This is a genomic window from Nocardia sp. NPDC003183 (assembly GCF_053590715.1).
The window spans coordinates 167,646-261,397 of record NZ_JBSFTG010000009.1; the positions used below are offsets into that span (position 1 = coordinate 167,646).

General features: G+C 68.4%; 82 protein-coding genes (1 of these 82 only partly in view). 33 read left to right on the plus strand and 49 right to left on the minus strand.

Going from position 1 to position 93,752, the window contains the following annotated elements; genetic code table 11:
• Both hemW and ACWDXS_RS24480 read right to left on the minus strand, forming a co-directional pair.
• Positions 1 to 796, minus strand: the 5' portion of a protein-coding gene (gene hemW, locus ACWDXS_RS24475) for a radical SAM family heme chaperone HemW (protein ID WP_449969160.1). 392 nt of this gene lie to the left of the window's left edge; only the first 796 of its 1,188 coding nucleotides appear in the window; its start codon is at positions 794 to 796; its stop codon lies off the left edge, out of view.
• Between the two features lie 84 nt (positions 797 to 880).
• Positions 881 to 1,309, minus strand: a complete 429-nt coding sequence (locus ACWDXS_RS24480) for an SgcJ/EcaC family oxidoreductase (RefSeq protein ID WP_449969015.1) — start codon at positions 1,307 to 1,309, stop codon at positions 881 to 883.
• 435 nt (positions 1,310 to 1,744) lie between these two features.
• Between ACWDXS_RS24480 and ACWDXS_RS24485 the strand changes: the two genes are divergently transcribed.
• The 6 genes from ACWDXS_RS24485 to ACWDXS_RS24510 all read left to right on the plus strand — a co-directional run bounded on the left by ACWDXS_RS24485 (position 1,745) and on the right by ACWDXS_RS24510 (position 8,677).
• Positions 1,745 to 3,529 carry a nitrite/sulfite reductase gene (locus ACWDXS_RS24485; protein WP_379311914.1) on the plus strand — a complete coding sequence of 595 codons (1,785 nt, stop codon included), beginning with the start codon at positions 1,745 to 1,747 and terminating at the stop codon, positions 3,527 to 3,529.
• 20 nt (positions 3,530 to 3,549) lie between these two features.
• Positions 3,550 to 4,269 carry a phosphoadenylyl-sulfate reductase gene (locus ACWDXS_RS24490; protein WP_379311915.1) on the plus strand — a complete coding sequence of 240 codons (720 nt, stop codon included), beginning with the start codon at positions 3,550 to 3,552 and terminating at the stop codon, positions 4,267 to 4,269.
• Positions 4,248 to 5,225, plus strand: coding sequence for a sulfate adenylyltransferase subunit CysD (cysD, locus tag ACWDXS_RS24495; protein WP_378993846.1), 978 nt, complete (start codon positions 4,248 to 4,250; stop codon positions 5,223 to 5,225). Before ACWDXS_RS24490 ends, cysD begins: the two co-directional genes overlap by 22 nt.
• Entirely contained in the window at positions 5,225 to 6,520 is a 1,296-nt protein-coding gene (locus ACWDXS_RS24500) for a sulfate adenylyltransferase subunit 1 (RefSeq protein WP_449969020.1), read from the plus strand. Before cysD ends, ACWDXS_RS24500 begins: the two co-directional genes overlap by 1 nt.
• Positions 6,520 to 7,377, plus strand: a complete 858-nt coding sequence (locus ACWDXS_RS24505; RefSeq protein WP_449969023.1) for a sirohydrochlorin chelatase — start codon at positions 6,520 to 6,522, stop codon at positions 7,375 to 7,377. Before ACWDXS_RS24500 ends, ACWDXS_RS24505 begins: the two co-directional genes overlap by 1 nt.
• A 340-nt stretch (positions 7,378 to 7,717) precedes the next feature.
• Positions 7,718 to 8,677 (plus strand): hypothetical protein, encoded by a 960-nt coding sequence (locus ACWDXS_RS24510; protein WP_449969026.1) that lies wholly within the window; start codon positions 7,718 to 7,720, stop codon positions 8,675 to 8,677.
• A 51-nt stretch (positions 8,678 to 8,728) separates the two neighbouring features.
• Here the strand turns inward: ACWDXS_RS24510 and ACWDXS_RS24515 are convergent, their stop codons facing one another.
• Positions 8,729 to 9,352 carry a TetR/AcrR family transcriptional regulator gene (locus ACWDXS_RS24515; RefSeq protein ID WP_378993838.1) on the minus strand — a complete coding sequence of 208 codons (624 nt, stop codon included), beginning with the start codon at positions 9,350 to 9,352 and terminating at the stop codon, positions 8,729 to 8,731.
• A 102-nt stretch (positions 9,353 to 9,454) separates the two neighbouring features.
• Here ACWDXS_RS24515 and ACWDXS_RS24520 point away from each other — a divergent pair, with 102 nt between their 5' ends.
• Complete coding sequence (locus tag ACWDXS_RS24520) at positions 9,455 to 10,873, plus strand: MFS transporter (protein WP_449969030.1); 1,419 nt, start codon at positions 9,455 to 9,457, stop codon at positions 10,871 to 10,873.
• A 16-nt stretch (positions 10,874 to 10,889) separates the two neighbouring features.
• The gene (locus ACWDXS_RS24525; RefSeq protein ID WP_449969033.1) at positions 10,890 to 11,585 is read left to right on the plus strand and encodes an SGNH/GDSL hydrolase family protein; all 696 of its coding nucleotides are present in this window, start codon (positions 10,890 to 10,892) and stop codon (positions 11,583 to 11,585) included.
• A 75-nt stretch (positions 11,586 to 11,660) separates the two neighbouring features.
• Here the strand turns inward: ACWDXS_RS24525 and ACWDXS_RS24530 are convergent, their stop codons facing one another.
• The gene (locus ACWDXS_RS24530; RefSeq protein ID WP_449969036.1) at positions 11,661 to 12,599 is read right to left on the minus strand and encodes a helix-turn-helix transcriptional regulator; all 939 of its coding nucleotides are present in this window, start codon (positions 12,597 to 12,599) and stop codon (positions 11,661 to 11,663) included.
• Positions 12,600 to 12,693: 94 nt separating this feature from the next.
• Between ACWDXS_RS24530 and ACWDXS_RS24535 the strand changes: the two genes are divergently transcribed.
• On the plus strand, positions 12,694 to 13,104 hold the full coding sequence (locus ACWDXS_RS24535; RefSeq protein ID WP_378993829.1) for a VOC family protein: 411 nt from the start codon (positions 12,694 to 12,696) through the stop codon (positions 13,102 to 13,104).
• A gap of 44 nt (positions 13,105 to 13,148) precedes the next feature.
• Here the strand turns inward: ACWDXS_RS24535 and ACWDXS_RS24540 are convergent, their stop codons facing one another.
• From ACWDXS_RS24540 to ACWDXS_RS24550, 3 genes are all read right to left on the minus strand, one after another.
• Positions 13,149 to 13,946 (minus strand): HAD family hydrolase, encoded by a 798-nt coding sequence (locus ACWDXS_RS24540; RefSeq protein WP_379311922.1) that lies wholly within the window; start codon positions 13,944 to 13,946, stop codon positions 13,149 to 13,151.
• A gap of 185 nt (positions 13,947 to 14,131) precedes the next feature.
• Positions 14,132 to 14,278: a hypothetical protein gene (locus ACWDXS_RS24545; RefSeq protein ID WP_378993825.1), complete on the minus strand. Its 147-nt coding sequence runs from the start codon at positions 14,276 to 14,278 to the stop codon at positions 14,132 to 14,134.
• A gap of 172 nt (positions 14,279 to 14,450) precedes the next feature.
• On the minus strand, positions 14,451 to 16,727 hold the full coding sequence (locus ACWDXS_RS24550) for an Hsp70 family protein (RefSeq protein WP_449969041.1): 2,277 nt from the start codon (positions 16,725 to 16,727) through the stop codon (positions 14,451 to 14,453).
• Between the two features lie 524 nt (positions 16,728 to 17,251).
• On the opposite strand from ACWDXS_RS24550, the gene ACWDXS_RS24555 reads away from it, so the two are divergent.
• Positions 17,252 to 18,013, plus strand: coding sequence for a glucose 1-dehydrogenase (locus ACWDXS_RS24555; RefSeq protein ID WP_449969044.1), 762 nt, complete (start codon positions 17,252 to 17,254; stop codon positions 18,011 to 18,013).
• Positions 18,014 to 18,070: 57 nt separating this feature from the next.
• Here ACWDXS_RS24555 and ACWDXS_RS24560 read toward each other — a convergent pair whose 3' ends face one another.
• The 7 genes from ACWDXS_RS24560 to ACWDXS_RS24590 form a co-directional block, all read right to left on the minus strand.
• The gene (locus tag ACWDXS_RS24560; protein ID WP_379311926.1) at positions 18,071 to 19,657 is read right to left on the minus strand and encodes an FAD-dependent oxidoreductase; all 1,587 of its coding nucleotides are present in this window, start codon (positions 19,655 to 19,657) and stop codon (positions 18,071 to 18,073) included.
• Positions 19,658 to 19,669: 12 nt separating this feature from the next.
• Positions 19,670 to 20,683: an AurF N-oxygenase family protein gene (locus ACWDXS_RS24565; protein WP_378993818.1), complete on the minus strand. Its 1,014-nt coding sequence runs from the start codon at positions 20,681 to 20,683 to the stop codon at positions 19,670 to 19,672.
• A gap of 360 nt (positions 20,684 to 21,043) precedes the next feature.
• On the minus strand, positions 21,044 to 22,039 hold the full coding sequence (locus tag ACWDXS_RS24570; protein ID WP_378993816.1) for a sulfate/molybdate ABC transporter ATP-binding protein: 996 nt from the start codon (positions 22,037 to 22,039) through the stop codon (positions 21,044 to 21,046).
• Entirely contained in the window at positions 22,036 to 22,842 is an 807-nt protein-coding gene (gene cysW / locus ACWDXS_RS24575; RefSeq protein ID WP_378993813.1) for a sulfate ABC transporter permease subunit CysW, read from the minus strand. The genes ACWDXS_RS24570 and cysW overlap by 4 nt, the downstream gene beginning before the upstream one ends.
• On the minus strand, positions 22,839 to 23,690 hold the full coding sequence (gene cysT, locus ACWDXS_RS24580; protein ID WP_378637744.1) for a sulfate ABC transporter permease subunit CysT: 852 nt from the start codon (positions 23,688 to 23,690) through the stop codon (positions 22,839 to 22,841). The genes cysW and cysT overlap by 4 nt, the downstream gene beginning before the upstream one ends.
• Before the next feature lie 92 nt (positions 23,691 to 23,782).
• Positions 23,783 to 24,835, minus strand: coding sequence for a sulfate ABC transporter substrate-binding protein (locus ACWDXS_RS24585; protein ID WP_449969050.1), 1,053 nt, complete (start codon positions 24,833 to 24,835; stop codon positions 23,783 to 23,785).
• Between the two features lie 210 nt (positions 24,836 to 25,045).
• Positions 25,046 to 25,135 (minus strand): Ms4533A family Cys-rich leader peptide, encoded by a 90-nt coding sequence (locus tag ACWDXS_RS24590; RefSeq protein WP_019045829.1) that lies wholly within the window; start codon positions 25,133 to 25,135, stop codon positions 25,046 to 25,048.
• A 74-nt stretch (positions 25,136 to 25,209) separates the two neighbouring features.
• Between ACWDXS_RS24590 and ACWDXS_RS24595 the strand changes: the two genes are divergently transcribed.
• A complete protein-coding gene (locus tag ACWDXS_RS24595; protein ID WP_379315189.1) occupies positions 25,210 to 26,259 on the plus strand; it encodes a M48 family metallopeptidase in 1,050 nt (349 codons plus the stop codon).
• A gap of 111 nt (positions 26,260 to 26,370) precedes the next feature.
• Here ACWDXS_RS24595 and ACWDXS_RS24600 read toward each other — a convergent pair whose 3' ends face one another.
• Entirely contained in the window at positions 26,371 to 26,607 is a 237-nt protein-coding gene (locus ACWDXS_RS24600; RefSeq protein ID WP_378993808.1) for a hypothetical protein, read from the minus strand.
• A 140-nt stretch (positions 26,608 to 26,747) separates the two neighbouring features.
• On the opposite strand from ACWDXS_RS24600, the gene ACWDXS_RS24605 reads away from it, so the two are divergent.
• Positions 26,748 to 28,715 (plus strand): glycoside hydrolase family 15 protein, encoded by a 1,968-nt coding sequence (locus ACWDXS_RS24605; protein WP_449969055.1) that lies wholly within the window; start codon positions 26,748 to 26,750, stop codon positions 28,713 to 28,715.
• A 64-nt stretch (positions 28,716 to 28,779) separates the two neighbouring features.
• Here ACWDXS_RS24605 and ACWDXS_RS24610 read toward each other — a convergent pair whose 3' ends face one another.
• Together ACWDXS_RS24610 and ACWDXS_RS24615 are read right to left on the minus strand one after the other, a co-directional pair.
• Positions 28,780 to 30,582, minus strand: coding sequence for a hypothetical protein (locus ACWDXS_RS24610; RefSeq protein WP_449969058.1), 1,803 nt, complete (start codon positions 30,580 to 30,582; stop codon positions 28,780 to 28,782).
• A gap of 44 nt (positions 30,583 to 30,626) precedes the next feature.
• Positions 30,627 to 32,705 carry a hypothetical protein gene (locus tag ACWDXS_RS24615; RefSeq protein WP_378993802.1) on the minus strand — a complete coding sequence of 693 codons (2,079 nt, stop codon included), beginning with the start codon at positions 32,703 to 32,705 and terminating at the stop codon, positions 30,627 to 30,629.
• A 285-nt stretch (positions 32,706 to 32,990) separates the two neighbouring features.
• Between ACWDXS_RS24615 and ACWDXS_RS24620 the strand changes: the two genes are divergently transcribed.
• Genes ACWDXS_RS24620 through ACWDXS_RS24630 form a run of 3 tightly spaced genes read left to right on the plus strand, consistent with a single transcriptional unit; the run spans position 32,991 to position 35,370 of the window.
• On the plus strand, positions 32,991 to 33,359 hold the full coding sequence (locus ACWDXS_RS24620) for a hypothetical protein (protein WP_387447720.1): 369 nt from the start codon (positions 32,991 to 32,993) through the stop codon (positions 33,357 to 33,359).
• A 35-nt stretch (positions 33,360 to 33,394) separates the two neighbouring features.
• Positions 33,395 to 34,087 (plus strand): response regulator transcription factor, encoded by a 693-nt coding sequence (locus ACWDXS_RS24625; protein WP_449969063.1) that lies wholly within the window; start codon positions 33,395 to 33,397, stop codon positions 34,085 to 34,087.
• On the plus strand, positions 34,084 to 35,370 hold the full coding sequence (locus tag ACWDXS_RS24630; RefSeq protein ID WP_449969066.1) for a HAMP domain-containing sensor histidine kinase: 1,287 nt from the start codon (positions 34,084 to 34,086) through the stop codon (positions 35,368 to 35,370). Before ACWDXS_RS24625 ends, ACWDXS_RS24630 begins: the two co-directional genes overlap by 4 nt.
• A 21-nt stretch (positions 35,371 to 35,391) precedes the next feature.
• Here the strand turns inward: ACWDXS_RS24630 and lepA are convergent, their stop codons facing one another.
• Positions 35,392 to 37,266, minus strand: a complete 1,875-nt coding sequence (gene lepA, locus ACWDXS_RS24635) for a translation elongation factor 4 (RefSeq protein ID WP_387447717.1) — start codon at positions 37,264 to 37,266, stop codon at positions 35,392 to 35,394.
• A 114-nt stretch (positions 37,267 to 37,380) separates the two neighbouring features.
• Between lepA and ACWDXS_RS24640 the strand changes: the two genes are divergently transcribed.
• Positions 37,381 to 37,932: a type II toxin-antitoxin system PemK/MazF family toxin gene (locus ACWDXS_RS24640; protein WP_387447716.1), complete on the plus strand. Its 552-nt coding sequence runs from the start codon at positions 37,381 to 37,383 to the stop codon at positions 37,930 to 37,932.
• Positions 37,933 to 37,987: 55 nt separating this feature from the next.
• Here ACWDXS_RS24640 and ACWDXS_RS24645 read toward each other — a convergent pair whose 3' ends face one another.
• The 4 genes from ACWDXS_RS24645 to ACWDXS_RS24660 all read right to left on the minus strand — a co-directional run bounded on the left by ACWDXS_RS24645 (position 37,988) and on the right by ACWDXS_RS24660 (position 42,277).
• Positions 37,988 to 38,764 (minus strand): aquaporin, encoded by a 777-nt coding sequence (locus tag ACWDXS_RS24645; protein ID WP_379314116.1) that lies wholly within the window; start codon positions 38,762 to 38,764, stop codon positions 37,988 to 37,990.
• A 66-nt stretch (positions 38,765 to 38,830) separates the two neighbouring features.
• The gene (locus ACWDXS_RS24650) at positions 38,831 to 39,673 is read right to left on the minus strand and encodes a transglutaminase family protein (protein ID WP_378637428.1); all 843 of its coding nucleotides are present in this window, start codon (positions 39,671 to 39,673) and stop codon (positions 38,831 to 38,833) included.
• On the minus strand, positions 39,670 to 40,647 hold the full coding sequence (locus ACWDXS_RS24655; protein WP_449969071.1) for an alpha-E domain-containing protein: 978 nt from the start codon (positions 40,645 to 40,647) through the stop codon (positions 39,670 to 39,672). Before ACWDXS_RS24655 ends, ACWDXS_RS24650 begins: the two co-directional genes overlap by 4 nt.
• A 4-nt stretch (positions 40,648 to 40,651) precedes the next feature.
• Entirely contained in the window at positions 40,652 to 42,277 is a 1,626-nt protein-coding gene (locus ACWDXS_RS24660) for a circularly permuted type 2 ATP-grasp protein (protein ID WP_378994041.1), read from the minus strand.
• 310 nt (positions 42,278 to 42,587) lie between these two features.
• On the opposite strand from ACWDXS_RS24660, the gene rpsT reads away from it, so the two are divergent.
• Positions 42,588 to 42,848 (plus strand): 30S ribosomal protein S20, encoded by a 261-nt coding sequence (rpsT, locus tag ACWDXS_RS24665; protein ID WP_056821462.1) that lies wholly within the window; start codon positions 42,588 to 42,590, stop codon positions 42,846 to 42,848.
• Between the two features lie 110 nt (positions 42,849 to 42,958).
• Positions 42,959 to 43,213 (plus strand): hypothetical protein, encoded by a 255-nt coding sequence (locus tag ACWDXS_RS24670; protein ID WP_449969075.1) that lies wholly within the window; start codon positions 42,959 to 42,961, stop codon positions 43,211 to 43,213.
• Here the strand turns inward: ACWDXS_RS24670 and ACWDXS_RS24675 are convergent, their stop codons facing one another.
• The 4 genes from ACWDXS_RS24675 to ACWDXS_RS24690 form a co-directional block, all read right to left on the minus strand.
• Positions 43,214 to 44,422 carry an LCP family protein gene (locus tag ACWDXS_RS24675; RefSeq protein ID WP_449969078.1) on the minus strand — a complete coding sequence of 403 codons (1,209 nt, stop codon included), beginning with the start codon at positions 44,420 to 44,422 and terminating at the stop codon, positions 43,214 to 43,216.
• 178 nt (positions 44,423 to 44,600) lie between these two features.
• Positions 44,601 to 45,572 (minus strand): DNA polymerase III subunit delta, encoded by a 972-nt coding sequence (gene holA, locus ACWDXS_RS24680; RefSeq protein ID WP_378993787.1) that lies wholly within the window; start codon positions 45,570 to 45,572, stop codon positions 44,601 to 44,603.
• A gap of 202 nt (positions 45,573 to 45,774) precedes the next feature.
• Positions 45,775 to 48,699 (minus strand): ComEC/Rec2 family competence protein, encoded by a 2,925-nt coding sequence (locus tag ACWDXS_RS24685; protein ID WP_449969081.1) that lies wholly within the window; start codon positions 48,697 to 48,699, stop codon positions 45,775 to 45,777.
• 516 nt (positions 48,700 to 49,215) lie between these two features.
• On the minus strand, positions 49,216 to 50,226 hold the full coding sequence (locus ACWDXS_RS24690) for a ComEA family DNA-binding protein (RefSeq protein WP_449969084.1): 1,011 nt from the start codon (positions 50,224 to 50,226) through the stop codon (positions 49,216 to 49,218).
• Positions 50,227 to 50,406: 180 nt separating this feature from the next.
• Between ACWDXS_RS24690 and ACWDXS_RS24695 the strand changes: the two genes are divergently transcribed.
• Positions 50,407 to 51,369: a DUF2332 domain-containing protein gene (locus tag ACWDXS_RS24695; RefSeq protein ID WP_449969087.1), complete on the plus strand. Its 963-nt coding sequence runs from the start codon at positions 50,407 to 50,409 to the stop codon at positions 51,367 to 51,369.
• A 5-nt stretch (positions 51,370 to 51,374) separates the two neighbouring features.
• On the opposite strand, the gene lexA is transcribed toward ACWDXS_RS24695, so the two are convergent.
• The 12 genes from lexA to ACWDXS_RS24755 form a co-directional block, all read right to left on the minus strand.
• On the minus strand, positions 51,375 to 52,025 hold the full coding sequence (lexA, locus tag ACWDXS_RS24700; protein WP_449969089.1) for a transcriptional repressor LexA: 651 nt from the start codon (positions 52,023 to 52,025) through the stop codon (positions 51,375 to 51,377).
• A gap of 33 nt (positions 52,026 to 52,058) precedes the next feature.
• The gene (locus ACWDXS_RS24705; RefSeq protein ID WP_379318846.1) at positions 52,059 to 52,553 is read right to left on the minus strand and encodes a GNAT family N-acetyltransferase; all 495 of its coding nucleotides are present in this window, start codon (positions 52,551 to 52,553) and stop codon (positions 52,059 to 52,061) included.
• Positions 52,554 to 52,625: 72 nt separating this feature from the next.
• Positions 52,626 to 53,468: a DegV family protein gene (locus tag ACWDXS_RS24710; RefSeq protein WP_449969093.1), complete on the minus strand. Its 843-nt coding sequence runs from the start codon at positions 53,466 to 53,468 to the stop codon at positions 52,626 to 52,628.
• A gap of 3 nt (positions 53,469 to 53,471) precedes the next feature.
• Positions 53,472 to 55,178, minus strand: a complete 1,707-nt coding sequence (gene octT, locus ACWDXS_RS24715; protein WP_449969096.1) for a diglucosylglycerate octanoyltransferase — start codon at positions 55,176 to 55,178, stop codon at positions 53,472 to 53,474.
• Positions 55,168 to 55,827 (minus strand): histidine phosphatase family protein, encoded by a 660-nt coding sequence (locus tag ACWDXS_RS24720; RefSeq protein ID WP_101463961.1) that lies wholly within the window; start codon positions 55,825 to 55,827, stop codon positions 55,168 to 55,170. The genes octT and ACWDXS_RS24720 overlap by 11 nt, the downstream gene beginning before the upstream one ends.
• Positions 55,824 to 56,240, minus strand: coding sequence for a ribosome silencing factor (gene rsfS, locus ACWDXS_RS24725; protein WP_056821472.1), 417 nt, complete (start codon positions 56,238 to 56,240; stop codon positions 55,824 to 55,826). The genes ACWDXS_RS24720 and rsfS overlap by 4 nt, the downstream gene beginning before the upstream one ends.
• A 46-nt stretch (positions 56,241 to 56,286) precedes the next feature.
• Positions 56,287 to 56,928 (minus strand): nicotinate-nucleotide adenylyltransferase, encoded by a 642-nt coding sequence (gene nadD / locus ACWDXS_RS24730; protein ID WP_101463962.1) that lies wholly within the window; start codon positions 56,926 to 56,928, stop codon positions 56,287 to 56,289.
• Positions 56,929 to 56,972: 44 nt separating this feature from the next.
• Positions 56,973 to 57,896, minus strand: a complete 924-nt coding sequence (locus tag ACWDXS_RS24735) for a hypothetical protein (RefSeq protein WP_449969102.1) — start codon at positions 57,894 to 57,896, stop codon at positions 56,973 to 56,975.
• A 239-nt stretch (positions 57,897 to 58,135) separates the two neighbouring features.
• On the minus strand, positions 58,136 to 58,477 hold the full coding sequence (locus tag ACWDXS_RS24740) for an MmcQ/YjbR family DNA-binding protein (RefSeq protein WP_358071889.1): 342 nt from the start codon (positions 58,475 to 58,477) through the stop codon (positions 58,136 to 58,138).
• An 11-nt stretch (positions 58,478 to 58,488) separates the two neighbouring features.
• Positions 58,489 to 59,886 carry a vWA domain-containing protein gene (locus tag ACWDXS_RS24745; protein WP_449969162.1) on the minus strand — a complete coding sequence of 466 codons (1,398 nt, stop codon included), beginning with the start codon at positions 59,884 to 59,886 and terminating at the stop codon, positions 58,489 to 58,491.
• Positions 59,883 to 60,761 (minus strand): AAA family ATPase, encoded by an 879-nt coding sequence (locus tag ACWDXS_RS24750; RefSeq protein ID WP_358071885.1) that lies wholly within the window; start codon positions 60,759 to 60,761, stop codon positions 59,883 to 59,885. Before ACWDXS_RS24750 ends, ACWDXS_RS24745 begins: the two co-directional genes overlap by 4 nt.
• On the minus strand, positions 60,758 to 62,023 hold the full coding sequence (locus ACWDXS_RS24755) for a glutamate-5-semialdehyde dehydrogenase (RefSeq protein ID WP_449969107.1): 1,266 nt from the start codon (positions 62,021 to 62,023) through the stop codon (positions 60,758 to 60,760). The genes ACWDXS_RS24750 and ACWDXS_RS24755 overlap by 4 nt, the downstream gene beginning before the upstream one ends.
• Positions 62,024 to 62,177: 154 nt before the next feature.
• On the opposite strand from ACWDXS_RS24755, the gene ACWDXS_RS24760 reads away from it, so the two are divergent.
• The 11 genes from ACWDXS_RS24760 to ACWDXS_RS24810 all read left to right on the plus strand — a co-directional run bounded on the left by ACWDXS_RS24760 (position 62,178) and on the right by ACWDXS_RS24810 (position 74,894).
• Positions 62,178 to 63,053: a ribokinase gene (locus tag ACWDXS_RS24760; protein WP_449969110.1), complete on the plus strand. Its 876-nt coding sequence runs from the start codon at positions 62,178 to 62,180 to the stop codon at positions 63,051 to 63,053.
• A gap of 81 nt (positions 63,054 to 63,134) precedes the next feature.
• A complete protein-coding gene (locus ACWDXS_RS24765) occupies positions 63,135 to 64,358 on the plus strand; it encodes an RtcB family protein (protein ID WP_449969113.1) in 1,224 nt (407 codons plus the stop codon).
• Positions 64,359 to 64,420: 62 nt separating this feature from the next.
• Positions 64,421 to 66,544 (plus strand): RecQ family ATP-dependent DNA helicase, encoded by a 2,124-nt coding sequence (locus ACWDXS_RS24770; protein ID WP_378993762.1) that lies wholly within the window; start codon positions 64,421 to 64,423, stop codon positions 66,542 to 66,544.
• A gap of 143 nt (positions 66,545 to 66,687) precedes the next feature.
• Positions 66,688 to 67,077 carry a hypothetical protein gene (locus ACWDXS_RS24775; RefSeq protein WP_378637387.1) on the plus strand — a complete coding sequence of 130 codons (390 nt, stop codon included), beginning with the start codon at positions 66,688 to 66,690 and terminating at the stop codon, positions 67,075 to 67,077.
• Positions 67,078 to 67,293: 216 nt separating this feature from the next.
• On the plus strand, positions 67,294 to 67,731 hold the full coding sequence (locus ACWDXS_RS24780) for an EXLDI protein (RefSeq protein ID WP_387447701.1): 438 nt from the start codon (positions 67,294 to 67,296) through the stop codon (positions 67,729 to 67,731).
• Positions 67,732 to 67,760: 29 nt separating this feature from the next.
• Positions 67,761 to 69,935: an MMPL family transporter gene (locus ACWDXS_RS24785; protein ID WP_378993758.1), complete on the plus strand. Its 2,175-nt coding sequence runs from the start codon at positions 67,761 to 67,763 to the stop codon at positions 69,933 to 69,935.
• A 63-nt stretch (positions 69,936 to 69,998) separates the two neighbouring features.
• Complete coding sequence (gene ligD, locus ACWDXS_RS24790) at positions 69,999 to 70,958, plus strand: non-homologous end-joining DNA ligase (RefSeq protein ID WP_387447700.1); 960 nt, start codon at positions 69,999 to 70,001, stop codon at positions 70,956 to 70,958.
• A gap of 151 nt (positions 70,959 to 71,109) precedes the next feature.
• Positions 71,110 to 72,060: a D-isomer specific 2-hydroxyacid dehydrogenase family protein gene (locus ACWDXS_RS24795; RefSeq protein ID WP_378993754.1), complete on the plus strand. Its 951-nt coding sequence runs from the start codon at positions 71,110 to 71,112 to the stop codon at positions 72,058 to 72,060.
• Between the two features lie 192 nt (positions 72,061 to 72,252).
• Positions 72,253 to 72,984, plus strand: a complete 732-nt coding sequence (locus ACWDXS_RS24800) for an ESX secretion-associated protein EspG (protein ID WP_378993752.1) — start codon at positions 72,253 to 72,255, stop codon at positions 72,982 to 72,984.
• A 36-nt stretch (positions 72,985 to 73,020) separates the two neighbouring features.
• Positions 73,021 to 73,395 (plus strand): hypothetical protein, encoded by a 375-nt coding sequence (locus tag ACWDXS_RS24805; protein ID WP_449969122.1) that lies wholly within the window; start codon positions 73,021 to 73,023, stop codon positions 73,393 to 73,395.
• Positions 73,392 to 74,894, plus strand: coding sequence for a hypothetical protein (locus tag ACWDXS_RS24810; protein WP_449969125.1), 1,503 nt, complete (start codon positions 73,392 to 73,394; stop codon positions 74,892 to 74,894). Before ACWDXS_RS24805 ends, ACWDXS_RS24810 begins: the two co-directional genes overlap by 4 nt.
• Positions 74,895 to 75,000: 106 nt before the next feature.
• On the opposite strand, the gene proB is transcribed toward ACWDXS_RS24810, so the two are convergent.
• The 9 genes from proB to ACWDXS_RS24855 all read right to left on the minus strand — a co-directional run bounded on the left by proB (position 75,001) and on the right by ACWDXS_RS24855 (position 87,428).
• Complete coding sequence (gene proB / locus ACWDXS_RS24815; RefSeq protein WP_378993746.1) at positions 75,001 to 76,116, minus strand: glutamate 5-kinase; 1,116 nt, start codon at positions 76,114 to 76,116, stop codon at positions 75,001 to 75,003.
• A gap of 105 nt (positions 76,117 to 76,221) precedes the next feature.
• Positions 76,222 to 77,685: a GTPase ObgE gene (obgE, locus tag ACWDXS_RS24820; protein ID WP_378993744.1), complete on the minus strand. Its 1,464-nt coding sequence runs from the start codon at positions 77,683 to 77,685 to the stop codon at positions 76,222 to 76,224.
• A gap of 122 nt (positions 77,686 to 77,807) precedes the next feature.
• Positions 77,808 to 78,074, minus strand: coding sequence for a 50S ribosomal protein L27 (rpmA, locus tag ACWDXS_RS24825; protein WP_056821498.1), 267 nt, complete (start codon positions 78,072 to 78,074; stop codon positions 77,808 to 77,810).
• A gap of 24 nt (positions 78,075 to 78,098) precedes the next feature.
• Positions 78,099 to 78,410, minus strand: coding sequence for a 50S ribosomal protein L21 (rplU, locus tag ACWDXS_RS24830; RefSeq protein ID WP_067456085.1), 312 nt, complete (start codon positions 78,408 to 78,410; stop codon positions 78,099 to 78,101).
• A 260-nt stretch (positions 78,411 to 78,670) separates the two neighbouring features.
• Positions 78,671 to 81,871, minus strand: a complete 3,201-nt coding sequence (locus tag ACWDXS_RS24835) for a translation initiation factor IF-2 N-terminal domain-containing protein (RefSeq protein ID WP_449969130.1) — start codon at positions 81,869 to 81,871, stop codon at positions 78,671 to 78,673.
• Between the two features lie 533 nt (positions 81,872 to 82,404).
• Positions 82,405 to 82,821 carry a nucleoside-diphosphate kinase gene (gene ndk / locus ACWDXS_RS24840; RefSeq protein WP_266298471.1) on the minus strand — a complete coding sequence of 139 codons (417 nt, stop codon included), beginning with the start codon at positions 82,819 to 82,821 and terminating at the stop codon, positions 82,405 to 82,407.
• 52 nt (positions 82,822 to 82,873) lie between these two features.
• A complete protein-coding gene (locus ACWDXS_RS24845) occupies positions 82,874 to 83,215 on the minus strand; it encodes a DUF4233 domain-containing protein (RefSeq protein WP_378994037.1) in 342 nt (113 codons plus the stop codon).
• 56 nt (positions 83,216 to 83,271) lie between these two features.
• The gene (gene folC / locus ACWDXS_RS24850; protein ID WP_449969166.1) at positions 83,272 to 84,642 is read right to left on the minus strand and encodes a bifunctional tetrahydrofolate synthase/dihydrofolate synthase; all 1,371 of its coding nucleotides are present in this window, start codon (positions 84,640 to 84,642) and stop codon (positions 83,272 to 83,274) included.
• Between the two features lie 107 nt (positions 84,643 to 84,749).
• Positions 84,750 to 87,428: a valine--tRNA ligase gene (locus ACWDXS_RS24855; protein WP_449969135.1), complete on the minus strand. Its 2,679-nt coding sequence runs from the start codon at positions 87,426 to 87,428 to the stop codon at positions 84,750 to 84,752.
• 299 nt (positions 87,429 to 87,727) lie between these two features.
• On the opposite strand from ACWDXS_RS24855, the gene ACWDXS_RS24860 reads away from it, so the two are divergent.
• Positions 87,728 to 88,420 carry an AAA family ATPase gene (locus ACWDXS_RS24860; protein WP_449969138.1) on the plus strand — a complete coding sequence of 231 codons (693 nt, stop codon included), beginning with the start codon at positions 87,728 to 87,730 and terminating at the stop codon, positions 88,418 to 88,420.
• On the opposite strand, the gene ACWDXS_RS24865 is transcribed toward ACWDXS_RS24860, so the two are convergent.
• Together ACWDXS_RS24865 and ACWDXS_RS24870 are read right to left on the minus strand one after the other, a co-directional pair.
• Positions 88,421 to 89,368: a YegS/Rv2252/BmrU family lipid kinase gene (locus tag ACWDXS_RS24865; protein WP_449969141.1), complete on the minus strand. Its 948-nt coding sequence runs from the start codon at positions 89,366 to 89,368 to the stop codon at positions 88,421 to 88,423.
• Positions 89,365 to 90,993: an FAD-binding oxidoreductase gene (locus ACWDXS_RS24870; protein WP_449969144.1), complete on the minus strand. Its 1,629-nt coding sequence runs from the start codon at positions 90,991 to 90,993 to the stop codon at positions 89,365 to 89,367. Before ACWDXS_RS24870 ends, ACWDXS_RS24865 begins: the two co-directional genes overlap by 4 nt.
• A gap of 196 nt (positions 90,994 to 91,189) precedes the next feature.
• On the opposite strand from ACWDXS_RS24870, the gene ACWDXS_RS24875 reads away from it, so the two are divergent.
• Together ACWDXS_RS24875 and ACWDXS_RS24880 are read left to right on the plus strand one after the other, a co-directional pair.
• On the plus strand, positions 91,190 to 91,798 hold the full coding sequence (locus tag ACWDXS_RS24875; RefSeq protein ID WP_378993732.1) for a TetR/AcrR family transcriptional regulator: 609 nt from the start codon (positions 91,190 to 91,192) through the stop codon (positions 91,796 to 91,798).
• Positions 91,798 to 93,357, plus strand: a complete 1,560-nt coding sequence (locus ACWDXS_RS24880; RefSeq protein WP_449969147.1) for an FAD-dependent oxidoreductase — start codon at positions 91,798 to 91,800, stop codon at positions 93,355 to 93,357. Before ACWDXS_RS24875 ends, ACWDXS_RS24880 begins: the two co-directional genes overlap by 1 nt.
• The last annotated feature ends 395 nt before the right edge of the window (positions 93,358 to 93,752 follow it).

The following is a 93,752-nucleotide window of genomic DNA, read 5'->3' on the forward strand; positions in this document are numbered from 1 at the left end:
CCCAATTGGAGACCTCGTACCACGTCAGACCGGCGTCGGCGAGGCGGGCATCGATGCGTTCGTAGCGGGCGGCGAGGACATCGTCGTCGGGTGCGGGCAGTTCACCACGGCGGACCTTGCGTGCCAGCGCGGTTCCGTCCTCGACGATCAGGGAGTAGGCGGAGACATGATCGACACCGGCGGCCAGCACCGCGTCCAGACTCAGATCCAGATCGGCATCGGTCTCGCCCGGGGTGCCGTAGATCAGATCGAGGTTCACGTGGTCGAACCCGGCCGCGCGCGCCTCTTTCGCCGCGGCGACCGCGCGGCCCGGCGTATGCGTGCGATCGAGCACCTTCAGCACGTGCTGTGCGGCGGACTGCATGCCGAGCGAGATCCGGGTGTAGCCCGCCACGCGGAGCCGCTCGAAGAACTCGGGCGAGGTGGATTCCGGGTTGGATTCGGTGGTCACCTCGGCGTCGGCGGCCAGGGTGAAGTTCGCCCGCACGGCATCGAGAACCGACGCCAGCCCGTCACCACCGAGCAGCGACGGTGTCCCGCCGCCGACGAAGATCGTCGACACCGCGGGCGTCGCGCTCGGCAGGGCACCGAACTCGGCCGCGGCGGTCGCGAGCTCGCCGCGCAACGCCTCCAGCCACGACTGCGGCGACGCCGAAGTACCCAGCTCCCCCGCCGTATAGGTGTTGAAGTCGCAGTACCCGCAGCGCGTGGCGCAGAAGGGCACGTGCACGTACACCCCGAACGCGCCGCTCCCGAAATCGCGCAGCACCGGTCGATCGGCATCGGCCGGTGTCACGCCGGGAACCCCGGAAGCAGCGCTGGTAGTCACCCCTCCAGTCTGCCGGGCCCTGGTAGCGCGCTCCGCCCGGCCCCTCGCACGTCAGTCCGTCACGACGGGCGTGTTCTGGTTGGCGGTGAGCACCCAGGCGCCGTCTTCCTTGGTCATCACGTACATCGGCGTGCCCTGCCCGGACAACTCGCCGTCGAGGGTGAAGTAGCTCTGGCGGATCTTGACGGCGGCGACATCGGGCCGCAGGAACAGCACGTGCTCGATCTCGTAGGTCGCGGTGCCGTGCGTCGTGGCCCCTGGCAGCACCTGCGCCGTGAACTCGGCGATGGCCGGGCGCCCGAACAGCCGCTTGCCGTGACCGGTGGTCCAGATCGCGTCCTCCCGGAAGACGGCGACGAACTCCTCGGCCAGTTCGTTGGCCTGGGCGTGCGCGATGGTGTCGACGACGGCGCGGATGGCCGCGAGGTCGGTGCCGAGATCGGCGGGGGTCTGACCGGCGGCGGTGGCGTCATTGCTCATGGCACTACTGTGCAACCTCGAGTGCGATCCAGGTCAACCGCGCTGTGCGGCACCGCACACATGCCCGCGCGGGGTATCACAGCCCGGTTCCGGGCGGCGGCCTATGACCCCCGTCACAGAACAGGACGGCCGTCCAGGGAATTTCCCCCAAAAGTGCGGGAAATATCTCCTTGCGGTCGGAACGACCAGGCTGACGTGGCACAATAGCCACATGCACGCAACTGGAGTACGACTCGTGGCCCGTCGCCACGTCGACTTCCAGCGTGTCTGCAGCGCCTGTTGTCGGCCCGGTTTCCACCGGTAGCGCAGCGGCGTCCACGCCCGGGTATCCCCCGGTGCCTTCGACTTTCATCGGCCCGCTGACTCCCCTGACGCGAGCCAGCCCCTCGCGCCTTCAGCACGGATGTCCCAACACCCCCGCAGGAGCGACCACCCATGACGTCGAGCACCGACGCCGGTTCGACCGAACAGTCGACGGCGCAGGCCCGCACTGAGCGTTCAGCTGCCCAGCGCCCGGCCCGCCCGAGCACCGATGCCCCGGTCGCACCGCGCGCCCGCACCGGCAAGCCGGTCCGCCGCCGGTCCGAAGGCCAGTGGGCCCTCGGCTACCGCGAGCCGCTGAACCCGAACGAGCAGTCCAAGAAGGACGATAATCCGCTCAACGTGCGTTCGCGCATCGAGAACATCTACGCCAAAGGCGGCTTCGACTCGATCGACAAAGCCGACCTGCGTGGCCGTTTCCGCTGGTGGGGTCTCTACACCCAGCGTGAAGAGGGCTACGACGGCACCTTCACCGACGACGACAACATCGACCTGCTCGAAGCCAAGTACTTCATGATGCGGGTGCGGTGCGACGGCGGTGCGCTTTCCGCTGCCCAGCTGCGCACGGTCGGCCAGATCTCCACCGAGTTCGGCCGCGACACCGCCGACCTGTCCGACCGCGAGAACGTCCAGTACCACTGGATCGAGGTCGAGAACGTCCCGGAGATCTGGCGCCGGCTCGAGTCGGTCGGTCTGCACACCACCGAGGCGTGCGGCGACTGCCCGCGCGTGGTCCTCGGTTCGCCGCTCGCGGGCGAGTCGCTCGACGAGATCATCGACCCCACCTGGGCGATCGACGAGATCGTCAAGCGCTACATCGGGAAGAAGGAGTACTCGAACCTTCCCCGCAAGTTCAAGACCGCGATCTCGGGCCAGCAGGACGTGGTGCACGAGATCAACGACATCGCCTTCGTCGGCGTGAACCACCCCGAGCACGGCCCCGGCCTCGATCTCTGGGTCGGCGGCGGTCTGTCCACCAACCCGATGCTGGCGCAGCGCGTCGGCGCTTTCGTGCCCCTCGAAGAGGTCCCCGACGTGTGGGAAGCGGTCGTCTCGCTCTACCGCGACTACGGCTACCGCCGCCTGCGCACCAAGGCCCGCCTGAAGTTCCTGATCAAGGACTGGGGCATCGAGAAGTTCCGTCAGGTACTCGAGGACGAGTACCTGAAGCGCAAGCTCATCGACGGTCCGGCACCCGTGCAGCCGGCCAAGCCCATCGACCACGTCGGTGTCCAGAAGCTGCGCAACGGCCTGAACTCCGTCGGCTTCTCCCCCATCGCCGGTCGCGTCTCGGGCACCATCCTGAGCAAGGTCGCCGACGCCGCCGAGAAGTACGGCTCGGATCGCATCCGCTTCACCCCGTACCAGAAGCTGATCGTCCTCGACATCCCCGACGACCAGGTCGACGCGCTGATCGACGAACTCGAACCGCTCGGCCTGCAGGCCCGCCCCTCGGTCTGGCGTCGAAACCTCCTCGCCTGCAGCGGCATCGAGTTCTGCAAGCTGTCCTTCGTCGAGACCCGCAAGCGTTCGCAGGTGCTCGCACCCGAACTCGAGCAGCGCCTGGCCGACATCAACGCCGAACTCGACGTGCCGATCACCATCAACATCAACGGGTGCCCGAACTCGTGCGGCCGGTCCCAGATCGCCGACATCGGCTTCAAGGGCCAGCTCGTCGACGACGGCACCGGGAATCAGGTGGAGGGTTTCCAGGTTCATCTCGGTGGCAGCCTCGGCCTGGACAGCGCGTTCGGCCGGAAGTTGCGTCAGCACAAGGTGACCAGCGTCGAGCTCGGTGACTACATCGATCGCGTCGTCCGCAACTTCGTCAAGAACCGGGAATCCGGGGAACGCTTCGCGGTGTGGGCTGTGCGCGCCGACGAGGCCGACCTCCGATAGTCGATGAGGAGATCCCCACTGTGACAACGAATCTCGCGGCCAAACTGTCCGAAGCCGAATTGCGCGCGCTCGCCGAGCAGGGTGCGGCGGAGCTGGGCCCCGACGCCTCGCCCGCCGACCTGATCGCCTGGACCGACCGCAACTTCGGGAACGGCTACATCGTCGCCTCGAACATGCAGGACGGTGTGCTGGTCCACCTGGCCGCGCAGACCCGTCCCGGTGTGGACGTGCTGTTCCTCGACACCGGCTACCACTTCGCCGAGACCATCGGCACCCGCGACGCGGTCGAGGCCGTGTACGGGGTGAATGTGGTGAACGTGCGCCCCGAGGCGAGCGTCACCGAGCAGGACGAACTGCTCGGCAAGGATCTGTTCGCCCGCGACGCCGCCGAATGCTGCCGGCTGCGCAAGGTGGTCCCGCTGAAGAAGTCGCTGAGCGGCTACAACGCGTGGATCACCGGCATCCGCCGCGTCGAGGCGCCCACCCGCGCCAACGCGCCACTGATCTCGTTCGACGAAGCCTTCGGCCTGGTGAAGATCAACCCGATCGCACCGTGGTCCGACGACGAGATGCAGGCCTACATCGAGGCCAACGGCATTCTCGTCAATCCCCTGGTGGAGGAGGGTTACCCGTCCATCGGCTGCGCGCCGTGCACGCGCAAGCCCGAGCCGGGGTCCGATCCGCGCAGCGGCCGCTGGGCCGGTATCGCCAAGACCGAATGCGGATTGCACCAATCATGACCATCACCACCACTGGGAGTGAGCCTGTGAGTACCAACACCACCGAACGCGAACTCGGCCTGTCCGAGTTCGACACCCTCGCGGCGCTGGAATCCGAGGCGATCCACATCTTCCGTGAGGTCGCGGGCGAATTCGAGCGTCCCGTGATCCTGTTCTCCGGCGGCAAGGACTCCACCGTCCTGCTGCACCTGGCGCTCAAGGCCTTCTGGCCCGCGCCGCTGCCGTTCACGCTGCTGCACGTGGACACCGGCCACAACCTCGACGAGGTGCTCGAGTTCCGCGACAAAGTGGTCGAGCGCTACGGCCTTCGCCTGCACGTGGCCTCGGTCGAGGAGTACCTGGCCGACGGCCGCCTGACCGAGCGTCCCGACGGTATCCGCAACCCGTTGCAGACCGTGCCGCTGCTCGACGCCATCACCGAGCACCGCTTCGACGCGGTCTTCGGCGGCGGTCGTCGCGACGAGGAGCGCTCGCGCGCCAAGGAGCGGATCTTCTCGCTGCGCAACGCCTTCGGGCAGTGGGATCCGAAGCGTCAGCGCCCCGAGCTGTGGAACCTCTACAACGGCAAGCACGCGCCGGGTGAGCACGTGCGCGTGTTCCCGCTGAGCAACTGGACCGAGCTCGATATCTGGCGCTACATCGCCCGCGAGGACATCGACCTGGCGTCGATCTACTACGCGCACGAGCGTCCGGTGTACTCCCGTGACGGCATGTGGATGACGCCCGGCGTGTGGGGCGGCCCGAACGAGAACGAGGTCCTCGAGACCCGTTCGGTGCGCTACCGCACCGTCGGCGACGGCTCCACCACCGGCGCCATCATCTCCGACGCCGCCGACAACCAGGCCATCCTGGCCGAGGTCGCGGCGTCACGACTGACCGAACGTGGCGCTACGCGTGGCGACGACCGTGTGTCCGAAGCCGCCATGGAAGACCGCAAGCGAGAGGGTTATTTCTGATGTCCGACCTATTGAGGCTGGCCACCGCCGGTTCTGTCGACGATGGCAAGTCCACGCTGGTCGGACGGCTGCTCTACGACACGAAGTCCGTGCTGGCCGATCAGATCGACGCGGTCACCCGCGCCTCGGTCGACCGTGGACTGTCCACGCCGGACCTGTCGCTGCTCGTCGACGGCCTGCGCGCCGAGCGTGAGCAGGGCATCACCATCGACGTGGCGTACCGCTACTTCGCCACGCCCAAGCGGTCTTTCGTGCTGGCCGATACGCCGGGGCACGTGCAGTACACCCGCAACACGGTGTCGGGCGCGTCCACGGCGCAGCTGGTGATCCTGCTGACCGACGCACGCAAGGGCGTCATCGAGCAGACCCGTCGCCATGCGGCCGTGCTGGCACTGCTCGGTGTGCCGCGTCTGGTGCTCGCGGTGAACAAGATCGACCTCGTCGACAACCCGGCCGAGGTGTTCGCCGAGATCTCCGCCGAGTTCAACGAGCTCACCTCGAAGCTGGGCTGGGCCACCGAGGACGTCATCGAGATCCCGGTCTCGGCGCTGCACGGCGACAACATCGCCAGCCGCTCCGAGAACACCCCGTACTACGACGGCCCGTCGCTGATCGAGCACCTGGAGTCCGTTCCGGTGGACGCTGATTCGACTGGTACGCACGCGCTGGGTCTGCGTTTCCCGGTGCAGTACGTGATCCGTCCGCGCACGGCCGAATACCCCGACTACCGGGGTTACGCGGGTCAGATCGCGGCCGGTTCGGTGTCACCCGGCGACGAGATCGTGGTGCTGCCCTCGGGTAAGAAGACCACCGTCGAGCGCATCGACACCCCGGACGGCGAACTGGCCGTGGCGCAGGTCGGGCGCAGCGTGACGCTGATCCTGGCCGACGAGGTCGACATCTCACGCGGCGACATCATCGCCTCGGTGCACGACGCGCCGGAGTCGATCGACACCTTCGACGCGACCGTGTGCTGGCTCGGCGACAAGGGTCTGCGTCCTGGCGCCCGGCTGCTGCTCAAGCACGGCGCCAAGACCACCCAGGCCATCGTCGGCGCGCTCGTGGAGCGGTTCGACGAGCAGACGCTCACCGCACAGGCGGGCCCGGAGTCGTTGGAGCTCAACGACATCGGTCGCGTCTCGCTGCGCTTGGCCGAGCCGATCCCGGCCGACGACTACCGCACCAACCGGCACACCGGGTCGTTCCTGCTGATCGACCCCGCCGGTGGCAACACGCTCGCGGCCGGCCTGGTCGGCGACGTGCTGACCTCGGTCGAGGTCGGTACCGCGGTCTGATGTATCGCCTGCCCGCTCCGCCGCGTGGTGCCGTTGCGGTGCCGCGCGGCGCGGGCGGGCCCGCGTTGATCGCGGTTGCCCATGGCAGCCGCGATCCGCGTTCGGCGGCGACCATGGCGGCCGTGGTCGCCGACGTTGCCGCTGCCCGGCCCGATATCCCGGTCCGGCTGGCTTTTCTGGATCTCAGCACGCCCTCGGTGGACGAGGTGGTCGACGACCTCGCCACCCAGGGGCACACCGACGTGATCGTCGTTCCGCTCCTGCTGGGCAACGCTTTTCACGCGCGGGTCGACCTTCCGGCGCTACTGGCCGAGGCAGGCCGCCGTCATCCCCGGCTGCAACTCACCCAGGCGGCGGTACTCGGCCCCGATCCGCTGCTCATCGCCGCGGTGGCCGACCGAGTCGCACTCTCGTGCCACCTCCCCCTGCTCCCCACCCTGGTCACACCGTTGGTCCCAGCCTTTCCGGGTGCGCTCGCTGCCACAACAGATCCGTTGAGTGATGCTCCGGTCGGAATCGCCGTCGCCGCGGTCGGTTCGCGCGACGCCGCGGCCAATCGGCGGACCGCGGTGGTATCTCGACGACTGGCGGCGGTGACCGGCTGCCCTACTGAAATGTGCTTCGCGACAGTCGAACCCAGTGTCGATCTGGTGGTGGATCAGCTGCGCGCCCGCGGCGCCGAACGCATCGTCGTCGCGCCGTGGTTTCTGGCGCCGGGGCTGCTCACCGACCGGCTGGTCGCGGCCGCGCCCGAGGTCGTGCATGCCGACGTGATCGGAGCACACTCCGCGCTGGTCGACGTGATCTGGGCTCGATACGACACTTCCGTCGCCACCGAGCTCGTACTCTCGGCCTGATCCGACCAGATCCGGGCCGCTTGGTCCCGCCCCGAACGGGGTAACCCGTCGCGCTGCCCTCGATTCGGCCCGAGCCCACTCCGACCGGTTCGGGACGCGAGCGCGAGGTTCGCGCTGCCCACATCCGCACCCGCGACGATCCGCGCCTTCACTTCGGATCGACGTCGCCGTCACCTCTACGGCCAGAAGTTCGCCTGTATCGCGTCTACTGGTGCGGCTCTCGGCACAACCGGACTCGGCATCCACGGTGGCGCAGCTCACACGCATTCCACTCTTTACGGCATACCCCCTAGGGGTATATGTTCGTATCAACGCACAGCGAACTGAGAGAGGCGAAACGATGACCACCAACGCCCACGCCGGACACACCGCACACGTCAACGCCGCGGCCCAGCCCGGCCGCGTCGAACAGAGCACCGCGCACGGCGGACACGCCGAACACGGCGGCGGTGCGCACGCCCCGCACAACGGTCACGCGCCGCAGGGTGGCGCCCATGAAGGACACGAGGCCCACTCCGAGCACGGCGGTGGCACTCACGCCGGACACGACACACACGCAGCCGGGCACGATGCGGGCCTGCCCGGGGGCCTGCGGATTACGCAGGACGGGTACACCCTCGACCTCGACACCACGATCGCCGAGCCCGGCAAGATCGACTTCCGATTCCGGATTCTCGGCCCGGACGGGTCGGCAGTGACCGAGTTCGACGCGATTCACGATCGCGAACTGCACCTGATCGTGGCGCGTCGCGAGCTGACCGGGTTCTGGCATGTACACCCGCGACGGGAAGCGGACGGCACCTGGGTGATCCAGCTGGACCTCCCCGAAGCCGGGGCTTATCGGGTGTTCACCGATATCGCACCGCGCGCACTCGGCCGCACCATCACCCTCGGCGCCGATCTGGCGATCGCGGGACACTATGCACCACAGCCGGTTCCGGTGGTGAACCGCACCACCGAGGTCGACGGCTATCAGGTGACAGTGGCCGGTGAGTTGCGCGCCGAGGGCGATCTACTGACGCTCACCGTGCGCAAAGACGGCGAGCCGGTGACAGATCTGCAGCCGTACCTGGCGGCTTTCGGCCACCTCGTCATCCTGCGCGCGGGAGACCTCGCGTACGTCCACGTCCACCCCAACGGCGAACCCGGCGACGGAATCACGCCTTCGGGTCCCGAAGTCACCTTCCACACGGCGGTTCCGGGCCCCGGGACCTACCGCCTGTTCCTGGACTTCCAGCACAACGATGTCGTCCGGACAGCCGCATTCACCCTCACCACTCTGGAGATCACGACTCCCTGACACGGCGACTGTTGCCGTGTCAGGGCAGAGCACATCCGCGAACTCGGTCGGCTACGTTCGACTCGGCGCGTCCGACAACAAGCGGGTCGCGATGGTGCGGGCCGCTTCCACACGAGCCGAATCACCGGTCTGGCGAGCGACATTGGCGGCGCTCACGATCGCGTCCAGTTCGAAGACCAGCAGATCGGGGTCGACGTCGACGAGTTCGCCCATGGCCTGAGCCTTCCGGACCTCACCGGCCAGGAAGGACAGCCAGTAGTCGTGGTCGGCGACGACGGCGTCGCGCACGGGACCGGGCTTGCTGCTGAATTCGGTGAGGGTGGCCACCCGGAAGCAGCCGCCGGGGAAGGGCGGATTCTCGATGTGCGCGAACCAGCCGTCGATCAGCGCGCGAACCCGGGTTCCACCGCGTGGCGCGCGCAGGCCGGGGGCGATGACTCGTTCGATGAAGATGTCACGGCCCGCCTGAACGGCGGCGAGTTGGAGCGCCTCTTTGGTACCGAAGAGGGTGGCGATGCCGCTCTTGCTGATGCCGAGGTCGGTGGCGAGCCGGCCGATGCTGAGGCCGTCGAGACCCTCGACAGAGGCGAGTTCGGCGGCGCGCCGGGCGATGGTGGCGCGCGCACGGGCGCCCTTGGCCAACCGCTGATCGCTCGGTTCCGACAACTGGGTCATGTGCATCATTGTTCCACTGCGGGGTTGCGAAGGCGAACGATCGGTCGTACTTTTATTTACGAACGATCGTACGTTCTTATTCTCCCCCTCGAAGGACTCCGCATGACCGACGTGACAGCTCGGCCCGAAGATCCGCTCAGCACAGCTACTCCCGACAGCAGCGCCGCGGGCCGCACCCTCGCCGTCGCCTCGGGCGCGGCATTCATCGCCTTCCTCGACCTCTCGGTCGTCAACATCGCGTTCCCGACGATCGCCCTGAGCTATCCCGGCACCCCCACCGGGACGCTGACCTGGATCGTCAGCGGCTACGCGATCGCGTTCGCGGCGCTGCTCACCCCGGCCGGGCGCATCGCCGACGCACTGGGTCGCCGTCGCCTGTTCGCGCTGGCACTGGCCGGATTCGCCATCACCTCGCTGCTGTGCGGGCTGGCGCCCGGCGCGGGCTGGCTCATCGCCGGACGGGTCCTGCAGGGCATCGCGGCGGCGTTCATGGTGCCCGCGGCACTCGGGCTGGTCCTGGAGGCCACGCCACGAGCGAAGATCGGCGCCGCCATCGGCGCCTGGTCGGCCGCCGGTGGTTTCGCGGCGGTGGTCGGCCCGGCGCTGGGTGGCGCGTTGGTCGAGGCGTTCGGCTGGCGCGCGGTGTTCCTGATCAATGTGCCGATCGCGTTGGCGCTGATCGTGCCGGGGCTGCGGCTGCCCGGCGGCGACCAGGGCTCCCGCGAGACGACGCTGCCCGATCCGCTCGGCACGCTCGCCGTCGCGATCGGGCTCGGTGCGATCGTCGCGGCCGTCACCGAAGGCCAGTCGTGGGGGTGGACCGCACCCGGCACACTCGTCGCCTTGCTCGGCGGTCTCGCGCTGACCACGTTCGCGCTGCTTCGCTCCCGTCGGCACGCCAATCCCGCTGTCGCCGTGTCACTGTGGCGTGATCGGCAATTCGCCGTGGCGAATGCGGGTTCGTTCCTGTTCGGCGCCTCGATGTTCGCCTGGCTGCTGGCCGGTCCGCTGTTCCTCGCTGCCATCTGGGGCTACTCCGTCCTCGAATCGGCGGCGGCGCTGACCGTCGGCGCGGTGGCCTCGATGGTGACCGCCGTTGTCACCGGGCGGATTACGACACCGGCAGGCCAGCGGTGGGTAGGTGTGCTCGGTGCGCTGATGTCGACAGCCGCGCTGGTCTGGATGAGCACCGACGCCTTCGGGCCCGAACCCGCGCTGTGGACAGCGTGGATTCCGGCGGGCGTGCTCGGCGGCGGCGGGATCGGCATCGTCGTCACGGTGTTCGGCACCGCGGCAGCGAGTTCTGTTCCACCGCAACAGTTCGCGGCGGGCATCGGAATGAACGTCACCGCCCGGCAGGTGGGCGGAGCACTCGGCATCGCCGTCCTGGCGGCCATCTTCTCGGCGACCTCCGACGACCCACTTCGCGGCTTCCACCTGCTGTTCGCCGTGTGCGCGGCCATCAACCTCGCTGTCGCCCTGCTGCTCGCCGCGCCGTCGCGGGCTCGTTCGACCGACTGAACCAGAGGAGATCGACATGTCTTCCAGCACACCGCTCTCCGTGCAGTTCTCCGCCGAGGCCGATGATCCACTGGTACTGGCACCGGAGCAGGCCGCCGCACTGCTCGCGGGGGCGCCGTGGCAGCGTTTCGCGGTGCTCGGCGATTCGATCGCCGCGGGGACGGGTGACCCCAGTCCCGGATACGCTCCCACCGGCTGGGCCGATCGGGTCGCGGCACACCTCACGTTGGTGAATTCCACACTGGCCTATCGCAATACGGGCCGGATCGGCGCGACCAGCGGTCAGGTCATCGACCGCCAGCTCGCCGAAATCCTGGAGTTCGCACCGGATCTCGTGCACCTCAGCTGCGGCGGCAACGACCTGTTCACCGCGGGCGGTGACATCGATCAACTGCGCACGAATCTGTCGACGATCCTCACCGCGCTGGCCGCCACCGGGGCACAGCTGTCGATTTTCACCGTGGCCGACGTGTGGTCGGTCGAGCGGATGGCCCCGATGCGAGCCATGCGGCCGCAGATGATCGCGTTCAACGAGGTGGTGCGGGCGGTGGCCGCCGAATTCGATGCGGTGCTCACCGAATTCTGGAACCATCCGCTGCGGTCGAGACCCGAGTTGATGAGCGCGGACCTCATCCACTTCACCACGAGTGGGCACGCGGTGGTGGCCGGTGAGGTGGTCAGGTCGCTGGCCTCGCTCATCGACAGGTCGTAGTGGCGGCGGGGCGGTCGCAGCAGGATCGCCCCGCACAGACCTCAGCCGGCAACGGCCTGTGCGCCGATGCGTCGCTCACCTGTTGTCGTGCACCAATCGAGTACCGAGTGCGACCAGTTCGGATCTCACCTCGGCAGGACCGACCACCTCCACGTCGCCGCCCCAGCCCGCCAGCTGCCGGGCGACCATGTTCGCGGTATCGGCGGAGATCTGTGCTCGTACCCGACCGTCGGGTGCCGGGCCGAGCAGAGTGCAGTTGCGGCCCTGCTGATCGGCCAGGATCGGGGCGAGCTCGGTGGAGACGAGAACCGTCGCGGAAACGGCGGCGCGCCGCCCCTCCATCTGCTCGACGATCTGCGCCCATTCCGCGGGGAGATCGAAATCCGCTGGTCGGTCGGCTGTTTCGTCGAGCGTGATGGCGTCGGCGATCCGGTCGAGGCGGAAGGTTCGCTGCCCGCGGTCGGTGCCCGCGATGAGATACCAGACCGTCTCCTTCTCGACCAGGCCCCACGGATCGATCGTGCGGACCGTGCGTTCCCCCTGGCGCAGGTATTCGATACGCACGCGGCGGCGATCCACCACCGAGCGGCGCAGCGTGTCGAGCACCGCGGGTGCTCGAGGATCGGGGCGACCCCACCGCGCCGGATCGACCACAACCGCATCGGCCGCGGCGGCCGCATCGGCGCGGAAAGTGTGCGGCAGGGCGCGGACCAGTTTGCGAAGGGCCGACTTCAGTTCGGGGGCGGCCTGGGCCGCCGGACCCGCGAGCAGGAACAGCGCCCTGGTCTCCCCCGCCGTCAGCCCTGACAGGTCTGTGCGGGCGCCGCCGATCAGCGACCAACCGCCCCCGCGACCCGATTGCGGATAGACCGGGATGCCCGCGGCCGACAAAGCCTCCAGGTCACGGCGGGCCGTCGCCACCGAGACTTCGAGCTCGGCCGCGACCTCCGCGGCCGTCACCCGCCCGCGTGCCTGCATCAACAACAGGGTGGCTACCAATCTGTCCGCTCGCACACTCGGCAATTCTGCCAGCCAAAGTGCTCATTCGGTGAGCACTTTGGCTGGCAAGGTCGTTGTCACACCGAAGCGACAACCGAATGGAGCAGACATGCTGCGCGGAATGGCCACCACCACCTACTACGCCGACGACCTCACCGCCGCCAAGGACTGGTACAGCGAATTCCTCGGCATCGCGCCGTATTACGAGGTACCCGGCGGGTACTACGAGTTTCGGCTCGGGCCGTTGCAAGCCGAGCTGGGCATCATCAACCGCGCGTATGCCCCGGCAGGCGCACGCAATGCACCGGGTGGAGGCGGAGTCGTGTTCTGGCAGGTGGACGACCTCGCGGCCACCTTCGCCCGGTTGCTCGAGCTCGGCGCCACCGAGTACGAGCCGATCACCGAACGCGGCGAAGGAGCCGGGTTCGCGACCGCGGCGGTGCTGGATCCGTTCGGCAATGTGCTCGGGATCATGGCGAACCCCCACTATGTGGCGATGACCGCGTCGATGCCGACCTAGGTCCCGCGTTCAGGCTGTGGCGCCGGTGGCGACAACCGCGGTGCTCAGGCGAACCAGCGCTCGAGGACGGTGGCCACTCCGTCCTCGCTGACGTCTCCGGTCACCTCGTCGGCGAGGGCGAGCACCGCGTCGGGCGAGCCTGCCATCGCTACCGAATGTGCCGCCCAGCGCAACATCTCCCGGTCGTTGAAACCGTCGCCGATGGCCAGAGTCGCATCGGCCTCTACGCCGAGGAGGAGCCGAAGTCGTTCCAGTGCCCAGCCTTTGGACACACCTCGCCGGGAGACCGTGAGCCACGGACCGTACTCGCCGTGCACCCAGGAGGCATCGGGCACATCGAATTCCTGTAGGAGGCGCAGCATTTCGTCGGGGCTGCCGTCGGGCCACCAGCCGTTGAGGCGCGGGGTCGGCACACTGCTCAGTGTGCGGTGGTCGACCAATCGGAAGTCGCCGATCGAGAACTCCCCCGGCCCGTGCCCCGTCGCCCAGGTACCGACGCCCACCTGTTCCGCGGCAAAGATCATCGCTGGGAACAGTGCGCGCAGCGCGAGTACGGCAGGTCCCGGATCGAACGACTGGACCGCGACCGGCTCGCCACGCGCCACATCGATGTGCACAGCACCGTTGGAACACAACGCATGCCCCTCGGCGAGCCCGAGCTCGCTCAGCACCGGACGTGTGGTGAGCACCGTTCGCCCGGTGGTCACCACCACATGCGCGCCGGCCGACACCGCCGCTCGCACCACCGCCCCCACCCGAGCGCTGATATCGACCCCCTTCGCCAGCAGGGTCCCATCCACATCGAGCGCAATCAGCTTCGGCGCTCCCCCAGCTAAACCCACCGCCCTATTGTGCCCGCACCCACCGACAACCCACCCCGGTTTCACTACCAGCGCTCCAACGACCGGCCGCGCGAACGCATCGCCGTGGCTGCGGACCGCGAGAGCGACTCTCGTGGCACACCCGTCCATGTCGCAGCGAGCCCCGCGACATGGACGTGATACCGCGGCCGGGCTACGCAGGCGCGTCAGCCGATCAGCAGCGAGAGCCGGAGCCGTCGGAGGAAGAGCTCGTCGGCGGTGGCGCGCTCGTGCACTGCGTGTTCGAGGACACTCAGCACTCCCGGGCGTTCTCCAGCGATGATGACGTCGAACTCTTCACGTGCGGAGTGCATTCGTCGATGTCGCCTACAACGTCGATGTCGCCTACAACGAAGCCCTAGAGTTCCCGTTCTCGCGCCCGACCTCGTTCGCCGATCGGATGTTCATCCCACCGGCGAGGCAAGGCCGACCTGTCAGTAGCAAGAACATTGATGCCGCGGCGGCTGCAACGGGCGTGACCCATGGTCAGCGGCGTGAGCCGCCACCGCCACCGCCGCCACCGCCGCCACCGGTGGAGCCACCTGCCGATGCGCCACCTTTGGAGCCTCCCGAGGAAGCGCCGCCGGAGGACGCACCCCCTGAAGACGCACCACCTGATGCCGCACCACCGGAGGACACACCGCTGTCGGATCCGCCGCCGGAGGACGCACCACCTGACACGCCACCGCCTGACGCACCACCACTGGACGCACCACCACCGGACGCGCCACCACCGCCTGACGCACCACCACCGGACGCACCGCCACCGGACGCACCACCGCCTGACGCGCCGCCACCGGACGCACCACCACCGGACGCACCACCGTCGGATCCACCACCACTGGACGCACCACCACCGGACGCACCACCGCCTGACGCGCCGCCGCCTGAGGCACCGCCACCGGACGCACCACCGTCGGATCCACCACCAGATGCACCACCACCGCCGGTGCCGCCGCCGTTCGATGCACCGCCATCAGACGCCCCGCCGCCGGTCGAGCCACCGGAAGTTCCTGTGCCGCTCGATGTTCCGCCACCGGTCGCGCCGCCTGTGGTATCCCCGTCGGTCGTACCGCCGGTCGGCGTTCCGCCCGAGGTGGTGCCACCGGTCCCGCCGGTCGAGGTGCCGGGGCTGGAAGGTGTTGTGCCGGTGCCGGTTCCACCGGCCGGGGTCGATCCCCCGACATCGACCGTCACGCCGCCCGTACTCGGCGTGGATGTGCCACCGGTCGGTGTGGACGTGCCGTCCGTCGGTGCCGTACCCGGCGACGGCGCGTTACCTACGGCGGGAACAGTGCCGGGCGAGGTCGGAGTGCCCGGCACCGCAGGAGTGCCAGGGCTCGAGACCGGGCCGCTGTGGGGAAGTTCGGGGGTGCCGGGGTTGGTCGGCGTGTTCTGGGGCTGGGCGGCCTGTTGGCCGAACGGTAAGGGGTTGATGAAGCGGGCCGGGTCACCGTAGGTGGTACGGGCGAGGACCGGCGACTTGCAGTCGTTGCTGACGTCCGGGCGGCCGGGGGCGCCGCGGTCGGCGCTGCCGCCGGGGCGTGATGTGCCGCCGGGCGCGGTCGCGGGGGCGATGAAGTTCTCGTAGGCGCTGCGGGCTGCGGCTATGCCCGCCACCCGGATGCGGCCGTTGAGCGGGTCGACATCGCTGACCAGACCTGCGGTTCGGGCGGCGAGGAGGTCGGCACTCATGTCGTAGAGCAACGCGTCGGCGGGAGCGCCCAGCACCGGGAACCGGTCGAGAACCGGCATCAGGCCGGGGTCGAAGGGGCTGCCGAACACGGTCATCGCCGACATGGCGAGCGCGGAAACGACTGCCGCGCTCGAGAACACCGCAACGTGCGGCACCGGGCCACCGGTTTGCTGCTCCGGCGCGAAGGTGCGAGCCGCCAAACCCGCCGCGCCCGAGGCGATCACCTGGCCGGGGTCGGCGACGGTGACGAGCGGAACGCCGAGTTCGGCGAGGGTGCGGGCGACTTCGGGCGGACGCGAGGCACCGCCGACAACGAGAATGCGCGACAGGTCCGCGAGCCGCAGCCCCGCCGCGGACACGCTCTTGCTGACCAGCGGGAAGGTGTCGCGGATGTGCTCGGCGCGCAGCGCGTCGATGTTCACCATGGAGGTGAGGGTCTGGGTCGCGCGGCCCGGACCCGGGTCGCCCGCGTAGCGAGCGACCATCTCGCCGAGCGGCTTGCCACCGAAATCGATGGACCGCGTGGGAGTCCCGACCATCGGGTGGTGCGGCCAGTCGGGACCGACACGCAGCACGGTGAGGTCGAGGCTGGTGGCGCCCAGGTCGTAGACGAGCACGAAGCCCGGCTCCAGTGGGCCGCGATCGACCTCGAGCCATTCCGCGGCGGCGACCGGTTCCGGCACCAACAGGACCTCACCGGCGCCCGCGAGATGCAGCGCCTGGCCGAGTAACGAGACCTGTTTGTCGGTATAGACCGCCGGATAGGTCAACACGATCCCGGCGGGCGGTTCGGCCAGCTCGATCAGACCGGTGACCACCGCGGCGATCAGGTTGGTCGCCGAGTAGAACCGTCCACCCATCACCATCGGCTCGGGCTCGCGCGTGAGATCCGCGAAATCCGTGATCGCCGAGGCGAATTCGTTGATCGCGCCGATACGGGGCCTGCCCGCGTCGTCGAATGTCAGTGCGGTGCGTCGTGTTCGCACCGCCGGTTTGGCCGGATCGTCGGCGACTACCGCCGAAATCGCATTGACCGCACCGATACTCAAGCCCAGACCTCTGGTCATGTTTTTGCTATCCCGTCAACGCACCGTGACCACGTCCAGCACGCGAGCGCACCATGTGGCCGCGGTCGTCTTCCAAACAGCTCGCCTAGATTAACTGGCACGTCCGCGAATTGCTGCCGGATTGATACGGAAACCGCAACCATGCGCCACCACAAGGCGATTCATGCAGGTGAGATCGTTGAAGCCAACATATCCACCCCCCTGAACGCCCTCCCCGCGATTCACAGACTCCGAGAAGCAGCTACCTGCGAGTAATCGGACAGAGCGCCCATTGAATACATTCTTCAAGTTTGTTATCCCGCACATTCAGCACACTTACCGACCGGTAACCAATTCATTTACTACCAACGCGATTTCACTGGCGGCGAATTACATTCCCTCATTTCGAAGTCGGCCCACTTTCAGTGACACGTCAATGCAGCGACCGAATCCCGCCAGCACGACCCTGCGCGCGCCGGTTGACTGAAAGGACGGAGAGACACCGACCCGATGTTCGAAAAACCAAGGGAAAGAAGGCACTACGCATGTCCACTCGATTCGCCGACCAGGTCGTACTCATCACCGGCGCCGGCTCCGGCATCGGCAAGGCGGTCGCACTGCGAGTCGCGTCCGAGGGAGCCGCCGTGGTTCTCGGCTCCCGCGGCAAGGACCAGGGCGAGCAGGTCGCCGAGCAGATCAGGGCGACGGGCGGCCGCGCGCTGTTCGTCGCGACCGATGTCACCGTCGATGCCGATGTCGAACGACTCACCCAGGCCGCGCTCACCGAGTACGGCCGCCTCGACGCGGCGTTCAACAACGCGGGCGCGGTGAACGCCTTCGGGCCGATCGCCGAGATCGATACCACGTCCTGGCGCGCCGACCTGGATCTGAACCTCGACGGCGTCTTCTACGGTCTGCGCCACCAGGTTCCGGCCATCACCGCCTCCGGCGGCGGCGCGATCCTGAACAACGCCTCCAACCTCGGAGTGGTCGGCATGGCGCACGTGGCGCCGTATGTGGCCGCCAAGCACGCCGTCGTCGGACTCACCCGGTCGGTGGCGCTCGAGACCGCGGCGACGGGTGTGCGGGTCAACGCGCTGATCTCCGGTGCGGTCGACACCCCGGCGTTCCGCGCCTCGATGGGCGCGACTCCCGAGGCAGAGGCCGCCATCGCGGCGCTGCACCCGATGGGCCGGATCTCCCAACCCGACGAGGTCGCCGCGGTGTGCGCCTTCCTGCTCAGCCGCGATGCGTCGTTCGTCACCGGTGCGGCCATCGCCGCGGACGGCGGCTTCACCGCGCAGTAGGCGCACACGAAAGGCCCGCAACGTCTCCCAGTGACGTTGCGGGCCTTCGCTTTTCGATCAGCTGCGAGCGAACAGCCGCTTCACCGAACGTTCCCGCTGCACCGCGGCCCCGCGGGCGACCGCCTGCGGGCGACGGGCGCGAACGAGTCGGTCGAACTCGGCCGCGTCACGGGTGGGCTCGCGCAACGTGCCGCCGTTGAAATCGTCGGCGAGCTGCTGCACGGTCTCCTGCGCACACGACTTGTTGGTCCCGATGAAACCGGTCGGGCCGCGCTTGATCCAGCCGGTCACATATGTACCGGGGAAGACCTCACCACCGGGTGCGGTGAGCACCCGGCCCGCGTCGTTCGGGATCACCGCGCGAGCGTCGTCGAACGGCAGATCCACAGTCGGCACCCCTCGGTAGCCGACCGAGGTGAGCACGACACCGGCCTCGAGCAGTGTCGTATCACCGGTCGGCGTGGCGGCCACGCGACCTTCGGCATCGGCGACGAGCTCGTTGCGCTCCACCCGTACCCCGGTCACCGTGTCGGTGCCGACGATCTCCACCGGCGAGGACAGGTAGCGGAACACGATGCGCTTACGCTCACCGAACGGGCGATTCGCGACGCTGTGCAGCAGGCGCAGCTTCTGCTCCACCTTGTAGGGCAGATCCGGCGTGATCGCGGGCAGCTCGCCGTCGATCGAGATGTCGATATCGGCGGCCAGCAGGCCGACGAACTCGGGCACCGTGAACGCCGACTCGGCCGGACCACGACGGCCCAGGATCACGACCTCTTCGATCTTGCTCTCGCGCAATGCCTTCAGCGCGTACGGCGCGATATCGGTGTCGGCGAGCAGCGCCGGATTCACGGTCAGGATGCGGGCGACGTCGAGCGCGACGTTGCCGTTGCCGACGATCACGACCCGTTTCTGGTTCAGGTCGAACCGGTCCTCGGCGTGGTCGGGGTGGCCGTTGTACCAGGCGACGAAGTCGGTGGCCGACACATTGCCCGCCAAGCCTTCGCCAGGAATGTCCAGCTTGCGATCCGAGGACGCGCCCACGGCGTAGATCACGCCGTGGAAGTGCTCGAGCAGCTCGGCATGGCTGATGTGCTTGCCGATCTCGACATCGAGGTAGGTACCGAAGTCGTCCTGCTTCGACATGATGTCGAACAGGTCGGCGACCTTACGGGTGTGCTTGTGATCGGGCGCGACGCCCAGGCGCGCCAGCCCGTAGGCCTGCGGCAGGCGGTCGAACATCGTGACCGCGACACCGGGCTGGGTGAGCAGTTCGTCGGCGGCGTACATCGCCGAGGGACCCGATCCCACGATGGCGACGCGCAGCGGGGAGCGCTGCGTGTCGATCGCGGGCGGCATCACCGGCGCAGCCAACGTCGGCCGATCCCGCTGCACGCGGTAGAAGTCGGCGTTGATCTCGATGAACGGCTTCTGCTCGTCGGTCAGCTTCTTCGACGAGGTGATGGCATCGACGGGGCATGCGGTGGCGCAGGCACCACAGTCCACGCAGGCCGCCGGATCGACGTAGAGCATCTCTGCGGTACGGAAATCCGGCTCATCCGGGGTGGGATGAATACAGTTGACCGGGCATGCGTAGACGCACGAGGCGTCACTACAGCATGACTGGGTAACGACATATGGCATATTGCTATCGTCTCAGGCGGCGTGCTTAGCGGAGCGCTTGGGCTCCGAGCGGTACCGGCTGGACGGGCCGTCGATGCCGAACATCTTCCACACCTTGCGGGCGACCGGGTTCATCAGACCGATCTCCTCGGCGAGCGCGCGCACGTCGATGAAGTAATCGGCGAAGACCTGCTTGGCCTCCTTGGAGCCGTAGAACAGCTCCTTGCGCACGTCGGCGGGCATGTCGAACTGCTTGAAGAAGGTCTTCGGCGGGGTCGCGATGGCCCGGCCGAGGATGAACATGATGGTCGGCATGGCCAGCGACAGCACGAACTTGTTGAACGAGCGCTGCGCGGGCACGTTCTTCTTCAGGAACTCGTGCGCGAAGGAGATGTGGCGAGCTTCCTCGGCCACGTGGATCGCCATCACGCCGCGCATGATCGGGTGAATGTCGTCACCCGAGCGCAGGATGTCCTTCTGGATGTGGTCGATCGGCTCTTCGCCGGCGAGTACGGCCATGAAGAACAGGTTCGGCATCAGCGCGCCGACCGGGGAGACCAGGTGGCGCAGCTGACGCACGAGCGGGTTCATGCCCGGCACGTCGGCGACGCGGTTCACCATCTCCTGGAACATCAGGGTGTGGTTGTGCTCTTCGATCATCTCGTGCGAGCAGTACCGGAATTCCGGGTCGTTGTTCTTCAGGTTGAAGATGTGCTGCATCATGCCGACGATCAGGATCGCCTCGAACTGCAGGCCGACCTTGGCCACGTTGGCCTGACGGACCTTGCCGATCTCGATCTTGGTGTCCAGCGGCAGCGCCTGGTACCAGGGGTGGCGACCGATGGGGTCGGCCGAGGTGACCAGGACCCAGCGCTCGGGCTTGCAGTTCGGATCGAAGTCGGGGGCGTCCCAGTCGATGTCCTCGAACGGGTCGAAGTGGCGATCGACCGATGCCTCGGACAGCATCAGCAACTTCTCGGCGTACGCCTGAGCCTCCGCGACTACAGGATCGACGTCAGGGGTGGTGGGCGCAGACATCGTCGTCACTGCCTCTCCTCTAGGGACGTTTACTGTTTCCAATGGTTACACCTACACCGAGTCACGTCAACTCCATGCCATGCCGAATTTCTCGTGTTCGGCGTGGCGAAAGCCCTGTTGAGGAAGCTACTCACCAGTAAAAATGCCTCTACCTGTGACACTGCGTCATGCACAGTCTTCGAGGGTCCGCGGTGAGACACGAAAAAAAGTTGTCCGGCGAGCGCGTCGAACCGGCTGACGGACCGCCGGTACCGGTTAACCTGCGCCGATCCCCATCAGTCGGACCGCGCACGGACCGCCGGCGAACCCCTCGACAACGCACCGGGGCCCCGCGACAGGTGTCGCGGGGCCCCGGTCGTTGCTGGAGGATCAGGCCAGGGGAAGGTCCGGGATCCGGGTGGCACGGGCGTACACCGTCTCGCCCTCGGTCAGGTGCAGCGCCGCGGCATCACCGCGGGTGACCTGGGCGGCGAACTGGTCACCGGTCGCGGCATTGCGCAGTTCCAGGCGCACCTCGAAACCGAGGCGCACGATCCGCTCCACCGTGGCCCTGGTGACGCCCGCCGATTCGGCGGTGCCCTCGTGTTCGGCCATCGCCATGCTCGGATCGCGCCCGACGCGGATGTCGTGCGGGCGGACCAGGTGGCCGTTGAGCCGGGCGACCGCGCCGAGGAACGACATCACGAACTCGTTGGCGGGCCGGTCGTAGACCTCCTCGGGCGAACCGACCTGCTCGATGCGGCCCTTGTTCATCACCGCGATCCGGTCGGCCACATCCAGGGCTTCCTCCTGGTCGTGGGTGACCAGCACGGTGGTCACGTGGACCTCGTCGTGCAGCCTGCGCAGCCACTGCCGCAGATCGGTGCGCACCTTCGCGTCGAGCGCGCCGAACGGCTCGTCCAGGAGCAGCACCTGCGGGTCGACGGCCAGTGCGCGGGCCAGTGCCATGCGCTGACGCTGACCGCCGGAGAGCTGCGCGGGATAGCGGTGCTGGAAACCGTCGAGTCCGACGATGCCGAGCAGCTCGTCGACGCGCTTGTCGATCTCCTTCTTCGGCCGCTTGCGGATGGTCAGGCCGAAGGCGACGTTGTCGCGCACGGTCATGTGCTTGAACGCGGCGTAGTGCTGGAACACGAAGCCGATATCGCGCTTCTGCGGCGCCACGTGGGTGACGTCGTTGCCCGCGATCACCACCACGCCCGAGTCGAGGGACTCGAGGCCGGCGATCGAGCGCAGCAGCGTCGACTTGCCCGAGCCCGACGGGCCGAGCAGGGCGGTGAGCTGGCCTGCGGGAATATCGATGCTGACATCGTCGAGGGCGGCGAAGGAACCGTAGTTCTTGCGCGCGTTGGTCACGGTGATCATTCGGTGCCCCGCTTGCGTTCGAGGAGAGTCATCAGGAGAAGGACGATCAGCGCCATACCCATGAGCAGGGTGGCCGCGCTGTAGGCGCCGAAGGTGTTGTGGTCGTTGATATAGCGGCCGTGCACCAGCAGGGTGAGTGTCTGGGACTTGCCGGGAAGCGCCGTGGAGACCATGATCACCGCGCCGAACTCGCCCAGCGCGCGGGCCACGGTGAGCACGACGCCGTAGGTCAGGCCCCAGCGGATGGCGGGCAGGGTGATGCGCCAGAACGTCTGCCAGCGCGAGGCACCGAGGGTGGCCGCGGCCTGCTCCTGATCGTCACCGATCTCGTGCAGCACCGGCTCCACCTCACGCACCACGAACGGCAGCGTGACGAAGATGGTCGCGATCACCATGCCGGGCAGGCTGAAGATCACCTTGAATCCGAGTGATTCCAGCCCGCCGAACCAGCCGCCCGCGCCCCACAGCAGGATCAGTGACACACCGACGACCACCGGCGACACCGCGAACGGCAGGTCGACGATGCCCTGCATCAGACTGCGGCCCGGGAACTTGCTCCGGACCAGCGCCAGCGCCGTGACCACACCGAACACCACGTTCAGCGGCACCACGATGACCACGATGATCATCGACAGCTGGAACGCCGAGATGGCCGCGGGCGTGGTGATCGACTCGATGAACGCGCCGATCCCCCGCTCGAACGTGCGCAGCAAAATGATCACCAACGGCAGCACCAGCAGGATCAGCAGGTAGCCCAGCGCGACCGTGCGCAGCGAGATCCTGGTGAACGCGGACAGTTTCATCGGGCCGCCTCTTCTTTGCGCGAGGTGCGTTCGGCCAGGATCCGCAGCACGAGCAGGCTGACGAACGAGATCACCAGCAGCGCCACCGACACCGCGGCCGCGTTGACCGGCCGGTCGACCTCGATCTGCTGCTGGATGTACTGCGAGGTCATCTGCGTCTCGCGCGGGATATTGCCGCCGATCAGCACCACCGACCCGTACTCACCGATCGCCCTGGCGAAGGCGAGGCCGCCGCCGGAGATGATCGCCGGCGCCAGGGTGGGTAGCACGATGCGCCGGAAGGTGATCCAGTTGCTCGCGCCCAGCGACAGCGACGCCTGCTCCACTTCCTTGTCGACCTCGATCAGCACCGGCTGCACCGAGCGCACCACGAACGGCAGCGTGACGAACGCCAGCGCCACCACCAGACCGGGCTGGGTGGCGTTGAGGTGGATGTCGACCGGGCTGTTCGGGCCGTAGAGCGAGAGCAACACGATCGAGGCGACGATCGTGGGCAGCGCGAACGGAAGGTCGATCAGCGCGTTGACGATGCCCTTGCCCGGGAACTCGTCACGAACCAGCACCCAGGCGATCAGCGTGCCCATCACGACATTGATCACGGCGACGATCACCGAGACGCCGATCGTCACCTTCAGCGAGTCGAGCGCCGAGGGCGCGGTGACCGCGTCCCAGAAGCCGGACCAGCCGTCTTCGAAGGAGCTGACGGTGAGCGCCGCCAGCGGCAGCAGCACGATGAGGCTGAGCCACAGCACGGCGACACCGATGCCGAACGGGCCCACCGACCCGGTGACGCGCAGCCAGGCCCAGCGAGGTCCGCGCGAGGTCGGCGGCTTTTTGTCCAGTTTCACGGCGCCGCCGGGATCGGAGGTCTCCCCGGTCCCGGCGGGCCCACTGCTGTCAGTCACAGTTGTCCAGTATCGCGTGTGAGCCGGGTCACGGCCTACTTGGTGGCCTTGTCGTAGATGACGGCGACCTTGCCGGTGCCCTGCGCGAACAGATCCTTGTCGACGGCCTTCCAGCCACCGAGGTCATCGATGGTCCACAGCTTGGCCGGGGTCGGGAAGTCCTTGGCGAACTCGGCCGCGACCTTCGGGTCGACCGGACGGAAGCCGGCCTTCGCCCACGCCTTCTGGCCATCAGCGGTGAACAGGAAGTCGCGGAACGCGGTGGCCTTGGCCAGGTTCTTCGAGTTCTTCAGCACCGCGACCGGGTTCTCGATCTTGAAGGTGGTGGGCGGGTTGATGTGCTCGATCGGGTCGCCGTTGCGCTCGGAGAAGATGGCCTCGTTCTCGTAGCTCAACAGCACGTCGCCGGTGCCCTGCAGGAAGGTCTCGGTGGCTTCACGGCCCGACTTGGGCTGCACCTTCACGTGCTCGGGCGAGACCAGCTGCGACAGGTAGTCCAGACCGGCCTGCTGGTTCTTGCCGCCGTCGCTCTTGGCGGCGTAGGGCGCGAGCAGGTTCCACTTGGCCGAGCCCGAGCTGAACGGGTTCGGGGTGACGACCTCGACACCCGGCTTCAGCAGGTCGTCCCAGTCCTTGATGCCCTTGGGGTTGCCCTTGCGCACCACCAGGGTGACGACCGAACCGAAGGGGATGCCCTTGGTGGCGTCGGCGTTCCAGGTGGACTCGACCAGACCGGCGTCGACCAGGCGGGTGATGTCGGGTTCGACGGAGAAGTTCACGACGTCGGCCTCTGCGCCGTCCTTGACCTTGCGCGACTGGTCGCCCGAGGCGCCGTACGAGGCCTGGACCTGCACACCCTTGCCCGCGTCGGTCTTGTTGAACTCGGGCACGACCTTGTCGAAGCCCGGCTTCGGGACCGCGTAGGCGTAGAGGTTGAGGGTGCCCCCGCTGCCGTCGGCCACGGTAGCGCCGCCGTCGGTCGAGTCGCTGGCGCCACCGCCGCAGGCGGTCAGGGCGACCGCGGCGACAGCAGTGAGAGCGATGGCGGCGGCGCGGCGGCGCGAGCCGATCCAGGTGTTGCGAGACATCGGGGTGTACCTTTCGGGAAAGGACCTGCAGCGCAACGATTTTCGTGGCGGCAGGGAAGATCGTGTCGATCGGTAGACCTGTCGTACGTGGATATACGACAGTTGGCGCGACTCGGGCCCAACGGCCCCCGGAGTGACGGACTACGACTGCGAAAGGAAAGCGCGCGCCAGTCTACTGGGCAAGAACGCGCAGCCGGATCCGGTGGCCGATCATCGACAGAGAATGTCTGCGACCGCGAGGTTGCCGACAGCGATCAACGCCAACTCATGGCGGATCTGCGGGGCGACACTCGACGACACAGGCAGACTGTAGCAGATTGCGCCATGATGATCGCAATCGACGAGAGTTCTCTAACCAGGGGGGATTTCATCCTATGACCATGGCTCCAGACCGGGTTCGCACGCGTTTTCCGGAGATCAGCACGCGCACTTGGGAACACCCGGCCGACCGCACCGCACTCGTGGCGCTGCGGTCGCTGAGCGGCTTCGACACGGTGCTGCGGGCGCTGTCGGGATTGTTGCGGGAGCGTCAGCACCGATTGATGTACCTGGCGACCGCCGTGCGGGTCGACGATCGGCAGTTCCGCACCCTGCACCAGTTGCGCGCGGACTGCGTCGGCGTGCTCGACGCGCAATCCACACCGGAGATGTTCGTACTCCAGGACCCCTCGGTGAACGCGTTCACCATCGGGATGGACAAGCCGTTCATCGTGCTCACCACCGGCCTGCTCGAACTGATGGACACCGAGGAACTGCGGTTCGTGGTCGGCCACGAACTCGGCCACGCACTGTCCGGGCACGCGGTGTATCGCACGATGCTCATGCACCTGATGCGGCTGTCGGCCTCGGTCGGGTGGATGCCGGTGGGCGGCTGGGCGTTGCGCGCGATCGTGGCAGCGCTGATGGAGTGGAGCCGCAAGTCGGAGCTGTCCGGCGACCGGGCGGGGCTGCTGTGCTGCCAGGACGTGGAGGCTTCGGTGCGCGTGCACATGAAGACCGCGGGCGGTGCGTGGCTGCACGAGATGAACCACGGCGCGTTCCTCGACCAGGCCGATGACTACCTGCGCTCGGGCGACCTGCGCGACGGCGTGCTCAAGCTGCTCAACCTGGAACTGCAGTCGCATCCGTTCTCGGTGCTGCGCGCGGCCGAGCTGCGCCGCTGGATCCAGTCCGGCGAGTACGAGCGGGTGCTCGGCGGCAGCTATCCGCGTCGCGAGCAGGACAAGAACGCGCGGATCAGCGAGGAGGTGAAGGAGGCGACCCGGCACTACCGCGAGTCGTTCGACCAGTCCGAGGACCTGCTGGTCCGCACAGTGCGCGACCTCGGCCGCGACGTGGGCTCGGCGGTGAACACGGTGGGTCAGGAAGTCGGCCGCACGGTATCCGACCTGGGCAAACGTTTCGACGACTGGCGCAAGAACTAGCCGCAGTGTCGGCGCGGGATGGTGCTCGCGCCGACTAGCGCGTGAAGAACCACGCGATGACGACCAGGACCAGTAGGGCGATGAGCGCGAGCTGGACGCGAGAACGTGGCATCAGCGGGCACCGCTGCCGACGGTCGGGCGTTCGGCGAGGGCGACCGGCATCGGCGGTTCGGTGCGATCGTCGCGGCGCAGCAGGCGGAAGGCCATACGCAGGCTTCGGTCGAGCAGGAAGGCGATGGCGAAGCTGATCGGGACCATGCCGACCAGCACCACGAGAAACTGCGGAATGAAGGGCAGCCCGGCTACCCAGAGTTCGAACCCGTCCCACCAACCTGCGATGCGTTGCACGCCGTCCAGCCTAGTCGGTCGCCGTGAACGCCCTCGCCGTCCGCATGGCCGCGGGCGAATTCCCGGCCGCGACCGGCCGATACGCCGAGATCGCCGCCCCCAGCGGTGGACGCGCGCCCACACCGCCGTGATGATGGGGTATGGAGTCTTCCAGCGCTGACAGCCTGCCGATTCTGAGTCCGGTGTCCTCCAGCGGCCGTCGCGGCGCGTTTCCCCCGATCGACGACTATGCCTTCCTGTCCGACTGTGAAACCAGCTGCCTGATCGCCAGCAGCGGTTCGGTGGAGTGGATGTGCGTGCCACGCCCGGACTCCCCCAGCATTTTCGGCGCGATACTCGACCGCAGCGCCGGGCATTTCCGGATCGGCCCCTACGGAACGAACGTGCCCGCGGCGCGGCGCTACCTGCCGGGCGGGATGATCCTGGAAACCACCTGGCAGACCGAAACCGGCTGGCTGATCGTGCGCGACACCCTGGTACTCGGCCCGTGGCACAACAACAACGCCCGGTCCAAGACCCACCGGCGCACCCCGATGGACTGGGACGCCGAACACATCCTGCTGCGCACGGTCAAGTGTGTGAGCGGCACCGTCGAACTCGAAATGAGCTGCCAGCCCTCGTTCGACTATCACCAGCGCGGAGCCAAATGGGAGTACACCGGCAAGGTCTACGAGCAGGCGACCGCGCGGGCGTCGAGCGATCCCGAGAGTGGGCCGTCGCTGATTCTCACCACCGATCTGCGCCTCGGCCTGGAGGGTAGGGAGGCACGCGCCCGCACCAGGATGGCCGAGGGCGACCAGGTGTTCGTCGCGCTCACCTGGTCGGAGCTACCCGCGCCCGCCACCTACGACGAGGCCGCGCAGAAGATGTGGGCGACCACCGAGTGCTGGCGGCGCTGGATCACCCAGGGTGATTTCCCCGACCATCCGTGGCGCAGCTACCTGCAGCGCAGCGCACTCACGCTCAAGGGGCTCACCTACGCGCCGACGGGTGCGCTCCTCGCCGCCGCCACCACCTCGCTTCCGGAAACCCCTGGCGGAGAACGTAACTGGGACTACCGCTACACCTGGGTGCGCGACGCGAGTTTCGCGCTGTGGGGCCTGTACACCCTCGGACTCGACCGCGAGGCCAACGACTTCTTCGCCTTCCTCGACGATGTCACCACCGGTGAGAACGGGGACGCGGTCCCCCTGCAGGTGCTCTACGGAATCGGCGGCGAACGGCAGATCACCGAATACGAGCTGCCGAATCTGTCCGGCTACGACGGCGCGCGCCCGGTCCGCGTCGGCAACGCCGCCTACGACCAGGACCAGCACGACATCTGGGGCACCATGCTCGACGCGGTGTACCTGCATGTGAAATCGCGCGGGCAGGTGCCGGAATCGCTGTGGCCGCTGCTCGAACGCACCGTGCACGCGGCGATCGCGAACTGGCGCAAACCCGATCGCGGGATCTGGGAGGTCCGCGGCGAACCGCAGGACTTCACCTCGTCGAAGGTGATGTGCTGGGTGGCACTGGATCGCGGCGCCCGGCTGGCGGAGTTGCACGGCCAACACGAGCGCGCGGCCGAGTGGTTCGAGATCGCCGAGGAGATCCGCGACGACGTCCTCGAATTCGGTGTCAGCCCGGAGGGCATCTTCACCCAGACCTATGGTGGCAACACGCTCGACGCCTCGCTGCTGCTGGTGGTGCTGACCCGATTCCTGCCGCCCGACGATCCGCGCATCCGCGCGACGGTGCTCGCCGTCGCCGACCGCCTCACCGTCAACGGACTGGTGCTGCGCTACCGCACCGAGACCACCGACGACGGCCTGGAAGGCGAGGAGGGCACCTTCACGATCTGTTCGTTCTGGCTGGTCTCGGCGCTGGTCGAGATCGGCGAACTCGAACGGGCCACCAATCTGTGTGAGCGGCTGCTCGGACTGGCCAGCCCGCTGCGCCTCTACGCCGAGGAGATCGACTCACGCACCGGGCGGCACCTGGGCAACTTCCCGCAGGCCTTCACCCACTTGGCGCTGATCAACGCCGTGACCCACGTGATCCGGGCCGAGGACCAGCGCAACGCGGGTCAGTTCCAGCCCGCGCACTCACCTTCGCACCGATCATGAGACCGGGGCGGCCGGCGCCTTCGCCCGGTGCCGGACACAGTGTTTCGCCCCACCGGGCGCCCGCTCAGTAGGCGAGGCGTTCGGCGCGGGCGCGTAGCCCCGCCACCGTGCGCAGGCCCGCGTCGATCTCGGTGATACGCAGTTCCCGATGGTCGCCGTAGCGCAGGCCTGTCTCCTCGGCGGCGCGCAGGGCCTCGTCGGCGGTACGGCCCACTTCGGCGGCGATCTCGGTGTAGTGGTCGCGCAGCACACGTTGCAGGGAGCGAAGGCGGTTGCGCGATTCCTTGCCCACCTGGAAGATCACGTCGTCGGCCAGCCGGGCGACGGCCACTTTGGCCTCTGCCTGCCTGCGATGCTTGCGGTGCTTGCGGTCGTCCCACAGCGCGTTCACACCGAGCAGCACACCCGCGCCGGCGGAATACCAGTTCACCAGCGACATCCCGAGCAGGCTGGTGGCCAGACCGACCATCAGGATGCCGCCGTAGGAGCCACGCAGCGCGGTGAGCAGCTGCTGTCCCACTCCGGCTTTGGCACTTTCGAGGGGTTCCAGCGGCTGCACCGGCTCGAGAACCTCGCCGGGGTTGGTCAGCCGCAGTTCGGGCAGCGGCGGGGTTCGGTTGTCGGGCGGGAACTTCGAGGCCACCTGCTCGGTGAGCTCGACGGCACGGTAGTGCGCCATCACGAAGTTCTCCTCGACCGCCTCACAGATCCGCGCGTCCAGTTCGGAGGCGAAATCGGACCACTTGCGGGCAGGGTCGGTGCGGGTGATCTCGGCCTCGGCCTCGCGAACCAGCGTGCGCAACCGGTGCCGCAGGTCGTGTTCGATGTCGGCGCTGAGCTCGGAGCTGCCGTCGACGAGGGTGACCTGCCAGGTGGCGGTGCGCTGTCGCAGCTGATCGGCGGTGGTGCGCGCCGCGGCGAGGCGCTGGGTGATCTCGGCGCGCCTGCGCGGGTCGCGCAGTGTGTCCGACTCGGCCCGCAGGGTGACGGTGAGCTGATCGGTGATCAGCGCGATATCGCGCACCGCGGCCGCCACGGCCACCGAATCGGCCTGGGCGACAACATATTCCCGCAGGTGATCGATGAGCTGGGGCACGCCCGACTCGGCATCACGCTGCTGGTCGCCGCGCTCGGCGGCCTCTCGGTGCAGCAGACCCGAGACGGGAGCCACCGCGAAGTTCAGCCCGGCACCGTCGAGCAGCGCGCGATTGCGTCGCTGGGTGAGCGACCAGTGCGGGTTGCGGTCGATCTTGGTGAGTACGCAGACCACCGACGGGCACACCTGCTCGACCCGGCGCAGGTAGTCCAGCTGCGCCTCGGTGAGCTCGGCGGCGGAGTCGGCGGCGTAGAGCACGACATCGGCGGCGGCGATCATCGACCAGGCGGCCGCCTCGTGCGCGGTCGAGCCGGGCGCGTCCATCACGACGAGCCCGTCGGCCAGCAGCCCACTCGGCTCGGCGAACTCGGCGCGCAACACACCGAGCGAGGTCAGGGCGGGAAGCGGATTCAGCGGATCGACGGGCACCCGTTCGACCCGGCCACCCGGCGCCGACTTCACCAGCGTCGCCTTCGGCGCCTGGCCGTATTCGACGATCACCGGAACGCTCGGCTTGCCCTCGGTGGCACTGACCGGCGACCCGACCATGCTGTTGACCAGCGTGCTCATCCCCGCCTGCGGTTCGCCGACGACGACGATCCGGACCCGCGGATCGCTGAGCCTGGCCCGCACCATGCCCAGCCGGGCATCGAGGTCGTTGCGGCCGCCCGAGCGGACCAGTTCCCGCAGTTCGTCGACCAGCGCGACAACGGGAGCCATCACATCCGGATGCTTCACCGTCGCGGTCTGCAGTCCGGCTGCGGCAGACACCTGTTCCTCACTCTCGTCGCATCGACACGGCCGAAATCGTCGTGTCAGACCACGAAGTCATACCCGTGGTGCTCGATGGGAAACGCGGCTGCGTGCAAATCACCGCCACCCAAGCCCGTATCGAACAATCCGGCCGAGACGCCATGGTAACCGCTGTCGTGCTGGTCGAACTCGGCGGCGATCGGCTTGGTCTCGATGACCGGGGGTTTTACCGGTGCGACGGTCGGCTGCACGGTGACCGGCGGCGGGGTGACCACCGTCGGCGGGTCGATGTCGACGGTGGGCTGCTTGGTCGGCGGATCGATGGTCGGCTGCTTGGTCGGCGCCGTCGGCTGCTGGGTGGGCACCGTCGCACTGGTGTGCGGGGTGGTCTGGCTGGGCACATCGACGGTCGGCGTACTCCCACCGGTCGAGGGGGTCGTCACGCCGCCGGTGCTGGTCCCCGGCTTGGTGGTGAGGTCGTCGTCGGGAGTGGTCGGCATGGTCGGAACGGTCGAGCCGGTGTGGCCGGTCGGCGGCACGGTGATCGGCACCTTGGTGACGTCGGGCGCGGTCGGCGCCGTGACCGTGGGCACCTTCACCGTCGTCGGGGTGTCGAGGTCGACCGTCGGGACCTTGGAGGGAACCGTCACCGGCACGGTCGTCGGGGTGTGGCCGCCACCGGAGACTTCGGGCAGCACAACGGGTTTCGTGGGGGTGGGTGGGGTGAACAGCGCGGGCACCGAGGCCGCGGGCGCGGTCAGCGGCGACACGGCTTGGTGACCGAACACATTCGCGATCGGGGTGGAGGCCGCGTCGGGCTGGATGGTGGTCTGCAACGGCGTGCTGACCACGGGGTTGACCGCCACCGGCGCGGGCGCTGCGGGGGCGACAGGCACGGGCGCGGGAGCGATCGGGGCCGGCGCGTGCGCGGGAGCCGCGGCGAACGGTGTCGCCGGGGCGGGTGCGGGAGCCGCGATGGCCGGCGCGGGTGCCGCGAGCGCCGGGGCGGGCGCGGCGGGTGCCGTCGTGCCGGGCAGGCCGATGCCCGACGAGGACGAACCGGGCAGGCCGGGAGCGCCCGACGACGAGTTGCCCAGACCGGTTCCGCCGGACGCGGAAGTGCCGAGGCCGGATCCGGCCGGCGTGGTGCCTGCCGTGTCGCCGGGGACCTTCAGTCCGTCACCGAGCCACTGGCCGTAGTCGTCGAGCTGATCGCCGACCTGGCCGACCTGCACGTCGACCTTCATCTGCGACGTGGCCCACACGCCGTCGAGCCCGACGTGGACGTCGACCTGCCAGTCGGTGGTCACCATCGCGCCGACACCGTCGAACATGCCACCGATACCGTCGAATGCGCCGTCGAGGTTGCCGATCCCGTCGAACATGCCGCCGGGCGCGTTGGCACCGGCCGAACCGCCACCGGGCAACCCGACGCTGTCGTAGCCGGGGAGGCCGAACCCGTTGCCGGGCAGACCGTCGTAGCCCGGAATGCCGATACCGCCGCCGGGCAGACCGTCGAAACCGGGCAGACCGTGGCCGGTGCCGGGTAGCTCGAAACCGGGAAGGTTGCCGTGGCCCGGAAGACCTTCGAAACCGGGCAGATCGAAGCCGGGGTCCGGGGTGGTGCCGGGCAGCGGGTTCGGGGTGTCGTGGTACCCCGGTCCGGCGGGCGTGTGCCCGTAGCCCGGTATGCCGATACCGCTGGACGGCTCGTCGCTGCCGGGGATCCGGAATTCACGATCACCGTCGGAGCCGGGAACCTCTGGGCGCCGGGGGGATTCGTCCGTCGCCGCGACCATCGACACGTCGGGCTTGGGCGGCGCGGCGAATGCCGTGTGCGGAATCACCGGGGCAGGCGGGGGCTCGACGGCCAGGTCGGGGAAGGTCACGATCGGACTCGGTGCGTCCGGGCTCGGATCGGTGGAAACGGTCTGCTGCGACCAGCCCGCGTACCTGCTGTCGGCATTGCTGGTGCCCGGCTCGCGCGTGGTCCCGTTGGCCGCGACCAACGCGCCACCGGTGACATAGGCGCCGGCCCTGGCCACCCGGGCTACGCCGTTGGCGATCCGGTAGGCCGTGTCCGACCCCTCCGACCCCTCTGCGCGCGCGGCACCGTCATCGAAAGGCAGATCACGCGTCATCAAAGCTCCAACACTCGCATCGCTGTGGTTCCCCACCACAAACAGCGGCGAAGTGAGGCCCATCCAACACTATTTCCCGGACATCGGCCTGTCATTTCGTGCAGGCCGGTTGGTACCCCGCTCACCTTATGGCGAGCAACATCTTTCGGCGAGCCCGGGGAATCAGGGGCGCGCACGATCCCAAGAGAACTCTAACGAATGCTCAACGGAGCGTGAAGATCGGAACCCTAGCGTCGGTGCGGTCCACCGAGAAGGTCGGTGAAACGCACAGTCAGGAGCCCGATCATGACCGCACTCTCCACCCGTCACCGCGTCAAGGCCGCCGCACTACTCGGCGGTGCCGCCGTGATCACCGCCACTGCGGCGGGCGTCGCGTCCGCCGATCCGGGCGAGCGCCCCGACGACGGCCGGGCAACCACGATCATCTGCACCGCGCCGGGCGGCGGGGACGCCCCCGGTCTCCCCCCGCTGCCCGCCGAGCCCGGAGTCCGTTTCGAACGCGTCGTTCCCGGTGTGCCCGGCCAGGAACCCGGCCGGATCCACATCGAGCGCGCGGCCCCGGGCACCCCCGCACCGTCGATGGACGGTCCCGTGGAATGTCAGCGGATCCACCCCGATGGCGAGCGCGCCATCGTCCCCGCGCGACCGTTCTGACCAGCATGAACAGCGGAAAACACTAGGGTGAGTGCATGACGGGACAGCAGATCTTGGTCGTCGACGACGAGGTCCGCGTGCTCGCGTCGCTGCGGCGCGGCCTCGAGCTCTCGGGCTTCGAGGTGATCACCGCGCCCGACGGCGCTCGCGCACTCTCCCTGGTGGGGACCGCTGCTCCCGACGCCATGGTGCTCGACGTGAACATGCCCGAACTCGACGGCGTCGGGGTGGTCACCGCCCTGCGTGCGATGGGCAACGACATCCCCATCTGTGTACTCAGCGCGCGCAGCGCGGTCACCGACCGGATCGCCGCGCTCGAGCGTGGTGCCGACGACTATCTGACCAAGCCGTTCGATCTGGGCGAGCTGGTCGCGCGGCTGCGCGCGCTGTTGCGACGCAGACCGGTCACCGCCGCCTCGCCGGCCGACACGATCCAGGTCGGCGAGGTGATGATCGATCTGACCGGGCATCGGGTGCACGCGGGGCCAGCCCTGGTCGACCTCACCAAACGGGAGTTCGAGCTGCTCGCGATGCTGGCGCGCAATGCCGGGATCGTGCTCGGGCGCGAGCAGATCCTGTCGACCGTCTGGGGGTACGACTTCAGCACCGACACCAATGTGGTCGATGTGTTCGTCTCGTATCTGCGGCGCAAACTGGAGGCCGAGGGTGTCGCGCGGGTGGTGCACACCGTGCGCGGGGTCGGGTTCGTGCTGCGGGATCAGCCGTGAGGGCCTCGTGGTCGTTGCGGGTCCGGGTCGCGTTGGTGTCGGCGGCGGTGGCCGCGCTGGTCGCGGTCACGCTCGGGCTGACCTACGCCGCGCTGCTGAAGGTGACGGGGACGAGCCAGCTCGATCAGACCGTGTCGAGCATGCGGGTACAGATCGCGCAGCGCTACGACGGCGTGCCCGGGGAACCACCCGAACTTCAGGCTCCCTCGGCCCCGGTTCCGTTGCCCACCAACGGGATAGCGCGTGAGCGCACCATCGTGGTCCCCGGCACCCCACCCGATGAGGCGCTCGCCCAGGTCCAGGGCGCCCCGGGGTTGCTGGTGCGGCTCGATCCCGATCGCGAACTCGTCGACGCCGCCATCACCCGCAGCCAGCTGATCGGTCTCGGCATCGGGGTGGCCGGGGTGATCGTCGCCGCCGTATTGGGTTGGGTGCTGGCCGGATTCGCCGCACGCCCGCTGCGCAGACTCGCCACCGCCACCCACGAGATCGACACACTCGACGAGTTGCCACCACTGTCGGGGCGCGGCGCCAAGGAGGCCGAGGAACTCTCCGACGCGATCAACCGGATGCTGGCACGCCTCGAGACCGCACACGGCGAGACCCGCCGGGCACTGGCCAGTGCCCGCGACTTCGCTGCCGTCTGCGCCCACGAGCTCCGCACTCCGCTCACCGCCATGCGCACCGACCTGCAGGTGCTGTCCGGCACCGAACTGCCCGCCGACCAGCGCGGCGCCGTCCTCGCCGATGTGCTGGCCGCCGAGGGTCAGATCGAGCGCACCCTCACCGATCTGGAACGCCTCGCCGTCGGCGATCTCACCGATCACGGTGCGTTCGAACCGTTCGAACTGTGCGAGACCCTCGACCGCGCGGTGCAGAACGCTCGCCGCGCGAATCCCGGCGTCGACATCTCGCTCACCGCCTGCGATCCGGTCCCGGTACACGGACTGCCCGGCGGGATCATGCTGATCGTGACCAACGCGGTCGCCAACGCGGTCCTGCACGGCCGGGCCACCGAGGTCGTCGTCGCCGCACGGTCCACCGGCAACGGCGCCGAGATCACCATCGACGACAACGGCACGGGCATACCGGAACATCTGTCCCCCACCGCTTTCGACCGCTTCGCCAAACGCCCCGGCTCTCCCGGCTCGGGTCTCGGCCTCGCACTGGTCCGCCAGCAGGCCGAGTTGCATTCCGGTACCGCCGAACTCGCCCACAGCCCGCTCGGCGGCGTGCGCCTGCGGGTGGAAATAGCTCAGGCGCCGGTGAGCACCGGCGCCTGAGCGGTCGTTCTGGGAGCTTGCCTACTTCTTGGGCTTGTCCGAATCCGAGGACAGCGCCGCCACGAAGGCTTCCTGAGGGACCTCCACGCGACCGATGGTCTTCATGCGCTTCTTGCCCTCCTTCTGCTTCTCGAGGAGCTTGCGCTTGCGGCTGATGTCGCCGCCGTAGCACTTGGCGAGGACGTCCTTGCGGATCGCCCGAATGTTCTCGCGGGCAATGATCTTCGCGCCGATCGCGGCCTGGATCGGCACCTCGAACTGCTGACGCGGGATCAGTTCGCGCAGCTTGGTCGTCATCTTGTGCCCGTAGCCCTGCGCGGCATCGCGGTGCACGATCGCGCTGAACGCGTCGACGGCCTCACCCTGGAGCAGGATGTCGACCTTCACCAGATCGGCTTCCTGCTCGCCCGCCTCTTCGTAGTCGAGGCTGGCGTAGCCGCGAGTGCGCGACTTCAGCAGGTCGAAGAAGTCGAAGATGATCTCGGCCATCGGCATGGTGTAGCGCAGCTCGACGCGGGTCTCGGACAGGTAGTCCATGCCGCCCAGTTCGCCGCGACGCTGCTGGCACAGCTCCATGATCGAGCCGATGAACTCACTCGGCGAGATGACGGTGCACTTCACGATGGGTTCGTACACGTGCCGCGACTTGCCCTCCGGCCAGTACGACGGGTTGGTGACGACGTGTTCGGTGCCGTCCTCCATCTCCACCCGGTACACCACGTTGGGTGCGGTGGAGATGAGCTCGAGACCGAACTCGCGCTGCAACCGCTCGCGGGTGATCTCCATGTGCAGCAGACCGAGGAAGCCACAGCGGAAGCCGAAGCCCAGCGCCACCGAGGTCTCCGGCTCGTAGGTGAGCGCGGCATCGTTGAGCTGCAGCTTGTCCAGCGCGTCACGCAGATCCGGATAGTCGGAGCCGTCGACCGGGTACAGACCGGAGTAGACCATCGGGCGCGGCTCGCGGTAGCCGGTGAGCGCTTCGGTGGCGCCGTTGCGGGCGCTGGTGACGGTATCGCCGACCTTCGACTGGCGCACGTCCTTCACGCCGGTGATCAGGTAACCGACCTCGCCGACGCCGAGTCCCTGGGTGGCCTTCGGCTCGGGTGAGACGATGCCGACTTCCAGCAGTTCGTGGGTCGCGCCGGTCGACATCATCTTGATCTTCTCGCGTGGGGAGATCTTGCCGTCGACCACGCGGATGTAGGTGACCACACCCCGGTAGGTGTCGTAGACCGAGTCGAAGATCATCGCGCGGGCCGGTGCGTCGGCGTCGCCCACGGGGGCGGGGACGGCCTCGATCACCTTGTCCAGCAGTTCGGTCACGCCGACGCCGGTCTTGCCCGAGACCCGCAGCACGTCGCCCGGCTCGCAGCCGACGATGTGGGCCAGCTCGGCGGCGTAGCGATCGGGATCCGCGGCGGGCAGGTCGATCTTGTTGAGCACCGGAATGATCGTGAGATCCTTCTCCAGCGCCAGATACAGGTTCGCGAGAGTCTGCGCCTCGATGCCCTGGGCGGCGTCGACCAGCAGGATCGCGCCCTCACAGGCCTCGAGCGCGCGAGAGACCTCGTAGGTGAAGTCGACGTGGCCCGGGGTGTCGATCAGGTGCAGGACGTAGTCGGTGCCGTCGACCTGCCACGGCAACCGCACGTTCTGCGCCTTGATCGTGATGCCGCGCTCACGCTCGATGTCCATCCTGTCCAGGTACTGGGCACGCATGGCCCGCTCCTCGACCACACCGGTCAGCTGCAACATCCGATCGGCCAGGGTCGACTTGCCATGGTCGATGTGGGCGATGATGCAGAAGTTCCGGATCCGGGACGGATCGGTGAACGTCGTATCGGCAAAACTGGAAGCCACTCCACTCCTCGCGGGGTATAGGCGAACTGCGCCCATCGTCCCATGCGCCCAGCTACTCCACTCGCACCGGTGCACCCGACCGCGTCATTCCTGCGAGCCCGGGCCCTGTCACCGGTGCACCGAAGTGCGAGTCGGCGTTATATTTCACAGATGGCCAGCAGTTGGAACAGTCTCGGCAAGCAGCTCGGCGTCATCGCCAAGGAGCAGGGGCCCAAAATCGTGCGCAAGCAGGGGCCACGACTGCTCGAGAAGCTGGTGGACGCACTGGCTACCAAGCAGGGACCCGCCGTCGCGGTGCGCCCGACGGCCTCGACCCCCGTACCGACGGCGCATCGCGCCCGCCAGATCGTCTACTGCCCGCAGCTCGACGGGCGCGCCGACCCCGGGGAGATCGTGTGGACCTGGGTGCCGTTCGAGGAAGACCCGACCAATGGCAAGGACCGGCCCGTGCTGGTGGTCGGGCGCGACCGCAAGACTCTGCTCGGACTGATGCTGTCGTCGAAGGCCGACCGCGCCCACGACCACAACTGGGTGGGCATCGGCACCGGCCCATGGGATCACGACGGCAGGCCGAGCTGGGTACGGCTGGACCGGGTACTCGACGTGCCGGAGGACGGCATCCGGCGCGAGGGCGCGATCGTCGAGCGCAAGACCTTCGATCTGGTCGCGCACCGGTTGGTAGCCGAATACAGCTGGAGCTGAACGACAATCGAACCCCGACCCGGAGACATCCGGATCGGGGTTCGACGGTTCGTAGCTAGGAGTGCACGTCCTTGGACCGGCCGAAGATCAGGCCGTAGAGCAGTGCGCCCAGCGCCCCGCCGATCAGCGGGAACACGATGAACGCCCATATCTGCCCCATCGCCCCGTCCTGATACGGCGCGACGCCCAGGCTGCGCGCCGGGTTCACCGAGGTGTTGTCGATCGGCAGCGAGACCAGGTAGATCACCGTGAGCGTGACGCCGATCGAGAGCCCGGCCAGCGGCACATCGGAGATCTGGTCGGTCGAGGCCAGCACCACGAACACCAGCAGCGCGGTGAGCATCACCTCGATGATGATGGTGGCCGCCAAGCCGTACCCGTTCTGCACCACCACATCACCGAGCGGACCGGTCACCGCCGACGGGCTGTGCGCACCCCAGCCGTTGGCGCCGAGACCGTCGACCGGCCGGTCGTAGGCGGGCAGATTGTTGGCCAACGCGAACACCACCAGTCCGGCGAGGAACGCGCCGACCACCTGGGCGATCACATAGCCGACCGCGCCGATCGCACTGATCCGCCCGAGCAACATGTGCCCGAGCGTGACAGCCGGGTTGACATGGCAGCCCGAGATCGGCCCGATCGCGTAGACCAGGAACAGCAGCGACAGTCCGAAGGCGAAGGCGACACCGAGCGGGCCCACCCGATCACCCGCCAGCACCATCGTGCCGACGCCACAGACCACGAGGACGAAGGTGCCGAGCGCCTCGGCCACCCACTTCTTCGGCTCCGGGACGACTTCGATTTCGACGAGTTCCTGTGCAGTGGGAGACATCGGCCGCCACCTCTCCGGGAGGAATAAACCCCGCGGCGAGCGGGGTCCGCACGAGCCTCTCGGACACTACGCGAGCCGGGTGACCTCCACAACGACCTCCAGGTCTGTCGAGCCGCCGCCGGAGAACACGCCTTTCAACGGCGGCACATCGGCGTAGTCACGACCGACGCCGACCGACACGTGCTGCTCGTTGACGGCGAGATTGTTGGTCGGGTCGTAGCCCCACCACTGCCCGGTCCACGCCTCGATCCACGCGTGCGACTGGCCCGCCACCGTTTCGCCGATCGCCGCACCCGGCTTCGGATGCAGGTACCCGGACACGTAGCGACTGGGAATTCCCATGCTGCGCAACAGCACCAGTGTCAGGTGGGCGTAGTCCTGGCATACGCCACGACGCTCGGCGAAGGCCTGCAGCGCCGAGGTGTGCACCGAGGTCGTGCCCGCGATGTAGTCCATCTCCTTGTGCACCCACTCGGCCGCGCGCACCACCGCCTTGGCCGGCTCCTCACCGCGCGAGAGCTGACGCGCCACCGTCGACAGTTTGCGATCGCGCGGCACATAGGCGGTGGGACTGAGCATTTCGTCGAACCGGTCGACGACCCGCCCGCCCTGCAGTTCGTCCCAGCTCAGTTCCTCGGTGGGTTCGGCGAACGGTTCGGTCTCGACCACCGAGGACCCGGTCACCTCGAGTTCGGTGTGCGGTGCGTGCAGGTCGAAGGCCGTGACGGCGGTGCCCCAGTAGTCGGTGTAGCGATAAGCCCTGGTGGCGGGCACGGTTTCGACGCGATTGAGGATCACGTTCTGCCTGCTGTCGGCGCGCGGGGTGAGCCTGGCCTCGTTGAACGAGCGCGTCACGGGCGCGTCGTAGACATAACCGGTGGTGTGCACCACCCTGATCCGCCAACTCATAGCTCTCCCTCTACCTGCACGCGGCTGTCCTGCTTGCTGCGCACGTCGGTCCACGCCACCCACGGGGCGGCATGGAAGTACTGGCGTGACACGGCTTCACTGAGCTCACGGCACGATTTCTGCAGGGCGAGCAGGCGGCTCTGCAGATCTTCCAACAACACTCCCGGCGGCAGGAACTCGAGTTCGCTGCGCGCGCGTCCGAGCACCCGTTGCGCCTCGTGCCGCGCGCCGACGCGACTGCCCGGCCGCTGATCCAGCTCGGTCAGGCAGGCCTCGGCGACGCGCAGCGTGTGGAACACCGAACGCGGGAACAGGCGGTCGATCAGGATGAACTCGGCGACTCTGGCCGCGTCGAGGGCGCCGCGATGGGTGCGCAGGTAGGTGTCGTGCGCGCCCGCCGAGCGCAGCACCGTCACCCAGGCGGGCGAGGAGGTCTTGTCACCGGCGCGCGAGAGCAGCAGGCGCACCATCATGTCCACGCGTTCGATGGAACGCCCGAGCAGCAGGAAGCGGTAGCCGTCGTCACGACTCAGGGTCGAGTCGGTCAGTCCGGTGAACATCGCCGACCTGCCCTTGATGTAGGAGAAGAACTCGTGCGGACCGAGGCCACGCGCCGCCCGCTCCGCCGCGGCCATGCCGTTGTAGGTGGCATTGAGGCACTCCCACATCTCACTCGAGGTGACTTCGCGTGCGCCGCGGGCGTTCTCGCGGGCTTTGGTGATGGAGTCACTGATCGAGACGCCGTGGTCGTGGCTGTAGGCGACGAGATCGGTGACCGACCACACGTCGAGGCGAAGGCCCTCGGGTGGTTCGATCCCGAGCACCTTCAGCAGCACGCGAGACGTGCGGTCCGCGTCGACAGTGGCGTCTTCGAGCAGTTGGTGCACCGCCACGTCCAGGATGCGCGCTGTGTCGTCGGCGCGCTCGACGTATCGGCCGATCCAGTAGAGGGATTCGGCGTTTCGAGCAAGCATGTCTCTATTCCCCGATCAACCGCTGTGTCTGCTGCTGTTGCTGCTGTTGCTGATTGGCCTGCGGGGTGCTGAGTTCGCGACCCAGCTCGAACGAATCCGCTTGCGGCGGTTCGCTGACGAGCTCGGGTCCGGCCAGTTCCCGGTCTTCGGTCCCCGAGCGCCCGGCCAGCACCCAGGTGTCCTTGCTGCCGCCGCCCTGACTCGAGTTCACCACCAGTGAGCCCTCCGGCAGCGCGACCCGGGTGAGACCGCCGGGCAGCACCCAGATGTCGTCCCCGTCGTTGACCGCGAACGGGCGCAGGTCCACGTGCCGGGGCGCGAGATCGTCACCGATCTTGGTCGGCACCGTCGAGAGCTGCACCACCGGCTGGGCGATCCAGCCACGCGGGTCGGCCTTGATCTTGCGCTTGATCGTCTCCAGCTCGCGCGGCGAGGCGTCGGGCCCGATCACGATGCCGTAGCCACCGGAACCCTCGACCGGTTTGACCACCAGTTCGCCGACCCGGTCGAGCACCTCCTCGCGTTCGTCGTCCAGCCAGCAGCGGAAGGTGTCGACATTGGGCAGGATCGGCTTCTCGCCGAGGTAGTACTCGATGATCTTGGGCACGTAGGTGTAGATGAGCTTGTCGTCGCCGACACCGTTGCCCACCGCGCTCGAGATCACCACATTGCCCGCGCGAGCGGCGTTGAGCACGCCGGCGACGCCGAGCACGGAATCGGGGCGGAAGTGCATCGGGTCGAGGAAGGTGTCGTCGATGCGCCGGTAGATCACGTCGACCTGACGCTCCCCCGCCGTCGTGCGCATGTAGACGACATTGTCGCGGCAGAACAGGTCGCGACCCTCCACCAGCTCCACACCCATCTGCCGGGCCAGCAGCGAATGCTCGAAGTAGGCGGAGTTGTGCACGCCCGGCGTGAGCACCACCACGGTCGGGTCGACCTCGTTGGGCGCCGCGGAGGCCCGCAGCGCGCGCAGCAGGTGGCCCGGATAGTCGCCCACCGCGCGCACCCGGTGCGAGGAGAACAGGTCGGGGAAGACCCGAGCCATCGTGCGCCGGTTCTCCATCACATAGGACACCCCCGACGGCGAGCGCAGATTGTCCTCCAGCACCCGGAAGTCGCCCTTTTCGTCGCGGACCAGGTCGATGCCCGAGACGTGGATGCGCACGCCGTTGGGCGGGACCAGCCCGGCGGCCTCGCGATGGAAGTGCTCGCACGAGGTGACCAGACGCTTCGGGATCACCTGATCACGCAGGATGTTCTGCTCGCCGTAGACATCGGCCAGGAACAGTTCCATCGCGGTCACCCGCTGTTTGATGCCGCGTTCGAGCTTGGCCCACTCCGCGGCGGCGATCACCCGCGGCACCAGATCCAGCGGGAACGGGCGCTCCTGGCCCGACAGCGAGAAGGTGATGCCCTGGTCGATGAACGCACGGTCCAGCGCGTCCGATCGTTTGGCCAGGTCATCGACATCATTGGCGGCCATCGCGGCGTGGATGCCCTTGTAGGGCGCCCGTACCTTCCCCGATGCGTCGAACATCTCGTCGAACGCGTCGGCGAAGCGGCCGGGGCCATATCCCTCGAACAATCCGGTGTGGGTGGCTGCCGGATGGCCGTTCGTTCTCACCATCGCCGGTGATGCAGATCGAGCCGTACTCGGCGCAGTGGTGGAGGTCATGACAAAAACTGTGCATCACCCGGCGGCAGGGTCGTGTGTGACACAGGTAAATTCTTTGCATCACCTGAAACGGGTGAAATCGGCGCCCGCTCGCCCGGCCGAGTGGATCGAGGGCCGATTTCGCCGGGGGATGCCGAGCTGGTAACCTCGATCTTCGGCGCGGTGTTACCCGTAGTTCAGCACCATCTGCTGCATCGTGGGCGCGCGCCCGACGAGCTTTCAAGGAATACCACCCAGCGACAGGAAACCAGAGGATACAGGCGTGGCCAACATCAAGTCCCAGATGAAGCGGATCCGTACCAACGAGGAAGCGCGCAAGCGCAACCAGTCGGTCAAGTCCGCGCTGCGCACCGCGATCCGCAACTTCCGTGAAGCTGCCTCCAGCGGTGACAAGGAAAAGGCTGCTGAGCAGCTGCAGTTCGCGAGCCGCAAGCTCGACAAGGCCGCGTCCAAGGGCGTCATCCACGCCAACCAGGCGGCCAACAAGAAGTCCGCGCTCGCGCTGGCTCTGAACAAGATCTGATCGACGGCGAGCCTGGTGCTCGCTGGCAATACTTCGCAAGACGCAGCCGCCGTGGCCTCGATGACCACGGCGGCTTTTGTCGTTCCCTTCCACCGGCTACCATTCGCGCCATGCTGACGGTGTACGCGAATCAGACGGTGGTACGAGGCGATGACCTGGCCGAGGTGATCCGCGCGGCGGAGATCCTGGGCCTCGGTCTCAAGGTCGAAAATGTGATGGTGCCCGACGAGGACGGTGGCTACGGCGCCGCGTGGATCGTCACCCGTGAGGACGAGGTTCCCCTCTACGACGAGTGGGAGGGACGCTACGACGACCTCGACGACGACGAGGATGTGGACGTCTCGCTGGTCGTCGCCGGCGAGTAGTCAGTTCACGCAGGGCACCTGACCCGAGGTGATGTCGCTGCGGACCGGCCTGCCCGCGTCGGGAGTCTGTGGCGCCGACGTGGTCGTGCTGGTCTGCCAAGCGCCCGCTGTCGACTCCGACGACCAGGCGGCAGGCGGTTCGGTGCGTTGTCCGGTGCGCCTGGCCGTGGTGGAGGCCGGGACCGGCATACCGAAGGCCGCGGCCATCTCGCGGCGGATCGCCGACCGGTCGACGATGTTCACGTCCTGGCCGTTGATCACGTCGTAGCGCAGCACCGGCAAGGTGCGGAACTCGACCTCGGGATCGTCGGCGGCGCCCAGGGTGCGGACGAATTCGGTCATGTTCCAGCCGTCCGACAGCACGATATTGCGATGCGCCACATCCATCAGTGCCGAGAGCTTGCGCGGGTCGGTGAGGGTGCCCGCGCTGCGAAGCTGGCGGGCCACCGAGGTCAGGAACGCCTGCTGGCGGTGGGTTCGGTCCAGATCGCCGTTCTCCAGCCCGTGCCGCTGCCGGACGAAAGCCAGCGCCTGTGCGGGATTCAGCTGCTGGCGGCCGGCGGGAAAATCGGCGCCGGAGAACTCGGAGTCCTGGACCGGCTTGTTGAAACACACTTCCACGCCGCCCAGCGCGGCGGCCAGCTCGTAGAAGCCCGCCAGGGTCACCTCGGCGAACCTGTCGATCGGCACGCCTGTCAGATCCCGGACCGCGGCCACGGTAGCGGCCCGCCCCGCCTCCCTGCCCGCCTGTTCCAGCTTCCGCTGATCGGTGATGCCCTGCGCGATCAGCCGGTCCTGCACGGCCGCCTTCTTCAACCCGTACGCCTCCTTGATCTTGGCGTGGGTGTAGCCCGGGATCCCGGTGACCGGCACATAGTCGTCGCGCGGTATCGACACCGCGACGATCTTGTCCATCGACGCCGGAATATGCACCAGGATCAGGGTATTGGCGTTGTATCCGCCTTCGTCACCGTCGCCGGCGTGCAGTTGCTCGAGGACCTCGGCCGGTAGCTCGTTGCCGTTCTGATCGCGGCGGGTATCCAACCCGATCAGCAGGATGTTGAGATCGCCCCCGAGTGAGTGCGGGGCGTCGTCACCGATCGCCCGCGACCGCAGGAACCCCGCATCGAAACTCCCCGCCGTCGACCACCCATATGCCGTGACCACCACCACCGTGGCCGACAACACCGCCGCGACCACCTGCACCACCCGCCGAGCTACCCGCCCCGCCGATCCCCGACCGCGTCGACCGCGCCCGCCTCGTCCATCCCGGCTACCACTCGGCTCAACCATCTCATGATCAACTGTGCCAGCCGCGAGAGCGACCGGACATCGCGATTGGATCCCGATTGGATGGCGGTGCGGCGCGCCTGCTCAGCCGCGCTGGTCAGCCAGTGGCGCGGAGGTCGAGGATGCGGGCGAGGGCGTGTTCCACCGCGTAGGTGGCGTCGGCGGCGCCGCCTTTGACGTCGGCATTGAGGGTGGCTACCACCTGTAGGGCGGTGCCGATGGTGGTGGGGTTCCAGCCGCGGGCTTGGGCTTGGGCTTTCTTGATCTTCCAGGGGGGCATACCCAGCTTCTGGGCGAGGGCGAACGGGTCGCCGCGGCCTGCCGAGCCGACTTTGGCGATGGTGTGGACCGAGTCGGCGAGGGCGTCGGCGAGCAAAACGTGGGGAACGCCGCGGTCGGTGGCCCAGCGCAGGGCTTCCATCGCGCCGGGACGGTCGCCGGCGACCGCGAGGTCGGCGACGTCGAAGCCGGTGACCTCGGCCCGGCCGGAGTAGTAGCGGCGGACCGCGTTCGCGTCGACCTTGCCACCGGTATCGGACACCAATTGTGAACAGGCGGCGGCCAATTCACGCAGCTCCGAACCGACCGATTCGAGCAAGGCTTGCACGACTTCGGTCGAGACCTTGACCCCGAGGGCCCGGAACTCGCCTCGCACGAACTCCACGCGCTCGGCGCCCTTGTTGAGTTTGGTGCACTCGTGGACCGTCGCGCCCTTCTTCTGCAGTGCGGGTGCCAGCGCTTTGGCCCGTCCGCCGCCCGAGTGCAGAACCATGAGCACCACACCGTCGGGCGGATCGGCCGCAGCCTCGGTGATCACCGCGACCGCGTCCTTGCCCGCTTCCGCTGCCGACTCGAGCACGATCACCCGGTCTTCGGCGAACAGCGAGGGGCTGAGCAACTCGGCCAGTTCCGCCGTGCTGGCGTCACCGGCGCGCAATCGGTCGACGGGTACCGAATCCGGATCGGGCGCACAGGCCCGCACCTGCGCGGTCACCATCGCAACCGCACGTTCGACCAGCAGTTCCTCGTCGCCGAGGACCAGATGCACCGAGGCAGGGCGTTCGCTCACCAGGCGATCCTACGTACGCCCACCGACATCCCTTGGCGCCGACCTCGGGCATGTTGCCGAGCACCGTCGTCCCGCTGCGCCCGGCCGAGTTCGACCAGCTCCCGAGGCGGCCGGACGCGACTCGACCACCGGGAATCGACGTGCTGCTCGTTCTTCACGGTGACCTTCGAGCATCGGTCCGAGACGTCAGTCGTGGCGGGTATCAACGTGCCCACCGACCGGATCGAGATCCTCGACGCCATCCAGGCGTGGGGCCGTGCCGCGTCTGCGGTGCTCGTCGACGAGACGTGACGGTCCGCAGATCGGCGGCGGTACCCACGATCACGACGTCACCCTCAAGGTCGGTCCGAGCGACGGTTGCGCCGAGCGCGGCGAGGGTCGAGGTCACCGTGGGGTGCGGATGCCCGAAGGTGTTGTCCGACCCGGCACTGACCAACGCCAGGCGTGGTCCGACGGCACGCAGGAATGCCGGTGTGGTGGTGCGTGATCCGTGATGGGGGACCTTGAGGACGTCCGCCCGGACATCCTCACCGCGCATGATCCGGGCCTGTGCCTCGGCCTCGATGTCGCCGGTGAACAGGATCGTTCCGGCCGGCGTACGTGCTCGCATCACCAGTGACCGATCGTTGGCCGCATCGGCCGACAGCGACGTCGGCAGGTCCCGGCTCGGTGCCAGCACACGCAATCCGACTGCGCCGAAGGTCATTTCGTGCCCCGCGTGCAGTTCCATCAGCGGAATATCAGCCGCACCAGCCAGTTCCGTCACCCGCTCCACTCCCTCGGTGTCGTCACCGTGGCCATGCGATTCTCGTTGGGAAACAGTCTGTTCCGCGGAACGGCGACCACTTTTCGCCGGCTTCTCCCCCGGCGTCCCACGCGGGCACACGAAATGATCGTCTCCCGTCTGCCGCACCGCGGTGACCACCGTCGACGCTCGCTCCATCGGATGTGAGGTTGCGGTCGGCTGCGGTCGCCCTGGGATGGTCGGCGTCGCCGAGCGCGACGACGGTCCGCCCGAGTCGTCCGGATGCAACGGTGGGACAGCCGAATCCACAGAGGGCACCCGCGCGGCGACTACCCCCTGCGCAGGTGGTGACGATTCCGCTGTTCGCGATGGGTATCTCTCGATTTCTGTGGGATGCGAGGGAGTTCCGGTCGATGGGGTGAGGTTCGGCGGCGTCGGCGCTGTGCCCGGTGTCGGGGCAGTGCTCGGCGTCGGCGCTGCGCTCGGCGTCGGCGCTGCGCTCGGCGTCGGCGCTGTGGTCGGTGTCGGCGCTGTGGTGCGGTCCGCGGCGGCACAGGTTTCGGCGATCGCTGAGCGGAGTTCGCCCGGGGCGGTAGCTATAGCGTCGACAGTGCGGCCTCGGAGAGCGCCGGCGAGTCCGTTGATGTGATCGGCATGGGGGTGAGTGAGGACCAGTAGCGGGATGTGGGTGATTTTCAGGCGATCCAGGCAGGCCCGGATCGGGCGTGGGTCCGGGCCGACGTCTACGACGACCGCGGCACCGGGAGCAACAGACAGAGCCAGGCCGTCGCCCTGCCCAACGTCACACATCGCGAGCACCCAGCCCGATGGTGGCCATCCTGGCTGCAAGAAGCGCACCGGGAGCAGCACAATCGACACTCCCAGCACCACCACCGCGAGGAGTCTGCGGGTGTGCGACCAGCGCAGTGCCGCCACGACCACGACGACGATCACCGCCGCGACCGATCCTGCGACCACGCCGCCAGGCACCGTGATCGTGGCGCCCGGCACCGCGGCCGCGCGATCGGCGACGCCGAGCAACCACCACATCGGTGGCCGCGCGCACCACAGCACCCATACTGCGGCATCACCCCATACGCAGGCCACGACCGCGCCCACCGCGCCGATCACCGTGATCAGCCCGACCACCGGTGCGACGAGCGCGTTGGCCACGATCGCCACCAGGCTCACCCGCCCCGACAGGGCAACCATCAGCGGCACGGTGACCACGAACGCGGCCACCGACACCGCGACGATCTCCGCGGGTGCGCGCCACCAACCATGCGCCCGCAACCAGTCCGCCCAGCTGGGCGCGAGCAAGATCAGCCCCGCGGTCGCGAGCACCGACAGCGCGAATCCCGCGCTCACCGCCAATTGCGGTGCAACGGCCAGCAATCCGATCACCGCCGCACACAACGCCGGCAGCGCCTGCTTGCGTCTGCCGGTGAGCAGGGCGAGCACTGTCACCGAGCCCATCGCTGCCGCGCGCAGCACACTCGGGTCGGGGCGGGCGATCACGACGAACAGCGCGACGGCCCCCGCCGCCGCGGCAGCACTGGTCCGCGGGCCGGCCGTGAGCAGGCGGGTGAGTGCCAACAGGGCCGTCAGCAGGATGGTGAAATTGGCTCCACTGACCACACAGAGGTGCTGCAATCCAGCAATTTCGAATGCGTCACGCACTTGTTCCGGCAGCGCGACAGTGTCACCGACAACGAGCGCGGGCAGCAACCCCGCCGCAGCAGGTGGCAGTGCCTCGGCGGACGCGTCCACCAGATCCGTGCGCACGCTCGCCGCGACCCGCTGCCACCACGGCGGCTCACCGATCCGCTTCGGTGCGTCGGCGGCGTGCAGGGTGGCAACCGTCAGATCGGCGCGGTTCGGCTCGCTGACCTCAGCCCGGAATCGCACCACTTGCCCAGGCGACAGCTCAGCCCACTCACTGCCCTGCGCGAGCACCACAATCGAACCGCCTGCCTGCGTCCATGTCGGGCCATGACCGAACTCGCGCAGACCCGCACGAACAATCCACCGCCGCTCACCGCCGAACCCACCGGCGCGCAGGGGCTTCGCGTCATCGGTGACCACCGCGAGCACGTTCACCGACCGGCCGAACGATTCTCGCAACGGATGTGCCTGGACATGGTGCTCCTGCCAAGCACCGGCCGCCGCGAACCCCGCACCGAGCAGCATCGTCGCCAACCCGGTCACCGCGACAACCCGCCACCGCTCCCGCCGATGCGCCATCGCCCACAGCAGCACCACCCACAACCCGATCGCGACCACGACCGACGCAGCAGCCAGCACCAATCCCGCGACCCACCCCACAGTCACCGCGACAATCGTCGCCACCCAGCACCCGAACGCCGCAGGAACCAACCGCATATCGAGTACCTTTAGCTCCGGTTCCCCCTTGCCCGTCACTCCTTGTTGTCCCACGCCAACCCGGCGTCCCGGCCCCCGCCCCGCCGACTCCCAGTGCTCTGCTGCTCGCGTCCACCGACGCGGACCCGACCTTTCCTGCAAAGCGCCCTCGCGTTCAACCGTTCCCAGCCGCCCACGCCGGTCCGAATCTCCCGGAATCGTTCCCCCGTGCTGTACGACTCTCGGTCGCCGGCGCGGTTCCTCCCGAACCGCTCCCTCGCCCGGCTCGTGTCTCATCCGCCTGCCGTGTCGTCAGGTCGGGGCGTACCGATGCCCAGGTCAACCACATCGTTCGCAGAACGAGGTTTTTCGCCTGATCCGAGTGGACATGCGAGGCGGCGGAGATCGCCTGATCCCGGCGCGCAGTCCTCCACTGTTTCGATGGGTTGAGCTGTGGCGGGTCCGGTACCGAGCCGTGCGCAGGGCCACATTGGGCAGGTCACGCGATCACCTCCGCGCGGGGTGTCTTCGCATGGATCATGCCGTCACCAGGTCGCGGAGTCGAGCCAGCCGGGCGGGACCGATGCCGTCTACCTCGCCGAGTTGAGCGACATCGGTGAAGCGTCCGTTGGTGGTGCGCCACGCGAGAATTGCCTTGGCGGTGACCGGTCCTACGCCGGGCAGTGCGTCCAACTCGGCTTCGGTCGCGGTGTTCAGATCGATGCGCGAATTGCCGGACGAGACACCGCCACTGAGGCCGGCGGTGCTCGAACCTCCTGGTTTCGAGCTCGCGGTGTTCGAGCCGCCGGTGCCGGGCGGGGTCACAGGTGCGCGACCAGCACCGATCGTGATGCTGCCGAGGCGTGGTTGACCGGTTTGAGGATCCGTGGCTCCGACTATGACCTGGTCCCCGTCCACCAGTCGTTGAGCCAGGTTCAGGCCTGCCAGGTCGGCACCGTCACGAATCCCTCCTGCCTTCTCCAAGGCGTCGGCGATCCGGGAACCGTCCGGCAATCGGTGCAGCCCGGCTCGTTCGACCAAACCGACCACGCTGACGACGACATCGGCACTCGAGGTCGGACCTGGACCGGACACGGCCGCGACCACCGTGGTCGGGCCGGGCTGTACCGCAACGCTTTCCGCCCGCAGTACAGGTACCGGCGGAACCGCCCGCGCCACCGGCTGATCGCGTAGCACCATCACACCGGTGAGCACCACAGCGATGACCCCGACCAGCCCGAGTACCAGCGCGCCGCGGCGGCCCGGATCCAGCCGTGCGTTTTGGAAGCGCGCCGGCACCAGGCGGTTTCGCCTGCCCGATCCACCATCGTCGAGCCACCCGGGTGTCCCCACTGGGCCTGGCGGTCCGGCCGACGGCGCGAGTTCGTCATCGTCCCACTGTCCTTCGCCGTCGTCAGGGCGCGCAGCACTGTTCCCGGCCTCCATCCCGGACGCGCGCAGCGGCTGACTACTCGGTCGCGCTCGCTCGCGGACCGCCAGCCCGCCCAGCCGCTGCCGTACTCGCTCGTGCTCTTCGTGTCGTGACATGGCAGCGACGCTAGGCCGACGCCGACCTGACGAACCCCCGCCGACCTGGGCTTCGAGGAAACCTGTGGATAACTCCGAACCTGTGGACAACTCACCGGTCAGCGTGGCTTCGCACCCGGAATCTCGTCTGCCCGAGTGGATACCGTGCGCTCATGGCCGATTCGACGTACCCAGGAACCCATGGAACTCGCACAACGATTCCGCGACTTCGCACTTCTCGAAGCGCGCGGAAATTCCCCGCTCTATCACCGGCGAGCGCTGGATATCAGCGTGGACGCGGAGGTACTGGCGCTGATCGCCCAATTGCCCACGGACAAACAGCAACCCAACCTGATCCTGGCCGCCGCGCGAGTGCACGGCGCGACCGCGGTTCCCTATCACGAGTTCCGCGACCAACTGCGCGAGAACTGGTCGGCGATCTCCGCGACCGCGCTGCGCAGACGTACACAGACGAACGAGGCGGGCCGGGCGGCCACCCTGCTGCCGGTGCTGGCCCGCCTGCCCGGACCCCTGTCGCTCATCGAGGTCGGAGCATCGGCCGGACTGTGCCTGTACCCGGACCGTTTCAGTTATCGCTACAACACCGCCGCGCTGGATCCGGCAGACGGTCCGTCATCGGTTGTGTTGACCTGCAAGACAACCGGAGCGGTGCCGATCCCGGACCGGCTCCCCCGGGTCGTCCATCGGGCCGGAGTAGATCTGAACCCACTCGATGCCGGCAACAGCGACGACCGGCAGTGGCTGTCCGCGCTGGTCTGGCCGGGACAGGACGAGCGGCTGTCGCGCTTGCGTTCGGCCTGCGCGATCGCGGCGGCGGAACCACCGGCCATCGTCACCGGCGACCTGAACGAGCAGGTCACCGAGCTGGTACTCGCGGCGCCACGCGCCAGCACCGTAGTGGTTTTCCACAGTGCTGTGCTGAGCTACCTCTCCCCTCAGGCGCGGGCAGACTTCCGGGCGACGGTGCGGGACCTGCCCTGCCACTGGGTGTCGCAAGAGGGCACCGGGGTTCTCAGCACGCTGGCCGACCGGTTGCCCCCGCGCGAGAGCACAGCGGCCCGATTGGTGCTCGCCCTCGACGACGAGCCGTTGGCTTTCGCCGGGCCGCACGGCCAGTCGCTGGACTGGTTCGGCCCGGCGTAGCGACCTCAGAGTCGGCGCATCACCGACACGACGCGGCCCAGGATGACGGCTTCGTCACCGTCGATCACGGAGTAGGCGGGGTTGCGCGGTTCGAGCTGCACGTGCCCGTTGCGGCGGCGGTACACCTTGACCGTGGCTTCCTCGCCGATCATCGCCGCGACGATATCGCCGGAGTTGGCCTCGCGCTGACTACGCACCACCACGAGGTCGCCGTCGCAGATCGCGGCATCGATCATGGAGTCGCCACGCACCCGCAAGCCGAAAACCTCACCACGGCCGACCAGTTCACGCGGGAGGGTCATGACGTCGTCGGGGTTGTGCTCGGCCAGGATCGGAGTGCCCGCCGCGATGTCGCCGACGACGGGCACCGACACCGAGGCGTCGGAGTCGGCGACGGACGCGCCACGCAGGAACAGGCGCACGTCGATGGGTCGGGTCATGGTGGCGGCACGGCGCAGGAACCCGTCCTCCTCCAACGCCTTCAGGTGTTGGGAGACCGTGGATGTGGAGCGCAGGCCCACCGCGTCGGCGATCTCCCGCGTGCTCGGCGCGTAGCCGTGGGCGAGCACCGAATCCCTGATCACGGCGAGGATGTGTTGTCTGCGGGGAGGCAGGCTCGCGGCGTCGAGGTGGTCGAAGTCGTCGTATCCGGTCATCGGGGAATCGTAGATCCCCCCGCGATCATCACTTCAGTCCAGGTTCCTCGCGAAACAGTTCGACTGCGGCAGGACGTGATACGGCGCGAACAGCGGAATCCGGTGATAGCCACTGCGCTCGTAGAAGCGCACCGCTTCCGGCTGCAGGTGCCCGGTCTGCAGGATCATCCGGGGCCGGCCGGCCGCGCGCACGGATGCTTCGGCGGCGTGCAACAGCGCGGTCGCGGTTCCGGTGCCACGGTAGGCGGGACGCACGAACATCCGCTTGAGTTCGAGGTCACCGGCGTTCCAGCGCACCGCGGCGTGCCCGACAGGCTCCGCGCCCACGTACGCGACGAACGTCTGGTGCACGGTCGCGTGATCGACCGCGATCGGCGAGGGACCGCGCAGGGCGAGCTCGAGGTGGGCGTAGCGGGGACGGACCTCGGCCGACATCTCCGCGCGCAGCGACTCGGCATCCGGGTCGTCCCAGTCGACCACGAGCACTCGTGGCGAAACGTCGGTCTGTGGGGAAGTGTGGCCAACCATGAGAACCACGGTAGGCACCGGATCATCGTCACCGGACTGTTTGCCCTCAGCGAGATTCTGAACCCGCAGCGATCAGACGCATCCGCCGGGCAACACCGCGACACCGAGTGCGCCGACACCGAGGTGCACACCGAGTGCGGGGCCGAACTCGGCAACGTAGAGCTCGTGCACCTCCGGCAGCTGCTCACGCAATTGCGCCGCGATGTTTTCGGCGGCCTCGGGGGCACCGAGATGCTGGATGCCGAGCGCCGCACCATCGGATGCGGCCGCCTCCACCGCGGCAGCCACCAGCTTGGCGTAGGCACGCGATCTGGTTCGCACCTTCTCACGCATTTCGAGCTTGCCCTCCACCAGCTGCAGCAGTGGTTTCGTCACCAGTTCACTGCCGAAGAACGCTGCGGCGCTGCTCAGCCTGCCACCCTTGCGGAGTTGCTCGGTGCGGTTGACCAGGATGAACGTGCGCGAACGGGTCGCGGCCGACACCGCGCGCTCATAGACATCGTTCAACGCCTCGCCTGCCCTCGCCTTACGCGCGGCGGCCAGCACGGGCAGACCGGTCGCCAGGCCGGCCCCGAGCGAATCGACAACGCGCACACGATCTTCGGCGCCCATGTCGCGCACCGCCTGACGGCCCGACTCCCACGTCGCCGACAATCGGCGCGACAGATGGACGGCCACCACACCGTCGCCGTCGCTGAGGCTCAGCGCTCGTTCGTAGGCTTCGCGCAGTTCTCCGGGCGAGGCGGCCGACGTGGTGACCGAGTCGGCGGTGTAGTCGATCTCGATCGGGTCGACGCCTTCCCGGATCTCGTGCTCACCGACGAGCACATGCAACGGCACCACTTCGATACCGAGCTCGGCGACGAGATCGGCGGACAACCCCGCCGCCGAATCGGTCACCACCACAACGGCCACGGACTACCGGACCTCCTGCAGCGCCTTCGTCATCGCCGTCGCCACCGCCGCGTGCCCGGCCCAGCCCCAGTGGATGCCATCCGGGTTCGCCGATCCCGACTCGATGTCGTCGCGCACGGCCTCGCCGAGGTCGACGAGCGGCACCGACGTACGGCCCGACCACGCCTGCAATGCCTTGACCGCCCGCGCCCTGCCCCGGTGGACCCGCCCGTAGGCGTCGCACTTGTGGACCGACGGCAGCACCGCCACGACAGGCAGCTCCGGACGCAGATGATTCAGCGCGGTCCGCGACTGCTCCAGGTAGTCCACGCTCACCTTGGGCGGAAGGGCAACCGGGCGACCGAGTTTCGACAGCTTCGGCTGCAGCCAGTTGTAGGACGCCCGCACGCCACGGCGCAGACGCGGCGGACGGATATAGCGAATCATCTCCCGCAGCGCGGTGGGCAGCGGGGACGGCAACGTGTCCATGCCGCCGACGGCGAATACGACCGCCCCGGCGCGCGGCACCGCGGCCCACACGCGCGGATCTCCGATCAGCGCCCAGTAGGCATCGCGACAGGTCCAGCCGATCCGAGCGATCAGTTCGACATCCCAATCCAGTTCCGCGGCAACCATATTCGGCCAGATCCGTGGATCATCGGCAGGCAGCCCGCCCTTCGGCCCGTAGTAGGCGAGCGAGTCGGCGATTACGAGCAGCACTGGACGCGGTGCTGCCGACTCGACCGGCCTGGGCGACACGGCTTCCTCGACGAGCAGCGAACCGGAGATCTCCGCAGCGCCCGATTCACCGGGCGAGACAGCAGGTTTCGCGGACACCTCGACCGCGGGATCCGCGACAGCGGTTGCCGAGGATGTCAGCAAGCTGTCCGCGATATCGAGGTCCACGTCCGGAAGTGCGGCGGGAGGATCGACCTGCGCATCAGCAGAACCGGTTTCGACGGCAGTCGCCACCTCAGCCGAAGAAACTTCGGACGAGGTAGCGGCATCGACCCGAACCGGATCGCTCGCCTCCGGCCGGAGTGGTTGCGGCGCAGCCGTATCCGTAGATCCGGCGGCATCCACGATCGACTCGGCGACTGCCGGGTCATCGACGGACGTCTCCGTGGACTTCTCACTGCCGGCAGCCGATACCGCATCCGCAGCAGCGGCGATATCCGCAGTGGACTGGGCGGTATCGGTCTGTGCAGCACCGGAATCCGCATCGCCGAGTTCGTCTGTCGAACCGTCATCTGCGACAACATCCACCGATGCCGTGGCACCGGAAGTCTCGCTGTCCGCTTCCTGCACAGCGGAACTGGATGCGACGTCGACAGCGCCGCGTGCGGCCTCGGCATCGTCACCGATCGAGGTCACCGCACTATCGCCGTCGACACTGCCGTCTGGGGAAACATCGGCGGTCGGGGACCCGGAATCCGCTGTCCCCGAGCCGGACTCGACGACGTCTGCCGCCGAGTCGACCGGCTCGGGATCTGCGACGACCGGCGGGGGCACCGGGCCGAACAGGGCATCGGGCAGCGATCGCGCGCTGCGTGCGGTGACCTGCTTGAAGAGCTCGTCCGGTACCGAACGGATCGGCTCCTCACGCTCTGCGCGCGCGGGCCGAGCGGGTGGCGGACCGAATAGCGCGTCCGGCAATTGCCGTCCGGCTTTGGCCGTCACCTGCTGGAACATCTCATCAGGTACTGATCGGTCGGGCTCTTCATTGGACATCGGGAGCTACCTTCGCCGCTGCGTTCCACACATCGAGGCGCCAGCCGGGTCGATCGATGTCCGGGCCGTGGCTGGAAAGCTGCACCCAGCTGGTATTGGCCAGCCCACCCAGGGCAGGCCAGTTCTCCGGTGGCAGTTCCAGCAACGCGGCCGTCAGAGCAGCGATCAGCCCGCCGTGCGCAACCAGGATGATAGTCCGACCGGGCCAATCCTGCCGCTCGTTGTACAGTTCGCGCACCACAGGCAGGGACCGGGCACCCACCTCGAGCTTGCTCTCGCCGCCGGGCGGTGTGTAGGTCGCGTCGAGACGCCACTGCACGCGCGCGCCGGGGTAATCGGCGTCGACTTCGAGGTGGGTCAGGCCTTCCCAGTCGCCCAGGTTGGTTTCGCGCAGTCGCGGATCGGTGATGACAGGCAGATCGCTGATGTCACCGAGTGCCTGGGCGGTTTCCTTGGCGCGACGCAGATCGGAGGCGTGGATCGCGATGGCGTTGCGTGAACCCAGTTCGCGCGCGGCCTCTTTGGCCTGCTGGCGACCGAGTTCGGTGAGATCGGTGTCGATCTGACCCTGCATCCGGTCGGCCGCGTTCCATTCGGTCTGCCCGTGCCGCAACAGGATCAGGTTGCGCACATGGGCGTACTTGCTCACTCGTTGATTCCCTCTACCTGCGCGTCGTCGTCCGCGGCCGGAGTCGGGAGTGCGGCGATGCCTTCGACGGGAACCGCCGGGCAGTCACGCCACAGGCGCTCGAGTGCGTAGAAGTTGCGCTCGTCGTTGTGCTGGACGTGCACGACGATATCGACGTAGTCGAGCAGCGCCCAGCGACCCTCACGGGTGCCTTCGCGACGGACCGGCTTGTGGCCGGCTTCGCGCAGCTTGTCTTCGATGTTGTCGACGATCGCGTTGACCTGGCGCTCGTTGGGCGCCGACGCGATGACGAAGCAGTCGGTGATCACCAGCTGCTCGGAGACGTCGAGGACGACGACATCGGTGGCCAGCTTGTCGTCGGCGGCGAGTGCGGCGACCGTGGCCATCTCGATCGCTTCGGTAGAGGCACTCATACGGTCTCCTCCTGCGGGGTCAGACCCTCGCTCATGTGGCTCAACGTCAGCTACCTTCCGTTCCTGCGGGCACGTAGAGGTGCCGCTTCGATATGTACTGCACCACGCCGTCGGGGACGAGGTACCAGACCGGCCGACCCTCCGCGGCGCGGCGGCGGCATTCGCTCGACGAGATGGCCAGCGCGGGGATCTCGACCATCGTCACGGCGTCGGCGGGAAGGTCCCGCAAATGCTCCTCGAGATGATCGGTGTTCAGTTCGTAACCCGGTCGGCTCACCCCGACGAACTTCGCCAGTTCGAACAGTTCGGTCCAATCCTGCCATGTCAGGATGTTGGCCAGCGCGTCCGCACCGGTGATGAAGTACAGCTCCGCGTCGGGATGCGCGTTTTGCATCTCGCGCAGGGTGTCCACCGTGTAGGTGACCTTGTTGCGTTCGATGTCGGCTCGGCTGACGGAAAACCTCGGGTTGGACGCGGTGGCGATAACCGTCATCAAATAGCGATCCTCGGCGGGGCTGACCTGCTTGTTGACCTTCTGCCACGGCTGGCCGGTCGGCACGAAGATCACTTCGTCGAGCTCGAACCGGTTCGCGACCTCGCTCGCCGCGACCAGGTGGCCGTGGTGGATCGGGTCGAAGGTGCCGCCCATGACGCCGAGCTTGCGGCGCGGCCGAGCTGTTTCGTGCATGAGGTCTGAGCTTAATCCGGCCCATGAGATCGGGGCGGACCGGACTACTCCGCGCCATCGCGACGCTCGCGAGGTCCCGACGCCTGGGCGCACATCTGCGCGAACTGGGCACGGGTGCGTTTCAGCTCCTCGACGAGGTGTGCGGCCGGCTCGGCGGCTACCCGGCGGTCCAGCTCGTTCAACAACACATCGATCGTTACCCACCAGGGCCCACGCACACGCCCCTGCGGTCCGCGCAGTTGCAACCAGGCGGCGGCACGCAGGCAGCGGGCCCGCGGCACGATCTTGTCCTGTTCGCCCCACAGGCCCGCGGCGCGCAGGTAGCCGCCGAGCGCCTCGGTCTCCTGTCCACAGCACTCCCGGGCGACCGCGGCCGACCAGACCAGATCGGCATGGCGGCGGCGCAACGAGGGCGTACCGCCGATCAGCCGTGCCGCCTCGGTGAACTGCCAGGCGGCCTGGCGGTAGCGACCGACGTGGTTCAGCGATTCGGCGAACTGGGCACGTACCAGCGCGAGCTCGGCAGGTGGGTAGCCGACGGGGCCGGTGAGCAGTGGGCGGTCGAAGGCGACCACCGCTTCGCCGTGCCGACCCGCACGATGCCAGGCACGACCCGCGACCAGCCACAGGTGGACCGAGTCCGCACACGAGATCGGCTGCCAGCAGGCAGCAGCCGAGGCCGCGGCGCGGGCTACGTCGCGGTCACGGCCCGGCTGGGCGGCGACCGCGGTCACCAGCTGCGTGCGCATCGCGGCTAGTTCGCGCCCGGCCAGCTCACCCGCACCGACAACCAGGGCCCGACGCAGTTGCTCCTCCGCTGCCGCGGGAGCGTCTGCCAGCCGAGCGGCGGCGATACCGGCCAGTCGCCGCGCCGCCCGCGCCCCTGAACCCGGCGCCAGCGGACCGGCATCCGCACCGAACGAACCTGCCGCGAGCGCCGTGGCCTGCCCTGCGCCGGCCGAACCCACCTCGCGGCCACCGGCAGGCGGAAGGTGAGGTTCTTCTTCTCGAAGCGAATCGTTCTCGTTCGCGAACGCATCGTTCACCGGGCGGAGCTCGACGACCGCGCGAGCGCACAGCCCGGCAGAACCACTACTGCATCCGATATCCGTCGATCGGATCGCTCGTCGTCGCGCGACGCCCCTGCCAGCATGGGCGTGATCTTGGTAGCCGTGCCATGTGAGCCGCTTAACGTCGGCTGAAGTACTCAGGCGGTGGGGCGCTTCGACTTCGGGAGCTTGGCGACGACCGCGTCGTAGGAGGCGTCGATCAGTTCGCGTAGTTCGTCGTCCGGCACCGCGCCGCCGACGCGGATGCTGTTCCAGCCGTAGCGGCCGATGTAGGCCGACACGGTGACGTCGTCGGGGTAGATGTCGACCAGCTCGTCGGCTTCGGTGCGGTCACGCCCGCACTTGAGCCCGATCGACGTGCCCGCGCCGAGGAACGCGAAGACTTTGTCGCCGACCTTGGCGACGGTGTCGCCCTCCCACGGCTCGTCCTCCCAGGCGCCCGGTTTGGCCAGGCAGTAAGCCAGGACGTCGACACTCATCGTCAGCTCCTTCAGACGGGCAACAGTCGGGAGACCACCTCGGTCAGCTGCCGAGCTGATCGGCATTCGTGCATCTCGATCACCGAACCGTAGTCGCGGGCCGCTGAATCGCCTGTCCCCCAAAGGTTCTGGGGTTCCGGATTCAGCCAGTGCGCGTGCCGGGCGGTGCCGACCAGTTCGCGCAGGGTGTCCAGCTGCGGGTTGCGGTAGTTGGTGCGGCCGTCGCCGAGAACCAGCAGCGAGCTGCGGCTGGTGACGGCCTCACCGAAGTTCTCGGCGAAGCTGGTCAGCGCGTAGCCGTAGTCGGAGTGCCCGTCGGCGTCGATGATGCGCGACTCGGTGAAGATCCGGGTCATCACATCGTCGAGACCCGCGTACGGCTCGAAGAAGCTCGTCACCTCGTCGGTGCGGTCGACGAACGCGAAGATCCGCACCCGGGAGAACTGCTCCCGCAGCGCGCTCACCAGCAGCAGTGTGAAGTTGCTGAACCCGGCCACCGAGCCCGAGATATCGCACAGCAGCACCAGTTCCGGTCGACCGGGACGCGGCTTGCGGTTCACCAGATCAATCGGCACCCCGCCGGTGGACATCGAGGCACGCAGGGTCTTGCGCAGATCGATTTCGCCGCGCCGCGCTCGTTTGCGCCGCACCGCCAGCCGGGAGGCCAGGATCCGGGCCAGTCGCTGGGTGCCGCGCCGCAGTTCGGTGAGCTCGCGTTCGGACGCGCGCAGGAAGTCGGCGTCCTCGGCCTGGCGCGCGACACCGTAGGTCGCGACGCGTTCGCGCCCGATCTGCTCTGCCACGCGCCGATTGGTCTCGGCTTCCACGCTGGCGCGGAACCCCGCGATGCGTTCCCGTGCGACGCGGCGGGCAACCTCGGTGTCGCGCTCGCTCGCGTCCGGCGGGAGAGCGAGACCCGCGAGCACCTTGGCCAGCAACGACTGGGGCGCGAGATCTTTGAGAGCCTGGTACGCGGAGAACGACGGTCCACGCGCGGACTGGTACTGCCCCAGCTGTTCGACCACCTGTCCGGCCAGCATCTGCAACTGCTCGCCACCACCGTCGGCGGCGAGCATTTCGGCGAGCTGCTCACGGAGGGCGGCCAGGTCGATCTGGCCGTCGGGAGTGCGTGGCAGGTCCGGAGTCTCAGCGGTGCGATCACCCACGGCACCGGGGAACCACAGATCGAACAGGCCGTCGAAGGTGGCGCGATGGGTAGGCCTGCGCAGCAGCGCACAGGCCAGCCCTTCGCGCACAGCTTCGCGATCGAGCAGATCCAGCACGGTCAGTACGCGGCCCGCATCGACGGTTTCCGAGGGTCCCACCGGCACGCCACGGGCGCGGAGCGCACCGACGAAACCGGCGACGTGGCCGCCGATTCCGTGGGGTGCTGGCGCAGTCACGATCAGGCCAGTTTCAGCTCGGCCAGCGCGCGCTGGTGATCGCTGCGGTGCTTGAGCACCACGCCGAGCGTGGCGCGCACGGTCGCGTCGTCGAGGTCGGCGGCGCCCAACGCGAGCAAGGTGTTGCCCCAGTCGATCGTTTCGGCGACCGAGGGCAGCTTCTTGAGTTGCATACCGCGCAACACGTGCACGACCCGCACCAGTTGCTCGGCCACGGTGCTCGGGAGTTCCGGCACACGGCTGGCCAGGATGCGGCGCTCGAGATCTTCGTCGGGGAAGTCGAGGTGCAGGTACAGGCAGCGGCGTTTGAGCGCCTCCGACAGTTCCCTGGTGGCGTTCGAGGTGAGCACCACGAACGGCTTGCGCGTAGCGGTGATGGTACCCAGCTCGGGCACGGTCACCGCGAAATCGCTGAGCACTTCGAGCAGCAGACCCTCGATCTCGACGTCGGCCTTGTCGGTCTCGTCGATCAGCAGCACCGTCGGCTCGGTGCGGCGGATGGCGGTGAGCAACGGGCGCGAGAGCAGGAACTCCTCGGTGAAGACGTCGGCTTTGGTTTCGGCCCAATCATTTTCACTCGACGCCTGGATCCGCAGGATCTGCTTGGCGTGATTCCACTCGTAGAGCGCGCGAGCCTCGTCGACGCCTTCGTAGCACTGCAGGCGGACCAGTTCGGCATCGGCGACCTGGGCTACCGCCCGCGAGAGTTCGGTCTTGCCGACACCGGCCGGCCCCTCGATGAGCAGCGGTTTGCCCAGCCGGTCGGCAAGGAAGACCGAAGTGGCCGTTGCTTTGTCGGCCAGGTAGCCGGTGGTGGCGAGGCGGGAGATGACATCGTCTACCGACGTGAAGATCGGTTCCTGTACGAGAGTCACGATCACACCGGCCGAGTCTGGCCGTCGCCCCACACGATCCACTTCGTGGAGGTGAGTTCGGGCAGTGCCATCGGGCCGCGGGCGTGCAGTTTCTGGGTGGAGATGCCGATCTCGGCGCCGAACCCGAACTGCTCACCGTCGGTGAACGCGGTGGACGCGTTCACCATCACCGCGGCGGCGTCCACGCGGGCCGTGAACTCGCGAGCGGCGGCCAGATCGGCGGTGACGATGGCCTCGGTGTGGCCGGTCCCCCAGGTGTTGATGTGGTCGACGGCGGCATCGAGGTCGTCGACCACCTTCAGCGCGATATCGAGGGTGAGGTACTCCTCACCCCAGTCGGCGTCGGTGGCCGGGACCTGACCGGGCAGGTCGCCGTGGATGGTGACGCCCGCGTCGTCGAGCGCCTTGCTGAGCCGCGGCAGCGCGGTCTCGGCGACGGCGGCGTCGATGAGTACGGTCTCGGCGGCGTTGCAGACGCTGGGTCGGCGGGTCTTGGCATTGAGCACGATGGCCTCGGCCATGTCCAGATCGGCGGCCGAGTGCACGTAGACGTGGCAGTTGCCGGTGCCGGTCTCGATGGTGGGCACCTGCGCGTCGCGGACGACGGCGTTGATCAGGCCCGCGCCGCCGCGCGGGATCACCACGTCGACGAGGCCGCGGGCCTGGATCAGGTGGGTGACGCTGGAGCGGTCGTTGCTCGGCAGCAGTTGCACGGCGTCGGCCGGAACATCCTGGGCGACAAGGGCCTCGCGCAAGACCTCGACCAGTGCGGCGTTGGAGTTCGCCGCCGAGGACGACCCGCGCAGCAGCGCCGCGTTGCCCGATTTGAGAGCGAGACCGAACGCGTCGACGGTGACATTGGGCCGCGCCTCGTAGACCATGCCGACCACACCGAGGGGGACGCGGGTCTGGCGGATCTCGAGGCCGTTGGGCAGCGTGGAACCGCGCACGATGACACCCACCGGGTCGGGCAGAGTGGCGACCTGCCGCAGCCCCGAGGCGATGCCGTCGATGCGGGCCTTGGTGAGCCGCAGCCGATCGAGCAGATTCTCCTCGGTACCGGCGGCCTGCGCGGTCGCGATGTCCTCGGCGTTGGCCGCGAGTACGCGATCGGCGGCGGCCAGCAGGGCGTCGGCCGCCGCGTGCAGGGCGTCGTTCTTCTGCGCCGCGGTCAGCTGAGCCAGCACACGGGACGCGACGCGAGCCCTGCGGGCGGCGTCGTGCACCGCTGCGCGGATGTCCAGCTCGGGGGTCACTTCTACCGTCATGGCTATCAGCCTACGCAGGCCGCCTCGCGCGCTCGACGCCACCCGGGACCCGGAATAGCCCTCCGACCGGCACCGGGACCGAGTTGTGCACAGGTTCGGCGACGCCGTCGACAAAGTTGTCCACAGCAACGCCGTCGCCGCTAGATTCGGCGTCATGGATCGCACCGGTTCGCCGAGCGTCGTCGTGCTCGGCAGCGTCAATATGGACCTGGTCACGACGGTCCCACGCAGGCCCGCGCCGGGTGAGACGGTGCTCGGGAGCGACTTCGCGACCGTGCCCGGCGGTAAGGGGGCGAACCAGGCGATCGCGGCCGCGCGATCCGGGGCGCGGGTGCGATTTCTCGGGGCGATCGGCGACGACGCGTTCGGGACGGACCTGGCGGCCACGTTGTCGGGGGCCGGCGTCGACATCACTTTGCTCCGCAGGATCGATGGCGCCAGCGGGATCGCCTCGATCGTGGTCGACGAGGCAGGCGAGAACAGCATCATCGTGGTGGCGGGGGCCAACGGGCGGGTAACCGATCTGACGGCAGCCGAACTCGCCGCGATCGCGCGTGCCGACATCCTGTTGTGCCAGTTGGAGATTCCGATCCACACGGTGCTCGCCGCAGCACAGCACGCCCGCGCGTCGGGCACCGTCGTCGCGCTCAATCCGTCCCCGGTTCAGCCGCTGCCCGACGAATTATGGGCGGCCGTCGATCTCGCGATCGTGAATTCCCTGGAGTCCGAGCAGTATTCGGACGAGCTGACGCACGTCGCGCATCTCGTGCGCACGCTCGGTGGGGACGGCGCCGTTTATCGCGACGCCGACGGAAACGAGCGATCCGTCGGCGGTCGCACCGTCGACGTCCTCGACACGACGGGCGCGGGCGACGCGTTCACCGGCGCGCTGGTCGCAACCTGGAATCGGGGCATTTCTACCGCACTGAACTGGGCGAACACCGCCGGAGCTCTGACGACCACCCGGCTCGGCGCGAGCTCGGCGATCCCCGGAAGCGACAGGATCGCGGCAGCCCTCACCGCCGACTGACCTGTCGGGCGCGGCGAAAATAAGGTGCGCCGCCTCCACCCCATCCCTACCGTTGGTCCTTCATCAAGGAGAGGACCGACCATGTTTCCCGTCGAGCTGCGCGGTACGCGAGCGCAGACGCTCATGTGGGCCGACGAGCACGAGATCGAGCAGTCAGCGCTGCGCCAGCTTCGCAATATCGCGAACCTGGAATGGGTGCACGGACTGCGCGTGATGCCCGATGTGCACCTGGGCAAAGGGGCGACGGTCGGGTCCGTGATCGCGATGCGTGATGCGGTGGCGCCTGCCGCGGTCGGGGTGGATATCGGATGCGGGATGGAGAGCGTGAAGACCGATCTCACCGCCGCCGACCTGCCGGATGACCTGCGCTCGTTGCGCAACCGGATCGAGAGCGCAGTACCGGTCGGCTTCCAGGCGCACAAGGACGCGGTGAACGTCACGAAGCTGGGTGCGGAGTTCGCGGGGTCGCATGGGCAGGCCGCGTTGCGGGCCAACAGCTGGGAGCGGTTCTGGCGTTCGTTCGGCGAGCTGCATCCCGGGGTCTCCCAGCTGGAGTCCAAGGCGCACAAGCAGATCGGATCGCTCGGGTCGGGCAATCACTTCATCGAGGTCTGCCTCGACCAGGACGATGCCGTCTGGATTCTGCTGCACTCCGGTTCGCGCAATATCGGCAAGGAGCTCGCCGAGCGGCACATGGCGGTGGCCCGCGCGCTGCCGCACAACCAGTCGCTGCCGGATCGCGATCTGGCCGTCTTCGTCTCCGGGACAGCGGAAATGGACGCCTACCGGCGTGACCTCACCTGGGCGCAGGAATACGCCGCGCGTAATCGTGCGGTGATGCTGTCGCTGGTGTGCCGTGCGGTACGCGATGAATTCGCCGGGCGCGAGGTGCGTTTCGACGAGCCCATTTCCTGCCATCACAACTATGTGGCCGAGGAGATCATCGACGGTGAGCCGATGCTGGTGACCCGTAAGGGCGCGGTGCGGGCCGGATCCGGTGAACTCGCGTTGATTCCGGGTTCGATGGGGACGCGGTCGTATGTGGTGCGGGGCAAGGGGAATCCGGCGTCGTTCCAGTCGGCCTCGCACGGTGCGGGGCGGCGGTTGAGCCGGTCGGCGGCCAAGCGGCAATTCACGGTCGCGGATCTGGTCGCGCAGACCGAGGGTGTGGAATCGCGTAAGGACGCGGGCGTGGTCGATGAGATCCCGGCCGCGTACAAGGACATCGATCAGGTGATCGCGGCACAGGCCGATCTGGTCGAGGTGGTGGCGACGCTGCGGCAGGTGCTGTGCGTGAAGGGCTGATTCATGGTCGGCTGTCTGTGTTGCCCATCGAACCTGTCGGAGGTGTACGGCACGATAGGCGCATGACCTCACCCGCAGGCAACGATGTGCTCGACCTGACGGCTCCTGACCTGCGCGAACGAGCCGAACAGCTGCTTCGTGAGCTCGCCGGACCCGATGCGCGGCTGCGGGAAGATCAGTGGATCGCGATCGAAGCGCTGGTGGTGCAGCGCAGGCGGGCGCTGGTCGTGCAACGGACCGGGTGGGGTAAGTCGGCGGTGTACTTCATCGCGGCCAAGTTGCTGCGCGGAGCGGGGCGTGGGCCGACGGTGATCGTGTCGCCGTTGCTGGCGTTGATGCGCAACCAGGTGGCGGCCGCCGAGCGCGCCGGGGTGGTGGCGGCCACGATCAACTCGGGCAACGTCACCGAGTGGGACGAGATCCATCAGCAGGTGGCCGACGGTGCGGTCGACGTGCTGCTGGTGAGCCCGGAACGGTTGAACAACCCCGACTTTCGCGATCAGGTGCTGCCGCGCCTTGCTGCCGACGCCGGGCTGGTCGTCATCGACGAAGCGCACTGTGTATCGGACTGGGGCCACGACTTCCGGCCCGACTACCGCCGCATCCGCACGTTGATCGCCGACCTCGGGTCGGAGGTGCCGGTCCTGGCGACCACCGCGACCGCCAACGACCGGGTGGTCACCGACGTGGCCGGACAGATCGGCACCGATACGTTGGTGCTGCGCGGCACTTTGGATCGCGAATCACTGCACCTGTCGGTGGTGCGGTTCGACGACGCGGTGCAGCGCACGGCGTGGCTGGGCGAACAGCTGCATCGGATGCCGGGCTCGGGCATCATCTACTGCCTCACGGTCGCGGCGGCCAACGATCTGGCCGACCTGCTGAATTCACACGGCCACACCGTCGCCGCCTATACCGGCCAGACCGACCCGGCCGAACGCGAGGTGCTCGAGGCCGCGCTACTGAACAACGAGGTGAAGGCGTTGATCGCGACGTCGGCACTGGGCATGGGTTTCGACAAGCCGGATCTCGGATTCGTCGTGCACGTCGGTGCGCCGTCCTCGCCGATCGCCTACTACCAGCAGGTCGGTCGCGCGGGGCGCGGTACCGAACGCGCCGAAGTGGTCCTGCTGCCCGGCCCCGAGGACGCGCGGATCTGGAGCTACTTCGCCTCCGTCGCCTTCCCGCGTGAACACATCGTGCGCTCGGTGCTCGCCGCGCTGGACACCGACCGGGCGATGTCGACGGTGGCGCTCGAACCGCTCGTCGAGCTGAACCGATCGCGTCTCGAGATGGTGCTGAAGGTGCTCGACGTCGACGGCGCCGTGCGCCGGGTGCGCGGCGGGTGGCTCTCGACCGGCCAGGACTGGACCTACGACACCGAGCGCTACGAGGGCCTGGCCGCGGCACGCGACGCCGAACAACAGGCGATGATCGATTATCAGTCGACGGCGTCGTGCCGGATGACCTTCCTGCGCCGCCAACTCGACGACCCCGGCCTGGGCGGGCTCGCGACAGCGGAGCTGGATTGCGGCCGCTGCGACAACTGCACCGGCACCCGTGCCGACACCACCGTCGACGACGCCGCGATCGCCGCGACCCGAGCCCGCCTCGATCGTCCCGGCCTCGACCTCGCCCCCCGCAAACAGTGGCCCAGCGGCATGGCGAAATTGGGAATCCCGTTGTCGGGCAAGATCTCCGGCGGTGCCGAGACCGGCCGCGTCCTCGGCCGACTCACCGACCTGGGCTGGGGAATGCGGCTGCGCGCCCTGCTCGACGCCACCGACGCACCGGTCCCCGACGCGGTCTTCGACGCCTGCGTCGCGGTACTGCGTGACTGGACCTGGACCACCCGTCCCACCTCGGTGCTGGCTCTCGAATCCCCCCGATATCCCCAGCTCACCGCCAGTCTCGCCGAACGCCTGGCCCAGATCGGCCGACTCGACAACCTCGGCACCCTCCGCACCAGACCCGACCGTCCCCCGGTCTCGGCGGCGAACTCCGCCCATCGGGTCGCCGGGCTGTTCGACTCCTGGGAGATCCCCGACCTCTCCGGGGTCGACGGACCGATCCTGCTCGTCGACACCCTCACCGACACCGGCTGGACCATGACCGTCGCCGCCCATGCCCTGCGCACCAGCGGCGCCGACGCCGTCCTCCCCTTCGCCCTGGCTACCCCGACCTGACCCGGCCCGAGCTCCCCGATCCCGAGGGGCGGCCGGGTCGCCCCTCGGAGCCGCGAACACGTGTGCCCCGGCGCGCCGAAAACACAGCCCAACACGCCGCCCAGATTGTGGGCACCCATCACCACCAGTGCTTGAATGCGCCTATGACCAGGACCACATTTGCTCGAACCCTGATGGCCGTTGCCGCGGGCTGTGCGGCCGGATTCACCCTCTTGACCGTTCCCGCCCAGGCGTCGAACGAGAACCCGCTCGACTGCGCCGGCGTCCCCGGCGCCCAGGCCGCCGCCGACCGTGAGAGCGCGATCCGCGGCATCGCCATCACGCCGCTGTGCTTCAGCGGCGGGCTCTACAGCGGCGTCCACGCCGGTATCCCCCTGGCGGTGCTCAATCCGTTGACGATGCCGGGCACCGCGAGCGTGTGCGTCGCCGAACGCGAAACCGTCGAGGCGGCAGCGAGATTCGAATGGACCGACCGGGTCCACGTGATGCCGATGTGCATCCAGAATCGGGCGTTCGGCGTGTACGAGCTGTAGCTCGCCCCGCACGGAGCGGTCCGCACGGAGTCGATCCGTGCGGACTTTTTTTGCCTCTTGCCCTATACGTATACATCTACTTATAGTGAGTCGGACGGAACGAGTACCGCTACCGCACAACTGAACACAGACCCACGACGACGGCCCGAAACGCAGGGCACGCCGCTCGTATACCCATGCCCACATGCGCACTGCCTTATCAAATCGGAGCAATCGATGACCATCGAACCCGCATACGACACTGCAATAGACACCACCGAGCCGAACACCGACAACGACGGGTTCGCCCCGGTGCTCGTCAAGGTCGGTCCAGGTGGCGGCCGCACCCAGCGCTTCACCGGCCGCGAGGTCGGCCGGTCACGCCGGGTAACCCGCAAGACCATCGAAACAGTCCGGGTCTACCTGACCCGCAAGGGCAACTTCCTGGTGCACAAGCAGACCTCGGCATGGTCGGACTACAACGAGCTCGGCGACTGGACCGTGGACTGGAAGAACTGGCGCTCGATCCTCGGCAAGGGCGAGCAGAGCTGGGGCGACTACACCACCGAGGTCGTCGATTCGCTCGACGCTGTGCGCCCACTGGTCTCCCCGAAGGCGCACCTGATGATCGTCGACCGCGTCCAGCACCCGCGCAACCACGACCTCGACATCTGACCAGCCGGGCCGGGAAAGGACCTACCACTATGTTCGCCAGACTGGGACGCGTCGTCGTCCACCATCCCTGGAAAGTGATCGGGCTGTGGGTGCTCGCGATCGTCGCCGTGTTGTCGACGGCGCCGACGCTCACCGCGACGACCGACCAATCCGAGTTCCTGCCTTCGCATTACGAGTCGATCCAGGCGATGAAGTTGCAGGAGCAGGCATTTCCGCAGCATTCCGCGCCCGCCGCGCTCATCGTGATGGTCCGCGCGGACGGCGCGGCGCTCACCGACGACGACTCGACTACGGTCGGCGCGGCAGCGGCAGCGCTCACCGCACGCAATATCAAGGGGGTCACCGGCATTCAGGTGACACCACCGTCGGAGAATCGCCTGGTTCAGGTCGTCGCCGTGCAGATGACCAAACTCACCGACGCCGCCGACAAGACGCAGGGCGAGGCGGTGAAGAGCCTGCGCGAACAGCTGAAGGAACAGGTGCGTGACACCGGGTTGAAGGCAGGCATCACCGGCACCGCGGCACAGACCCTCGATCAGACCGAGGAGGGCGAGAAGGGCATGGCGATCATCGGCATCGCCACGATCGTGCTGATCCTGGTGCTGCTGCTGATCATCTTCCGCAGCCCGGTCATCGCCTTGCTGCCGGTGATCACCATCGGCGCGATCTCGAGCACGGTCAGCGGCCTGATCGCCATGGCGGCCAAGGCATTCGACCTCGATATCGACACCTCGATCAGCGCCATCCTGCTGGTCGTACTGTTCGGCGTCGGCACCGACTACATCCTGTTCCTGATGTTCCGCTACCGGGAACGGCTGCGAGCGGGCGACGATCCCAAGACCGCGATGATCAACGCGGTGGCCCGCGTCGGTGAGGCCATCACCTCGGCGGCAGCCGCCGTGATCATCGCGTTCATGGCGCTGACTCTGTCGAGCCTCGGCATGTTCCGGGCGATGGGTCCCGCGCTGGCGATCGCCGTCGCGGTGGCGCTGCTGGCCGGTCTCACGCTGGTACCCGCGATCGTCTCCCTGCTGGGCACCAAGGTGTTCTGGCCCTCGAAGGCGTGGCAGGTCGAACCGAGAGGCGCGCGGTTCGGCGCGATCGGCGCGGCGATGGGCAGGCGGCCGGGCGTATTCGCTGTCGCCTCCGGCGGAGTGCTGGTGGCGCTCGGGGTGTTCGCGGTCGGCTTCAACCCGACCTTCGATCTGAGCTCGGGTTCCACCTCCGACGCCTCCGAGTCGGTGGTCTTCACCACCGAGCTGCTCAAGGGAATGCCGGCGGGCGCCACCCAGCCCTCCGACGTGCTGCTGCACTCGCCCGGCGGACCGCTGAGCGAGGACCAGCTCACGACCTACCGAACGGCGTTGACCCAGGTCGAAGGCGTCGGGCAGGTCGGGCAGGCGCAATTGTCACCGGACCGCACGATCGCCGACTTCCAGGTGACGCTCGCCGACGCACCGGAATCCGATGCGGCGCTCGACACGGTGGCCGGTCCGCTGCGTACGGTCGCGCATCAAGCGGCGCCCGCGGGAGCCACGGCGGCGGTCGGCGGCATGACCGCGGTGTTCGTCGACTTCAAGGACGCCATGAACCACGACTACGCGATCGTTTTCCCGGTGGCCGCGATCCTGATCATGCTCGTGCTGGCGCTGCTGCTGCGCAGTCTCGTCGCACCGTGGTATCTGATGGCCTCGGTGTTCCTCGGCTTCGCCGCGACCTTGGGTGCCACGGTGCTGGTGTTCCAGCAGATCCAGGGCGAGAACGGCCTGATCTTCACGCTGCCGGTGATCATGTACCTGTTCGTCGTCGCGCTGGGCACCGACTACAACATCCTGATGGTCGCCCGGTTGCGCGAGGAAGCCCGCGAGGGACACACGCCACGCGAAGCGGCGGCGCTGGCCGTGCGGCACACCGGGCCGACCGTCGCGGCGGCCGGACTGATCCTGGCGGGCACCTTCGCCTCGATGATGCTGGCGGGCAACAGCACCCTGTCGCAGATGGGCTTCGCCATCTCGGTGGGCATCGCGATCGCCGCGTTCGTGATGGCGCTGTTCTTCACCCCCGCGGTGACCGCGCTGCTCGGGCGGCGCGCGTGGTGGCCCGGCCACGGTGGTGACAGCGACGCGGACGCGAAGTCCCGCTGGGCAGAGCACTCCTACGCCGAGAGCTACTACACCCCGCCGACGGAGCACAGCCGCTGGTAACGGCCACACCGACGCAGGCTCGCTCCCCCACGGGGGCGGGCCTGCTCGTCTATCGTTGGGCGGGTGGCCAAGTCTGCGGCGCCTGCGGTCGAACTACCGGTGGGTGAGCACACCGTGCGGGTCAGCAATCCCGACCGGGTGTATTTTCCCGAGCTCGGCGTGACCAAGCTCGACCTCGCGCAGTACTACCTGAGCGTCGGGGACGGGATCGTCAACGCCCTGCGGGATCGGCCCTGCATGCTGCACCGATTCCCCAAGGGACTGCCGGGCGGAAAGGTGCACCAGAAGCGGGTGCCCGCGGGTGCGCCGGACTGGATACCGACCGTGCGCGTGTATTTTCCGCGCTACGGCAGGCACGCCGACGAGCTCTGCGTGCACGAGCTCGCCGAGGTGATCTGGGCTGTGCAGATGTCCACCGTGGAGTTCCATCCCTGGAATTCGCGGGCCTCCGATACCGAGTCGCCCGACGAATGGCGCATCGACCTCGATCCGATGCCCGACTGCCCGTGGTCGCGGGTGCAGCGGGTGGCCGGGGTGGTGCACGAGGTGCTCGACGAGCTCGGCGCGGTCGGCTGGCCGAAGACCTCCGGTGGGTCCGGACTGCACGTGTACGTGCGGATCGCGCCGGAGTACGGGTTTCAGGAGGTTCGCCGGGCCGCGCTCGCGTTCGCGCAGGAGATCGAACGGCGTGCGCCCGAGGATGTCACCACGGCCTGGTGGCGCAAGGACCGCGATCCCGCGCAGCTGTTCGTCGACTACAACCAGAACGCGCGCGACCACACCATCGCCGCCGCCTACTCCGTGCGTGGCGTGCCGGAGGCCACCGTGTCGACGCCGGTTCGCTGGACCGAGATCGACGACATCGTGCCCCGCGACTTCACCATCCAGACCGTGCCTGCCCGCTATGCCGAACTCGGCGACCTACAGGCCGACATGGACAACGCCGTCTTCGACATCGCGCCCCTGCTGGAACTGGCCGACCGGCACGGCGTCGAGGAACTCGTCGACCTCGACGAACAGTGAGCAGTTCCGGACCACTTCGCGAGACCGGGAGGGTGCGGAGGCGCCGTCGACAGCGACGAGGAAGAATCAGGGTCCGGTACCGCGTGCGGTGCCCAGGACAGCGCTCGAGCCGCAGTGCGGCACCGGCAGCCGATCGACCCAGGAGGTCTCTGTGCAGGAATCCGCGACCACGATCGCGATCGCCCCGGATCAGCCGGCGCCGCGCTTGCTCGAGAAAGCGGTCGTCGGAGCGGGCGCTCGCGTGGGTGAGGTGGCGGAGGCCGACGCACTGATCTGGACCGGCAAACCCAGCGATTTTCCGGCGACCCTGCCGTCGTCGGTGCGCTGGGCGCAGTTGCCCGCCGCGGGGATCGAGGACTTCTTCGACGCGGGCGTGTTCACCGCGCATCCGGACGTGGTGTTCACCTCCGCGGCAGGGGCGTTCTCGCACAGTGTCGCCGAACACGCGCTGATGCTGTTGCTGGCCGGAGTGCGGTACCTGCCCGAACAGTTGCGGGCGACATCGTGGCAGCAGCGGGAGTTCTTCCCGCACGTCGGATCGTTGCGCGGCAAGACCGTGACGATCGTCGGTGCCGGCGGGATCGGTCGCGCGCTGATCCCGATGCTGGCGCCGCTGGGCGCCCATGTGATCGCGGTGAACCGGTCGGGACGTCCGGTGACCGGCACCGGCATTCCCGCCGATGTCGAGACGGTGCCGACCGATCAGCTCGCGCGGGTGTGGTCGCACACCGATCATGTGGTGGTCGCGGCACCCGCGACGGCGCAGACGCGCCACCTCATCGGCGCCGACGAACTGTCCAGGCTCAAGCCGTCGTCGTGGGTGATCAATGTGGCCCGTGGCAGCCTGATCGACACCGACGCGCTGGTGGACGCGCTGACCGGCGGGGTGATCGGCGGCGCCGGACTCGACGTCACCGACCCGGAACCGCTGCCCGACGGGCACCCGCTGTGGACATTGCCGAACGCGATCATCACCCCGCACGATTCGAACCCACCGCAGTTGCGGTTGGCGGCGTTCGCCGATCATGTCGGCGCGAATGTGGCGCGGTTCGTCGCGGGCGAGCCGTTGGACGCGATCATCGACACTGCGCGCGGTTACTGAGAGGTCCGGCCGCGGACCCGGACGGCGATCGTAAAAACGTCGGCCGACCTCAGCCTCCGCCGGAACAGTCAGCTGAGGTACTCAGAGCGGGAAAAGATTCCGTTCGGAGATATGAGGCTCGATCGGCACGCCGGAATCGGACAACGCGGGTTAGGCTGTCCCCGTCCTGGTTCGGTAAGGATGGGATCGGCAATGGGATGGACCTTCACCGCTGACGAATTCGCGCACGTCTGGCGGGAATCGGGTCAGGATCGCATGCCGTTTCCGTTGCGCGTGCTCGAGTCGCCGCACACCGAGAACGACGCGGCGCGGCTACGCGCGGGACTAGACGACCGACTACGCGGGGGTGACCCCGACCTCGCCGCCTGTCTGCGGATCATCGCCGAACCACACGCCAGGATCGTGCTGGTCGGCGGCGCCCATACCCCAGGCAGCGAAATCCGGCTGCTGGCCTGCGCGGTCTACGACCATGCGGTGCTGGTAAGGCAGGAACCGAGTACCCGGCCCGATTACGGTGGCAGCGTGCGTGTTTCGATCGGGCACACCGCGGGGATCGGCGCGCGCGTCACCGCCTGCCTGCCCGATACCCCACCCGGACGCGAACCCGCGCGCGAGGCCGCGACCGAGGCGGTGCGCGACGAGGAAACTGTGCTCGCGACCCATCCCGCCGTGCCCCGCATCCAGCGATTATTACGCAGGCCGCACACCGCCGAGGGCCACATCCGCATCGAAACCGGGCTCGACCGTCCGGTGCCGAACCCACCGGTGCACTACAGCTGGATCGACGTGGCCAACGACGGCCGCTACCTGCTGCGAGCGGGCGAAACCGTGCACGTGGTGCCCGCGTCCACTGGGCAACTGGCCGCGCAATTGCAGCGCAGATTGGTGCCGGCGCACAGTTCGCACAGCAGAAGGTCCGGCTAACCTGGACTCCACCGCATCATCTGGAGGGGAGACGCGATGACGATCGAGAGCAGCAGAGCCGAGATCTCCCGGTTCCGCAGCGCCGCCGTGGCGGGGACACTGACATTCGACCCCGATGCCGCGCGCCGATGCGCCGACCTCTACGAACAGCAGGCCGAGCACCTCGCCCAGCTGCGACAGGGGCTCGAGAACGCTGCCGAGGCAAAGGGATTCGGCGGCTTCGTCTCCGCCCAGCAGTTGCAGGCGGGCTTCGCGCACAAGGCACGCGACGCCGCCGAACTGCTCGATCGCTACATCGAGGCGGCCTACCGGATGAAAGAGGCGTTCCTGCTCAGCGCGGGCCTCTACGAGGAAGCCGACGCCGCCGCGGCCGCCGCCCTGCGCACCGTCGATACGCGGGTGCGCGGATGAGCACCGACCCCACCTACATCAGTGCGATGGAACATTTCGAATCCATGCCGCACGAACAGATCTACACGCGCGCCCAGCAGATCGACGCCGGTGCCGTTCTCGGCGCGTCGATGACCTGGCTGGAGACCGCCGCCACCCTCTCCACCTCGATGCCGCTGACCAAATCCGGCGCCGAGCGGGTGATCGACGACACCGGCTGGTCCGGCGCCGCCGCCGATGCCGCCGCCGCGAGCACCCGCAGCTTCGCCGCCTCCATCGACGAACTGGCCACGGTGATGGCCGAAGTCGGCGCCCGCCTCGGCGGTGTCGCCGCGGCCGCCGAAGCCGTGAAGCTGGCAGTGGTGGCGCCGGGCGGTTCAGGCCCGATCGGGGCGATCGCCCGCCTGCTGGAGAGCGCGCAGGTGATCGACGCGCAGATGGCGGCCGAGGCGCTACGCCAAGAAGCTGTGCTGGCGATGAACATGATCTACAAGCCGGCGTATTCGCTTGCCGGAACCGGGGTCCCAGCACTGCCCACCGCACCAGGGGAGACAGAAGCGCCGTCGGGCCGAGGTGGTTCGCCCTCGCCGGGCAACGGGTCGACTCCGAGTCCCTCCGCACCACAAGGCAATTCGCCCCAGGAACCAGAATCCGGCGCGGCGCCCGGTGAAGCCCCCGCACCCGGCGCCACCATGGCGCCAGGCGAAGCCCCCGCACCGTCGGAAACCCCTGCACCCCAAGGTCAGAGCTCCACCCCACAGTCTCCGGCATCCGAGACCCCCTCGCCCACCACCGAAGCGCCCGTACCGTCTTCCGAAGCGCCCGCACCTACTACCGAAGCGCCCGCTCCCACCACCGAAGCGCCAGCGCCACCCGCACCGCCTACCGAAGCACCTGTGCCGTCTTCCGAAGCACCCGCACCCGCACCCACCACCGAAGCGCCCGTGCCGTCCTCCGAAGCGCCCACACCCACCACCGAAGCGCCAGCGCCACCCGCACCGCCTACCGAAGCGCCCGTGCCGTCCTCCGAAGCGCCTGCACCCACCACCGAACCGCCCGCGCCGCCTACCGCCGTACCCGCGCCGCCTACCGAAGCGCCCACACCCACCACCGAAGCGCCCGTGCCGTCCACCGAACAACCCGCTCCACAGAGCCAGGGCCCGACCGTTCCGCCGACGAGTTCGCCCAGCGAGGCGCCCGCTCCCCCGCCCACGCAGCCGAATCAGCTACCGACACAGCAGGATTCGAATCCACCGGCACCGAGGCACCCGACCACGGAAACCCCGCGGCCGACCGAAGCGCCCGCACCGACCTCGGAACAACCGGCCTCCCCGGCACCACCCGGCCGCCAAGCGCCACAACCACTTCCGCTGCCGGGCATGCCCGACATGTCCGACCCGGGCGGTCAGCCCGGCGTCACCGGCCCGGTTCCCGGATCCGACGTGTCCCCGTCACAGCCGGCCACACCCAAGGCGCCCCCGCCCGAGACCGATCAGCCAGGAGTGGTCCCGCCGCGGTAGATCATCGACCGCGATACGTCCACGGCCCTTTCGTCGGAGTGCCCACCTCGAACCCCAGGTCATCACGCCCCGCAGCCGCGTGAACACCCCGAACGAAGGTCTCCGTTCAGACCTTCACCAGATCGTCCGCGTGAATCACCGGACGTTGCATCGTGTCGGGGAGATCAGTCGTAGACCGGCCGAGCATAGAGACGAGCTCGGCACTGTCGTATTCGATAACCCCCCGAGCCACAACCGCGTCATCAGGGCTGACCAGATCCACCACATCCCCCCCGAAGAAGCGACCACGAATCCCGGTGATACCCGCCGCCAACAACGAGTGTCGTTGAGCCACCGCATCAACCGCGCCCGCATCGAGCAGAACCGCGCCCCGCGGATCAGCGGCATGGCGAACCCAGAACTTACGACCGGAGAGCCGGATCGGGCGAGCAGCGAACGCCGTACCCACGGTGCCGCCGGTGAGGGCAACCGCAGCATCAGCGGCCGAAGCCAGCAGGACAGGAATGCCCGCATCGGCGGCGAGACGGGCAGCGGAGAGCTTGGAGGCCATCCCGCCGGTCCCGAGCGCGCCACCGCTACCCGCGATCACGCCGTCGAGGTCGGCACTGCTGCGCACCTCGGGAATGAAGTTGGCGGCGCCCTTACGCGGGTCGCCGTCGTAGAGCCCCGCCACGTCCGACAGCAGGATCAGGGCGTCGGCGCCCACCAGGTGCGCCACCAGGGCGGCGAGGCGGTCGTTGTCGCCGAAGCGGATCTCCTCGGTGGCGACCGTGTCGTTCTCGTTCACCACCGCGATCGCGCCGAGCGACCGCAACCGGTCCAGCGTGCGCTGGGCGTTGCGGTGATGCTCCCGGCGGGCGAAATCGTCGGCGGAGAGCAGGATCTGGCCGACGGTGCGGTCATAGCGGGCGAACGATGTGCCCCACGCGTGGGCGAGAGCCAGCTGTCCGACGCTGGCCGCGGCCTGCTTGGTCGCGAGATCCTTGGGCCGTTTCGACAGACCGAGCGGAGCGAGTCCCGCGCCGATCGCGCCCGAGGACACGACCACCACATCCGAACCGGCCCGCATCCGCGCCTCGACCGCGTCGGCCAGCAGATCGAGGCGGGCGGTGTCGAGGCCACCTTCGAGGCTGGTCAACGCCGACGAGCCGATCTTCACCACCACGGTGCGCGCCGACACGATCGCCGCGCGTCCCTGACTCAGCTCCGAACCCACCTGCATCGTTCAACTCCCTGCACCACGATCACCGAGCTACCTCGTCAACCATCGCAGTATGCCGATCCAATGGCCGCGCCCGACAGCGATTTTCGCCGGGCGCGACCCACCTCACTCTTTGCGTTCGCCGTTTTCGTCGAGCAGCCCACGTCGCGCCTGCGAGGCGAGCTTGCGCTCGGCCGCACCGATACGATCGTTGGTCTCGAGCCGGAGGTCGGTTCCGCGGCCAGTCGGCTGCATATCGACACCCGCCGAGATCATCGGCTCCCATTCGAAGGTCACACCGGCGATGGTGACCGGGCAGCCCGGTTGCGCACCCTGTTTGACCAGCGCGGCTTCGACACCCAGGCGAGCCAACCGGTCGGCCAGGTAGCCGACGGCCTCGTCGTTGTTGAAGTCGGTCTGGCGAATCCAGCGCTCGGGGCGAGTGCCGCGCACGATGAAACCACCCGCCTCCTCCGGGTCGGCGATGACGCTGAAACCGGTCTCGTCGGTCGCGATCGGGCGGATGATGGTGCGCTTGGGCGCGGCCTTGGGGTGATCCTCGCGATACTGACGAACCATGTCGGCCAGCGCGAACGTCAACGGGCGCAGGCCCGCGCGGCTCACGGCGGAGATCTCGAACACCGGCCAGCCACGCTCGGCGAACTCGGCGGACACCATTTCGGCCAGCTCGGCCGCATCGGGCACGTCGGTCTTGTTGAGGATGACCACGCGCGGGCGGTCGGCCAGATCACCGAGGCTGGCGTCACCTGACAAGGCGGGCTTGTAGGCGGCAAGCTCGGCCTCGAGTGCATCGACGTCGGAGACCGGGTCGCGGCCGGGTTCCAGGGTCGCGCAGTCGACGACGTGGGCAAGCACCGCGCAGCGTTCGATGTGGCGCAGAAAGTCCAGGCCGAGGCCGCGGCCTTCGCTGGCACCGGGGATCAGGCCGGGCACGTCGGCGATGGTGAAGGTCGTGTCACCGGACAGCACGACGCCCAAGTTGGGGACCAGCGTGGTGAACGGGTAATCGGCGATCTTCGGCTTGGCCGCGGACAGCACCGAGACCAGCGACGACTTGCCCGCGGACGGGAAGCCGACGAGTCCGACGTCGGCGACCGACTTCAGCTCGAGTACGACGTCGACCTCGTCGCCCTCTTCGCCGAGCAGCGCGAAACCGGGCGCCTTGCGTGCCTTGGACGCCAGCGAGGCGTTGCCGAGGCCACCGCGGCCGCCACGGGCGATGATGAACCGGTTGCCCGCGCCGACGAGGTCGCAGACCACCTTGCCGTCGTCATCGACGACGACCGTTCCGTCGGGGACCTGCAGCACCAGATCGGCGCCGTTCTTGCCCTCTCGGTTGCTGCCCTCGCCGGGCTTGCCGTTGCCGGCCTTGGCGTTGGGGTGGAAATGGAAATCGAGCAGGGTGTGGACGTTGGCGTCGACCTCGAGGATCACGTCGCCGCCACTGCCGCCGTTGCCGCCGTCGGGCCCGCCGAGCGGCTTGAACTTCTCACGATGCACCGAGGCGCAACCGTGTCCACCTCTACCGGCACGAACATGCAGCACGACGCGGTCGATGAATTTGGACATGGGTTGATCCTCCTCCTTCTGACTAGTCGTTTGCGGTAAGGGGTGGGGAGAACACGACAGAGCGGGTCAGGGAATCAACCCTGACCCGCTCTGGTGTCTGTGGGGAGCGAAGCTCCAGGCGGTCAGGCCTGGACCGGCTCCGGAACGACGATGTTGACGGTCTTGCGGCCACGCTTGGTGCCGAACTCGACCGCGCCCGCCTCGAGGGCGAACAGCGTGTCGTCGCCACCACGGCCGACGTTCACGCCCGGGTGGAAGTGAGTTCCACGCTGACGGACCAGGATCTCGCCCGCGCTGACCTTCTGGCCGCCGAAACGCTTCACGCCGAGGCGCTGGGCGTTCGAATCGCGGCCGTTCCGGGAGCTGGATGCGCCCTTCTTATGTGCCATTGCTTCGTCTCCTCGGGAAAATTCTTACTTGATGCCGGTGACCTTGATGACCGTCAGCGGCTGACGGTGACCCTGGCGCTTGTGGTAGCCGGTCTTGTTCTTGAACTTGTGGATCCGGATCTTCGGGCCCTTGGTCTGGTCGATGACCTCAGCGGCCACGGAGATCTTGGCCAGCTTGTCGGCGTCGGTGGTCAGATCGGTGCCGTCGACGACGAGAACCGGGGTCAGCGCCACGGCGGTGCCGACCGCGCCCTCGATCTTCTCGACCTTCACCAGGTCACCGACCGCGACCTTGTACTGCTTTCCGCCGGTCTTGACGATTGCGTACGCTGCCATCGGTCGGCTTCCTCCACTCACATTGGTCCTGCACATGTCCACGCCGCAGCTGCGACGCGTATTCCTGGGCTCATCCCCGCACGAGCGGGGGAAGAACGTTTGCTGCCTGCGGTATCACCCGGCCTGCTCGGCTGGATGCTCAATCACTGGGCAGCGACCGACCTAGGTTACCAGAATGGTATCCACTCCCCCAATTCGGCCGGTCAGGGGCCGAATCGGGGCTTGCGTGCGCGGAGCGATCCGCGCACGCAAGCATCGGGCTACTTCGATTCGGCGGCCGGCGCGCCCGCGGGACGACCCACGGCGCGACGACGCGGCTTGCGCTCCGGGACGACCACCGGCTCCGCCGCGAAGTCCACGACGGCCGCCGCGGGCGGCTGCTCGTTCGCCGACAGGACGAAGACGGCTCCCGCGCTGTCCGGCGCGGGCGCTGCCGTCGACCGGGCTACGCGACGCCTACGCGGTGCCCGCGGTGCGGGTTCCGCGGCGGCAGCAGCCGGTTCGGGCTCAGCGACCGGGGCCGACTGCGCGGTCTCGACCGCGGCCGGTTCGGGCTGCGAGGTCTCGACGACCGGGGTCTCGGCGACAGCGGCGGTATCGGCAGCTGCCGAGATCACCGCTTCCTCCTCGACCTCGGGTGCCTCGGGTTCCGCCTCGCCGGAGATGACCCCGGTGAGTGGACCCTCGGTACTCGGCTCGGTGTTCGCCGCGGCGGCACCACGCCCCGCCCGGCGCGACCGCGAACGCGAGCGCGACCTCGTCGGCTCGGCGGGCGCCTCCTCGACGACCTCGGTGGGCTGCTCGCTGGACTCGTCGTCGTGATGACCTGCCATCGCGAGTACCACCGGGTGGGCCCGCTTGACCGCGATGTCCTCTTCGGCGTGCTCGGCGGCCGGTGCGGTGCCGTTGGTCGCGGGCGCCGCGGCGGCCGCGGGCTTGTCGCGATCCTTACCGCGACGACGACGCGAACCGCCCTCCTTCGACCGCGGCTCCTCGACCCCGGACCCGGAATCCACCGGGTAGGAGTGCACGAGAATGCCGCGACCGTGGCAGTGCTCACAGGTGGTGGAGAACGCCTCGACCAGTCCGGTGCCCAGCTTCTTGCGGGTCATCTGGACCAGGCCCAGCGAGGTGACCTCCGACACCTGGTGGCGGGTGCGGTCGCGTCCGAGCGCCTCGGTGAGACGACGGAGCACCAGGTCACGGTTGGATTCGAGAACCATGTCGATGAAGTCGACGACGATCATGCCGCCGATATCGCGCAGCCGCATCTGGCGCACGATCTCCTCGGCCGCTTCCAGGTTGTTCTTGGTGACGGTCTCTTCGAGATTCGACGAGCCCGAGCCGGTGAACTTGCCGGTGTTGACGTCGACGACGGTCATCGCCTCGGTGCGGTCGATCACCAGGGTGCCGCCCGAGGGCAGCCACACCTTGCGATCGAGCGCCTTGGCCAGCTGCTCGTCGATCCGGAAGGCGTCGAACACGTCGACACCGTTGTTCTCGTGCCGGTTGACCCGCGGCAGCAGGTCGGGCGCCACCGTGCGGACGTAGGTTTCGACGGTGCTCCACGCGCGGTCACCTTCGATGACCAGCTTGGCGAAGTCCTCGTTGAACAGGTCGCGGATGACCTTGACCAGCATGTCGGGCTCTTCGTAGAGGGCCTTCGGTGCGTTGGTCTCCTTGGCGGCGGCCTCTTCGATGGTGCGCCAGGCGGCCTGCAGCCGCTCGACGTCGCGAGCCAGTTCGGGCTCGCTGACACCCTCGGACGCGGTCCGGATGATCACCCCGGCGTCGGACGGGACGATCTCGCGCAGGATCTCCTTGAGCCGCTTGCGCTCGGTATCGGGCAGCTTGCGACTGATCCCGGTGGACGTGCCACCGGGCACGTACACCAGGAAGCGACCCGCGAGGGAGATCTGGGTGGTGAGACGGGCGCCCTTGTGACCCACCGGGTCCTTGGACACCTGCACCAGCACCTGATCGCCGGGCTTGAGCGCCTGCTCGATCTTGCGCTCACGACCCCCGAGACCGGCGGCTTCCCAGTTCACCTCACCGGCGTAGAGCACACCGTTGCGGCCGCGGCCGATGTCGATGAACGCCGCCTCCATGCTGGGCAGCACGTTCTGGACCTTGCCGAGGTAGACATTGCCCACCATCGACGCCTGACCGGAACTGGTGACGAAGTGCTCGACGAGGATGTTGTCCTCGAGGACCGCCACCTGGGTGGTGGTCTGGTGACCGGGCGCGTGCTCGGCGGGGTCGAACGCCTTCTCGCGCACGACCATCACCCGGTCGACCGCCTCGCGGCGAGCCAGGAACTCCGACTCGGTCAGGATCGGCGGACGACGACGCCCGGCTTCCCGGCCGTCACGGCGACGCTGACGCTTCGCTTCCAGCCGGGTGGAGCCGGAGATGCCCTGCACTTCGTCGGGGTTGCTCGCGCTGGAACGACCACGGCTCTTGTTGCGGGGCTCGCGCTCGTGCACCACGGTGTTCGGCGGATCGTCTTCGGTCGCCGACTCGGCGTCGGCGGACTCGCCACCCACCTTGCGACGACGGCGACGACGGCGACGACGGCTCGCGCCATCGGAGGAGCCGTCTTCGTCATCGGTGTCGGATTCGGTGTCCTCGGCCTGCTCGGCTTCGGCGGTGACCTGCTCGGCCGGCTGCTCGGCCTCGTCGGTGTCGTCGTCATCGCCGTCGGAGTCGGTGTCCTCGCCGTCGGCGGACTGCTCGCCACGACCACGACCCCGGCCACGACGGCCACGACGGCGGCGGCGCGGCTGGCCGTCGGCGTCGTTGTCACCGGACTGATCGGCGGACTCGTCCTCGGCCTCGGCGTCGAGCTCCTCGGCCTTGGGCGCGACGGTTTCCTCCACCGGCGGCGCGGCGGGCTCTTCGATCTTCTTCGGAGCCCGTTCGGCCCGACGGCGTTTGCGGGTCTCCTCGGCGGCGGTGGCGTCCGGCGGGAGGAACAACGGCATATCCACCGAGGCGGGCGCCTCGAAGGTCACCGGCTCGGCCCGCACGGGGGATTCCGACGCCCGGTGGGTGAACAGATCCGTGTGCGCGTCCTCGCGCATCGCGGCGAACACCTCGTCGGTGCGCGCGACGTGGGGCGCGGAGAACAGCGACGCGGGCGCCGCGGACGGGTCGGCCGGCTGCTCGGCGACGGGGGCGGACGCGGCGCTCTTCTTCGCGCGCGTCGCGGGTGCGGGTGCGGGTGCTGAAGGTTCGCCGGGTTCGGCGTCAGCGGCGGCGATCGCGTCGCGCACCGTTTCGGCGACCGAACGGTCGACATTGGATTGAACGCTGCGCGCCTCGGCGCCCAACTCGGCCAGTTTGGCCAGGATGCGTTTGCTGGTCACTCCCAACCGCTTGGCCAGTGCATGAACTCGAATTCGCTCCGGCAATTGATCGGCATCCTGTTGTGTTGTGTCCAGCGGCTCTTTTTCGGCCACGAAGTCTCCTCGGGCCCCCGGGCGCGTCCTTCCCCGGTACGGGAGTGACGCGGCCGACGCGGGGGCATCGTCCGTGCACCTCGTACCCGATGGTACGAGGGTCATCTGGTCTCGCCCCGCGTGTCCGGTCGCACCTTGATCGATCATCTGGCGGGCCAACCGGTCACACGGCGCCTGGCTGTACGGCGTGGCACCGCGCTTTCGAGCGCTCATCCAGCGTGCCTGCGCGGGCGACCCCAGCAACAGGGCCATCCGTGGCAGCGATGATCGGCATCAACCGCGGTGTCATCCGGTCATGTCCGACACCGCGTCACGTACCTGCGCGACAGGTCGGCGTCGAACACATCCGTAATCAGTATCCCATACGGTTCGCGCGGGGATCGCCATCGGCGCAACTCACGCGAACTCCGCCCCGCTCACGGCGGTGGTATCACCCGGCGGATCCGGCAAGCGAGGGCGCCCCGGCCGAGCGGAGTTCGATACCGCCTGACCGGGTGTCCTTCTACCTTTGCTGCGCTACCGACCGCTGCGGGTCAGGCGGGGAATTCGGGGAACCAGAGGGCGATCTCGCGCTTGGCGGACTCGGGCGAGTCGGATCCGTGGACCAGGTTGAACTGGGTCTCCAGGCCGAAGTCGCCGCGGATGGTGCCGGGCACGGCCTTCTCTACCGGGTCGGTGCCACCGGCGAGCTGACGGAACGCCGCGATCGCGCGCGGGCCTTCGAGCACGGCCGCGACGACCGGGCCGGAGGTGATGAATTCGATGAGCGAGCCGAAGAAGGGCCGCTCGGCATGTTCGGCGTAGTGCTCGGCCGCGAGTTCCGCGGACACGTTCTTCAGCTCCAAGGCCTGGAAAGTGAGGCCCTTGCGCTCGATGCGCGCGAGGATCTCGCCGGTGAGGCCCCGGGAGACACCGTCCGGCTTGATGAGTACCAACGTCTGCTCAGTCACGGGGTAACCCTAGCGTCGGCCGTGTCAGGACGCCGATCGGGCCCTCGAGCGGTCAGGACTTGGTGCCCATTCGCTGGCTGGGGAGCAGTCCCGCGTCCATTCGGCGCTGGACATCCGAGCGCAGGACGAGGATGAACGCCCAGACCGCGATGAACACCACCGCGATCACGCCGATCGACAGGTGGATGAAGGCGCCCGCGAGCAGCAGCACCTGCAGGCCCAGGTTGAACGGGATCGCCCACGGCTTCCGCTGTACACCCGCGCCCAGGATCATCAGCACCGAGAGCACCACGAGATAGGTTCCGGAGAACCACGTGACACCGCCGCCCACGTCGGCGACCACCGGCAAAGCCAGCAACACCACGATCGCCTCGAGGATCAACGTTCCCGCCATGACGCCGCGCAGACCCTTCCACGGATCGTTGGCGGGAGGAGGCACTTGTTCTTCACTCACGCCGGAGCCTTTCCGAACAGGGCGCGCGCCGCGCCCGCGGTGACGACCGACCCGGTGACCACCACGCCGGCGCCGGAAATCACGTCGCCCTCGTCGCCGGCCTGCTCGGCCAGCGCGATCGCCGACTCCAGCGCGTCGGGCAGGGTCTCGGCGGTGATCACGCGTTCATCGCCGAACCGCTGCACGGCCAGGTCGGCCAGCGAGTCCACGTCCATGGCCCGCGGCGAGCCGTTGCTGGTGACGACGATTTCGTCGAAGACCGGTTCGAGCGCGTCGAGGATCCCGGCCGCGTCCTTGTCGGCGAGCACCGCGACCACCCCGACCAGCTTGCGGAAGTCGAACTCGCCGGTGAGCGTGGCGGCCAGCGCCTGCGCACCCGCCGGGTTGTGGGCGGCGTCGACGAAGATGGTCGGCGCGTTGCGCATCCGTTCCATCCGCCCCGGGCTGGCCACCGTCGCGAAACCGGCGCGCACGGCCTCGATATCGAGCTGACGATCCGCGCCCGCCCCGAAGAACGCCTCCACCGCGGCCAGGGCCAGGGCCGCGTTGCGGGCCTGGTGCTCGCCGTGCAGCGGCAGGAAGATCTCGTCGTAGACGCCGCCGAGCCCCTGCAGGGTGAGCAGCTGCCCGCCGACGGCGACGCCCCGTTCCAGTACCCGGAACTCCGCGCCCTCGCGGGCCACCGCGGCGTCCTCGGCGACGGCCCGGCGCAGCAGCACGTCCATCACCTCGGGTTCCTGCTCGGCGATCACCGCGACGGTGTCGGTCGGGATCAGCGCCTCGGGTGCGCGCTTGATGATCCCGGCCTTCTCCTTGGCGATCGACTCGAGGTCGGGACCGAGGTACTCGGTGTGGTCGAGGCCGATCGGGGTGATCACCGCGACCTGCGCGTGGATCACATTGGTGGCGTCCCAGGTGCCGCCCATCCCGGTTTCCACGACGGCCACATCGACCGGCGCCTCGGCGAACGCGGCGTAGGCCATGCCGGTGAGCACCTCGAACTTGCTCATCGCCGGGCCGTCGGATTCGGCGGAACGCTGGTCGATCATGCCGATATAAGGCGCGAGCTCGTGATAGGTCGCCACATAGCCGGCCGGGGAGATCGGCACGTTGTCGATGCTGATCCGCTCGGTCGCCAGCTGCAGGTGCGGGCTGGTGATCCGGCCGGTGCGCCGATGCAGGGCGGTGAGCAGGGCGTCGATCATCCGGGTCACCGAGGTCTTGCCGTTGGTGCCTGCGACGTGGATCGCCGGATAGTTGTTCTGCGGGTTGCCCAGCAGATCCATCAGGGTGGCGATCCTGGTGAGCGAGGGTTCGATCTTGGTTTCGGGCCAGCGCTTGTCGAGCTCGGCCTCGACCAGCGCCATCTCGGCGAGGTCGACCGGCGACGGCCCGGTGCTGAGCTGGGCCGCGCTGTAGTCGCTGCCGCCGAAGTCGGCGTCTTCGGGGTCGAGGTCACCGGGGCCCATATCGCTCACTTGGCGCTCAGCTCCGCCAGACGGGCGCCGATGCGCGTGACTTCGGCCGCGGCCACATCGCGTCGACCGGTGATCTTGTCGACGACCGGCTGCGGCGCCTTGGCCAGGAAGGCCTCGTTGCCGAGCTTGGCCGTGGTGGTGTCGAGGTCCTTCTGCGCGGCCGCGAGATCCTTCTCCAGCCGGCGACGCTCGGCATCGAGGTCGATCGCGCCGGAGGTGTCGAGCTGCACGGTGACGGTGCCGCCGGACAGCCGCACCTCCACCTCGGCGGTGGTGGCGAAGTCCTCGCCCGGTTCGGTGAGCCGGGCCAGATTGGCCACCGAGTCGGCGAACCCGCCGAGCCCGACCTCCTCGATCCCGACGAGCGTGGCCTTCACCTTCTGCTTGTCGGCCAGGCCCTGATCGCCGCGGAACCGGCGGATCTCGGTGATCAACCGCTGCGTATCGGCCACTCGCTGCGCGGCGAGTTCGTCGGTCGCCACGCCACTGGCCTGCGGCCACGCGGCGATCACCACCGATTCACCGCCGGTGAGCGCCTGCCACAGGGTCTCGGTGACGAACGGGATCACCGGGTGCAGCAGACGCAGCACCGCGTCGAGCACACTGCCGAGCACGACCGCGGTGCTCTCGGCGCGCGCGTCGGATTCGGCGAACTGCACCTTGGACAGCTCCAGGTACCAGTCGCACAGCTCGTCCCACGCGAAGTGGTAGAGCGCCTCGCAGGCCTTGCCGAATTCGTAGGCGTCGAAGGCGGTGTCGACCTCGGCGCGGACCGCGTCGAGCCGGTCGACGATCCAGCGGTCGGCGTCGGTGAGGGTCTCGCGCGGGGGCAGCTCACCGGTGCGCGCACCGTTCATCAGGGCGAACTTGGTGGCGTTGAACAGCTTGGTGACAAAGCTGCGCGAAGCCAGTGCGTGCGCGTCGCCGACGGACAGATCGCCGCCGGGCTGGGCGCCGCGGGCCAGGGTGAAGCGCAGCGCGTCGGCGCCGTAGGAGTTGATCCAGTCGAGCGGATCGATGCCGTTGCCGCGCGACTTCGACATCTTCTTGCCGTGCTGGTCGCGGATGAGGCCGTGCAGGAACACGTCTTCGAACGGAACCTGCTTCCGGCCGCCCTTACCGGCGGTGAGCACCGGATCGTCGCTCACGTACATGCCGAACATCATCATCCGGGCAACCCAGAAGAACAGGATGTCGTACCCGGTGACGAGGACGCTGGTCGGATAGAACTTCGACAGCTCGGGGGTCGAGTCGGGCCACCCCATCGTGGAGAACGGCCACAGACCCGAGGAGAACCAGGTGTCGAGCACGTCCGGGTCCTGCACCCAGCCCTCGGGCGCTTCCTCGCCGGGGCCGAGGCACACGATCTCGCCTTCGGGGCCATACCAGATCGGGATGCGGTGGCCCCACCACAGCTGACGCGAGATGCACCAGTCGTGCATGTTGTCGACCCAGTCGAACCAGCGCGGTTCCTGGCTGGCCGGGTGGATCTTCACGTCGCCTTCACGCACGGCGTCGCCCGCGGCCTTGGCCAGGGTGTCGACCTTGACCCACCACTGCATCGACAGGCGCGGCTCGATCGGCTCGCCGGAGCGCTCCGAGTGACCGACCTGGTGCTTGTAGGGGAACTTGCGGCCGACGATGCGACCTTCGGCCTCGAGCCGCTCGCGGATCTTCACGCGGGCCTCGAAGCGGTCCATGCCGTCGAATTCGGTGCCGCTGTCGGCGATCCGGCCGGTCTTGTCCATGATCGTCGGCATCGGCAGCCCGTGGCGCAGGCCGAGTTCGAAGTCGTTGGGGTCGTGCGCCGGGGTGATCTTCACTGCGCCGGAACCGAATTCGGGGTCGACGTAGTCGTCGGCGACGATCGGGATCTGACGGCCGGTGATCGGGTGGTACAGCGTGGTGCCGATCAGCGCCTTGTACCGCTCGTCGTCCGGGTGCACCGCGACGGCGGTGTCACCGAGCATCGTCTCCACGCGGGTGGTGGCCACGATCACGTGCGGTTCGTCGTCGTTCAGCGAGCCGAACCGCATGCTCACGAGCTCGCCGTCGACCTCCTTGTGGTCGACCTCGAGGTCGGAGATGCCGGTCTGCAGCACCGGCGACCAGTTCACCAGGCGCTCGGCGCGGTAGATCAGCCCCGAGTCGTAGAGCCGCTTGAAGATCGTCTGCACGGCGCGCGAGAGGCCGTCGTCCATGGTGAAGCGGTCGCGGCTCCAGTCGACGCCGTCGCCGAGGCGACGCATCTGGCCCTGGATCTGCCCGCCGGACTCGCGCTTCCAGTCCCACACCTTGTCGATGAACAGCTCACGTCCGAAGTCCTCCTTGGACTTCCCGTCGACGGCGAGCTGCTTCTCCACCACCGTCTGCGTGGCGATACCCGCATGGTCCATGCCCGGCAGCCACAGCACCTCGTAGCCCTGCATCCGCTTGCGGCGGGTGAGCAGGTCCATGATCGTGTGGTCGAGCGCGTGGCCCATGTGCAAGGTGCCGGTGACGTTGGGCGGCGGCAGCACGATCGAGTACGGCGGCTTGCTCGAGGAGGCGTCGGCGGCGAAGTACCCGGCGTTGACCCAGCCCTCGTACAGGTCGGCCTCTACCTCGCCGGGGTTCCAGCTCTTGGGCAGGGCATCGGCACGATTACGCGAGTTGTCAGGGGCTGCGCTGGTCACGTCCCAATCCTAAGGGGAGCGGCAACCAGCTTTTTCCCCGCCTACCCGAGCACAAAAAAAGACGGAATCTTCGGTGGATGAGGGACACCGAAGACTCCGTCTACAGCTCTGATACTACCGGCGATCGACCCCACTCAGCAGAATCCATATGGAATTCTCAGCTTCTACCCGGTGCTGGTCAGCACGGTCTGTGACGCGCCACGACGACACGCGGAAACCGTTGTCTCCCAACCCTCCAGCCGAAATATCCGGGCAACCCCCGATTGCCGTTTTGTCCGTTTTACCGGACCCTGGAGAGGGTGACGCCCCCGCTCGATTCCTCGTCTCCCGTTCCCGCGTCGGCACCGAGGATCATCACCCCGATCGCCCTGCTGGACCTGCGCGCGAGCGAGGTCCAAGAACTGCGCTACCCGAGCACCACCGTTCTGGTCTTCGCCGGTGTCCCCGGCGCGGGAAAGTCCACCGCACTACACCGCTTCTTCGGCTCGGGACCCGATGCCGAGCAACCGGTGCGGACCGCGTCCGGCGCCCTCGTCCTCGACTCGAATCACACCCGCAATCGCCTGCGTCACCGGTTGGGCTGGGCGCCGTATTCCCTGTGGCGCCCGCTTGTCCACCTCGCGCACTACCGCGCGATCCGCGACGCGGTCCGCGACAGCGACGGACCGGTCGCCATCCACGACTGCGCCACCTTCCGCTGGAGCCGTCGCCTGATCGCCCGCTGGACCGCGCAGGGCCGCCGCGAACTGCACATGGTGCTCATCGATGTGCCCGCCGAGCAGGCCAGATCGGGTCAGATCAGCCGAGGCAGAAGCGTCAACAGCCTGGCCTTCACGGGACACTGCCGCCGCTGGGAAACGATGATGGACTCCCTCGGAGCCCGCGGCACCGCCCTCGCGCCGGACCCGCAACCGCTGTCCTCGACCTCGGTGGTGATCATCGACCGCCCGACACTGCACGCGGTGTCCCGGATCGCCTTCGACCCGGCCTGATCAGGGCACCAGCACGCTCAGCGCCCCGGGCATCGCCTGCACCGTCACCGGCAACATCCCCGCGGGCTCACCATCGGCCGTGGCGTATCCGCCCTCCGCACCGACCGTGATCCGCCGCGCCCGATAACGCTTGGTCGCCGGATGGTCGATCCGTTTGCCCGCCGACAACGCGGGCAGCAGCCGCGCCATCTCCAGCCGTGACACCGCGCCGACCACCGTGATGTCGAGGTACCCGTCGTCGGCGAGTGCTTCCGGACACACCAGCATGCCGCCGCCGTAGGTGCGGGTGTTGCCGATCGGCGCCATCACCGCGTCGGTCAGGATCACCACGTGGGAGTCGGGCGGATTGTCCAGCGCACCGGGCGCGAGGCCGGACAGCTCGATCCGGAACGGCAGTGTGTAGCCACGCATCAGCTCGACGACCGCGGCAGCGGTGTAGCGCAGCGGGCCACGGGGATAGCGCATCTTGTTGGCGCGCAGCGTGACTCGCGCGTCGAAGCCGGTGCCGACCACGGTCGCGAACCAGGTGGGTGCGGCGTCCGCCGATTCGATCCGCCCCAGATCGATGGTCCGGGCTCGACCGCCCAGCACGATCTCGACGGCAGCAAGGGGGTCACCAGTCGGTATCCCGAATTCGCGCGCCAGGTCGTTGCCGGTGCCCGCGGGCACCAGCCCGAGCGGCACCCCGCTGTGCGCGACAGCGGCCAGCAGCACGTTCATCAGCCCGTCACCGCCGACGCAGATCACCGCATCCGGCCGGTCCTCGCCGGCCACGAGCGTCCTGACCTGTGTCACCGACTCGTCCGCGCTCGGGGCTCGCACCTCGACCACCTCGACACCGCGCGCCAGCAGTTCGGCCAGCACCGCCTCGGCGACGTCGTCGCCCCGGCCCGACCCGGAACGCGGGTTCGTGACGACGACAACGCGCCGCATCGAATGTTCGCTCACGGCACCAGCTTCCCAGGGTTGAGCACTCCGGTGGGGTCGAGTTCGCGCTTCACCGCACGCAACACCCGAACCCCCAGGTCACCGATTTCAGCGCCCATCCACGGCCGGTGGTCGGCGCCCACGGCGTGGTGGTGGGTGATGGTGCCGCCCGCGGCGACCATCGCGTCGCTCGCGGCGGATTTGGCGATGCGCCACTGCGCGATCGGATCATCGAGTTGCTTGGCGACGACGGTGAAATACAGCGACGCCCCGGTCGGATAGGTGTGCGAGATGTGGCACATGACCAGCGCGGGCGTGCCCTGCGCACCGAGCGCGTCCATCAGCGCGCCGGTGACCTTCACTTTGAGATTCGCCAGATTGGCCCAGCTGGTGGCGGTTTCGAGCGTCTCGCACAGCACGCCGACATCGAGCAGCGCGTCACGCATGTAGGGCGCGGCGAACCGGCCGTGCTCCCACTGCTGGGCAGGCGCCTCGCCGAGTGCGGTGCCGCCCGCGGCAGCGAGCAGCTCGCTCGCCTCGGCGGATCGGGCCGCGACATGGGCCCGGCTGCCCTCGAAGGTGGTGATGGCGAGACAGCCCGATACCGGATTGCCGCCGACGTCGGCGGAGCGCGCCAGATTCAGACCCGTTTCGGCCTCGTCGGACAGCCGCATCACCGTCGGCGCGGCGCCGGCCTGCGCCACGCTGCGCAGCGCCGCGGCGCCGGTGGCGAAGTCGGGGAACGACCAGGCTTGGTAGCCCACGGTTTCCGGCACGGGATGCACCCGCAGGGTGACCGAGGTGATGATGCCGAGCGCGCCTTCGGATCCGACGAACAACTCGCGCAGGTCGGGTCCGGCTGCCGACGCGGGCGCGCGGCCGAGGTCGAGGGTGCCCTGCGGGGTGGCGATCACCAGGCGCTCGACCATGTCGTCGAACCGGCCGTAGCCCGCCGACGCCTGACCCGACGACCTGGTCGCGGCGAACCCGCCGATGCTGGCGAATTCGAAGCTCTGCGGAAAGTGCCCGAGCGAGAGTCCGTGCGCACCGAGCAACTCCTCGGCCTGCGGGCCGGTGAGTCCGGCGCCGAGGGTGGCGGTGCCGCTGGCCGGATCTACCGCGGTGAGCGTGTCGAGCCTGCGCAGGTCGAGTGCGATCACGGTGCCGAACTGCCCGCGCACGGGATCGACGCCACCGACCACGCTGGTTCCGCCACCGAACGGTACGACGGCGACGCCGTGTTCGGCGCAGTACTCCAGCAGCGCCAGGACCTGCGGGTGATCGGCGGGGAAGACGACGGCGTCGGGGGCGTCCTGCGGGGTGTTCGCGCGTCGGCGCAGCAGGTCGGGGGTGCTCTTGCCGCCCGCGTGCCGCAGCCGGTCGAGATCGGCGGTAGTGAGATGTTCGTCACCGACGATCGCCGCCAGGCCTGCCCGATCGGCGGCCGTGAGCGTGGTGGGGATCAGCGGCACGTCGTTCTCGTCGCGGCGCACGACCGGCTCACCCGAGATCCCGAACACCTGCGCGAGCAGGCCACGGATCTGCGCCGACAGCGGCTGGTGACCGGCGGCTACGCCCCAGGCGTCCCACACCATGCTCGGTGCCACGGTGGCGGACCCGGTTTGTTCGTGTTGCGTCTCGACCATGCGTTACATAATGACATATAGTGTCAAGCAGTAACCAACGATATGTCCCAGAGTCGACATCCGTACCGCTGTCGGATGTCACTACCGACCCTTCGCGACGGAAACCCCGCTGGTCCGCTCGATACCCTTGGGCGGTTCCAGCCCGACCACGGCGCAGCTGTCCCGGCGCCACCGAACCCACCGGCGGTGAAGCACGATGATCGATCTCGCGACCCACGCTGACCAGCTTTCGCCCACCGACGTGGCGATTCTCGATGCCACGCGGGCCTGCGTCGTCGACTTCGGGGTTCGCCGAACCACGCTCACCGAGGTGGCACGCCGGGCCGGGGTGAGCAGGCCGACGGTTTACCGCCGCTGGCCCGACACCGGATCGCTGATCGCCGAACTGCTGGTGCGTGAACTGCGCACGATCGTCGCCGAAACCATGCCCGACACCGGCCTCGGCCGGGATCGGCTGGTCCACGGCATCGTGACGGGCTCGGCGGCGATTCGGTCGAACGCGGTGTTCGCCAAGATCTTCCGCACCGACACCGACCTGATGCTCACCTATGTGTTCGGCCGCCTCGGCCGCAATCAGCGCACGCTGATCGGGCTGTTCGCGACCGTGATCGAGCTCGGGCACCGAGACGGGTCGATCCGGTCGGGTGATGCCGAGCACATGGCCACCATGCTGCTGCTCATCACCCAGTCGGCGGTGCAGTCGGCGGGCACGGTGGAGTCGCTGCTGGCCGGTGCGGAGTTCGACGCCGAATTGTCCAGGGCTATCGAGGGTTATCTGCTCCCGCCACCCGAGAAGGACTCCTGATGCCTGCTGACTTCCCCATTTCCGGTGCCACCCTGAACGCGGCGCGCCGCACCACCGACCTCACCGCACTGGGCGAGAACCCCGAGGTCGACGTGGTGGTGATCGGCGCCGGTGTGACCGGAACCGGCGTCGCCCTCGACGCCGCCGCGCGCGGACTGCGCACAATCCTGGTGGAGCGCAACGACTTCGCCTTCGGCACCAGCCGCTGGAGTTCGAAGCTGGTGCACGGTGGGCTGCGGTATCTGGCGAGCGGACGGGTCGGGATCGCGCACGAGAGCGCGGTCGAACGCGGCATCCTGTTGCGCACCACCGCACCACATCTGGTGCGCCCACTCCCCCAGCTCGTTCCCTTGCTGCCCGGCATCAAGCTGGGCCAGAGCTCACTCATCCGCGCGGGCTTCGCCGCCGGTGACGCGCTCCGGATCGCCGCGCACACTTCGGTCGACACGTTGCCGCGCTCGCGCCGGGTGGCCGCCGCCGAGGCCCTGCGCTTGGCACCGACCGTGCGGCGCGACGGGCTGCGCGGTGGATTGCAGGCCTGGGACGGTCAACTCGTCGACGACGCCCGCTTGGTCGTCGCGCTGGCTCGCACGGCGGCCGCGCACGGCGCGACGGTGCTCACGCGCATGGAGGCGGTTGCCGCGAAGGGTGATTCGGTCCAGCTGCGCGACAGCCTGACCGGCGAGACCTTGACGGTTCGGGCGCGCGCGGTCGTGAACGCGACCGGAGTCTGGGCGGGCGAGGTCGACCACAGCATCGAACTGCGGCCCAGCCGCGGCACCCACCTCGTCTTCGACGCCGCGGCGTTCGGTGGCCTCAGCGCCGCGTTGACGGTGCCGGTACCCGGCAGCATCAGCCGGTTCGTCTTCGCGCTGCCCGCCGCGCACGGCCGCGTCTACCTCGGTCTCACCGACGAGGACGCGCCGGGCCCGATCCCCGACGAGCCACAGCCCACCGAGGCCGAGGTCGACTTCCTGCTCGACACCATCAACACCGCGCTGCGCGAACCGTTGACCCGCGCCGATATCCGCGGCCGGTTCGCCGGCCTGCGCCCGCTGCTGAAGACCGCCGACGACAGCACCGCCGACATCTCCCGCGAACACGCGGTCCTCACCGCTCCCGACGGCCTGATCACCGTCGTCGGCGGCAAGCTCACCACCTACCGCCAGATGGCCCAGGACGCCGTCGACGCCGCGGTCGCCCAGGCCGCCCTCACGGCAGGCCCTTGCCGCACCACCCGGATCCCCCTGGTCGGCGCGGTCGCCGGTGCCGCCCGCGACCGGATCGATGCCCCACCGGTCCTCATCGAGCGCTACGGCAGCGAGGCGAGCCAGATCGTGTCCGCCTGGCTGGCCGATCCCACCCTCGCCGAACCGGTCGCCCCCGGAATCGACGTCACCGCCGCCGAATTCGACTTCGCCATCACCCACGAGGCCGCCCTCACCGTCGACGACCTCCTGGACCGCCGCACCCGCATCGGCCTGGTCCCCACCGACCGCGAAGCCGCCACCCCCGCCGCCGAAGCCGCCTTCACCAGACACGCCGCCATCACCACCTGATCAACCAAGCCTTCCCCCGACCGCACTCCCAACCACACGGTCCACCCAACCCCGTCCCCGTCTCGAACAACCACCGCGCGCACCCAAGCCAGTCCCCTCATCAAAACCACCGCGCGGATACCAGCCAGTCCCCCTCGTCAACAACCACACCGCACACACCCAGCCTGTCCCCCTCTCCAACAACCACACCGCGCGCACCCAGCCTGTCCCCGTCTTCAACAACCCACCCAACCCAGCCACCGCACTCCCGACCCCTAGGGAGGGACGGCCACGAAGTGGCCGGTCCGCGGCCGGGCCGCCGGTCAGGCGCCGGGGCGTAGGCGACGAAGGAGCAAGCCCCGGTGCCTGACCGGCGGCCCCTCAGGGCCGCGGACACGCGCGCGCCAGCGCGCCAA

What these genes read in the sequence shown, in the direction of transcription:
- ACWDXS_RS24650 (WP_378637428.1), bottom strand. Translation starts at nt 39,673, where the DNA reads ATGAGTTGGCGGATCAGGGTGGTGCACACCACCGGTTATGTCTACGAC.
- ACWDXS_RS24800 (WP_378993752.1), top strand. Translation starts at nt 72,253, where the DNA reads ATGGGATGGACCTTCACCGCTGACGAATTCGCGCACGTCTGGCGGGAA.
- ACWDXS_RS24770 (WP_378993762.1), top strand. Translation starts at nt 64,421, where the DNA reads ATGACCTCACCCGCAGGCAACGATGTGCTCGACCTGACGGCTCCTGAC.
- ACWDXS_RS24535 (WP_378993829.1), top strand. Translation starts at nt 12,694, where the DNA reads ATGCTGCGCGGAATGGCCACCACCACCTACTACGCCGACGACCTCACC.
- ACWDXS_RS24515 (WP_378993838.1), bottom strand. Translation starts at nt 9,352, where the DNA reads ATGACCCAGTTGTCGGAACCGAGCGATCAGCGGTTGGCCAAGGGCGCC.
- lepA (WP_387447717.1), bottom strand. Translation starts at nt 37,266, where the DNA reads ATGGGCGCAGTTCGCCTATACCCCGCGAGGAGTGGAGTGGCTTCCAGT.
- ACWDXS_RS24740 (WP_358071889.1), bottom strand. Translation starts at nt 58,477, where the DNA reads ATGAGTGTCGACGTCCTGGCTTACTGCCTGGCCAAACCGGGCGCCTGG.
- ACWDXS_RS24760 (WP_449969110.1), top strand. Translation starts at nt 62,178, where the DNA reads ATGGATCGCACCGGTTCGCCGAGCGTCGTCGTGCTCGGCAGCGTCAAT.
- ACWDXS_RS24500 (WP_449969020.1), top strand. Translation starts at nt 5,225, where the DNA reads ATGTCCGACCTATTGAGGCTGGCCACCGCCGGTTCTGTCGACGATGGC.
- ACWDXS_RS24705 (WP_379318846.1), bottom strand. Translation starts at nt 52,553, where the DNA reads ATGGTTGGCCACACTTCCCCACAGACCGACGTTTCGCCACGAGTGCTC.
- ACWDXS_RS24695 (WP_449969087.1), top strand. Translation starts at nt 50,407, where the DNA reads ATGGAACTCGCACAACGATTCCGCGACTTCGCACTTCTCGAAGCGCGC.
- ACWDXS_RS24525 (WP_449969033.1), top strand. Translation starts at nt 10,890, where the DNA reads ATGTCTTCCAGCACACCGCTCTCCGTGCAGTTCTCCGCCGAGGCCGAT.
- ACWDXS_RS24655 (WP_449969071.1), bottom strand. Translation starts at nt 40,647, where the DNA reads ATGCTTGCTCGAAACGCCGAATCCCTCTACTGGATCGGCCGATACGTC.
- ACWDXS_RS24775 (WP_378637387.1), top strand. Translation starts at nt 66,688, where the DNA reads ATGACCAGGACCACATTTGCTCGAACCCTGATGGCCGTTGCCGCGGGC.
- ACWDXS_RS24555 (WP_449969044.1), top strand. Translation starts at nt 17,252, where the DNA reads ATGTCCACTCGATTCGCCGACCAGGTCGTACTCATCACCGGCGCCGGC.
- ACWDXS_RS24645 (WP_379314116.1), bottom strand. Translation starts at nt 38,764, where the DNA reads ATGTCTCCCACTGCACAGGAACTCGTCGAAATCGAAGTCGTCCCGGAG.
- proB (WP_378993746.1), bottom strand. Translation starts at nt 76,116, where the DNA reads ATGCAGGTGGGTTCGGAGCTGAGTCAGGGACGCGCGGCGATCGTGTCG.
- ACWDXS_RS24520 (WP_449969030.1), top strand. Translation starts at nt 9,455, where the DNA reads ATGACCGACGTGACAGCTCGGCCCGAAGATCCGCTCAGCACAGCTACT.
- ACWDXS_RS24870 (WP_449969144.1), bottom strand. Translation starts at nt 90,993, where the DNA reads ATGGTCGAGACGCAACACGAACAAACCGGGTCCGCCACCGTGGCACCG.
- ACWDXS_RS24615 (WP_378993802.1), bottom strand. Translation starts at nt 32,705, where the DNA reads ATGACGCGTGATCTGCCTTTCGATGACGGTGCCGCGCGCGCAGAGGGG.
- ACWDXS_RS24585 (WP_449969050.1), bottom strand. Translation starts at nt 24,835, where the DNA reads ATGTCTCGCAACACCTGGATCGGCTCGCGCCGCCGCGCCGCCGCCATC.
- ACWDXS_RS24625 (WP_449969063.1), top strand. Translation starts at nt 33,395, where the DNA reads ATGACGGGACAGCAGATCTTGGTCGTCGACGACGAGGTCCGCGTGCTC.
- nadD (WP_101463962.1), bottom strand. Translation starts at nt 56,928, where the DNA reads ATGCACGAAACAGCTCGGCCGCGCCGCAAGCTCGGCGTCATGGGCGGC.
- obgE (WP_378993744.1), bottom strand. Translation starts at nt 77,685, where the DNA reads ATGTCCAAATTCATCGACCGCGTCGTGCTGCATGTTCGTGCCGGTAGA.
- ACWDXS_RS24690 (WP_449969084.1), bottom strand. Translation starts at nt 50,226, where the DNA reads ATGTCACGACACGAAGAGCACGAGCGAGTACGGCAGCGGCTGGGCGGG.
- cysW (WP_378993813.1), bottom strand. Translation starts at nt 22,842, where the DNA reads ATGAAACTGTCCGCGTTCACCAGGATCTCGCTGCGCACGGTCGCGCTG.
- ACWDXS_RS24755 (WP_449969107.1), bottom strand. Translation starts at nt 62,023, where the DNA reads ATGACGGTAGAAGTGACCCCCGAGCTGGACATCCGCGCAGCGGTGCAC.
- ACWDXS_RS24560 (WP_379311926.1), bottom strand. Translation starts at nt 19,657, where the DNA reads ATGCCATATGTCGTTACCCAGTCATGCTGTAGTGACGCCTCGTGCGTC.
- ACWDXS_RS24480 (WP_449969015.1), bottom strand. Translation starts at nt 1,309, where the DNA reads ATGAGCAATGACGCCACCGCCGCCGGTCAGACCCCCGCCGATCTCGGC.
- ACWDXS_RS24785 (WP_378993758.1), top strand. Translation starts at nt 67,761, where the DNA reads ATGTTCGCCAGACTGGGACGCGTCGTCGTCCACCATCCCTGGAAAGTG.
- ACWDXS_RS24780 (WP_387447701.1), top strand. Translation starts at nt 67,294, where the DNA reads ATGACCATCGAACCCGCATACGACACTGCAATAGACACCACCGAGCCG.
- ACWDXS_RS24510 (WP_449969026.1), top strand. Translation starts at nt 7,718, where the DNA reads ATGACCACCAACGCCCACGCCGGACACACCGCACACGTCAACGCCGCG.
- ACWDXS_RS24810 (WP_449969125.1), top strand. Translation starts at nt 73,392, where the DNA reads ATGAGCACCGACCCCACCTACATCAGTGCGATGGAACATTTCGAATCC.
- ACWDXS_RS24505 (WP_449969023.1), top strand. Translation starts at nt 6,520, where the DNA reads ATGTATCGCCTGCCCGCTCCGCCGCGTGGTGCCGTTGCGGTGCCGCGC.
- ACWDXS_RS24685 (WP_449969081.1), bottom strand. Translation starts at nt 48,699, where the DNA reads ATGCGGTTGGTTCCTGCGGCGTTCGGGTGCTGGGTGGCGACGATTGTC.
- ACWDXS_RS24640 (WP_387447716.1), top strand. Translation starts at nt 37,381, where the DNA reads ATGGCCAGCAGTTGGAACAGTCTCGGCAAGCAGCTCGGCGTCATCGCC.
- ACWDXS_RS24765 (WP_449969113.1), top strand. Translation starts at nt 63,135, where the DNA reads ATGTTTCCCGTCGAGCTGCGCGGTACGCGAGCGCAGACGCTCATGTGG.
- ACWDXS_RS24605 (WP_449969055.1), top strand. Translation starts at nt 26,748, where the DNA reads ATGGAGTCTTCCAGCGCTGACAGCCTGCCGATTCTGAGTCCGGTGTCC.
- ACWDXS_RS24875 (WP_378993732.1), top strand. Translation starts at nt 91,190, where the DNA reads ATGATCGATCTCGCGACCCACGCTGACCAGCTTTCGCCCACCGACGTG.
- ACWDXS_RS24485 (WP_379311914.1), top strand. Translation starts at nt 1,745, where the DNA reads ATGACGTCGAGCACCGACGCCGGTTCGACCGAACAGTCGACGGCGCAG.
- rsfS (WP_056821472.1), bottom strand. Translation starts at nt 56,240, where the DNA reads ATGAGTGCCTCTACCGAAGCGATCGAGATGGCCACGGTCGCCGCACTC.
- rplU (WP_067456085.1), bottom strand. Translation starts at nt 78,410, where the DNA reads ATGGCAGCGTACGCAATCGTCAAGACCGGCGGAAAGCAGTACAAGGTC.
- ACWDXS_RS24660 (WP_378994041.1), bottom strand. Translation starts at nt 42,277, where the DNA reads ATGGTGAGAACGAACGGCCATCCGGCAGCCACCCACACCGGATTGTTC.
- ACWDXS_RS24595 (WP_379315189.1), top strand. Translation starts at nt 25,210, where the DNA reads ATGACCATGGCTCCAGACCGGGTTCGCACGCGTTTTCCGGAGATCAGC.
- cysD (WP_378993846.1), top strand. Translation starts at nt 4,248, where the DNA reads ATGCGGATTGCACCAATCATGACCATCACCACCACTGGGAGTGAGCCT.
- ACWDXS_RS24845 (WP_378994037.1), bottom strand. Translation starts at nt 83,215, where the DNA reads ATGGCGGGAACGTTGATCCTCGAGGCGATCGTGGTGTTGCTGGCTTTG.
- ACWDXS_RS24805 (WP_449969122.1), top strand. Translation starts at nt 73,021, where the DNA reads ATGACGATCGAGAGCAGCAGAGCCGAGATCTCCCGGTTCCGCAGCGCC.
- ACWDXS_RS24880 (WP_449969147.1), top strand. Translation starts at nt 91,798, where the DNA reads ATGCCTGCTGACTTCCCCATTTCCGGTGCCACCCTGAACGCGGCGCGC.
- lexA (WP_449969089.1), bottom strand. Translation starts at nt 52,025, where the DNA reads ATGACCGGATACGACGACTTCGACCACCTCGACGCCGCGAGCCTGCCT.
- folC (WP_449969166.1), bottom strand. Translation starts at nt 84,642, where the DNA reads ATGGCGCTGGTCGAGGCCGAGCTCGACAAGCGCTGGCCCGAAACCAAG.
- ACWDXS_RS24620 (WP_387447720.1), top strand. Translation starts at nt 32,991, where the DNA reads ATGACCGCACTCTCCACCCGTCACCGCGTCAAGGCCGCCGCACTACTC.
- octT (WP_449969096.1), bottom strand. Translation starts at nt 55,178, where the DNA reads ATGTCCAATGAAGAGCCCGACCGATCAGTACCTGATGAGATGTTCCAG.
- ACWDXS_RS24550 (WP_449969041.1), bottom strand. Translation starts at nt 16,727, where the DNA reads ATGACCAGAGGTCTGGGCTTGAGTATCGGTGCGGTCAATGCGATTTCG.
- ACWDXS_RS24670 (WP_449969075.1), top strand. Translation starts at nt 42,959, where the DNA reads ATGCTGACGGTGTACGCGAATCAGACGGTGGTACGAGGCGATGACCTG.
- ACWDXS_RS24570 (WP_378993816.1), bottom strand. Translation starts at nt 22,039, where the DNA reads ATGATCACCGTGACCAACGCGCGCAAGAACTACGGTTCCTTCGCCGCC.
- rpmA (WP_056821498.1), bottom strand. Translation starts at nt 78,074, where the DNA reads ATGGCACATAAGAAGGGCGCATCCAGCTCCCGGAACGGCCGCGATTCG.
- ACWDXS_RS24545 (WP_378993825.1), bottom strand. Translation starts at nt 14,278, where the DNA reads ATGCACTCCGCACGTGAAGAGTTCGACGTCATCATCGCTGGAGAACGC.